This is a genomic window from uncultured Rikenella sp. (genome assembly GCF_948810725.1).
Lineage (GTDB): Bacteria > Bacteroidota > Bacteroidia > Bacteroidales > Rikenellaceae > Rikenella.
The window spans coordinates 1-88,838 of sequence record NZ_CAQIVA010000007.1; the positions used below are offsets into that span (position 1 = coordinate 1).

Annotated in this window: 62 protein-coding genes; 30 read left to right on the top strand and 32 right to left on the bottom strand. The window is 60.2% G+C overall.

Annotated elements, in window-relative coordinates:
* Window positions 1–753 precede the first annotated feature (753 nt).
* The 3 genes from rpsA to guaA all read left to right on the top strand — a co-directional run bounded on the left by rpsA (window position 754) and on the right by guaA (window position 5,439).
* The gene (gene rpsA / locus Q9S52_RS04245) at window positions 754–2,553 is read left to right on the top strand and encodes a 30S ribosomal protein S1 (protein WP_304708273.1); all 1,800 of its coding nucleotides are present in this window, start codon (window positions 754–756) and stop codon (window positions 2,551–2,553) included.
* Window positions 2,554–2,893: 340 nt separating this feature from the next.
* A complete protein-coding gene (locus Q9S52_RS04250) occupies window positions 2,894–3,841 on the top strand; it encodes a ribonuclease Z (protein ID WP_297626246.1) in 948 nt (315 codons plus the stop codon).
* 68 nt (window positions 3,842–3,909) lie between these two features.
* Window positions 3,910–5,439, top strand: coding sequence for a glutamine-hydrolyzing GMP synthase (gene guaA / locus Q9S52_RS04255; protein WP_304708274.1), 1,530 nt, complete (start codon window positions 3,910–3,912; stop codon window positions 5,437–5,439).
* 940 nt (window positions 5,440–6,379) lie between these two features.
* Here the strand turns inward: guaA and gcvP are convergent.
* Window positions 6,380–9,247 carry an aminomethyl-transferring glycine dehydrogenase gene (gcvP, locus tag Q9S52_RS04260; protein WP_304708275.1) on the bottom strand — a complete coding sequence of 956 codons (2,868 nt, stop codon included), beginning with the start codon at window positions 9,245–9,247 and terminating at the stop codon, window positions 6,380–6,382.
* Between the two features lie 124 nt (window positions 9,248–9,371).
* Between gcvP and Q9S52_RS04265 the strand changes: the two genes are divergently transcribed.
* Both Q9S52_RS04265 and Q9S52_RS04270 read left to right on the top strand, forming a co-directional pair.
* Complete coding sequence (locus Q9S52_RS04265) at window positions 9,372–9,518, top strand: hypothetical protein (RefSeq protein WP_304708276.1); 147 nt, start codon at window positions 9,372–9,374, stop codon at window positions 9,516–9,518.
* Window positions 9,519–10,155: 637 nt separating this feature from the next.
* Window positions 10,156–10,401, top strand: coding sequence for a hypothetical protein (locus Q9S52_RS04270; protein WP_304708277.1), 246 nt, complete (start codon window positions 10,156–10,158; stop codon window positions 10,399–10,401).
* Window positions 10,402–11,481: 1,080 nt separating this feature from the next.
* Here the strand turns inward: Q9S52_RS04270 and Q9S52_RS04275 are convergent.
* The 4 genes from Q9S52_RS04275 to Q9S52_RS04290 all read right to left on the bottom strand — a co-directional run bounded on the left by Q9S52_RS04275 (window position 11,482) and on the right by Q9S52_RS04290 (window position 17,721).
* Window positions 11,482–12,072 (bottom strand): RNA polymerase sigma factor, encoded by a 591-nt coding sequence (locus tag Q9S52_RS04275; RefSeq protein WP_294594337.1) that lies wholly within the window; start codon window positions 12,070–12,072, stop codon window positions 11,482–11,484.
* 232 nt (window positions 12,073–12,304) lie between these two features.
* Window positions 12,305–13,069 carry a zinc ribbon domain-containing protein gene (locus Q9S52_RS04280; protein ID WP_294594896.1) on the bottom strand — a complete coding sequence of 255 codons (765 nt, stop codon included), beginning with the start codon at window positions 13,067–13,069 and terminating at the stop codon, window positions 12,305–12,307.
* A 56-nt stretch (window positions 13,070–13,125) separates the two neighbouring features.
* On the bottom strand, window positions 13,126–14,226 hold the full coding sequence (locus tag Q9S52_RS04285; RefSeq protein ID WP_304708278.1) for a Nif3-like dinuclear metal center hexameric protein: 1,101 nt from the start codon (window positions 14,224–14,226) through the stop codon (window positions 13,126–13,128).
* Window positions 14,227–16,095: 1,869 nt separating this feature from the next.
* Window positions 16,096–17,721 carry a sulfatase gene (locus Q9S52_RS04290; RefSeq protein WP_304708279.1) on the bottom strand — a complete coding sequence of 542 codons (1,626 nt, stop codon included), beginning with the start codon at window positions 17,719–17,721 and terminating at the stop codon, window positions 16,096–16,098.
* A gap of 77 nt (window positions 17,722–17,798) precedes the next feature.
* On the opposite strand from Q9S52_RS04290, the gene Q9S52_RS04295 reads away from it, so the two are divergent.
* From Q9S52_RS04295 to Q9S52_RS04305, 3 genes are all read left to right on the top strand, one after another.
* On the top strand, window positions 17,799–19,964 hold the full coding sequence (locus Q9S52_RS04295; protein WP_370648992.1) for a bifunctional (p)ppGpp synthetase/guanosine-3',5'-bis(diphosphate) 3'-pyrophosphohydrolase: 2,166 nt from the start codon (window positions 17,799–17,801) through the stop codon (window positions 19,962–19,964).
* A gap of 430 nt (window positions 19,965–20,394) precedes the next feature.
* Entirely contained in the window at window positions 20,395–20,559 is a 165-nt protein-coding gene (locus Q9S52_RS04300; protein ID WP_294594374.1) for a hypothetical protein, read from the top strand.
* A gap of 131 nt (window positions 20,560–20,690) precedes the next feature.
* Entirely contained in the window at window positions 20,691–20,843 is a 153-nt protein-coding gene (locus Q9S52_RS04305) for a hypothetical protein (RefSeq protein ID WP_294594375.1), read from the top strand.
* 1,973 nt (window positions 20,844–22,816) lie between these two features.
* Here Q9S52_RS04305 and secA read toward each other — a convergent pair.
* Window positions 22,817–26,143 (bottom strand): preprotein translocase subunit SecA, encoded by a 3,327-nt coding sequence (gene secA / locus Q9S52_RS04310; protein ID WP_304708281.1) that lies wholly within the window; start codon window positions 26,141–26,143, stop codon window positions 22,817–22,819.
* Window positions 26,144–26,724: 581 nt separating this feature from the next.
* Here secA and Q9S52_RS04315 point away from each other — a divergent pair.
* The 4 genes from Q9S52_RS04315 to Q9S52_RS04330 all read left to right on the top strand — a co-directional run bounded on the left by Q9S52_RS04315 (window position 26,725) and on the right by Q9S52_RS04330 (window position 31,293).
* The gene (locus tag Q9S52_RS04315) at window positions 26,725–26,871 is read left to right on the top strand and encodes a hypothetical protein (protein ID WP_304708282.1); all 147 of its coding nucleotides are present in this window, start codon (window positions 26,725–26,727) and stop codon (window positions 26,869–26,871) included.
* Between the two features lie 1,926 nt (window positions 26,872–28,797).
* Window positions 28,798–29,499: a Sir2 family NAD-dependent protein deacetylase gene (locus Q9S52_RS04320; RefSeq protein WP_304708283.1), complete on the top strand. Its 702-nt coding sequence runs from the start codon at window positions 28,798–28,800 to the stop codon at window positions 29,497–29,499.
* A 99-nt stretch (window positions 29,500–29,598) separates the two neighbouring features.
* The gene (ffh, locus tag Q9S52_RS04325) at window positions 29,599–30,951 is read left to right on the top strand and encodes a signal recognition particle protein (protein ID WP_304708284.1); all 1,353 of its coding nucleotides are present in this window, start codon (window positions 29,599–29,601) and stop codon (window positions 30,949–30,951) included.
* 150 nt (window positions 30,952–31,101) lie between these two features.
* Entirely contained in the window at window positions 31,102–31,293 is a 192-nt protein-coding gene (locus Q9S52_RS04330; protein WP_304708285.1) for a hypothetical protein, read from the top strand.
* A gap of 2,102 nt (window positions 31,294–33,395) precedes the next feature.
* On the opposite strand, the gene Q9S52_RS04335 is transcribed toward Q9S52_RS04330, so the two are convergent.
* The 4 genes from Q9S52_RS04335 to Q9S52_RS04350 are packed head-to-tail and all read right to left on the bottom strand — an operon-like array spanning window position 33,396 to window position 37,313.
* Entirely contained in the window at window positions 33,396–34,262 is an 867-nt protein-coding gene (locus Q9S52_RS04335; RefSeq protein WP_304708286.1) for a bifunctional 5,10-methylenetetrahydrofolate dehydrogenase/5,10-methenyltetrahydrofolate cyclohydrolase, read from the bottom strand.
* 51 nt (window positions 34,263–34,313) lie between these two features.
* Window positions 34,314–36,116, bottom strand: coding sequence for an arginine--tRNA ligase (argS, locus tag Q9S52_RS04340; protein WP_304708287.1), 1,803 nt, complete (start codon window positions 36,114–36,116; stop codon window positions 34,314–34,316).
* Window positions 36,117–36,171: 55 nt separating this feature from the next.
* The gene (locus Q9S52_RS04345) at window positions 36,172–36,564 is read right to left on the bottom strand and encodes a biopolymer transporter ExbD (RefSeq protein WP_294594343.1); all 393 of its coding nucleotides are present in this window, start codon (window positions 36,562–36,564) and stop codon (window positions 36,172–36,174) included.
* Window positions 36,565–36,623: 59 nt separating this feature from the next.
* On the bottom strand, window positions 36,624–37,313 hold the full coding sequence (locus Q9S52_RS04350) for a MotA/TolQ/ExbB proton channel family protein (RefSeq protein WP_297623571.1): 690 nt from the start codon (window positions 37,311–37,313) through the stop codon (window positions 36,624–36,626).
* Window positions 37,314–37,517: 204 nt separating this feature from the next.
* Here Q9S52_RS04350 and Q9S52_RS04355 point away from each other — a divergent pair, with 204 nt between their 5' ends.
* From Q9S52_RS04355 to Q9S52_RS04365, 3 genes are all read left to right on the top strand, one after another.
* Window positions 37,518–37,652, top strand: a complete 135-nt coding sequence (locus Q9S52_RS04355; protein WP_304708288.1) for a hypothetical protein — start codon at window positions 37,518–37,520, stop codon at window positions 37,650–37,652.
* Window positions 37,653–37,716: 64 nt separating this feature from the next.
* Entirely contained in the window at window positions 37,717–37,863 is a 147-nt protein-coding gene (locus tag Q9S52_RS04360; protein WP_304708289.1) for a hypothetical protein, read from the top strand.
* Window positions 37,848–38,075 carry a hypothetical protein gene (locus Q9S52_RS04365; RefSeq protein WP_304708290.1) on the top strand — a complete coding sequence of 76 codons (228 nt, stop codon included), beginning with the start codon at window positions 37,848–37,850 and terminating at the stop codon, window positions 38,073–38,075. The genes Q9S52_RS04360 and Q9S52_RS04365 overlap by 16 nt, the downstream gene beginning before the upstream one ends.
* A 1,668-nt stretch (window positions 38,076–39,743) precedes the next feature.
* Here Q9S52_RS04365 and Q9S52_RS04370 read toward each other — a convergent pair.
* The 8 genes from Q9S52_RS04370 to Q9S52_RS04405 all read right to left on the bottom strand — a co-directional run bounded on the left by Q9S52_RS04370 (window position 39,744) and on the right by Q9S52_RS04405 (window position 49,998).
* The gene (locus tag Q9S52_RS04370; protein WP_294594968.1) at window positions 39,744–40,190 is read right to left on the bottom strand and encodes a V-type ATP synthase subunit K; all 447 of its coding nucleotides are present in this window, start codon (window positions 40,188–40,190) and stop codon (window positions 39,744–39,746) included.
* A gap of 359 nt (window positions 40,191–40,549) precedes the next feature.
* Window positions 40,550–42,388 carry a V-type ATP synthase subunit I gene (locus Q9S52_RS04375; RefSeq protein ID WP_304708291.1) on the bottom strand — a complete coding sequence of 613 codons (1,839 nt, stop codon included), beginning with the start codon at window positions 42,386–42,388 and terminating at the stop codon, window positions 40,550–40,552.
* Window positions 42,385–42,981, bottom strand: coding sequence for a V-type ATP synthase subunit D (locus Q9S52_RS04380; RefSeq protein WP_294594912.1), 597 nt, complete (start codon window positions 42,979–42,981; stop codon window positions 42,385–42,387). The genes Q9S52_RS04375 and Q9S52_RS04380 overlap by 4 nt, the downstream gene beginning before the upstream one ends.
* A 1,610-nt stretch (window positions 42,982–44,591) precedes the next feature.
* Window positions 44,592–45,920, bottom strand: coding sequence for a V-type ATP synthase subunit B (locus tag Q9S52_RS04385; RefSeq protein WP_297628568.1), 1,329 nt, complete (start codon window positions 45,918–45,920; stop codon window positions 44,592–44,594).
* Window positions 45,921–45,955: 35 nt separating this feature from the next.
* On the bottom strand, window positions 45,956–46,555 hold the full coding sequence (locus Q9S52_RS04390; RefSeq protein WP_294594287.1) for a suppressor of fused domain protein: 600 nt from the start codon (window positions 46,553–46,555) through the stop codon (window positions 45,956–45,958).
* Between the two features lie 13 nt (window positions 46,556–46,568).
* Entirely contained in the window at window positions 46,569–48,329 is a 1,761-nt protein-coding gene (locus tag Q9S52_RS04395) for a V-type ATP synthase subunit A (RefSeq protein WP_304708292.1), read from the bottom strand.
* A 47-nt stretch (window positions 48,330–48,376) separates the two neighbouring features.
* Entirely contained in the window at window positions 48,377–49,345 is a 969-nt protein-coding gene (locus Q9S52_RS04400; RefSeq protein ID WP_304708293.1) for a DUF2764 family protein, read from the bottom strand.
* Between the two features lie 26 nt (window positions 49,346–49,371).
* Entirely contained in the window at window positions 49,372–49,998 is a 627-nt protein-coding gene (locus Q9S52_RS04405) for a hypothetical protein (protein WP_300728954.1), read from the bottom strand.
* On the opposite strand from Q9S52_RS04405, the gene Q9S52_RS04410 reads away from it, so the two are divergent.
* Window positions 49,981–50,244, top strand: a complete 264-nt coding sequence (locus tag Q9S52_RS04410) for a hypothetical protein (RefSeq protein ID WP_297628559.1) — start codon at window positions 49,981–49,983, stop codon at window positions 50,242–50,244. The genes Q9S52_RS04405 and Q9S52_RS04410 overlap by 18 nt on opposite strands.
* 1,356 nt (window positions 50,245–51,600) lie before the next feature.
* On the opposite strand, the gene Q9S52_RS04415 is transcribed toward Q9S52_RS04410, so the two are convergent.
* Complete coding sequence (locus tag Q9S52_RS04415) at window positions 51,601–53,133, bottom strand: DUF4301 family protein (protein ID WP_370648990.1); 1,533 nt, start codon at window positions 53,131–53,133, stop codon at window positions 51,601–51,603.
* A 43-nt stretch (window positions 53,134–53,176) separates the two neighbouring features.
* On the opposite strand from Q9S52_RS04415, the gene murB reads away from it, so the two are divergent.
* From murB to Q9S52_RS04445, 6 genes are all read left to right on the top strand, one after another.
* Entirely contained in the window at window positions 53,177–54,190 is a 1,014-nt protein-coding gene (gene murB, locus Q9S52_RS04420; protein ID WP_304708294.1) for a UDP-N-acetylmuramate dehydrogenase, read from the top strand.
* Between the two features lie 1,501 nt (window positions 54,191–55,691).
* Complete coding sequence (locus tag Q9S52_RS04425) at window positions 55,692–55,841, top strand: hypothetical protein (RefSeq protein ID WP_297832112.1); 150 nt, start codon at window positions 55,692–55,694, stop codon at window positions 55,839–55,841.
* Window positions 55,842–56,157: 316 nt separating this feature from the next.
* Window positions 56,158–57,114, top strand: coding sequence for a hypothetical protein (locus Q9S52_RS04430; RefSeq protein WP_304708295.1), 957 nt, complete (start codon window positions 56,158–56,160; stop codon window positions 57,112–57,114).
* A complete protein-coding gene (gene coaE / locus Q9S52_RS04435) occupies window positions 57,111–57,752 on the top strand; it encodes a dephospho-CoA kinase (protein WP_304708296.1) in 642 nt (213 codons plus the stop codon). Before Q9S52_RS04430 ends, coaE begins: the two co-directional genes overlap by 4 nt.
* A gap of 85 nt (window positions 57,753–57,837) precedes the next feature.
* Window positions 57,838–58,404 carry a DUF5606 domain-containing protein gene (locus Q9S52_RS04440; RefSeq protein WP_370648991.1) on the top strand — a complete coding sequence of 189 codons (567 nt, stop codon included), beginning with the start codon at window positions 57,838–57,840 and terminating at the stop codon, window positions 58,402–58,404.
* A gap of 218 nt (window positions 58,405–58,622) precedes the next feature.
* Window positions 58,623–58,769, top strand: a complete 147-nt coding sequence (locus Q9S52_RS04445; RefSeq protein ID WP_297625045.1) for a hypothetical protein — start codon at window positions 58,623–58,625, stop codon at window positions 58,767–58,769.
* 1,322 nt (window positions 58,770–60,091) lie between these two features.
* Here the strand turns inward: Q9S52_RS04445 and Q9S52_RS04450 are convergent.
* The 4 genes from Q9S52_RS04450 to gdhA form a co-directional block, all read right to left on the bottom strand.
* On the bottom strand, window positions 60,092–60,709 hold the full coding sequence (locus Q9S52_RS04450; RefSeq protein WP_304708297.1) for a carbohydrate-binding family 9-like protein: 618 nt from the start codon (window positions 60,707–60,709) through the stop codon (window positions 60,092–60,094).
* A complete protein-coding gene (locus Q9S52_RS04455; protein ID WP_304708298.1) occupies window positions 60,702–61,805 on the bottom strand; it encodes a phosphotransferase enzyme family protein in 1,104 nt (367 codons plus the stop codon). The genes Q9S52_RS04450 and Q9S52_RS04455 overlap by 8 nt, the downstream gene beginning before the upstream one ends.
* Window positions 61,806–62,795: 990 nt before the next feature.
* A complete protein-coding gene (locus Q9S52_RS04460; RefSeq protein ID WP_304708299.1) occupies window positions 62,796–63,713 on the bottom strand; it encodes a hypothetical protein in 918 nt (305 codons plus the stop codon).
* Window positions 63,714–64,067: 354 nt separating this feature from the next.
* Window positions 64,068–65,423, bottom strand: a complete 1,356-nt coding sequence (gene gdhA / locus Q9S52_RS04465; protein WP_304708300.1) for an NADP-specific glutamate dehydrogenase — start codon at window positions 65,421–65,423, stop codon at window positions 64,068–64,070.
* 167 nt (window positions 65,424–65,590) lie between these two features.
* Here gdhA and Q9S52_RS04470 point away from each other — a divergent pair, with 167 nt between their 5' ends.
* Entirely contained in the window at window positions 65,591–65,800 is a 210-nt protein-coding gene (locus tag Q9S52_RS04470; RefSeq protein WP_300400894.1) for a hypothetical protein, read from the top strand.
* A gap of 866 nt (window positions 65,801–66,666) precedes the next feature.
* Here Q9S52_RS04470 and Q9S52_RS04475 read toward each other — a convergent pair.
* Window positions 66,667–67,803 (bottom strand): MraY family glycosyltransferase, encoded by a 1,137-nt coding sequence (locus Q9S52_RS04475; protein WP_297832653.1) that lies wholly within the window; start codon window positions 67,801–67,803, stop codon window positions 66,667–66,669.
* A gap of 225 nt (window positions 67,804–68,028) precedes the next feature.
* Here Q9S52_RS04475 and lysS point away from each other — a divergent pair, with 225 nt between their 5' ends.
* The 4 genes from lysS to Q9S52_RS04495 all read left to right on the top strand — a co-directional run bounded on the left by lysS (window position 68,029) and on the right by Q9S52_RS04495 (window position 74,097).
* On the top strand, window positions 68,029–69,795 hold the full coding sequence (gene lysS / locus Q9S52_RS04480; RefSeq protein ID WP_304708301.1) for a lysine--tRNA ligase: 1,767 nt from the start codon (window positions 68,029–68,031) through the stop codon (window positions 69,793–69,795).
* Window positions 69,796–71,366: 1,571 nt separating this feature from the next.
* Window positions 71,367–73,106, top strand: a complete 1,740-nt coding sequence (locus Q9S52_RS04485) for a clostripain-related cysteine peptidase (protein WP_304708302.1) — start codon at window positions 71,367–71,369, stop codon at window positions 73,104–73,106.
* A gap of 339 nt (window positions 73,107–73,445) precedes the next feature.
* Window positions 73,446–73,769, top strand: coding sequence for a hypothetical protein (locus Q9S52_RS04490; protein ID WP_304708303.1), 324 nt, complete (start codon window positions 73,446–73,448; stop codon window positions 73,767–73,769).
* Window positions 73,770–73,890: 121 nt separating this feature from the next.
* On the top strand, window positions 73,891–74,097 hold the full coding sequence (locus Q9S52_RS04495; RefSeq protein ID WP_304708304.1) for a hypothetical protein: 207 nt from the start codon (window positions 73,891–73,893) through the stop codon (window positions 74,095–74,097).
* A gap of 1,947 nt (window positions 74,098–76,044) precedes the next feature.
* Here the strand turns inward: Q9S52_RS04495 and Q9S52_RS04500 are convergent.
* The gene (locus tag Q9S52_RS04500) at window positions 76,045–76,662 is read right to left on the bottom strand and encodes a DUF4924 family protein (protein WP_300829625.1); all 618 of its coding nucleotides are present in this window, start codon (window positions 76,660–76,662) and stop codon (window positions 76,045–76,047) included.
* 18 nt (window positions 76,663–76,680) lie between these two features.
* Here Q9S52_RS04500 and Q9S52_RS04505 point away from each other — a divergent pair, with 18 nt between their 5' ends.
* Window positions 76,681–76,899, top strand: a complete 219-nt coding sequence (locus tag Q9S52_RS04505; protein WP_300829626.1) for a hypothetical protein — start codon at window positions 76,681–76,683, stop codon at window positions 76,897–76,899.
* Between the two features lie 1,355 nt (window positions 76,900–78,254).
* Here the strand turns inward: Q9S52_RS04505 and Q9S52_RS04510 are convergent.
* Genes Q9S52_RS04510 through Q9S52_RS04520 form a run of 3 tightly spaced genes read right to left on the bottom strand, consistent with a single transcriptional unit; the run spans window position 78,255 to window position 79,773 of the window.
* Window positions 78,255–78,659 (bottom strand): RNA-binding S4 domain-containing protein, encoded by a 405-nt coding sequence (locus Q9S52_RS04510; RefSeq protein ID WP_294592415.1) that lies wholly within the window; start codon window positions 78,657–78,659, stop codon window positions 78,255–78,257.
* 27 nt (window positions 78,660–78,686) lie between these two features.
* On the bottom strand, window positions 78,687–79,403 hold the full coding sequence (locus Q9S52_RS04515) for an LrgB family protein (protein WP_294592418.1): 717 nt from the start codon (window positions 79,401–79,403) through the stop codon (window positions 78,687–78,689).
* The gene (locus Q9S52_RS04520) at window positions 79,390–79,773 is read right to left on the bottom strand and encodes a CidA/LrgA family protein (RefSeq protein WP_363323633.1); all 384 of its coding nucleotides are present in this window, start codon (window positions 79,771–79,773) and stop codon (window positions 79,390–79,392) included. The genes Q9S52_RS04515 and Q9S52_RS04520 overlap by 14 nt, the downstream gene beginning before the upstream one ends.
* Window positions 79,774–79,888: 115 nt before the next feature.
* On the opposite strand from Q9S52_RS04520, the gene Q9S52_RS04525 reads away from it, so the two are divergent.
* Window positions 79,889–80,086: a hypothetical protein gene (locus Q9S52_RS04525; RefSeq protein ID WP_297625478.1), complete on the top strand. Its 198-nt coding sequence runs from the start codon at window positions 79,889–79,891 to the stop codon at window positions 80,084–80,086.
* A 431-nt stretch (window positions 80,087–80,517) separates the two neighbouring features.
* Here Q9S52_RS04525 and Q9S52_RS04530 read toward each other — a convergent pair whose 3' ends face one another.
* Window positions 80,518–81,516: a hypothetical protein gene (locus Q9S52_RS04530; protein WP_304708305.1), complete on the bottom strand. Its 999-nt coding sequence runs from the start codon at window positions 81,514–81,516 to the stop codon at window positions 80,518–80,520.
* A 46-nt stretch (window positions 81,517–81,562) separates the two neighbouring features.
* Here Q9S52_RS04530 and Q9S52_RS04535 point away from each other — a divergent pair, with 46 nt between their 5' ends.
* On the top strand, window positions 81,563–81,769 hold the full coding sequence (locus Q9S52_RS04535) for a hypothetical protein (RefSeq protein ID WP_304708306.1): 207 nt from the start codon (window positions 81,563–81,565) through the stop codon (window positions 81,767–81,769).
* An 872-nt stretch (window positions 81,770–82,641) separates the two neighbouring features.
* Here the strand turns inward: Q9S52_RS04535 and Q9S52_RS04540 are convergent.
* The 3 genes from Q9S52_RS04540 to Q9S52_RS04550 all read right to left on the bottom strand — a co-directional run bounded on the left by Q9S52_RS04540 (window position 82,642) and on the right by Q9S52_RS04550 (window position 87,799).
* On the bottom strand, window positions 82,642–83,838 hold the full coding sequence (locus Q9S52_RS04540; protein ID WP_304708307.1) for a phage portal protein: 1,197 nt from the start codon (window positions 83,836–83,838) through the stop codon (window positions 82,642–82,644).
* 1,858 nt (window positions 83,839–85,696) lie between these two features.
* Window positions 85,697–86,680: a hypothetical protein gene (locus Q9S52_RS04545; protein ID WP_294594822.1), complete on the bottom strand. Its 984-nt coding sequence runs from the start codon at window positions 86,678–86,680 to the stop codon at window positions 85,697–85,699.
* 264 nt (window positions 86,681–86,944) lie between these two features.
* The gene (locus Q9S52_RS04550) at window positions 86,945–87,799 is read right to left on the bottom strand and encodes an ATP-dependent Clp protease proteolytic subunit (RefSeq protein WP_304708308.1); all 855 of its coding nucleotides are present in this window, start codon (window positions 87,797–87,799) and stop codon (window positions 86,945–86,947) included.
* Window positions 87,800–88,838: the final 1,039 nt, after the last annotated feature.

The following is an 88,838-nucleotide window of genomic DNA, read 5'->3' on the forward strand; positions in this document are numbered from 1 at the left end:
TGAAATCCCAGCGGGCGACGGCAAACGCGGCGGAGCGACAGCGGAGCCGCAGTGAGGCGCACACGGGGCGGAGAATTGGGTCGAACTTTGGGCTGTGTTTTTGCGGCTCGTAGAGCCGCGCGGGCCGAAGCCTCCGACCGCGGAGGCCCGCAACTGACGTTACTGTGGGCCCCGCAGGCTTCGACCGCTTGAACTGAGGACGAATGCCACAGAATGGGGCGGTGCTTTGGGCCGAGCTTCTGCGGCTCTTTGAGCCGCGCAGTCCGCCGCCACCCCATGCGGCGGGCTGCAACTCGACGGAGCTCGTTGCACTCACCGCTGGCGGCGAACCGCTAAGTCCAGCCCGCATAAAGTAGCCCAGCCTGTATTCGAGTGCCGCGCGGTGCCCCGTTTATTCCGAGAGGCAACGCAACTGAAAACCGTAGGTACGGCTGTTTACAAAACTGGGCTCAAGATCAGCGGTACTGAATGTCAGATATGCTCCATCAATGTCATTCGTTGTGGACGACCAGCTGAATCCGTGACAACCGATATATACCAGTGTCCCGGAGTTTGTATGACGGTAGCCCGGGGCGGTGCCCAGCGGCGCTCGAACCAGACAATCTCTCCTCCGAATCGCCCCCCGACACCATTAGGAATAACTAAAAATATTCGTATCTTTGCGACGCCTTTCGGCCCACTCCCCCAAAGAGGAAGCCGAAAGGCGTCAATACATAAAGTCTAACCCGTTTAGTTTCAAACACAAACAAAACAATGACAAACGCAGAAGAAACCAAATCCGCGACGCTTTCGAACGCCTCCGTACCCGTGGAAACGTTCAACTGGGACGCCTTCGAGACCGAAGCCGGTCTTTACGGCGGCGCCAGCAAAGAACAAATCGCCAAAGAGTACGACCAGACCCTTTCGAACATCCAGACCGGCGAAGTGATGGAAGGTACCGTCACCGCTATCGACAAACGCGAAGTTCTCGTCAACATCGGCTTCAAATCCGAAGGCGTGATCTCCAGCAGCGAATTCCGCTACAACCCCGACCTCAAAGTCGGCGACAAAGTGGAAGTCTACGTCGAATCCGCCGAAGACAAGAAAGGCCAGCTCGCCCTGTCTCACAAGAAAGCACGGCAGCTCCGTTCGTGGGATCGCGTCAACGAAGCCCTCGAAAAAGACGAAATCATCAAGGGCTATATCAAATGCCGGACTAAAGGCGGTATGATCGTCGACGTCTTCGGCATCGAAGCCTTCCTTCCCGGCTCCCAGATCGACGTGAAACCCATTCGCGACTACGACATCTACGTCGACAAGACCATGGAATTCAAAGTCGTTAAGATCAACCAGGAATTCCGCAACGTCGTCGTATCGCATAAAGCCCTGATCGAAGCCGAACTCGAACAACAGAAAAAAGACATCATCGGCAAACTCGAAAAAGGCCAGATCCTCGAAGGGACCGTTAAGAACATCACCTCCTACGGCGTATTTATCGACCTCGGCGGCGTCGACGGTCTGATCCACATCACCGACCTCTCCTGGGGCCGCGTCAACCACCCCGAAGAGATCGTACAACTCGACCAGAAACTCAACGTCGTTATCCTCGACTTCGACGACGCCAAGAAACGCATCGCCCTCGGCCTGAAACAACTCACCCCGCATCCGTGGGACGCCTTGGCCGCAGAGATGAAAGTCGGCGACAAAGTTAAAGGTAAAGTCGTCGTGATGGCCGACTACGGCGCATTCATCGAGATTGCACCGGGCGTCGAAGGCTTGATCCACGTCTCCGAAATGAGCTGGTCGCAACACCTGCGCTCCGCACAAGACTTCATGAAAGTCGGCGACGAAGTCGAAGCAGTCATCCTGACCCTCGACCGCGACGATCACAAGATGTCATTGGGTATCAAACAACTGACCCCGGATCCGTGGGAAAACATCGAAACCAAATATCCCGTAGGCTCGAAACACCAGGCCCGCGTACGCAACTTCACCAACTTCGGCGTCTTCGTCGAAATCCAGGAAGGCGTCGACGGTCTGATCCACATCAGCGACCTCAGCTGGACCAAGAAAATCAAACACCCCTCGGAATTCACCCAGATCGACTCCATGATCGATGTACAGGTACTGGAAATCGACAAAGAAAACCGTCGTTTGAGCCTCGGTCACAAACAGTTGGAAGAAAACCCGTGGGACGTTTACGAAACCATCTATAAACCGGATACCATCCACACCGGAACGATCGCCGAAATCAACGACAAAGGCGCCGTCGTGACCTTGAACGAAGGCGGTGAAGGCTTCGCACCGGGACGTGGTCTGGTCAAAGCCGACGGGACGACCGCTAAAGTGGGCGAAACCCTGGAATTCCGCGTCCTCGAATTCGGCAAAAACAACCGGAAACTCATCCTTTCGCACACCCGCACCTTCGAAGAAGCCAAAGGCAAAGAAGATGCCGTGAAAGAAGCTTCCACCCAGGATGCCGTGAAGAAACTCTCCTCGTCGATGGAAAAAACCACGCTGGGAGATATCTCGGGCCTCGCTGAACTCAAAGCGCAGCTCGAAGGCAAAAACTAATAAGCACCTGTTTATTATAACCGTTCTTTGTGCTGGATAGAACCGTACCTTTTCTGAAGAAAAGGTACCCAAAAGACTTTCATGATAGCTACGCTACTCCTCAGGCTCCGCAGTCCTCAGTCTTCGTGACTGCTTTTGGGTCGGGGTTCTCCGGGCGCGTATAATGTGGGAATTACCCCAACGCGCCCGGAAGAATCCCCGGCCCAAAGAAGAGTCCGAGAGTTGGGCCGCCGGCAGCTGGAGGATGCGAAGCATCCGTCGAAAGTTTTTTTGGTTCTTTTTGTTCACAAAAAGAACAGTTCACTCTCGTAGCCAAAGAATAGTTATAAACAATCGTGTTATGACCTTTCGAGTGACCATACTGGGATGCAGTTCGGCCCGACCGACCGCTACCAGGCATCATACTGCTCATGTACTGAACGTACATGAGCAGTTTTTTTTGATCGACAGCGGCGAAGGGACACAATACCAGCTTCTTCGATACGGGATTAATCCGTTGAAAATCAACGCGATTTTCATCACCCATCTACACGGCGACCACGTTTACGGGATTTTCGGCCTGCTCTCCACCATGAGCATGATGGGGCGGACACGGCGGTTGGAAATCATCGCCCCGCATCCATTCGGTGAGATGCTGCGGAGCCACTTCGGATTTTTCGGAGTCGAGCTACCTTATCCACTGGATATCAACGAAGTGGACACCAGAGCATCCGGGATCGACGTATGGTCGAACCGCGTGTTCAGCGTCTCCAGCCTTCCCCTTCGGCATCGCGTTCCCTGCTGCGGCTACCTCTTTCGTGAGCACGAACCCAGCCTGAACGTACACAAACACCTCGTCGAAGGATATGGACTGACCCCCGTCCAGATCGCCGTCCTGAAACAAGGCCGAGATACCACCTTAGCCAACGGCGCCCCCCTGACTGCCCGCGAGGCCACCTACCGGCCTTACACACCGAGAAGCTACGCCTTTTGCAGCGACACCACCCCCTCCGGGAAAGTCGCCGCCCTCGTCGAAGGCGTGGATCTGCTCTACCACGAATCCACCTACCTCCACGAAGACAAAGCGCTCGCCGCGAAGACCGGCCACTCCACCGCCCTTCAGGCCGCCCGGATCGCCCGCCAGGCGAACGTCAGGCATCTGCTGCTCGGCCACTACTCCGCCCGATATAAGAGCCTTGCCCCCCTGCTGGACGAAGCCCGGAGCGAGTTTCCCGAGACCCTTTTGGGCCACGACGGCCTCGCCCTGACCATCGAAAAAGACCATTCGCTCCGAGTCTCCCGGCTTTAGTCCGGCCCCATAGTGGGAAATTCCGCCGAAAACTGTAAATTTGTATCCATCTAACATCACGTTCGTCTATGCAGGAAAAAATTCTGATCCTCGACTTCGGATCGCAGTACACCCAGCTGATAGCCAGACGGGTACGCGAACTGAACGTCTATTGCGAGATACACCCCTACAACCACTACCCCGCCATTGATCCCACCGTAAGGGGCGTGATTCTGTCCGGCAGCCCCTTCTCCGTGCGCGACGCAGAGGCGCCCCGGATCGACCTCGGCGGGATTAAAGGACATCTGCCCCTGCTCGGCGTTTGCTACGGCGCACAATATCTGGCCCATCATTTCGGCGGCGAAGTCGCACCGTCCAACAGCAGAGAGTACGGCCGCGCCATGCTCTCGAAAGTGCAGAGCCAGAACCCGCTGATCGCCGGTCTGAGCGAACAGACCCAGGTTTGGATGTCCCACGGCGACACCATCGTCAAAGAGCCGACCGGCTGCGAAATCATCGCCAGCACCGAAGATGTACGGGTCGCCGCCTTCCACATCGCGGGTGAAGATACCTGGGGGATTCAGTTCCACCCCGAAGTCTACCACTCCACCGAAGGGCTTCAACTGCTGAAACACTTCGTCGTCGACATCTGCGGATGCAAACAGGACTGGACACCCGCATCGTACATCGAAACCACCGTCCGCGAACTGCGGGCGAAACTCGGGAACGACAAAGTCGTCCTCGGGCTTTCGGGCGGCGTGGACTCCTCCGTGGCCGCCGTATTGCTGCACAAGGCCATCGGCGCCAACCTGACCTGTATCTTCGTCGATATGGGCCTCTTGCGGAAAGACGAATTCTCCAGCGTGCTCGACTCCTATAAGAACATGGGGCTCAACGTGATCGGCGTCGACGCCGGCGACAAATTCCTCGGAGATCTGACAGGCGTGACCGATCCGGAACAGAAGCGGAAGATCATCGGCCGCGACTTCATCGAAGTCTTCGACACCGAGGCACAGAAGCTCAAGGAGGTGCGTTGGCTGGCCCAGGGGACGATCTATCCGGACGTCATCGAATCCGTATCAGTCAACGGGCCGAGCGTGACCATCAAATCGCACCACAACGTAGGCGGCCTGCCCGAGAAGATGAACCTCAAGATCGTGGAACCGCTGCGGTTGCTTTTCAAAGACGAAGTGCGGCGGATCGGTCGGGAGCTGGGCCTCTCCGACCTTTTGCTGGGACGTCACCCCTTCCCGGGGCCGGGCTTGGGGATTCGGATACTGGGGGAGGTTACGAAAGAGAAAGTGCGCATTTTGCAGGAAGCCGACGCCATCTTCATCAACGCTTTACGCGAATGGGGATGGTATGACCGGGTTTGGCAGGCAGGCGTCATGCTGCTGCCGGTGCAGAGCGTCGGCGTGATGGGCGACGAACGGACGTATGAGTCTTGCGTAGCCCTGCGCGCCGTGACCTCGACCGACGGGATGACCGCCGACTGGGTCCACCTGCCGTATGAACTTTTGGCGAAAGTTTCGAACGATATTATCAATAAAGTGCGGGGAATTAATCGCGTAGTGTATGATATTTCGTCGAAACCGCCGGCAACCATCGAATGGGAGTAGGAATAGGAGGGAGCTGTGAGTCCTTGTCAAACATTCTCACTCTAAACACACACGGGGGGGATGAGTATCAACTCATTCCCCTTTTCTTTTAGATTCTTTCCCCTCAGTGTTGTGTTTCTCCCGCCCCGGGCAGCCGCTATTCAGGCTCAGGCGGACTGCTCAGCGTCGGCTATCACGGATTCAGCTGGTCTTCCGCCACGAACGACATCTATGGTCTGGATTTGAATTTCTATGTGACAGGCCTCAATACCGGCTACCCAGACTATCGCACCTACGGTTTTCAGTTGCGCTGCCTCTCGGAATAAACGCCGCGGGCACGCGGTGGGCAAAGGGCTGGAACTACCCTAAGTAACCGACAGCCTCTACCCCATTTGCTCTTCTGCGGTTCGAAGAACCGCGCGGGCCGAAGTCTCCCCAACGGAGGCCCGCAACTGACGTTGCTGTGAGCCCCACAGGCTTCAACCCTCGAAAGCAATCCCTAATTCACTACCTCTTTAACAAAGCGGATCGGGCGACGGATTTTTGCTCGAAGTCGAGGCTTTTCGCGCGCCTGCGCGATTCACCTATATTCGGCTACCGCCGAAATAGTTGAATCGCTCCTTTAGGCGTAGCGCGCGTCTGTCCTACGGGAAGGTACTGCGCTCGGGCCGCGCGGGCCCCACGTCCCGTGGACGGGCAAAACTTCGTTTTGCTGCGGCAGCCTCTACCCCATTCTCTGTTCGCGCGCCTTGGGAAACCTTGTCAAAACGTGCCAGCACATTTTGACGATTTCCCCACTGAGGCGTGGCGCGCGATTAAGCTAAGAAGGAATAGTAACGGCCTAAATAACTGCCCGCCTCAACGCTCCGAAAAGAGATAAAAAAGACACGGCGGACACAATCGTGCCCGCCGTGTCCGACGACATCTGCTGCAAGGCACACACCCCACAGCCACAACAGTTTTACAGATAAGTCTCCAACGGATCGCACGTGCAGACCAGATTTCGGTCGCCATATCCCGCATCGATCTTCGAGACATACGGCCAGAACTTGTTCTCCCGCACCCACGGCAACGGGAACGCCGCCTCACGCCGCGAATACGGGTGCGTCCACCCCGATTCGTCCGAAGCTCCACAACATTCGTATGCCGTATGCGGCGCATTCCTGACGATATGATCCTCCGCCCCCGCAAACGCCTCGCACTCCTTGCGAATCGCAATCAGCGTCTCGATAAAGCGATCCAGTTCAGCCTTCGGTTCGCTCTCCGTCGGCTCCACCATCAGCGTATCGTGCACCGGGAACGACAGCGTCGGCGCATGGAACCCATAGTCCATCAGCCGACGTGCAATATCCCCGCACTCGACCCCATATTCCGCCCTGAAGTTCCGGCAATCCACGATCATCTCATGCCCCACACGCCCCGTTTCGCCCGTGTAGACAATCCCGTAATGCCCCTTGAGCGCGCACGCCATGTAATTGGCCGCCACGATCGCCATCTCCGACGCCCGTTTCAACCCCTCCGCCCCCATCATTTTGATGTATCCGTACGAGATCGCCTCGACCATCGCACTCCCCCACGGCGCCGCCGAGACCGCCGTAATTCCATCCGTGCCCCCGGTTTTTACAATAGAGTGCGACGGCAGGAACGGCACCAGATGCGCCGCCACCCCGATCGGCCCCACGCCCGGTCCCCCGCCCCCGTGCGGAATCGCGAACGTCTTGTGCAGGTTCAGGTGGCAGACATCCGCCCCGATGAACCCCGGCGACGAGAGCCCCACCAGCGCATTCATATTCGCCCCGTCGAAATAGACCTGCCCCCCGTTCTCATGAATAATATTGATAATCTCCTTGATCTTCCCCTCGAAAATCCCGTGCGTCGACGGATACGTAATCATCAGACAAGCCAGCTCCGCCGCATGCTCCTCCGCCTTTTTGCGCAGGTCGTCCACATCCACATTCCCCCGGTCGTCGCACGCCACCACCACGATCCTCATCCCCGCCATCGCCGCCGACGCCGGATTCGTCCCGTGCGCCGACGCCGGAATCAGCGCCACCCGCCGCTGATGATCGCCCCGGCTCATGTGGTAAGCCCGAATGACCATCAGCCCCGTATATTCGCCCGCCGCCCCCGAATTGGGCTGCAACGAGACCGCCTCGAACCCCGTAATCACCGCCAGGTCATGCTCCAGCCCTCGGATCATCTCCATGTATCCCTCCGCCTGATCCAGCGGCACGAACGGATGGACATCGGCCCAATTCGCCAGCGAGAGCGGCATCATCGAGACCGCCGAATTGAGCTTCATCGTACACGACCCCAGCGAGATCATCGAATCCGCCAGCGAGATATCCCGCCGCTCCAACCGCTTGATATAGCGCATCAAATCCGTTTCATTGCGATATTTCCGGAAGACCGCTTCCGTCAGTATCTCGTCCCCCCGCAGCAAAGCCGCCGGCAGGAAAATCCCCTCGTCCACAGTATTGAGTACAAGGGCAGCCTTAGCCTCTCCCGCAGAAAGCGCCTCCGCAAAGATCGCCGCAACCGTATTCACCTCCGCCACCGTGGAGAGCTCGTCAAAACTGATATGCACCGTATCGTTCGTCGGATAGAACAAATTCAGCCCCTTCGCAACCGCAATCGCCTCCACCTTTTCCGCATCGGCCGCCACCTCGATCGTATCGAAATAGCAGTCCGAAACCAGCTCATACCCCAACCCCTTGAGCAGCTCCGCCGCCGCATGTGCGTGCGCATGGGCATGAGTCGCAATCCGCCGAAGCCCCTCCGCCCCGTGATAGACCGCGAACATGCCCGCCATCGTCGCCAGCAACGCCTGCGCCGTACAAATATTGGAAGTCGCCCGCTCCCGTTTGATATGCTGTTCGCGCATCTGGAGCGCCATCCTGAGCGCCCGGTTTCCCAACCGATCCACCGAGACCCCGATAATCCGCCCCGGCATCTGCCGTTTGTAGGCATCCCGCGTCGCCATATACCCCGCATGCGGCCCCCCGAATCCCATCGGAATCCCGAACCGCTGCGTCGAACCCACCGCAATATCCGCCCCCCACTCACCCGGCGCACGCAGCAGCGCCAACGACAGGATATCCGCCGCCGCCGCCACCAGCATCCCCCGCTCATGACACCCCGCCGCAAAAGCCGAATAATCCGCCACATACCCATTAGCGCCCGGATACTGGACAATCGCCCCGAACTCCCGCCCGTTGAACTCATACTCCTCGAACGAATCCACCGCCAGCTCGATTCCCAGCGGTTCCGACCGCGTGAGTAGCACATCGAGCGTCTGCGGGAAGATATTCTCGTCCACGAACAAGACGTTCCGTCCCTCCTTGACCGCCTCCCGCGACCGCAGGTTGAACATCATGATCATCGCCTCGGCCGCCGCCGTCGCCTCGTCCAGCAGCGAGCAGTTGGCCACCTCCAGCCCCGTCAGCGAGCTGACCATGGTCTGAAAGTTGAGCAACGCCTCCAGCCGTCCCTGCGAAATCTCGGCCTGATACGGCGTATAGGAAGTATACCAGGCCGGATTTTCGAAAATATTGCGCATCACCGGCGCCAGGGTCGCCGTTCCGTAATACCCCATCCCGATCAGCGTCCGCAGCGGCCGGTTTTTCGCTCCCAGCTCCCGGATATGGGCCGCAAATTCGTATTCACTCATCGGTCGATCGAGTTCGAGGGGTTTCGGCAGCTGAATCTGCGGTGGCACCACCTGGTCGATGAGTTCGCCGACCGATCCGACGCCGATCACTCCGAGCATCTGTTCGACCTCTTCGGCTGCATTTCCGATATGTCTGTTTACGAATTGATCCTGAGCCATTTTCGAAATTGAGTTTTAAGGTTGATAAGGTGTTGCAAGATACGAAATAAAAACGAGAGAAACTCCTCTCCCTTTCGCCCCGGGCTTCCGCGACGGGGGGATCAATGGGCGACGGGGGGATCTGATGAGTGTCGGTAAGGACGGTTACAGTTGGTCTTCCTCTCCGGACGAGCTCTACAGTCTGGACTTGAATTTCAACGTGACGTGGCTCGACTCCGGCACCTCGCACTACCGCTCCCACGGTCTTCCGTTGCGTTGCCTCTCGGAATAAACGGACGCACGGCGTCTGTTAATGGCTGTGTCTACACTAAACGGAGGCTGAGGAAGGTCAATTGCCTGGGGTAGAATCACTTTGGGGTAGAGGCTGCCAGTAAAACGCCCTGCGGGCGCGCCCCGGGCTTCCGCAGCAACTCTTCGGGCACACTGTACGTCGTAGGGCAAAATGGATTCAGCTACTCGTCGTCAACGAGCAATATCGGCGGTCTGGATTTGGGTTTCAGTTCCAACTACCTGGGCCCCGGTTTCTCAGACAACCGCGGCTACGGTTTTCAGTTGCGCTGCCTCTCGGAATAAACAGACGCTAAGCGGCTTTTAATGGTAGCCTCGACCTAAATAACCGGTAGCCTCTACCCTAATTTAGCTTTCGCATGCCGATCGGCCCCCGCCCCGGGCAGCCGCGGATACAATTCAGGGAATGCTTGGGGAAACGGCAATTTCGGATTCTACTGGCACAACTGGGCCAACGCAACTTACGGCGTATTCATGAATTTCAATACAACGACACTCTATCCCAGCACCACAACGGGTCGCGGCTCCGGTCTTCCGTTGCGTTGCCTCTCGGAATAAACAGGACGCACTGCGTCTTTTACTGGCTGTGTCTGCCCTAAATGGGAAACGAGGCAGGTCGATTGTTTGGAGTAGAGGCAGCCATGGGGCTGGTTCGGGTGCCGAGCAGCACCACCCCGGGCTTCCGCGACTATGGCCGCACAAACGTTGAAGGCGTAGCAAGGTTCTCCGGCGACTACGGCTACAATTGGTCGTCTTCGGTCGATGCAACCAACGGAATGTGCCTGTACTTTTATTCGACGTGGATCGATCCCTGTCGTGCATTCAACCGCGCTTTCGGTCATCAGTTGCTTTGCCTCTCGGAATAAACGGACACACAGCGTCTTTTGCTGCCAGCCTCTACCCTAAAACTACCCCAATACCTGCCAGTCTCTACCCTACTTTAGTTTGATCTTGGCGGCCGAAGCCTGCGGGGCCTAAAATGAGCTTCGCGAATTGCGGGCCTCCGCAGGCTTCGGCCCGCGCGACCTTAAAGGGTCGCAAAAGCAGCGCCTCTTTCACCGCCTCATTCTCGGAAGTGCGTCCTCGACCAACAACAGCAGTTCGCCGCCAGCGGGGGCGCAACGAGCTCCGACGAGTTGCAGCCCGCCGCCTGCCGGGGCGGAGGACTACGCGACTCAATGAGCCGCAGAAACTCGGCAACGGTTCAGCCCAACCTACAACCCTAATCTCTTGGGCGACAGGGCCGGCGACCCTATGGGTCACAAGAGCAACAACACATTCACCGCCCCAATTCTGCGAGGTTCGTCCTCAGCGCGCGTCGCTCTCGCCGAGTAGCGCGATTCCTGAGGAATCGCGCTATTCGCTCTCAGTTCAAGCGGACGAAGCCTGCGGGGCCTAAAAGCAACGTCAGTTGCGGGCCTCCGCTAGGGGAGGCTTCGGCCCGCGCGACTCTGCGAGTCGCAAAAGCTCAGCCCAAAGTCTGGCCAACAGTTCAGCCCAACCCACGGCCCAAAGCCAAGCCCCATACTCCGCGCGGCGCGAAAACCGTAGCCGGTTTTCGCGCCCGAAAAACAGTCAGAGCCCAAAGCACAACCCAATTCTCCGCCCCGTGTCAGCCTCACTGCGGCTCCGCTGTCGCTCCGCCGCGTTTTCGCGCGCCTTGCGCGATTCATCTATATTCGGCTACCGCCGAAATAGTTGAATCGCTTCTTCAGGCGGCGGCGCGCGGCTTTACCAACAGGAGGAGACTGCCCTCGGGCCGGGCAGGCCCCACGTCCCGTGGACGGGCGAAACTTACGTTTCGCTACGGCAGCCTCAGCCCCAATCCCAAGGCCGCCTCCACCCACGCCTCGCAACAGCCCCAATAGGCAAGACCCCCAAAAAAAACAAGAGTCTCCTCCTCTCCGCATAAAGCAGAGAGGAGGAGACTCCAAAAATATGATTTCTTATGCAAACGCCAACCGCCTCTCATCCACCAGTTTGCGCAAGTTGATCAACGCATACCGCATCCTCCCCAGCGCCGTATTGATACTCACCCCCGTCTGCTGCGCGATCTCCTTGAAACTGAGGTCGAAATAGTGCCTTAAGACCACCACCTCCCGTTGCTCCTCCGGCAGCCGGTCGATCAGACTCCGCACATCCTCCTCCAGCTGATCCCGGATCATACGATCCTCGACCGTCGGATCCGCCAACTCCTTGTTATTCAAGACATCGTACCCCGCATCCTCGCTCGTGACATGCGCCGGTCTGCGCCCTCCCCGGAAAAAATCGATCACCTGATTGTGCGCAATTCGCAACACCCATGAGATGAACTTTCCGTTTTCGGCATACTTGCCCCCTCTGAGGCTCCCGATCACCTTGATAAAGGTCTCCTGACAGAGGTCGTCCGCCGTCTGTCGATCCTTGACCAGCATCAGGATGTAGTTATATACCTTTTTTCGATAACCTTCGATCAGGGTAGCAATCGCCGATTCGTCGCCATTGATGAACGACCGGAGCAACCGCTGCTCCTTGTCGTTTCTGATTTCGGTTTTCATGGTTTCTACTCGTTTTAACGTGTGGTTTTGAGTAGATATCGATCGATAGGCAACTTGTATTTATCGTAAATCGGTAAAAAATCCCCCCTTGGGTCGGAGACAAGATACGAACAATTTCGCAATCCGCCAAATTTCCTTCCCGCTCGCCCCCCTCAGAACAGACAAACCGCATACCAAAAACGCGCGAACCGACATTTTGTCAGTTCGCGCGCCATATCGTCCGATTTTCCTGCTATTCCGCCTCTCCGTCCAGCAAATCCGAGACCAGAATCCGGCCGCAATATTCGCAGACGATGATCTTTTTGCTCATCCGGATATCCAATTGCCTCTGCGGCGGAATCCGGTTGAAACACCCCCCGCACGCATCCCGCTTGACCGTCACCACCGCCAAACCGTTCCTGACATTCTTCCGAATCCGGTCGTAAGCCGACAACAACCGCTCGTCGATCTTCCCCCTCGCCTCGGCAGCCTGTTTTCCGAGCTCCTCCAGCTCCTTGGCCGTCTCCTCCTCGATCCCCGCCAGCTCGGCCTGCTTCGCGTCGAGGTCGATCTTCCGATCCTCCAGCAACGCCTTCGTATCCTCGATCAGTTTTTTCTTGTTTTTGATCTCGGCATTGAACTCCTTGATGCGTTTTTCGGCCAATTCGATTTCGAGTTTCTGGTACTCGATCTCCTTGGAGAGTGAGTCGAACTCCCGGTTATTCCGCACATCGTCCTGCTGGGCCTCGTATTTTTTAATGAGTGCCTTCGCCTGTTCGATCTCCTCTTTTTTCGCCTTGACCTCCCGGCTCAACTCATCGGCCTGTTCTCCGTAAGTTCCGATGCGCGTTTCGAGCCCCCCGATCACATCCTCCAGATCCTGCACCTCGAAAGGCAACTCCCCCTTGATGTGGTTGATGCTGTCGGTTTTGGAATCGATCTGCTGAAGCGCATAGAGGACACCGATTTTCTCCTCGGTAGACAACTCTTCGGCAACGTTTTTGGTTTTGGTAGCCATGTGGGTGCGTGTATGGTAACTATCTGATTATATTTCGCATCTCTCGTGATCGCGACCTATCTTCCGTCGAAGAAATATCCGACCGCCCCGGTCTCCCCCGCTCGCCGAACTGCAAAATTAGGGAATTTTTTCGATATGAGTTCACAAAAAAGATCGACCGCCTGCCGTTCCGTTTCGAAATGCCCCCCGTCCACCAGCGTGATCCTCCCCTCTGCGCGCTGAAAATCATGGTATTTCAGATCCGCCGTGAGGTAGACCTGTGCCCCCCTCGCCATCGCCTCCGGAATGAACTCCGCCCCGCTCCCTCCGCACACCGCCACCCGGCGCACCATCTTGGACGCTATCGGACTGTGTTTCAAGCAACTCGCACCGATCGCCCGCGCCACTCGGCCCAGAAACTCCGCCACCGGCACCTCCTCCGGCAATTCGCCCACACACCCCAGCCCGACCCTCGGATCCGGCAACGCGAGCGGAATCAGGTCATAGGCCGGCTCCTCGTACGGATGCACCTCCCGCAAAGCTCTGATGGCCGCCGATATCCGCTCTTTCGGCACGACGACCTCCGTTCTGATCTCCCGTTCGGCATGGAGCTCGCCGACGCTCCCCACGAACGGCCGACATTCCGGTGCCGCCGCCCGAAACGTCCCCGTCCCCTCGCAGTTGAAACTGCACGCCTCGTACCGCCCGATGCAGCCTGCTCCCGCCTCCCAGACCGCCGTTCTCACCGGTTCGGCATAGGCCGACGGGGTATAAAAGACGAGTTTCATGAGCCGGTTTTCGCGCGGTGCGAGCACCCTGACCTCCCTCAGCCCCAACTTCTCGGCGAGCCGAGCGCTCACGCCTCCGGGCGCGACGTCCAGATTGGTGTGGGCCGCATAGATCGCCACCCCGTGCCGGATCGCCTCTGCCGCAATCCGCTGCTGAAGCGTCGCCCCGACGAGCCGTTTCACTCCTCTGAAAAAGAGCGGATGGTGACAAACGACCAGATTGCACCCCGCCTCGACAGCCTCTTGCAGCGCCTCTTCCGTCATATCGAGCGCCACCAGCACCCCCAAACAGGGCGTTGTCCCGGGATCAGTCGGCGCCACCTGCCACCCGGCATTGTCCCACTCCTCCTGCCACGCCACCGGGGCAAACGCCTCTATCGGTTGAATCATATCGGAAATTGTTGTCATTTATTTGAGTTTAAAGTCATTGATTCATATTTTTCTGCGCGCGCTTGAACGAAAGACTTGGGCCGTCGGCAGCTTGAGGATGCGTCAGCATCCGTCGAAAGTTTTTCTGGTTCTCTTTGTTCACAAAGAGAACAGTACCCTCAAACCAATCGCGCGCCTCGCCTTAAGAGGGAAATCGCCAAAATGTGCTGGCACGTTTTGACAAGATTTCCCCCCAGGCGCGCGGACAAAGATTTGGGCCGAGGCAGCCTTGGGATAGAGGCTGCCCCTTCCGAGTGCCGGACCCGAGTAGTGAAGCGAGAGCACGTCGGCTTGTCGACGATGCCTCGCAAGCGCGAGGGAGACCGCAGGTCAACGCACCGCCCGCCCGGCGTAAGGGCAGTACCCTCCTGTAGCCAAAGACGCGCGCCCCGCCTAAAGAAGCGATTCAATCATTTCGGCGGTGAGCCGAAATAGAATGAATCGCGCAGGCGCGCGAAAAAAGAACAACGCAAAAAATCCGTCGCCCGCCCGCCTAAAGAGGGATTTCGCTCATTTTGCGGTGAGCAAAATCGAGATGAAATCCCAGCGGGCGACGGCACCGGCGGAGCGAAAGCGGAGCCGCAGTGAGGCACACACGGGGCGGAGAACTGGGGCGAGCTTTGGGCTTTGCCTGTTCTTGGGGCGGGAAAACCGGTTGCGGTTTTCGTGCCGCGCTGGGCCGAGCTTTGGGCTGGAATTTGGGCCGAGAGCGAATAGCGCGATTCCGTTCGGAATCGCCGTCCTCGGGCGCAGCGACGCAATAGCGGCGCGTGGGGGGCGCGCCGAGGACGAACCCAACGGATTGGGTAATAAAGAAAATGTTGCTTTTGCGGTTCGTAGAACCGCCGGCCTTGTCGCCCAGCGGCGAAGCCGCTCAGGGGGTGGGCGACAGGCCGAACCCGAGAGCTTTAGGCGGTGAATGGGTGCGGTACTCGTGCGACCTTTAGGTCGCCGGGCCTGCGTGCTGGGCCTTTGGCCCACCCCCAGAGCGCGCAGCCCGAACCCGACAGAATTGGGGCGGTGAGTTAGGCTGAGCTCTTGCGGCTCTTTGAGCCGCGCAGTTCGCCGCCACCCCGAGCGGCGGACTGCACAAACCCCGCCCCGGACTACCGATTCTATTATACGGGCACGTTAAGCTCTGTCGGCAATAGCGGATTTAGCTGGTCGTCTACAACAAGCGAAGTCTACAAGCTGGACTTGAATTTCACTTCGCAGTACCTCAACACCAGCTACTCGGACTATCGTGGACAAAGCAATCAGCCGCGTTGCCTCTCGGAATAAACGGAGACACACGGCACTCGAACCGGGCAGCCTTGCCTCAAATTGGGGTAAAGGCGGCCAGTAAAACACCCGGTGGGTGCACCCCGGGCTTCCTCGACTACCCCTCAGGCGAATCAGGCCTCGTCGGCAGCGCCGGATTCAGCTGGGCTTCCACAGTCAACGACAGTAGTAGCATGGACTTGAATTTCACGTCGCAATACCTCGGTACCAGCACCTCGAACGGCCGGGCCTTCGGTCATCAGTTGCGTTGCCTCTCGGAATAAACGCCGCGGGCCCGCGGTGGGCAAAGGGCCGGGTCTACCCTAAAAATAAGGGCAGCCTCTATCCGAAACATGAACAAAAACGGCAACCCCGGGCTACCGCGACTATATCTCGGGAGCACCGGGCAGCGTCTGCAACGAAGGTGCCAGCTACTCATCGTCGGCAAACGGGAACAATGGAATGTACTTGGGTTTCCACGCCACATGGATCAATCCAAACGGCACAAACAGCCGTGCCTTCGGTCTTCCGTTGCGCTGCCTCTCGGAATAAACAGGGCCCTACACACAGCTACCGGAGCCGAGACCCTCCCCCCGACTCTCCCACCACCTTCCGCGCCCGTCGGTCGAGCCGGATCCGGTACGGCGAACCGTCCGGCCACGCACACCACTCGTTTCGCGCCACATTCCACGGCACCTGCGCCCCCATCCGCCTCAGCTCCGCCGTGAGCCGCTTCGCCATCCGTTCCCGGCGTTTCTGCTGACGCGGATTCTCCGCATGGTCTATTTTTTCGAAAATATCCTCCCGGAGATTGAACAACGCCGTCCGCTCCGTATCGTAAAAATAGATCAGCTTCCAGTCCCCGATCCGAATCGAACTGTGCGGCGCAATCCCGTCCCCCTCCGCATCCCACATATTCGGGAAATGCCACACCAGCGGATGCTTCCGCCCCATCGCCGCATCCCCCCTCAGAAGCGGCACCAGACTCTGCCCGTCGATCCGCTGCACCGTTTTCGACCGATCTCCCCCCGCCATCTCGACCACCGTCGGCATCAGGTCGCAGATCGCCACCGGCACCTGACAATTCGTCCCCCCCTCCGTCACCCCCGGCCACTCGACCATCATCGGCACCCGCGTCCCCCCCTCCATCGCCGATCCCTTGCCGCTTCGGAGCGGGAAATTCTGCGTTCCCGGCCTTCCCCCGCGTCCCCACGCCGCCAAACCCCCGTTGTCCGACAGGAAAATAACCACCGTATTCCGGTCGACCCCCTTTTCCTTCAAGTAGTCGCGCAAATCGCCCAGACTTTTGTCCATCCCTTCGATCAACGCCGCATAAGCCGCCTCCCTCGGATCGAGCCCCGCCTTCTCATACTTCGCATAGAACCGCGTGTCCCGATCCAGCGGCACATGCACCGCATAGTGGCTCATGTAGAGAAAAAACGGCTGATCCAGCCACAACGCCGTATCGATCTGTTTTTTCGCCTCGCGCGTCAACGCCTCCGTCACGAAGATATCCTCCCCCCAGTACTTCTCCAACCCCGGCACCGCAAACGGACTCTGTTGCTCCTCCCCCGGCCTGTTTCCGAAATTGTTTTCGCCCAGATACGAAGCCAATCCCCCCGCCGCATGCCCCGCGACATTGATATCGAACCCCAGCGTCAACGGATCCGCCCCCGGCGTCTCCATCGCCCCGAAATGAGCCTTTCCCACCAGAATCGTGCGATATCCGGCCTCCCGCAAGAGCTCCGGCAGCATCGTCGCATACGTCGTCCGCGGCACCCCCGGCGTAGCCGCGATTCCGTTCACATTCCACTCCGGCCACCTCAGCAGCGGGCTCTCCGGATCCGGCCCCCGATCCTTGTACAACGTCCAGTTCGTGACCCGATGCGCCGCCGGATTCATCCCCGTCATGAGGCTGACCCTCGACGGCGAACTGACCGCCGAAGCATAGGCATTGGTGAACTTCAGCGCATTCCGCGCCATCCGTTCCATCTGCGGCGTGCAATACCTCCGATTCAGCTCCGTGGTATCGTGCCAGAACGGCACCGACGTATCCTGCCACCCCATGTCATCCACCAGAAAGAGCAGAATGTTGGGTTTATCGCCCTGCCTCGCCTCCTGCGCCAACGCCCTCCCGTCGTTCCCCGCGGCAACCGCCGAGAGCCCGAGGAGCGAGAAAAAAAGACCAGATTTCATCCGTCACACCGAATTAAGTCGTAAATTTGAGTGCAAGTTACGAAATTCCCGAAATATACACCCCCCTCTCTCCCGCCATGAACCTCTACCGCGACTTCCTGACCTATATCCGCACCACCTTCAGCACCTCCTCCTGCGACGAGATCCGGCGCGCCCTGCACACCGCCGTCCGCAGCCTGAGCGACCTGAAACGCTACGACGGCACCCCCTTCGTTTTCCACAGCATCCAGACCGCCCGGATCGTCGCCGAAGAGATCGGCCTCGGCCGTAACTCCGTGATCTCGACCCTGCTGCACGACGTCGCCCGGCTCGGCAGAATGCCCCTTCCGGAGATCGCGGCCGCCTACGGCCCCGAGTGCGCCGGCATCCTCCGCGGCCTCAACCACATCTCCGCCGTCGACCCCAAGACCTCGACCCTCCAGGCCGACAACTTCCGCGAACTGATCGTCTCCTACTCCACCGACCCCCGCGTCATCCTCATCAAGATGGCCGACCGGCTCGAAGTGATGCGCGCCCTGGAGAACTTTCCCGAGCTCAAACGCAACAAAAAAGCCTGGGAGACCCTGAACCTCTACTCCCAGCTCGCCCACAAACTCGGCCTCTACGGCATCAAATCCGAGATGGAAGACCTCTCGCTGAAATACCTCGAACCCCGCGAGTACGACCACATCGTACGCAAGCTCAGCGAAAGCGACGCCGCCCGACAAGCCTTCATCGCCACCTTCGTCCGCCCCATCGAAGATCGCCTCCGCGCCCTCGGCATCCGCTACAAGCTCAAGAGCCGCACCAAATCCATCTACTCCATCTGGCGGAAGATGCGGAAACAACGCGTCCCCTTCGAAGAGGTCTACGACCTGTTCGCCATCCGGATCATCATCGACTGCCCCCCCGATCAGGAGAAGATGCAGTGCTGGTCGGTATATTCCGTCGTGACCGACTTCTACACCCCCAACCCCGACCGGATGCGCGACTGGATCTCGATTCCGAAATCCAACGGCTACGAATCGCTCCACACCACCGTCGTGACCCCCCAGGGCCGGTGGGTCGAAGTCCAGATCCGCACCCGGCGGATGGACGAAGTCGCCGAACGCGGCGTCGCCGCCCACTGGCGCTACAAAGGCGTCGGCGGCGGAGGCCTCGGGAGCGAACAATGGCTCGCCCGCCTGCGCGAGATCGTCGAGACCACCGCAGCCGCCGAGACCATCGAAGAACGCTTCGACCTCGCCCTGAGCAGCAACGAAGTCTTCGTCTTCACCCCCACCGGCGACCTCCGCAAACTTCGCGAAGGCTCCACCGTGCTGGACTTCGCCTTCGACATCCACTCCAACCTCGGTATGACCTGCACCGGCGGTCGGATCAACGGCCGCAACGTCTCCCTTCGCGAACGTCTGCGCAACGGCGACGTCGTCGAGATCGTCACCTCCAAGACCCAGCGTCCCCGCGCCGGCTGGCTCGACATCGTCGTGACCTCGAAAGCCAAAGCGAAAATCAAACAGATCCTGCGCGACGACCAGGCCCGGAGCGCCCAGCTCGGAAAAGAGGAGCTGGAGCGGAAAGTGAAGAACTGGAAACTCCCCCTAACCATCGAAGAGGCCGTGACCGCCCTGTCGAAATACTATAAAGTCAAGACCGGCTTCGAAGTCTACGCCCTGATATCGGAGCAACGACTCCCAATGGGCGAAGTGAAAGAGCTCCTGACCGACGCCGCCTCGGGTCGCCTTCCCGCGCCTGAGATTCAGCCCCGTCGCGCCCAGTCCGCCCCCTCGGCGTCCGGCGACGACCGCAGCGGCGACTGCCTGGTGATCGACGAAACCCTGCGCGACGTGGAGTACAAGTTAGGCGGCTGCTGCCACCCGATCCTGGGCGACCCGATTTTCGGCTTCGTGACCGTCCACAGCGGCATCACCATCCACCGCACCGACTGTCCGAACGCCAAGCGGCTTCGGGAAGAGTACCCCTACCGTGTGCTGAGCGCGCGTTGGCGCGAGACGACCTCGAACGGGGCCTTTCTGGCGACGATTCGTGTTACCGGCGACGACCTCCCGGGTTTGGCCGGTCGCATCACCGATCTGGTCTCCCAGGAGCTGAAACTCAACATCCGTTCCCTGTCATTCGGCGTCCAGCGGGGGATGATGCAGGGCCAGCTTTCGATCGAAGTGAAAGGCGCCCAAGCCGTCGACATGGTGATCCATAAGATCAAGCGGCTGAAAGGGATCGTACGCGTCTTCCGGGTGAACAGTTAGACCTGCTCCCGCCCCGGGCTACCGCGATTACGCATCAGGTAGACTGGTTGGCATCGCTACCAACGGTTACAGTTATTCATCGACTCAGAGGCCGAGTTCCGGGTGTTTCTGGCTTGACTTCAAACCAACGTATCTCAATCCGAGTCACTCGGATCATCGTGCCTACAGTTTTCAGTTGCGCTGCCTCTCGGAATAAACGGAGAAACGCAAACGCGCAGGACGTTGCATGCGATTGCATTTCTTGAAAGTCAATCTTTTCTTTGCTCCGCTCGGGCCGCGGGGGCCCCTACTTTCTATTATGTGATAGAAAGTAGGCAAAGAGCACATTCAAGGGGGATTTACACCCCCCTTGAAAATCCCCCGGCGATTCCTTTTTAAGAGAGGCAGCCCTTTACCCGCTCCGGGCTACCGCGACGCGGGTAATAACAAATTGTTCGGCGGATTAGGCAATACCGGTCGTGAAGGAACAATTTGGTCAGCTTCCGTAACGGACAAATCATACGGTATCTGTTCATACTTCACCGGAGCCGATCTTACTCCTAACAGTCCGGGTTACAATGGCCACGGTTTTCCGTTGCGCTGCCTCTCGGAATAAACGGGACAGAAGAGCTTTCGCCGGAACCGATTGGGAACTTAGAACCCGGACTTATATTCGTTTCCTTATTCTGATTTTGGAGACACTGAACCGCACGGCCCGCCCCGGGCTACCGCAACTACAATACAGGTTTGCTGAACCGCGTGGACAGTCATGGGTTCAGCTGGTCTGCCGCCACAAACGGCATCCGCGGCATGGACCTGAGTTTCGATCCCCAAGGACTCTACGCCAACGGCTCAGACGGTCGTGGTCACGGTTTTCAGTTGCGTTGCCTCTCGGAATAAACGGGGACGCATGCCCGCGGTGGACAATGGGGTGGAACTACCCTAACTGGCTTGACTTTAGCGGCCGGAGCCAGCGTGGGCGCAACGAGCATCGCGAGATTGCGGCCCTACGCCGGGGGTGGCTCCGGCCCGCGCGACCCAAAGGGTCGCAGGAGCACGGCCTATTCGTTCTGAGTGCGACAACAGTTTGCCGCCAGCGGGGACGCGACCGAGCTTGCGAGGGTTGCAGTCCGCCGCGTAGGGTGGTGGCGAACTGCGCGACCCGTTGGGTCGCAGAAGCACCGCACAATTTTCTGAACTTCGGCCTGTCGCCCACTCTCCCGAGGTGCTCCGCGCCTGGGCGACAAGGCCGGCGACCCTAAAGGGTCGCATAAGCCCGGCGGCTCAAAGAGCCGCAAGAGCACGACCCATTTCCGGGCTTGACAACAACCCATTCCCCGTCCCCATTCTTGAAAGTTCGTCCTCGGCGCGCCCCCCTCGCGCCGGTGCCTTCGGGCACTCCGATTGGGCAGCCTCTACCCCAATCACTGAACTGGCTCTACCCTATTTTAAGTTGAATCCGGCGGCTCAAAGAACCGCAAGAGCACAGCACCCATTCACCGCCCCCAATTCTACAAGATTCGTCCTCGGCGCGCCTCCCTCGCGCCGGTGCCTTCGGGCACTCCGATTGGACAGCCTCTATCCTAATAAGAGGACGGCGATTCCGCTCGGAATCGCGCTACTCGCTCTCAGCCTATAGCAGTCCGCCGCGTGGGGTGGCGGCGAACTGCATGACCCTAAAGGGTCGCAAGAGCACGACCAACACATCAACCCAAAGATCCAGCCCAATTCGCAGCTCAAAACTCGCCCCAAATCTGTCGGGTTCGGGCTGCGCGCTCCCCGGGTGGACCGAAGGCCCAGCGCGCAAGCCCGGCGGTTCGAAGAACCGCAAAAGCACGTCCAACAGCTCGGCCCAAATCCAAGCCCCGTGCTCGGCCCGGCGCGGCGCGAAAACCGACTGCGGTTTTCGCGCCCAAAGAACAACACAGCCCAAAGCATAACCAAGAGCACGGCCCAACTCACCGCCCAAATTCCAGCCCAAAACTCAGCCCAGCGCGGCGCGAAAACCGTTTTCGGTTTTCGCGCCCGAAGAACAAGCAAAGCCCAAAGCACAGCCCAGTTCTCCGCCCCGTGTCCGCCCCACTGCGGCTCCGCTTTCGCTCCGCCGGTGCCGCTCGGCACTCGAAAGATGGCCCGGTCTACTTCTAAACGTCGCCCGCTGGGATTTCATCTCGATTTTGCTGTTGCAAAACGAGTGAAATCCCTTTTTAGGCGGGCGGGCGACGGATTTAGAGGCGAGATTGGTTTTTTCGCGCGCAGTTCTTTGTCCGCGCGCCTTGGGGAAATCTTGTCAAAACACGCCAGCGCATTTTGACGATTTCCCTCTTAAGGCGGTGGCGCGCGCGGTTGAGCTTTGTCCCGCCTGAAACTGCCCTGCGCGGGCGGCGTCCGGGTGACCCCGGCGGGACGGAGCGATACTATGTATCGCTATGGCAGCCTCTACCCCAGTTCTCTGTTCGCGCGCCTTGGGAAATCTTGTCAAAACACGCAAGCGAGTTTTGACGATTTCCCTCTTTAGGCGTGGCGCGCGCGGTTAGGCTAAGAAAGAATAGTAACGGCCGCGCGTCACGACGCGAATGCGTCGGCCAAGCAGGCCCCGCGTGCCCGCGGTGGGCAATCGGCAGCCTCTACCCAATTCTTTAGCCGCGCGGGCGCCACTTAGTAAACTAACAAAACACACAAAAGGCGTTGGGCTGGCTGTGTCTACCCCAAGCAGTCCGGCAGCCTCCCCCCAAAGCAGCCGCGGCCCAACCCATTTTTAGTCGAGCTTCGACCCGCCAGAAACGCCCCTGCACGAGCCCGTAAAAGAAAAGCCCTCCGGCCGCACAGCGACCGGAGGGCCTCCCTTATATATACGGGAACAAACGCAAAAGCTACGCCGCCCCGTGGCAGTTCTTGTACTTCTTCCCACTTCCGCACGGACACGGATCATTCCGCCCCACCCGTTTGTCCGCCTTGGCCGGAGCAACCGCCCCCGGCGGCACCGGCCCCTCATTGCGCGACGTCTGCATCCGGCTCATATCCGGGCGATTACGCTGCGGCACCGCCTGTTGTTGCGGCTGCGCCTGAGGCACGGCACGCCCCTCCCCGTCCTGAGCAGAAGCCGGCCCCACCGGCAGGTAGACCTTCAGCAACATCGAAATCACCTCCCGGTTGATCTTCTCGATCATCCGGCGGAACAACTCGAACGACTCGAACTTGTAGATCAACAGCGGATCCTTCTGTTCATACGCCGCATTCTGCACCGACTGCTTCAGATCGTCCATATCCCGCAAGTGCTCCTTCCAGTCGTCGTCGATCGTGATGAGCATCATCACCCGGCTGAACGCCTTGTGAATCTCCATCCCCCGCGACTCGATCGCCCGTTTGAAGTTCACCGGCACATTCAGCCCGCGTTTCCCGTCCGTCAACGGCACCGAAATATTCTCGAACTTGTCCCCCTGCTCCTTGTAGATCGCCTCCAGCACCGGGAACGCCTGCTGCGCAATCTGCGTCGCCCGCCGTTTGAGCGCACTCCGCATATCGCCCAGAATCATCTCCGCCACCTGCTGATCCTTGAGGTCGTTGTACTCCTCCTCCGTCAGCGACGGTTCGATCGAGATTTGGCGGATCAGCTCCACCTTGAACTCATCGAACGGCAGCCCCCGGTAATTTTCCACGAACGTCTCCGCGAAGTCCGTCATCATGTTGTTGATATCCACCTCGATCCGTTCGCCGAAGACCGCATTGTGCCGCCGCGTATAGATCACCTCGCGCTGCGAATTCATCACGTCGTCGTACTCCAACAGCCGCTTCCGGATACCGAAGTTGTTCTCCTCGACCTTTTTCTGGGCCCGTTCGATCGCGCGGCTCATCATCCCCGCCTGAATCACCTCCCCTTCTTTCAGCCCCATCGTATCCATCAGCCTCGCAATGCGTTCCGAGCCGAACAGCCGCATCAGGTCGTCCTCCAGCGAGACGAAGAACTGCGAACTCCCCGGGTCCCCCTGCCGTCCCGCACGCCCCCTCAACTGCCTGTCCACCCGCCTCGACTCGTGCCGTTCCGTCCCGATAATCGCCAGCCCCCCCGCATCCTTCACCTCAGCCGTGAGTTTGATGTCCGTCCCACGCCCCGCCATATTCGTAGCGATCGTCACCTGTCCCGCACGTCCCGCCTCCGCCACGATCTGCGCCTCCAGCTGATGCTGCTTGGCATTCAGCACATTGTGCTTGATCCCGCGCAATTTGAGCATCTTGGACAACAGCTCCGAAATCTCAACCGAAGTCGTCCCCACCAACACCGGACGCCCCTTCCCAACCAAACGGACAATCTCCTCGATCACCGCCGCATACTTTTCGCGCTTCGTCTTGTAAATCAAATCCTGATAATCCTTCCTCACCACCGGCCTGTTGGTCGGAATCACAATCACATCCAGCTTGTAGATATTCCACAATTCCGAAGCCTCCGTCTCCGCCGTCCCCGTCATCCCACTGAGCTTGTGGTACATCCTGAAATAGTTCTGGAGCGTAATGGTCGCAAACGTCTGCGTCGCCGCCTCCACCTTGACCCGCTCCTTCGCCTCGATCGCCTGGTGCAAACCGTCCGAATACCTCCGTCCGTCCAGAATACGTCCCGTCTGCTCATCGACAATCTTCACCTTGTTGTCCATCACCACATACTCCGTATCCTTTTCGAAGAGCGCATAGGCCTTCAACAACTGATGCACCGTGTGCACCCGTTCCGACTTGAGCGCATATTCCGACAACAGCTTGTCCTTGGCCTCCATCCGCTCCTCGACCGTCATATCCCCGCGCTCCAGCGTCGCGATCTCGCTCCCGATGTCCGGCAGGATGAAGAAACGCTTGTCGTTGATATTCCCCGACAACGCGTCATGCCCCTTGTCCGTCAGCTCGACACTGTGGAGCTTTTCGTCGATAATAAAGTAGAGGTCGTCCGTCACCTCGTGCATCCGCTTGCTGTTGTCCTGCATGTAGAAGTTTTCCGTCTTCTGCATCAGGGCCTTCATCCCCGGCTCCGAGAGGAACTTGATAAGCGGCTTGTACTTGGGCAGCCCTTTATGTACGCACAACAATAACTTCCCCGCCTTCTGCTCGTCCCCCTCAGCCGCCGCCTTCTTGGCCTCCGCCAGGAGCGTCGTACAGAGATTCCGCTGCAACCCGTAGAGGGCCTCGACCTGCCCCCTGTACTCCTCGAACAGCTGATCCTCTCCCCTCGGCACCGGCCCCGAGATGATGAGCGGCGTCCGCGCATCGTCGATGAGCACCGAGTCCACCTCGTCGACAATCGCATAGTGGTGTTCCCGCTGCACCAAATCCCCCGGTTCGATCGCCATGTTGTCCCTCAGGTAGTCGAACCCGAACTCGTTATTGGTACCGAACGTGATATCGCAGTTATACGCCGCCCGCCGCGCATCCGAGTTCGGCTGGTGCTTGTCGATACAGTCGACCGTCAGCCCGTGGAACTGATACAACGGCCCCATCCACTCCGAGTCGCGCCGCGCCAGATAGTCGTTGACCGTCACCACATGCACCCCTTTTCCCGCCATGGCATTGAGGAATACCGGCAAAGTCGCCACCAACGTTTTCCCCTCGCCTGTCGCCATCTCGGCCACATTCCCCTTGTGGAGCGCCACCCCGCCGAACAGCTGGACATCGTAGTGCACCATATCCCACGTCACCTCCGCCCCTCCCGCGAGCCAATGGTTGCGATAGATCGCCTTATCTCCCTCGATCGTCACAAAGTCACACCCCTTGGCAGCGAGTTCCCTGTCGGCCTCGGTCGCCGCGACCGTAATCGTCCCCTCTTTCCCGTCCAGTCCCGCCTGCGCAAACCGCCGCGCGGTATCTTTGACGATGGCGAAAACCTCCGGCAATATCTCGTCGAGAACGACCTCGATGGTCTGGTTCACATGTTTTTTGAGCCGGTCGATCTCGGTTCCGATCTCCTCTTTCTCGCTGATCTCGACGTCTGCCTCCTCCATCCGGGCTTTCAGTTCGGCAATCCGCTCCTCGTCCGTCCGGATGCGCTCCCGGATCATCGCCTTGAGCTCCGCGACCCGTTCCCTGAGCTCATCGTCCGAGAGCTGCTGAATCTGCGGATAGACCGCCAGAATCCTGTCCACATACGGCTGAATCGCCTTTCTGTCTTTGTCTGCTTTGCTGCCGAAGAAAAGTTTCAGCAAGCTGGCTGTAACACCCATAGATTTAAGTGATGCTTAACATTTAACCGTCTGATTCCGAGCACTCTTTCCCCACGCCACACGCCCCCCGCACCCGAATCGAACTACCAAAGATACGAATAATTCCCCGAACCCGCCGCGTCCGGGTCGAAAACCTGTTTTTTCATTTTTTGTTGTGGGTGGAAGATTTCGAGTCGGAGGCCTGGGAAAACACGGAGCGATGGAAGAGGTTGTAATGTCCGATTCGCCTTTCCGACCCCGGGCTACCGCAGCAATATCGGATACGGCGAGACATCTGGCGTAGGCAATTATGGCATCTATTTATCCGGAACGTCTTGCAAGAATGGCGACCACTATCGTGGCACGACCCTGAATGCCTATACCCAATATCTCAATGGCCGTTTTGCAGACAGTCGCGCCAGCGGTTTTCAGTTGCATTGCCTCTCGGAATAAACGCCGCGGGCCCGCGGGGGGCAATGGGCTAGAACTACCCCAAGCGGCAACCTCGACCCCAACTTGAAGCCGAGACGGCCAATAAAACGCCCTGCGGGCGCGCCCCGGGCTTCCGCGACGCAGGACTCAGTGGACGATTGGGGGCTCCAATGAGCATCGGCGAGGGCGGATACAGTTGGGCATCTACAGTTCGCGGCACCTTTGGCATGAATTTGGATTTCCACATGACCGGCCTCAGTCCCAGCCACGCTTACTGCCGTGCCTACGGTCGTCAGTTGCGGTGCCTCTCGGAATAAACGAGGGTCGAGGCATTTGGGGTCGAGGCGACCAGTAAAACGCCCTGTCGGCGGCCCGCCCCGGGCAACCGCTATAGCCATATGGGAACCTTGCATTACAACGGAAATTACGGTTATAGTTATTCGTGCTCAGCCAACGAAACTAACGGTATGTTCTTGGACTTCAATACGCAGGGTCTCAACTCCAGCGGCGGATACGACCGGGCCCACGGTCTTCAGTTGCGTTGCCTCTCGGAATAAACGCCGCGTGCCCGCGGTGGGCAAGGGGTTAGAACTACTCTAAAATAAAAACAGCGTCTCCCCTTGTTCTAAATCCCTGCGGCTCGCAGAGCCGCGCGGGCCGGACGCCTCCCCCTCGGGAGGCCCGCAACGTTCGCAGGCTCACTGCGGTCACTCCCGGGCGTCCGACCCACCAAAGCTATCCCTCTATCATCGTCTGACGCTGGCTATCGGGTTCGTCCTCGGCGCAACAACGGTTCGCCGCCAGCGGTGACTGCAATGAGCCCCGTCGAATTGCAGTCCGCCGCAGGGGGTGGTAGCGAACGGCACAGCGCGCAGGCACGGCGGTTCGAAGAACCGCAAAAGCATAGTCTATTCGTCCTCGGCGCGCCCCCCTCGCGCCGCTAAAGCGTCGCTCTCGCCGAGGACAGCGATTCTGCGAATCGCGCTAATCGCTCTTGACCTACAGCTGTTTGCCGCCAGCGGTAGCGCAACGAGACACAACCAAGCCTGAGAAAATGCAATTGCCTTAGCGGGTCGAAGCCTGCGGGGCCTAAAGCAACGCCAGTTGCGAGCCTCCGCTGCGGAAGGCTTCGGCCCGCGCGACCCGTTGGGTCGCAGGAGCTAGCCCCATTCGTGCTAGGCGCAACAACAGTTCGGCCTGTCGCCCATCCCCCCGAGGCGCTCCGCGCCTGGGCGACAAGGCCGGCGACCCTAAAGGGTCGCAAGAGCACAGCCCAAAAGTTTAGCCCAACTCTCCGCCCATTCGTCCTCGGTTAAAGCGGATCGCCACCAGCAGGAACGCAACCGAGCTTGCGAAAATGCAATTGCCTTAGCGGGTTGAAGCCTGCGGGGCCTAAAACGAGCATGGCGAGTTGCGGGCCTCCGCTGGGGGAGGCTTTCGGCCCGCGCGACCCTAAAGGGTCGCAAAAGCTCGGCCCAGTTCTCCGCCCCAATTCCGTCGGGTTCGGGCTGCGCGCTCCCCGGGTGGGCCGAAGGCCCAGCGCGCAAGCCCGGCGGTTCTACGAACCGCAAAAGCACCACCCAATTCATCACCAATCTGCCGAGTTCGTTTTCGGCCGCAGCCAGCGGAGAACGAAGACGAAGCGTGAGCGGAGTATTTCGGCCCGCATCCGAGGGCTGCGGGCCGACCGTTGACATGGAGACTTAGATATTCGCTCTCAGCCCAAAGCATGTCAAAAAGCACCGCCCAATCCACAGTCCCCTACTCGGCCCTGCGCGGCGCGAAAACCGGCTACGGTTTTCGCGCCTGAAGAACAAGCACAGCCCAAAGCCCAGCCCTGTTTCCGCCCCGTGTGTGCCTCACTGCGGCTCCGCTTTCGCTCCGCCACCTTTCCGTCGCCCGCTGGGATTTCATCTCGATTTTGCTGATGCAAAATGAGCGAAATCCCTCTTTAGGCGGGCGGGCGACGAAGTTTTCGGCAGAGTCGATTTGTTCGCGCGCCTTGGAAAATCTGATTCAAAAGCGAACATCGCTTTTGAATGATTTTCCTGTTAAGGCGTTGGCGCGCGGTCGAGCTTTGTCCCGCCTGAAACTGCCCTACGCGGACGGCGTCCGGGTGACCCCGGCGGGACGGAGCGATACTACGTATCGCTTAATCTGCTCAACCCATTCCCGCGCGCGCACAATCCTGCACTCCCAAAACCGAAAAGTCGTATCTTTCGAAGCAAAAACACCCCCCTACCATGAAATCCCAGAAGAAAATAGTCATTTTCACCGGCGCCGGCATGAGCGCCGACAGCGGCGTCTCCACCTTCCGCGACACCGACGGCCTGTGGGAAAACCACCGCATCGAAGACGTCTGCACCGCCGAAGCCTGGCAGCGCAACCCCCGCCTCGTGCTCGACTTCTACAACGCCCGCCGCGCCCAACTCGACCACGTAACCCCCAACCCCGGTCACCTCGCCCTCGCCGAACTCGAAACCGCCTTCGACCACGTCACCGTCATCACCCAGAACGTCGACGACCTCCACGAACGCGCCGGCAGCACCCGCATCATCCACCTCCACGGCGAACTGCGCAAAGCCCGCAGCGAACGCAACCCCGACCTGATCCTTCCCGCTCCCGGCCCCACCCGCCTCGGCGACCTCGCCCCCGACGGCGCACAACTGCGCCCCCACATCGTCTTCTTCGGCGAACCCGTCCCCGAATACGAACGCGCCCTGAGCGAAGTCCGCGACGCCGATCTGCTCCTCGTGATCGGCACCTCCCTCGCCGTCTACCCCGCCGCCGGCCTCATCTACCAGCTTCCACCCGCCAGCCCCGTCTGGCTCGTCGACCCCCGTCCCGCCCCCGTCGCCATCCACAACCCCCTGACCGTCATACCCGAAAGAGCCGCCGCCGGCCTTCCACCCCTCGTTGCCGACCTCATCCGCCGCCACCCGTAAAGACCCCCCTTAGTCCGCCGTTCCGAGAGAAATTTGTACCTTTGTCCCAGTGCCCGCCCCGCGCGGGCCGTAATCCACGAAAAGCACAGACAGACAGCCATGTTCGAGAACCTTAGCGACCGTTTAGAGCGCTCCTTCAAGATCCTGAAAGGCCAGGGCCGCATCACCGAGATCAATATCGCCGAATCCCTCAAAGAGATTCGGCGCGCCCTGATCGAAGCCGACGTCAATTACAAAGTCGCCAAGACCTTCACCGACCAAGTCAAGCAGAAAGCCATCGGCCAGGAAGTCATCAAATCCGTGAACCCCAGCCAGATGATCGTCAAGATCGTCCACGACGAACTCGCCGCCCTGATGGGCGGCACCGCCGTCGGGATCAACCTGCGCGACACCCCCTCCGTCATCCTCGTGAGCGGGCTCCAAGGCTCCGGTAAGACCACCTTCAGCGGCAAACTCGCCCTCCACCTGAAGAAGAAAGGGCGCGGCGTTCTGCTGATCGGCGGCGACATCTACCGCCCCGCCGCCATCGACCAGCTGAAAGTCCTCGGCCAGCAGATCGGCGTCGAAGTCTACTCCGAACCCGACAACAAGACCGACGCCGTCGCCCTCGTCCAGAACGGCATCCGCTACGCCAAGAGCCAGGGCGGCACCTTCAACACCATTATTATAGACACCGCCGGGCGCTTCGCCATCGACGAACAGATGATGCGCGAGATCACCGCCATCAAAGCCGCCGTGAAGCCCTCCGAGACCCTGTTCGTCGTCGACTCCATGACCGGCCAGGACGCAGTCAATACGGCGAAAGAGTTTAACGACCGTCTGGACTTCGACGGTGTCGTGCTCACCAAGCTCGACGGCGACACCCGCGGCGGGGCAGCCATCTCGATCCGTTCCGTCGTCGACAAGCCCCTGAAATTCGTCAGCACCGGCGAAAAGATGGACGCCCTCGACATCTTCCACCCCGAACGGATGGCCGACCGGATCCTCGGAATGGGCGACATCGTCTCGCTCGTCGAACGCGCCCAGGAACAGTTCGATGAAGAAGAGGCCCGGAAGCTCCAGAAAAAGCTCGCCCGCGACCAGTTTACCATGCAGGACTTCCTGAACCAGATCCAGCAGATCAAGAAGATGGGCAACATCAAAGATCTGGCCTCGATGATTCCCGGCGTGGGGAAGGCCTTGAAAGACATAGACATGGACAACAGCGTCTTCAAACAGACCGAAGCCATCATCCAGTCGATGACCCCGGCCGAACGCGAGAACCCCTCCTTGTTGAACGGCGTCCGAAAATCTCGGATCGCCCGCGGGAGCGGGACAGATGTCGCCGCCATCAACCGCCTGTTGAAGCAGTTCGACCAAACCCGTAAGATGATGAAGATGGTCGCCGGCGGAGGAGGTGCGATGGCTCGGATGGCCGGTGCCGCCGCCATGATGCGCCGCGGCAGGCGGTAAAGTTTCGCAGCAAGGTTTTGCGATACCCCACCGCCCGACACCACTCATTTTGCACATATTTTCAGTCGGTACACACCGACGTCGAAAAATCCCCCTCTCGATTCCGTCAGGTCTCGGAGGGGGATATTTTTTGCCCGAAAACGCAACGCCGTGCGCTCTGCCCCGGGCTACCGCGACCGCGGCGAGGGAGCGTTGTGGAGCGTCGGCGACGAGGGTTCCGTCTGGTCGGCTGCGACTAACGGGACGGGCGGCGTCTATTTGCGTTTCGTCGTGAATGCGGCTCAGCCCAGCGCCTCGAGCAGCCGTGTCCACGGCTTTCCGTTGCGTTGCCTCTCGGAATAAACGGGGAAAGACCACCGCCCCGGGCTACCGCGACGCAGGAAACGAAGGGCGATCGGGTAGCCTGAACTACACCGGTAACGGCGGTTACAATTGGACTTCTGCAATCAGCGACACCAATGGAATGTACTTGTATTTCTATACGGCATGGCTCACTCCCTGCCTCGCAAACAATCGCGCCTACGGTTTTCAGCTGCGTTGCCTCTCGGAATAAACGGACGCAAGGCGTCTTTGATGGCCGTGTCTACCCCAAACAACGGGCAGCCTCACCCCTCAAATCCAGCCCATTGCCCACCGCGGGCACGCGCGACCCGAACGCAGTACCCTCAGCCAAATCGCGCGACCCGTTTTAAGAGGGAAATCGTCAACATGTGCTTGCGCGTTTTGACAAGATTTCCCAAGGCGCGCGGACAATGAGCAGGACCGAGACGGCCAATAAAACGCCCTGCGGGCGCGCCCCGGGCTACCGCGAAAGAGTAGATGGCCAGTTATGGTGCGCCGGCAGCCACGGATAGAGCTGGTCAGCCACGTCCGGCTACTCGGAGGAGCGTTACTGTGGCATGTACTTGTATTTCCTCACTACGAACCTCAATCCCGGCAACACGGGTAATCGGGCCGCCGGTCTTCAGTTGCGCTGCCTCTCGGAATAAACGGACGCTAAGCGTCTTTTGATGGCCGGGTCTACCCTAAAGATACCCCAAACCGGCAGCCGCTACCCTAAACAACCGGCAGGAACTAGCCCAAATAACGGCCAGCCTCTACCCTATTTGAGTTAAATCCCTGCGGTTCGCAGAACCGCCCGGGCCGAAGCCTCCCCACGGGAGGCGTCCGGCCCGCGCGGCTCTGCGAGCCGCAAGAGCAACGCCTCTTTGCTATGAGATTCGTCTTCGGCGCGCCTCCCCGCACCGGTGCCTTCGGGCACTCCGATCGGGCAGCCTCTACCCCAATAAGAGGCCAGCGATTCTGCAAATCGCGCTATTCGCTCTTAGCCTACAACAGTCCGCCGCGTGGGGTGGCGGCGGACTGCGCGACCCTAAAGGGTCGCAAGAGCACGACCAACGGTTCAGCCCAAAGCCAGGCCAATAGTTCACCCCATTCTGTTGGTTTCGGGCTGCGCGCTCCCCGGGTGGGCCGAAGGCCCAGCGCGCAAGCCCGGCGGTTCGAAGAACCGCAAAAGCACCACCCAATTCATCACCAATCTGCCGAGTTCATTTTCGGCCGCAGCCAGCGGAGAACGAATATTAAGGCTGAGGCGGCCAGTAAAAGACGCTGTGCGTCCCCTCCGCATCCGGGGGCTGCGGGCCGACCGTTGACATGGAGACTTAGATATTCGCTCTCAACCCAAAGTAAAGACCAAAGCACGATCACAAGCACAGCCCAATTCACCGCCCCAGCCAAGCCCCAAACTCGGCCTGGCACGGCGGGAAAACCGGTTACGGTTTTCCCGCCCGAAGAACGAGCACAGCCCAAAGCTCGCCCCAGTTCTTTGCCCTGTGTCCGCCTCATTGCGGCTCCGCTGTCGCTCCGCCGCATTTGCCGTCGCCTGCTGGGGATTTCATCTCTATTTTGCTCACCGCAAAATGAGTGAAATCCCTTTTTACGCGGGCGGGCGACGGATTTCGCGCGCTCCTTTAGGCGGGGCGCGGTCGAGCTTTGTCCCGGATGAAACTGCCCTGCGCGGGCGGCGGCCGGTTGTAAGGCAGAGACAACCCTAACAAAACGCCCGATGGGCGCACCGGCGGGACGGAGCGATACTGCGTATCGCTTAATCAGCTCAGCCCAATTCTTTATTCGCGCGCCTGCGCGATTCATCTACATTCGGCTACCGCCGAAAGAGTTGAATCGCTTTTTTGGCATGGCGCGCGGTTACTTTGAAGTAATAAAGGCCGCCCGCCATGACGCGAACGCGTCCGCCGGGCAGGCCCCGCGTGGCCGCGGCGCGCAATGAGCCGCCGCGGCCAAATAACGCACGACACCCTCAGCCCCAACCTCAAGAGAATCCCCACCCCCCAAACCGTGCAAACTCCGGCAGAAGCAACCCCTGCAACAACAAAAGTGCCGGTCGATTTCCATCGACCGGCACTTCACATTCATGACTTTACAATTTACTTCCCATAAATAACCCCTTCCGCCGCCAAAAGCGTGTTTTTCATCAAGCTCACGATCGTCATCGGCCCCACCCCGCCCGGCACCGGCGTAATGTAACTGCACTTCGGCGCCACCTCGTCGAACTTCACATCCCCCAACAACTTCCACCCGTTTTTCGTTTTGTCGCTCGGCACCCGCGTAATCCCCACATCGATCACCACCGCCCCCGGCTTCACCATGTCCGCCGTCACGAACTCCGCCTTCCCCAACGCCGCCACCAGAATATCCGCCCCCGCACAAATCTCCCTCAGGTTCTCCGTCCGGCTGTGACACAACGTCACCGTACAATTGAACTCCTTATCCGACAACAAATTAGCCATCGGCCGCCCCACGATATTGCTCCGTCCCACCACCACGCAATGCCGTCCCGCCGTCGGTATTTTATAATACCTCAACAGCTCGCAAATCCCCTCCGGCGTCGCCGAGACATAAGCCGGCAACCCCAGAATCATCCGCCCGACATTCACCGGATGAAACCCGTCCACATCCTTCCGCGGATCGATCGCCTCGATCACCTTTTGCTCCGAAATATGCTTCGGCAGCGGCATCTGGACAATGAACCCATCCACCTCCGGATCCGCATTGAGCCGCCCGATCTCGCCCAACAACGCCTCCTCCGTGATATCCTCCTCGAAGCGCAACACCGTCGACCGGAAACCGATCTCGCGACACGCCCGCTCCTTATGCCCCACATACGTTTCGCTCGCCCCGTCGTGCCCGACCAGTATCGCCACCAGATACGGTTTCCGCTCCATCGCCGCCACCCGTTCCGCCATCCGCTGCTTCAGCGCCGCAGCCACCGCTTTTCCATCAATTAGCTCCATTTTATCTCTATTTTTCAAATAATTCTTCCGAAACCCTCCCACAAAGAGAGCCTACATCCGCTCCGGCATCTCGATCCCCAGCAAACCCATCGCCCGCGCCAAGATCCGCGCCACCTCGCCCGCTAACACCAACCGGAACGCCCGATCCTCCGACGCCACATCCGACCGCAGGATCGGATAATCGTGATAATACTGGTTGAACTCCTTCGCCAGGTCATAAGCATAAGCCGCCACGATCGCCGGCGAGAACGCCTCTCCCGCCTCGCGCACCACCCCTCCGAACTCCGTGAGCAGTTTGATCAGCTCGATCTCCTTCGCCTCCGGCACCCGCCCGTCGAAGAAATCCGCCGCAGAAGCAACCCTCCCCTCCCCTTTCTGCTCCTCCGCCCTCCGCTGCAACGACCGGATCCGGGCATACGTATACTGAATGAACGGCCCCGTATTCCCGTTGAAATCAATCGACTCCTTCGGGTCGAACAACATCGTCTTCTTCGGATCGACCTTGAGGATGAAGTATTTGAGCGCCCCCAAGCCCACCATCCGCGAGATTTCGGCAATCTCCTCGTCCGCCAAGCCGTCCAGTTTTCCCGCCTCGACCGCCACCGCCCTCGCCGTCGCCACCATCTCCGCAATCAGGTCGTCCGCATCCACCACCGTCCCCTCGCGAGACTTCATCTTGCCCTCCGGCAGCTCCACCATCCCGTACGAAAGGTGGAAAATCCCGTCCGCCCACTCGTACCCCAACTTCCTGAGGATCAACTTCAAGACCTGAAAATGGTAATTCTGTTCATTCCCCACCACATAGACCATCTCGTCCAGCCCGTACTCCCCGTGCCGCTGCACCGCCGTCCCCAAGTCCTGCGTCATGTAGACACTCGTCCCATCCCCCCGCAAGAGGAGCTTCTGATCCAGCCCGTCCCCCGTCAAGTCCGCCCACACCGACCCGTCCTCCTTCCGGAAGAAGACCCCGTTCTCCAACCCCCTCTGCACCAGCTCCTTCCCCAAGAGATACGTATTCGATTCGTAATAGACCTTGTCGAACGACACCCCCAACGCCCGGTAAGTCTCGTCGAACCCCTTGTAGACCCATCCGTTCATCCGCTCCCAGAGCCCGTAGACCTCCGGATCCTTCGCCTCCCACCGTCTGAGCATCTCCTGCGCCTCGCGCATAATGGGCGCCTCCCTCTTCGCCGTCTCCTCGTCCAGCCCACGCTCCGCCATCAGCTGCCGCACCTCCGCCTTATAGGCCTGATCGAACGCCACGTAGTACTTTCCGACCAAATGATCCCCCTTCATCCCGCTCGACTCCGGCGTCTCCCCCTCCCCGAACTTGAGCCACGCCAGCATTGACTTGCAGATATGAATTCCTCGGTCATTCACCAGATTGGCTTTCAAGACATTGCATCCGTTCGCCTCCAGGATTTTCGAGACCGAATACCCCAACAGATTGTTCCGGATATGCCCCAAGTGGAGCGGCTTGTTGGTGTTCGGCGAGCTATACTCGACCATCACCGTCCGCCCGTTGTCGCACACGAAGCCATAATTAGACTCCCCCCTCATCTCCGCCATCGCGCCGATCCAATACGCCGGCGTGAGCGACAGATTGAGAAATCCCTTGATGACATTGAACTCCCCGATCGTCTCCGGACAATTCTCCCGCAGCCAGAGTCCGATCTCGTTCGCCGTAGCCTCCGGCGCCTTTCGGCTGATTTTCAGGAGCGGAAAGGTGACCAGCGTATAATCCCCCTCGAACTCCTTCCTGGTTTTCGAAATCTGCACCTCGGCCACCGCCCCGCCATACAGCGCGGCCACCGCCCGTTCACAACACGTTTTAACCGTATTCTCAGCATTCATAGTCGTATATATTTCTTCGTATCCTTAACCCTGCGTCCCCCTCTCTCAGTACGCCCTACTCCGGCGCCGTCGCCAGCACCAGTTTGTATTTGTTGTCCCGCGCGATATTCATCACCTTGACCACCTCGTCCACCGGCACCGTTCGGTCGCAGTGCAACGATATCGTCGGCTCCTCGACCCCCTCCAGGCGAGTGCGAAGCCGCCCCGCCAACTGATCGAACGACACCTGCTCCATCTCGACAAAATACTGAAGATCAGCCGTAATCGAGACCGTCGTATACGGTTTCTCCTTGTTCGCATTGCTGCTCTTCGGCAGCAACAGCTTGAGCGCATTCGGGTTGATGAGCGTCGTGGAGATCATCAGGAAGAGCAGCAGCAGAAAGATCAAGTCCGTCTGCGACGCGCTTCCCCCTCCCATATCTATTTTAGAACTCCGTTTAATGGCCATCGTAAATGAGCACTATCTTGTGTAACGTAAAACAACCAGCCGCATCCGCTCCCGCCCCCTTAGAGCATCCTCCCGCCGCCCGTCGGATTCTCCTTAGCCGTGACGATATCCATGAAAGCGATCGTATTGGCCTCCATCTGGAATACCACCTTTTCGATCCTGGCCACGAGGAAGTTATACCCGAAGTAGGCCGGAATCCCGACCACCAGCCCCCCGACCGTCGTAATCATGGCCGTGTACATCCCGCTGGCCAAGATCGAGAGATCGACCGACCCTCCCGCCGCCGCCATGTCCATAAACGCCTGCACCATCCCGAGCACCGTCCCGAGGAAGCCGATCATCGGCGCCCCTCCGGCCGTCGTCGCGAGGAACGGCAAACCGCTCTCCAGCCTCGAGACCTCCAGATTGGCCACATTTTCGATCGCCGCCTGAATATCCGCCTTCGGCCTGCCGAGATTCATAATCCCTTTTTCGATCATCCTCGCGACCGGACTCCTCCTCGTGCGGCAATACTGAATCGCCTGCTCGATCTTCCGTTCGTAGATCAAGTCCCTGATTTTGGTCATAAACCCGGCATCCATCTTGTCGGACGCCTGCCTCACCATCCAGAATCGTTCGAAGAAGATAAAGATGGATATCGCCGACAACAGCGCCAACGGAATCATCAACCATCCGCCGGCGAGGATCAGCGATCCCAGTCCGATCGTTTCGGGTTTCGCCGCCGCCTGGGCAGCCTGCAAGAACATCATAGTCGTCAGAATATAAACATTTTACAGTTATTCGCGTTCGCCGCCCCACCTTCCCTTCTCTCTGCGAGCGCCCTTCTCCCCACCCCGATTTTGGAGTAAGTTGTTGCAAATATATGAATTTTTAGACGGAATTTCACGCCTCCGTCCGGCTCTCCCGCTCCGGGCTGGCGCGGACATACGACGGGAACCTTATGGGGCATCTGCATGCTCGGCTACAGTTATTCAGCCTCCACCGACAAGCGCAACGGAATAGCCTTGGATTTCGACGTATCGCACCTACATCCGGGAAACGCGAATGCCCGCGCCTGCGGTCTTCAGTTGCGTTGCCTCTCGGAATAAACGGGACAAGCGGCACCGCCCGGGCTTCCGCGACTCAGGCAACCTTACTCAATGGGGCGGCCTGATGTACGTCAGCACTAACGGTTACAGCTGGGCTTCCACGGTCAACGATACCGATGGCATGAACTTAGGTTTGAGCGTGACGTGGCTTGTTTCCAGTTGCCCGAGCGGACGTGCCTACGGTTTTCAGTTACGTTGCCTCTCGGAATAAATGGAAACACGAACCCCGCCCCGGGCTTCCGCGACGCGGGCAATCATGGGCGATTGGGCGCACCGGTGGGCAGCGGCAACTACGGGTACAATTGGTCTTCCTCCTTTAGCGGGACTCGCGGCGTGTTCTTGAACTTCGGCACGCAGCACCTCGGGCCCAGCTATGTGGACTACCGTGGCCACGGTCATCAGTTGCGTTGCCTCTCGGAATAAACGGGGAAGGAGTGGGGGCGGTGAATAAGGGGCTGGGCTACCCTACTCTCTTGGACGGGCTGAAGCCTGCGGGACCCAAAAGCAACGTCAGTTGCGGGCCTCCGCGGCGGGAGGCTTCGGCCCGCGCGGCTCTGCGAGCCGCAGAAGCTCGGCCCAAATTGCGGCCAACAGCACAGCCCAAATCGGCCAAGTTCGGCCTGTCGCCCACCCCCCCGAGCGGCTTCGCCGCTGGGCGACAGGGCCGGCAGTTCGAAGAACCGCAAAAGCACGCCCCATTGAACTGCCCCATTCTACGATGTTCGTCCTCGGGCACACCTTAATTAAAACTGTTCGCCGCCAGCGGAGGCGCAACGAAGCGCAACCAAGCCTGAGAAAATGCAAGTACTTTAGCGGGTCGAAGCCTGCGGGGCATAAAACGAGCATGGCGAGTTGCGGGCCTCCGCGGTCGGAGGCTTCGGCCCGCGCGGCTCTGCGAGCCGCAGAAGCTCAGCCCATTTGTTTTCGACCGCAGCCAGCGGAGAACAAATATTAAGGCTGAGGCGGCCAGTAAAAGACGCTGTGCGTCCCCTCCGCATCCGGGGGCTGCGGGCCGACCGTTACCACGGGGACTTAGCTACTCGCTCTCGGCCCAAAGTAAAGACTAAAGCACGATCACAAGCACAGCCCAACCCATCGCCCAAAGCCAAGCCCTTTGCTCGGCCCTGCGCGGCTCGAAAACCGTTTTCGGTTTTCGAGCCTGAAGAACAGACACAGCCCAAAGCTCGTCCCTGTTCTCCGCCCCGTGTCTACCTCACTGCGGCTCCGCTTTCGCTCCGCCGGAGCCGCTCGGCACCCGAAAGATAGCCGGGCCTATCCCTATTCCCGTCGCCCGCGGCAATTCTTGCCGGATTGGCCGAGTGCCAACCGGCAGAATATGCCCTCTTTAGGCGGGCGGGCGACGGAGCTTTACGTGAAGTCGAGTTTTTCGCGCGCCTTGCGCGATTCATCTATATTCGGCTAACCGCCGAAATAGTTGAATCGCTTCTTTTGGCGGGGCGCGCGATCTGAACACTGCCACGGCTGGAAGAGAACCAGAAAAACTTTAGACGGATGCTTGCACATCCTAAAGCTGCCGACGGCCCAACCTTTTTTCCGCGCGCTGGCGGAAATCTTATTCAAACGCATCATTTGCGTTTGAATGATTTCCTACTTCAGCGGTCGCGCGCGGTCGAGCTTTGCCCCGCCTGAAACTGCCCTACGCGGGCGGCGTCCGGGTGACCCCGGCGGGACAGAGCGATACTGCGTATCGCTTAATCAGCTCAGCCCAATTCTTTATTCTCGCGCCTGCGCGATTCATCTATATTCGGCTACCGCCGAAATAGTTGAATCGTTTCTTTTGGCGTCGGCGCGCGGTCGAGCTTTGTCCCGCCTAAAACTGCCCTCGGGCCGGGCAGGCCCCGCGTGCCCGCGGTGGGCAAATAGCCGCCTCTACCCCAGTTCTTTGTCCGCGCGCGGATCGAGCTTTGTGCGCCTAAAACTGCGCGGGCCCCCAAATAGAAACTCACAAACCTACCCCTTAACCACCCCTCCTGCGAAACACAAACGCCGGCGTTCCTACAAAAGAGGAACGCCGGCGCAAAACCTGCAACAGGAGGGAGAAAAACACCGATCCTCCTGTTAATCAAACAGCTAAATCGCCTGACTGATAAAGAAGACAGCCGCTACCCCCAGAATCGCGTACAATTCCGGGAACGCCAAGAGAATCAGCGAATTACCGAACACATCATGTCCGTTTCCGATCGCCGTGATGGCATTCGCCGCCACCTGACCCTGCCGCAGCGAGCTCCAAAGGCTCACCAACCCGAGCGCCAAACCACCCCCCACAATCGCCGCCGCCTGCGCCATCGTGATCTCCGGAGTCAGAAAGCCCTTCAACAGGAAGTACCCCAGAAAGCCGTACAGCCCCTGCGTCGAAGGCATCGCACAGAGAATCATGTAACTCCCGAACGCCCCCTTATTCTTCTTCATCGCTCCGACAGCCGCATTACCGCTGATCGTCGTCCCGTAGCAGCTCCCCACACCCGAAAAGACAAGCATGACTGCCACTCCCAAATAAGCCCAAAAAATCGGTTCCATAATCGTTTGTTTTTGTTTTTTATTGTGTTTTCCTTTTTATTCTCATCTATTTAATCGTTCCGTGTCTACCCGGCTGGAACCGTACCTTTCTTGAAAGAAAGGTACCCAAAGAACTTTTGCAGAGGTCGTCCCGTTGGGCCGACCACGTGTTCTCTCCGCCTTGTTTCGTTGGGCTGGGATTTTCAGGCGAGGCGCATTGGGGTAATACTCGCATTATAGCGCCCCGCCGAAAATCCAGCCCAACCCAAGAGCAGACACGGCCAGAGCATCCCGCAGGGATGCGCTCTGAAGTTTTTCTGGTTCTCTTTGTTCACAAAGAGAACAGTTCCGTACAGGGCAAAGAACAATAATCGAACAATTTATTTATCGATCCGTTTAAACGGCACGAACTTTCGCCCCCCCCCATCGAACCCCGCATTTTTGTAGAACTCGACGAACGTCAGCCGCACCGGATGCACAAACGCCCCCAGCGCACTGATAAAGATATTCAACCCGTGACCGATCAGCAGAATGATCGCCATCACGATCCAGCTCACGACCGGGATATTCCCGCTGAGCCCCACCGACAACGCATTGAACACCTGCGCGATGATCGCCCCCGCCAGCCCGATCGCGAAGAGCCGCACATACGAGACCAAGTCCCCCACCACCCCCGTCGCCATCTCGTAAGAGTTGTAGAGCCCCACCCCGACATTGACCAGCGGGTTTTTCTTCGGCGAGTTGAAGAAAAAGATCAGCAGCCCCGCAATTCCCAGCAGGACATAGAACACCACCCCCGGCGCATCCAATATCCCCCCCAGCGCCAATCCCCCCGTCACGAAGAGAATCACCCACCCCAGCGTCGACAAGCCGTAGAGAAAGCTCCCGTTCTGTTTCCAGCGGTTGAAGATGCGCAGAATCATCCCGAACAAGATCTGCGCCGCCCCCAGCCCCACCGCGACATTGAACATATTCTCGTTCGAGACGAAGTACTCCTTGAACCTCACCAGCTCCGGCACCTTCGCCAGCTCGATACCGAAGACATTCCCCGTCAAGAGCCCGAAAAAGACCGTCGCTATATTGAGGAAGAGCGCCAGCCAGGCAAAATCCCGAAAACGCACCGGAATCTTGCGCCAGAAGAGCACGATCGCCAAGATGAACAGCACCCCGTACCCCGCATCCCCGAAACACATCCCGAAGAAGAGCATGAAGAACGGCGCAAAGAACGGCGTGATATCGATTTCGTTGTACCTCGGCAGCATATAGAGCGATCCGATCGGTTCGAACAACCGCGCAAAGAAATGATTCTTGAGTTTGATCGGCGGATTCTGTTCGACCCTCGCCTCCTCCTCCGCCCAGACCACCGGCTGACCGTCGAGGAACTCCTCCAGCTTCGTTTTCAGCGGCGTCGGCACCCACGCCTCGACCACCTTCACCGTCCCCTCCGCATACTCCGTCCCCGCGTGCAGCGCCTCGTCGAACGCAATTCCGTTCTTCAGCTCCACATAATCGGCCCATATCCGATCCCGCGACAAAGCCGCCCGCGCAATCACCTCCTGTTTTTGCGCCTCCTCCCTCAGATAGGTTTCGATCTGCAACTCCTTCTGCGTGAAAGTCATCTCCGGCGCGCGCAACTCGACCGCCGCCGTCCCCAGCCCGATCGCTTCCGTCGCCGCCCCCGCCTCGCCCACCGGCTGCGCCACCACGAAATAGGTCATCCCGCCCAAATTCTGCACCACCACCTGAATCGGGTATTCCCACTCCCACTCCGTCCGGTACTGTTTGGTCGGCACCTCGAAGAAGCGGAGAGCAATCCCCTCAGCCTCCCTGAGCCGCCTGATTTCCGCCGGGTCGAACTCGCCCCACATCGCCAGCCCGTCCAGCTCCGCCGTCGCCTTCATGCGAAGCGTTTCGAGCTGCGCGATGCGCTCCGTCGCCCCCTCCAACGCCTCGACCGCCTCTTCGACCGTATCGAAAGGCGCCACATCGCGTTTCTCCTCCTCGGCATCCTTTTCGGCCCTCCCCCGCTTGACCGCCCCGAGGCGCATGTAAGCATTTTTATACCGTTCGGCCCTGGCCATCCTCTCCCTCTGCTCCGGCGACGGCTCCCAGTCCGAGAGCGTCACATCCGCCACCCCCAGCTCCCGCAGGCGTTCCATAAACGATTCCACGTCGCCGTGGTACAAGACGACATTGAATCGGGTCATGCGTTCGATCATAAAGCAGCCTCCGTTTCCAGTCTGGATTTAACAATTTTCTGGGACGATTTCGAGAGGTTTTCCTCGTCTTCGAGGAAGCGTTTGATCTTCCTGATCGCCTCCTGATATCCCGGGATCTGCACCTTTTCGTACAGATTGACCTTCTGCGTGGTCTTCTTCCGCGCCCTTTCGAGCAGCTCCATCTTCCGTCGATAGAACTCGCTTTCGACGCCCAGCCGAGCCAGCTCCTTGAGAATCCTCATCCCGTCGGCGAGCCACAGCGGCGCACTGAAGAGGTTGTACGGTTTCTCCTCATACTGAATATCTTCGAGCACCGGAATCTCCACCCCGGCGATTTTCTGCTCTCCGAACTTCACCTCCCTGACGGTAATCAACGACCGGTCGAACTCCCCCCAGAGCTGCACCATATAGTCGTACTCCCTCATCGTTCGGTCGAGCTGCTCCTGCAACTCCGCGACCCGGTCTTTGGCCTTCTTGACCTCAGAGCGCAGTGCCGACTCCTTGCTTTTGATCGTAGGCAAGGCTTTGGTTCTCATGGCGAGCTGTTTTCCGAGCTCGCCGAGCGCAGTTTTATTGAACTGAAACTTGATCATTCTAAAATAATTTTGCCTCGTAAAAGACAAGGCCGCCGGCAGCTTGAGGATGCGTCAGCATCCGTCGAAAGTTTGGCTTCGCGTTGCCTTCGGCTTCCTCGTGCTACCTCGGCATAGCCCGTAAACGGTCTCTGCTCTCGGAACGCTACTCGGTTCCTCCTTGCACCTCGGCCATTCAAACAAGTTTGATGGCACTCGGTTGCTGCGTCGGTTTTTCGGTTCCTTTTGTTCACAACCGACGCTGCCAGCGAGAGCAATGCAAACGCAGTTTGCAAATTGCCGAGCGGCGAGGAGGAAGGCGTAGCCAACGAGAACAGTTCGAGGCGGCTCGAACTCGACAGTCGCCCGCCCGCGTAAAAGGGCATATTCTGCCGATTGGCGGCGAGCCAATCCGGCAAGAATGGCCGCGGGCGACTGAAATTGGGGTAGACACGACCAGCTTTCGCGTGCCGAGCAGTACCGCGCGCCACGCCTTAGGAGGAAAATCATTCAAAAACGCAATCGTTTTTGAATAAGATTTTCCAAGGCGCGCGGACAAAGAGCGGTGCGAGGAGTTGGGCTGAGCTTCTGCGGCTCACAGAGCCGCGCGGGCCGAAGCCTCCCGCAGCGGAGGCCCGCAACTGACGTTGCTGTTGGGCCCCGCAGGCTTCGGCCTGCCCTCAAGCTCAACCCAAAGCACTGCACTGTGTCCGCCTCACTGCGGCTCCGCTTTCGCTCCGCCGTTTCCGTCGCCCGCTGGAATTTCATCTCGATTTTGCTACTGCAAAATGAGCGAAATCCCTCTTTAAGCGGGCGGGCGACGTTTTTTTGCGCGGGCCAAGTTTTTCGCGCGTCGTTCTTTGCCCGCGCGCTGGCGGAAATCTTATTCAAAGCGCATGACGCTATGAATGATTTCCTACTTCAGCGGTCGCGCGCGGGTCGAGCTTCGACCCGGATAAAACTGCCCTGCGCGGGCGGCGTCCGGGTGACCCCGGCGGGACGGAGCGATACTGCGTATCGCTTAATCAGCTCAGCCCAGTTCTTTGCCCGCGCGCTGGCGGAAATCTTATTCAAACGCAAATCACGCGTTTGAATGATTTCCTACTTCAGCGATCGCGCGCGGATCGAGCTTCGACCCGCCTGAAACTGCCCTGCGCGGGCGGCGTCCGGGTGACCCCGGCGGGACGGAGCGATACTGCGTATCGCTTAATCAGCTCAGCCCAGTTCTTTGCCCGCGCGCTGGCGGAAATCTTATTCAAACGCAAATCACGCGTTTGAATGATTTCCTACTTCAGCGATCGCGCGCGGATCGAGCTTCGACCCGCCTGAAACTGCCCTGCGCGGGCGGCGTCCGGGTGACCCCGGCGGGACGGAGCGATACTGCGTATCGCTTAATCAGCTCAGCCCAGTTCTTTGCCCGCGCGCTGGCGAAAATCTTGTCCAAAGCGCAAGTCGCTTTGAACGATTGCCTTTTCCAGCAGTCGCGCGCGGGTCGAGCTCTGTGCCGCCTCGAACTGTTCTTTTTCTGAAGAAAAAGAACCAAAAAGACTTCAGAGCGCATCCCCGCGGGATGCTCTGGCCGGGTCTACCCGCACCAACCTCTCTTTGAACAAAAGAACGATAAACCGAAACTACGCCGTCTGCGTCGTCGGCCAATACTTCTTCAGTATGGCCTCCTTGATCGCCACCTCGCTCGGCGAGAAATACTTCGCGAACAAGCGCCACGCCGTATCCAGCATCTGCGTGATGTCGATATTGATATCGATGGCAAGTAATTCTTCCGAGTACTCCCGCGCAAAGTCCAGCGTCCGTTTGTCGTAATCCGACAAGTCGAACCCATTCTCCAGCTTGGTCCGCGCATTCGCCGCATCCGAGTACAAACGCACCGCCGCATTCATCACCTGCGGGTGATCCTCGCGCGTCTTCTTGCCGATCACCAGCTGCTTCAAACGCGACAACGACCGGAACGGGTCGACGATCACCTTGCCGATCTCCGCATCATTGCGCAGGAACAGCTGCCCCTCCGTGATATACCCCGTGTTGTCCGGAATCGCATGCGTGATATCCCCATCGTTGAGCGTCGTCACCGCCAGAATCGTAATCGATCCCCCGTTCGGCAACTGCACCGCTTTCTCGTAAATCTTCGCCAAGTCCGAATACAACGACCCCGGCATAGAGTCCTTCGACGGAATCTGGTCCATACGATTGGACACAATCGCCAGCGCATCCGCATAGAGCGTCATATCGGTCAGTAAGACCAAGACCTTCTCCCCCTTGTCCACCGCGAAATACTCCGCCGCCGTGAGCGCCATATCCGGCACCAACAAGCGTTCCACCGGCGGATTGTCCGTCGTGTTCACGAACGAGACGATCCGATCCAACACCCCCGCATTGTCGAACACCGTCTTATAATACAAGTAGTCGTCATTCGTCAACCCCATCCCCCCCAGAATGATCTTGTCCACCTGCGCCCTGAGGGCCACCATCGCCATCACCTGGTTGTACGGCTGGTTCGGATCCGCAAAGAACGGAATCTTCTGCCCCGACACCAGCGTGTTATTGAGGTCGATCCCCGCAATCCCCGTGGCAATCAGCTCGCTCGGCTGCATCCGTCGATACGGATTGACCGTCGGCCCCCCGATTTCGCGCTCCTCGCCCTCGATCGGCGCCCCGTCCAGCGGCTCGCCGTAAGCGTTGAAGAACCTCCCCGCCAGCTGGTCGCTCACCTTGAGCATCGGCGGATGGTGCAGGAACACCACCTCCGCATCGGTCGGAATCCCCTCCGTCCCCGCAAACACCTGCAACGTCACCGCATCCCCCGCCACCTTCACCACCTGCGCCAAACGCCCCCCCACCATCGCCAGTTCATCGTTCGCCGCCCCCTCCGCGCGCAGCGTCACCGTCGCTTTCGTAATCGCCGTCAGCTGCGTGTATATCTTCTGAAATCCCTGTGTCTCCATATGATCTGTGTTTTTAATTCTCAATCCCGAATGTATCAAAGGAACGATGTCCGTTCCGGATCCGTCAGGTCCGGATCCTCCCGTTCCATCGCCTCGCAGAAGTCGTCGACGCCCCGTTCCACGATGTATTCCAACTCCCGATCCGTAATCGGCACGGCCTGCAGCCACAGTATCCGTTCCGTCCCGCCCTCGAGGGTGTATCCTCTGGAAAAGACCGCCCCGTCGTCCCACATGAACGGTTCCGCAAGGAAACAATGTTTGAGCTCCGATCCCGGCAGTTCGACCGTATTTTTAAATACGATCCCCGGCCTGACCGTCCCCCCGTCCAACGCACAGGCATAAGCCAGATGCGCCAGCGTATCGATCCGTTCGTCGCGGATCGCCAGCACGAGTTCCACCGGCACCTCCCGGACCGATCCGTCTTTCATCTCCACCCGATTGGGCCGGAGCGCCACCCCTGCCGTAGCCATCAGCCGGATGGCCGGAAAGCCTTTCATCCGACCGCTGACGATGTGAATCGGCGGAAACTCCCGCTGATTCGCCAAGTGCACCCGCGTCTCCTCGGTCCCGTCCCCTCCCTCGCACTCGTCGAACAGCCGAATGGTCATCGTCTCGATCTGTGTTTCGTCCACCATAATCAATCCCGCGCTATTGCTGTTGCTCCTTGAGGATATCCTGCACCGCTTCGTAATGCCTGCGGAAATCTTCCCCCTCGAACGCCGAGAAGTTCATCTGCCGCAGCTCGTTGATGAGCCGCTTGTAGTACGCCACACACTCCTCGAAATCCTTGAATTTGAACGTCCGGCCGCAAATGTCCATCACCAGATTGAACATATAGACCTGCCGCTCCATCGGACAGTTCGCGTCCGTCGCATCGAACGAGTCCTGTTGCAGAATGATGAAGTCCAGCAGCTCCGACTTCCAATACCTGTCGTGATACTCCACCGGCACCCCGTCGTCCCCCAGAATGTTGATCTGTTCGAACGCCTCCTTTCCCCGCTGCACCATCGACTTGGACGCCAGCACCTTCGTCACCCAATCCCCCCCGTAGTGCTCGTCCAGATAGCCGATGATTTCCGGATACTCCAGGTACTTCGAATAGCTTTCCAGCGGGTCGATCGCCGGATAGCGCTTCGAGTCCGCCCTGGCCTGCGACAGCGCATAGAAACACCTCGCCGCCTTCTTCGTAGACTCCGTCACCGGCTCCTTGAGGTTCCCCCCCGCCGGCGACACCGTCCCGATGAAAGTCACCGACCCCGTCTCCCCGTTATTCAGGTAGACGAAGCCCGCCCGCGCGTAGAAGTTCGAAATGATCGCCGACAAGTCCACCGGGAAGGCATCCTGCCCCGGCAACTCCTCCAACCGGTTCGACATCTCCCTCAGCGCCTGCGCCCACCGCGACGTCGAGTCCGCCAAGAGCAACACTTTCAAACCCATCGCCCGGTAGTATTCCCCCAGCGTCATCGCCGTATACACCGACGCCTCCCTCGCCGACACCGGCATGTTCGAAGTATTCGCGATAATCGTCGTCCGCTCCATCAGCTTCCTGCCCGTCCTCGGGTCGTCCAGCTCCGGGAACTCGACGAACGTCTCCACCACCTCATTGGCCCGCTCCCCGCACGCCGCAATAATGATGACATCCGCATTGGCCTGCTTCGAAATCCCGTGCTGCAACACCGTCTTCCCCGCCCCGAACGGCCCGGGAATGAACCCCGTCCCCCCTTCTGCAATCGGGTTGAACGTATCGATCGCCCGGAAGCCCGTCTCCATCGTCCTGAACGGCCTCGGTTTGTCCCTGAACGCCGTGATCGGCACCTTCACCGGCCACCGCTGCATCATCGACAACCCGTGCTCCACCCCGTCCGCATCCACCACCGTGGCGATCACGTCCGTAATCTTGTAATTCCCCGCCGTCGCAATCCACTTCAGCCGATACACCCCCTCCATTTTGAACGGCACCATGATCTTGTGCTGCAACCACCCCTCCGGCACCCACCCCAGCCAGTCGCCCGCCCTGACCTCCTGATTTTCAGCAGCGATCAGCGGCGTAAAGTCCCATCTCGACTCGAAATCCAGCGGCGCATTGTACTCCCCCCGCTTGAGGAACACCCCCTCCATCGCCTTCAGGTCGTTCTGCAAACCGTCGTAGATGCGGGTCAGAATCCCCGGCCCGAGCGTCGCCTCGAGCATATGCCCCTCGAACTCGACGCGCGTCCCTCCCCTTAAACCCCTGGTGCTCTCGAACACCTGCACATAAGCCCGGTCTCCGATCACCTTGATGACCTCGGCCATGAGTCTGACCCCTCCGTCCATCAAGATGTAGCAGATTTCGTTCTGTGACACCGGCCCCGACGTTTTCACCGTGACCAGATTGGCAATAATGCCGATCACTTCACCCGTAGTTTTCATAGTATGGTTCTATTCATTTTTACATTTTCAATCCGCTCCCCCGCCCCTCACCGCCTCGCCGTGGCCCTTCCGATCGCCTCCGCCTCCGTGAGCCCCGCCACCAGTTCTCGAAACTCCTCCCGTCCCCGTCCCGCCTCCAACGCCGTCCAGCGATAGAGAATATTCAACCGGATCAGGTAATCCATCACCCTCCCCACCCCGAAATAGTCCTGCTCCGCCAAGTCGTCCGCCATCCTCACCCGCAGCGCATCCATCCTCCGCTCTCGTTCCACGAAATCCTCCGTCTCCAAGACCTGCAACACCTCCTCCGTGTACGGAAAACGATCCCTCATCCCGAAATCCTGCGCCAGCCCGCTGACATACGCCTCTCTGAGCTCCTGCCGCTCCTCCACGATCATCCTCGCCCTGACCTCCGCCGGCCACCCCAGCTGCCTCGCCTTGTAGGCCGCCACGATATTGCGCACCGTCCGGTCATACTCCGCCCACCGCCGCAAGAACTCCGGCAACCTCGCCACGAGCCCGAACCATCCGCTCCCCTCCGCCGTCCCCTCGCAGACCCGGTAGAAATTCAGGAACAGCTCCCGTTCCAAGTCCTCGACACTCAGCGGCGCCAACTCTCCCGCCCCCTCCTCGGCCTGCCCTCCCCGGAATCGTTCCACCACCGCCCTGATCGCCGCCGGAACATCCAGCTCCTCCTCCCTCGCCGCCAACTCCTCCGGCAGCAGCGTGCCTTCACCCTCCCCCTCGACCGTGCGATCCACCAGCAGCGCCACCTCCTTGTGCGAGAGATTCCCCAGCACATTGAACGGCAGCCCCGTCCGCTTGACATACCCCACGATATTCAGAATATCGTAGTACGTGTACAAGAGCTCCACGGCCCTCCGATCCGCCGGCGCCAACTCCCCGAGGATCGTCCGTTTGATCTCCGGCACATCGATTTTGAGCCCCCCCGCCGCAGCCGCCTCTATATCGAACGGATACTCCGTCAGGCCCGCCACCAGATAGTAATACTGCATAATTCGCTGATCCTAAAAGACAAAAACTACTTCTTCTCCGCCGCCTCATCCCCGAACAACAGCCCCGCCACCTTCGGCCGCAGGTACGAACGGAACAACGCGTCGAAATCGGCATCCGAGAACCCGATATAATATCCCCCCTCCCTGACAGCAATCCGGAACGGCACTTTCACCCGTGCATCCGTCCAGACCTCTATCCCGTTTTCCGCCCCGAAACGTTCGGCCAGCGCACTCCTGACCGCCTCGACGAGCTCTCCCCCCTGTGCCTCCGGCAGCACGACCCCGAGTCCCTGTGCGGGATCCATCCGCGCCACCGCCTGCACCGCGAGCTCCTTGATAAAAGAGCCATCCCTCCACGCCTCCGCCACCTTCGGCGTCACGACCTCCATCTGCACCATTCCCTCGATCTGCTGCCTGAGTGCGCTTTTGAGCTGTCCGGCCGCCATCCTCACCTCGTTTTCGGCATTGGCCACCAACTGTTCGGCCGCCTTCTCCGCCGCCGCGACAATCTCCTTCGCCTTTTCCTGCGCCTCGGCCACCACGCGTTGGGCCTCCCGTTTGGCCTGTTCGCGCACCGCTTCCGCCTCGGCCCGCCCTTTCGAAAGTCCCTCGTTATAGAGTTTTTCGGTGAGTTCTTGCAATTTGTTTTCCATGATCCGTCTGAATATGATGCGTATTTATTTCCACTTTATGTCCGTATTCGGTTTCATCTCTCCGCCCCGGGCTACCGCAGCGATGCCAATGGTACCCTGCACTTTGTCTGTAGCTACGGATATGTTTGGTCTTCCAAGACGAACAATATTCGCAGCCATAACCTGCATTTCAGTGCACCGTGGCTTAACCCCAGCTATGCGTATTACCGTGCCAACGGTTATCAGTTGCGTTGCCTCTCGGAATAAACGGAGCCCCGCCCCGGGCTACCGCGGCCCGAATACAAGCGGAGCATTAAACCTCGTCGGCGGTAACGGCTTCAGTTGGTCCTCGGCCACAACCGATAAATTTAGCAGTCCGTTTTTACGTTTTACTACGACTACCCTTAATCCTTGCTACGCAGATCACCGTTCCTTCGGTGTTCAGTTGCGTTGCCTCTCGGAATAAACGGTGCCGCGTGCCCGCGGTGGGCAAAGGGCTGGAACTACCCTAAGTAACTGGCCGCCTCTACCCAAAAGCTATCTGGAACTACCCCAAGCGGCCGCCTCTATCCTATTTTATTGCGACTTTGGCGGCCGGAGCCAGCGTGGGCGCAACGAGCTCTGCGAGATTGCGGCCCTACACCGGGGGTGGCGCCGGCCCGCGCGACTCTGCGAGTCGCAACTACAATGCCCCATTCACCGCCCCCGTTTTGCGAGGTTCGTCCTCGGAGCGCCCCCCGCGCCGGTGCCTTCGGGCACTCCGATTGGGCAGCCTCTACCCCAATAAGAGGACGGCGATTCCTCAAGGAATCGCGCTATTCGCTCTCAGTTCAAGCGGACGAAGCCTGCGGGGCCAAAAGCAACGTCAGTTGCGTCCCTCCGCTGCGGGAGGCTGCGGCCCGCGCGACCCGTTGGGTCGCAAAAGCAACACCTCGTTCACCGCCCAAAGCTGTCGTGTTCGGCCTGTCGCCCATCCCCCCAAGCGGCAAAGCCGCTGGGCGACGAGGCCGGCGGTTCGAAGAACCGCGCTACTCGCTCTCGGCCCAAATTCCAGCCCAAAGCTTGGCCCAGCACGGCGGGAAAACCGTAACCGGTTTTCCCGCCCGAAGAACAGCACAGCCCAAAGCACGACCCAGTTCTCTGCCCCGTGTCTACCCCACTGCGGCTCCGCTTGCGCTCCGCCACGCTTGCCGTCGCCCGCGGCATATCTTGCCGGATTGGCCGAGTGCCAACCGGCAGAATATGCCCTTTTAGGCGAGCGGGCGACGAATTTCACACACCGTTTGACCGCGCGCCTTGGGAAATCTTGTCAAAACACGCAAGCGAGTTTTGACGATTTCCCTCTTTAGGCGTGGCGCGCGGTCGAGCTTTGATCCACTTCTTCTATCAAACGCGCGCCTTGCGCGATTCATCTATATTCGGCTCACCGCCGAAATAGCAGAATCGCTCCTTTAGGCAGGGCGCACGTTTGCATTGAAATAATAAAGGCTGCCCGCCGTGGCGCGAACGCGTCCGCCGGGCGGGCGGTGCCTCCCGGCACTCGGAGTGGGCAGCCACGGCCCAACCCTCTGTCCGCGCGCTGGCGGAAATCCTCCCCCCACCAAACAAGTCCCCCGCCAACCGCTACTGATGCTGCGGTCGGAGCAAGTCCGCCACCGTCTTGACCGGCGCGAACGTCGAGATCGGTACCTCCACGAAGACCGTCGTCCAGTCCGCCATCGCCCCGTTCCAGAGCCCCGGCAACTCCTGCGCCCTGAGTGCCCGTCCGTCCTTGCTTTTTTCCGAGATGAATCCCGTCCTCTTATCCACAAACCGCGCGAGGTCGAACTTCCTCCCCCTGAAATCCCGCACCGCACAGACCAGATCCACCGGATTGAAATGCGTCCCACCCCCCATCAAAGCCGTCCGGTGTTCCGGATCGATCTGCGACGACTCCGCAATCTGGAGCGACAGCGCCCCCCGCACCCCCATCGACGTCTCCGCCCAGAACGGCCCCCCGCCCGGTTCCCCCTCGTTCCGCACCATGCCGCACACCCGGATCGGCCGATCCAACACCCGCCTCAAATCCTCCAGCGTCGGTTCGAACCCCTCCGGAAAGCGGTAACACAACGCCCGTTCGACAAACCGCCACACCTCCTTCCGGAAATCCCCCTCCGCCGCGAAGCCCGCCGAATCGATCTTCTTCAGGTAGAGGAACACCTGCTGCTGCAACTCCAGCGCCACCTCCCCCAACGCCTTCTTATACAGCACCGTATCCTCCTTCAAGTGATCCGGCACCACATTGTCCACCGTTTTGATAAAGATCAAATCCGCATCGATCCGGTTCAGATTCTCAATCAACGCCCCGTGTCCCCCCGGCCGGAAAAGAATCTCCCCCTCTCCGCCCGCATCCCCCACCCGGAACGGCGTATTATCCGGATTCACCGCCACCGTATCCGTCCCCGGCTCCTGCACCGAGAACGAGACCTCATACTCCACCCCGTACTTCGCCGCAAACCCCGCGCTTTTTTCCTCCACCAGACGTTTGAAATCCTCCATATGCTCCGGCGACACCGTAAAATGGATCCTCGCCGGATTTCCGCCATAGAGCGCCACCTCCACCAAATGCTCCTCCATCGCCGTGCGCCCCCCGTCCCCATACCGGTGGAACTTGATGAGCCCCTTCGGCCTGCTCCCCAGCCCCAAACCCGTCCCCGCCGCCGCATCCCCCTCCACCATAGCCGCCACCACCGCCCTCGGATCCTTCATATCTCCCCCCAGCGCCACCAGCTCCTCATAGAACGCAAACCGTTCGATCCCCGACAACACCCTCTCCACCGTCGCGCTCCCCTTCCCCTCCGCCACATACTCGTACAACTCCTTGAACATCCTCGACGCCGCCCCCGACGCCGGCACGAACTTCTCCACCTCCAACCCCGCCACCGCCCGTCCGTACAGCCCCGCCAACACCTGCGCCCGTTCCGGATCGAGCTTCATAATCCCGTCCCCCGCCACCGCCGCCCGGTCGATTTTCAGGAACGGAAACCCGCTTCTGAAATTCTCCAACTGCTCCTCCACCCGCTCCCAATCCGTCCCCCGAGCCGCCATCCGCTCCAAGTCGTTCTGAGTAAATACAGCCATATCTAAAAAGGAATAATCGTCCTCGAAGTTAGTCATTATTTTTAAATTTGCACACACAAACCCCAATCGACCCGAAAAGATGAACAAAATATCCGAGAATTATGCCCTTCTCGCCCACAACACCTTCGGTCTGGAAGCCCGCGCCGCCCACTGGGCCGAATTCCGCGATACCGAAGAGCTTCGCAGCCTCATCGAGACCTGCCGGACGAACCGCTGGCCCTGGTACGTGGTGAGCGGCGGCAGCAACCTGATCCTGACCGGCCATTTCCCCGGCCTGATCCTCCACCCGACCGGCTCCCGGATCACCCTCGTCGAGCCCACCCTGGTTCGAGCCGACGCCGGCGTCGTTTGGGACGACCTCGTCGCCTGGAGCGTGGAACGCGGCCTGGGCGGTCTGGAGAACCTCTCCGCCATTCCCGGATACGTGGGCGCCGCCCCGGTTCAGAACATCGGCGCCTACGGTTCCGAAGCCAAAGACACCATCGAGACCGTGGAATACTTCGACACAGAGCGTCTCGAAACCGTCCGTCTTTCCTCCTCCTCCTGCGCTTTCGGCTACCGGGAATCCATCTTCAAAGGCCCTCTTCGGGGTCGCGCCATCGTGACCGCCGTCGAATTCCGCCTCACTCCGGAACAGGAGGGGTACACCTATAATATAAGGTACGGCGACCTGCACGACCGGGTGACGCTCCTCGGCGGCCCGAGCCTCTCTCACGTGCGCTCCGCCGTGACAGCGATCCGGAACGAGAAGCTCCCCGATCCGGCCGTATCGGGCAACGCCGGGAGTTTTTTCAAGAACCCCGTGATACCGGTCGCTCAGGCCGAGGCGTTGAAGTCACGACATCCCGACCTGCCCCTCTACCCGACAGGCGAGGAGGGCAGCGTGAAAGTAGCCGCCGGGTGGCTGATCGACCGGGCGGGTTGGAAAGGTTTCCGGAGCGGCACCGTCGGCGTCCATCCTCGCCAGGCCTTGGTCTTGATCAACTTAGGCGGCGCGACCGCCCAGGAGATTTTGCAACTTTCCGACCAGATCATCGCCGACGTAGAATCGAAATTCGGGATCCTCCTTTCGAAAGAAGTGAACGTCTTGTAAAAGCGACGCCTCCTACAGCCTCAGGCGCGCGGACAAAGAACGAGGCGAAAATTTGGGCCAACACAGCCCACTGCCCACCGCGGGCACGCGGGGCCTGTCCGGCCCGAGGGCAGTTTCAGGCAGGACAAAGCTCGACCGCGCGCGACTGCTGGAGTAGGAAATCATTCAAACGCGTGTTTCGCGTTTGAATAAGATTTCCGCCAGCGCGCGGCCAGAGAACAGGGATAGAGGCGGCCAGTGGAAATGCGTAAGCATTTCCTGTCCACGGGACGTGGGGCCCGCGCGGCCCGAGGGCAGTACCCTCCTGTCGGACAGACGCGCGCCACGCCTTAGGAGGGAAATCGTCAAAATGTGCTGGCACGTTTTGACAAGATTTCCCAAGGAGCGCGGAAAAAAGGTTGGGCCGTCGGCAGCTTTAGGATGCGTTAGCATCCGTCTAAAGTTTTTCTGGTTCTCTTTGTTCACAAAGAGAACAGTTTCAGCCGGGGCAGTGTCCAGATCGCGCGCCACGCCTAAATGGGGATTTCGCTCGTTTTGCGTTAGCAAAATCGAGATGAAATCCCAGCGGGCGACGCAAATGCGGCGGAGCGAAAGCGGAGCTGCAGTGAGGTGTACGCGGGGCGGAGAACTGGGCTGTGCTTTGGGCTGCGCCTGTTCTTCGGGCGCGAAAACCGTAGTTGGTTTTCCCGCCGCGCTGGGCCGAGAGTGGGGCTTGGATTTGGGCCTTGCTTTGGGCCGAGCTTCTGCGGCTCGCAGAGCCGCGCAGTTCGCCGCCACCCCATGCGGCGGACTGCAACTCGACAAAGCTCGTTGCATTCGCCGCTGGCGGCGAACCTCGCAAAATTGAGGCGGTGGATTGGGCTGAACTCTTGCGACCCTTTGGGTCGCCGGCCTGTTCGCCCAGCGGCGAAGCCGCTCGGGGGGTGGGCGACAGGCCGAACTCGATAGAAAGTTGTTGCGACCTTTAGTGGTGTGGGGGGAGACGCGCTGGGCCTTCAGTCTACCCGGAGAATGCGCAGCCCGAAACTGGAAGAATTGGGTTGAACCTTTGGCCGTGGTTTGGACTGATTTTTGGAGCCGAGCTCCTGCGGCTCGTAGAGCCGCGCGGGCCGAAGCCTCCGACCGCGGAGGGACGCACAGTGTCTTTTGCTGCCAGCCTCTACCCCAAACCCCGTAGGCTTCGACCGCTTGAACTGAGAGCGAGTAGTGCGGTTCGTAGAACCGCCGGGCTTGCGGCGGGGCATCTCTGATGCCCGGGCCGGACGCCGCAGCCCGAAACCAAAATAGGGCGGTGCTGGTGGCGGAGTTCTTGCGACCCAACGGGTCGCGCGGGCCGGACGCCTCCCGCCGCGGAGGCCCGCAACACGCCGCTCGCGCGTCGAGAATTGCGACACCTCCCGGGCGTCCGACCCGCTAAGGTCAAACCAAAGTAGGATAAAGACAGCCAACAAAACGCCCTGCGGGCACCGCCCCGGGCTTCCGCGGCAGCGGCGAAGGCGCGATGGACAGCGCCGGCGAACACGGCGCCAGTTGGTCTTCATCCACCGACGACACATCCGCCCAATACATCGCATACCGCACCCACTATTTCAACTCCAGCCACTCCGACCGCCGCTCCTACGGTTTTCAGTTGCGCTGCCTCTCGGAATAAACGGGGACGAGAGGCACGCGGTGGGCAAGAGGCTGGAACTACCCCAAGAAACAGCCTCTACCCCAAGCAACTAGCCGGGTCTCTAGCCTAAATACAAGGCAGCCTCTACCCGAACCAACGGCCAGGTCTACCCTAAATAAAGGCCGCCTCAACCAAACCGACCCGCCGCCTCTACCCCAAAGCGGGCCGAAGAACCGCAAAAGCAACACCCCCGCCCCTTGTCAGAGCGCCCCCTCAAAACTCCCTCGGAAATCCCTCAAAAAGCCCCACGAACCCCGCGCCACCCTACCCCCATTTTCCCTATCTTTGCCCCGCCATGAAACTCAACCGCATCACCCACTATATCAAGCCCAGTTTTTGGATCTTTCTGGTCATCTCCGCCCTACTGTGGTACATCACCCAACTCGGCTACCGCTACACCACCGAGATCCCCCTCTCCGTCGAAGTGACCAACGACTTCTCCTCCCGGCTGTGGATCGACCAGCCCCGCACCACCATCCACTGCCGCGCCGAAGGCGTCGGGAGCAAACTCCTCGCCCACAAACTGCACCTGGCCGACCGCCTCGTGATCCCCATGTCCCAACTCACCCTGGTTCCCGTTCCCGAGAGCGACGAACTCTTCCGGATCGATAAGACCTCCCTGACCGGCGCCCTCGCCGCCTCCGGGAAAGAGCTCCGAATCCTCGAAATCCTCGACACCGCCCTCACCATCCGCGTATCGCCCGTCGAAACGCGGCGGATGGCCATCCTCAGCCGCATCGACATCCTCCCCGCCCGGCAACACATGCCCATCGGCCAGCCCCGATTCCGTCCCGACTCCGTCGACGTTCGCGGCCCTCGGAGCCTTTTAGACAGCCTCTCCGGCATCTACACCCGCCCCCGTCGGATCAGCGACGCCCAAGGCACCCTCAGCGGCCACATCGAACTCACCCCCCCCGCCGGCACCCTGCTCTCCGAACGCCAGACCGACTACCGCATCGACATCGTACCCTACACCCAGCACACCCTCGACCTCCCCGTCCGGATCCAACACCTCGAGAAACAGACCCAAGCCATCGTCATTCCCGGGCGCGTGCGCGTGACCCTGAACGTCCCCCTCCGCGACTACGAACGGATTCGCGAAGAGCAACTCCACGCCTACGTCGACTACCGCGACGCCCTCCACCAGCCCAGCGGCCGCAGCGAAGTGCGGATCGACTCCCTACCCCTCGGCACCGAAATCCTGCGCATCGAACCCCAAGACGTCGAAACCTTCTTCACCCGCCGGCCATGACCCCTCCTCCTCCCCTGCGCATCGGCCTGACCGGCGGCATCGGCAGCGGCAAAAGCACCGTCGGCCGGCTCCTGCAACTCCTCGGCATCCCCGTCTACAACGCCGACCTCGCCGCCCGTCGGCTCATGGAGCACGACCCCTCCTTGCAGGAAGCCATCGTCCGCCACTTCGGCCAAGAAACATATATCACTGAGAATCAGACCACGAAACTCAACCGACCCTATCTCGCCAGCCAGGTATTCGGCCACCCCGACCGCCTCGCCGCCCTGAACCGCCTGGTACACCCCGCCGTCGAACGCGACTTCGAACACTGGGCCGCCCAGTGGGCTCGACATCCCTCGCCCCCCCCCTACATCGTCGAAGAAGCCGCCATCCTCATCGAATCCGGCGCCCACCGGCTGATGGATCGCATCGTCACCGTCACCGCCCCCGAACCCATTCGCCTCCAACGGATTATCCAACGCGACCGGACCACCCCCACCGCCGCCCGCGCCCGGATCTCCGCCCAGCTGAGCGATCCCCAACGCGCCTCCTACGCCGACTTCACCCTCACCGCCGACGACCGACAACTGCTGATCCCTCAAGTGCTCGCCCTCCACACCACCCTGTGCCGCGAAACCGCCGCCATCCGGAATTAGGAAATTTTGCTACCTTTGTTCCCCGCAAGGCAGCCCATCGAGCCGCCTCGACGAACCAGAAAAACTACAAGACAACCAATACGTTATGGAACTGAAAGAGATTTTAGCCGTATCCGGCACCCCGGGTCTCTACCGCTACGTGGCACAAGGCAAAGGGGGGATTATCGTAGAATCGCTGGCTGACGGCCGCCGTACCATGGTCGGCGGCACGACCAAAGTGAGCGCCCTGGGCGACATCGCCATCTTCACCACCTCGTCCGAAGTGCCGCTGGGCGATCTGTTTCAGACCATCTACGACCGGCAGAGCGGCCAATCCGTCGCCGTGACCTCCAAATCCAGCCCCGACGAACTGCGCACCTTCATCTCCTCCGTGCTTCCGGACTACGACACCGAACGCGTCCACCAGTCCGACATCAAGAAGATCGCCCAGTGGTACAATCTCCTGATCGCCGCCGGGATGACCCGCTTCACAGCCGCCGACGAAGCTCCTGCCGAAGGAGGCGAACCGACCACCGAAGCGCCGAAGTCGGCCAAAACGACAAAGACCGGCACGAAAGCAGCCCCCAAGAGCAGCGCCACCCAGCGGACACCGAAAGTGAGCGGCGCCAAGACCGCCTCGGTCAAGAACACCACCGCCCGGAAAGCGCAGTAGCCTGCCGTATCGAGCAGACGCCGAGTCGACCCAAAGTGGGCGCGACTCGGCGTCTTCCTTTTCGCTCCACACCGCGCGCAGCCCTCATGCCCGTCTCAGCCCCCGGTTTTTAAGCAAGAGCCCACCCGTTTAGGGAACCCATTTGCGGCGCCCCGTCTCGTTTTCGCCAGCCCCTCGTCCCCGCCCCGGGCAACCGCCTTTCGAACTCGGGCGATCTGATGGGCGTCGGCTACACCGGGTTCAGCTGGTCTTCCGTTACGGGCGGTGTCTACGGTCTGGACTTGAATTTCTTTTCGCAGCACCTCCTCACCAGCAACTCGGACAGCCGCGCCCATGGGTTTCCGTTGCGGTGCCTCTCGGAATAAACGCGCCCAAAGGGCGTTTTAATGGCAGCCTCTACCCCAATATTAGACAGCCTCTACCCTACTTTTGAATTGAATCCTGCGGTTCGCAGAACCGCCCGGGCCGGAGCCACCTCCGGCGTAGGCCTGCAACGTCGCAGAGCTCGTTTCCGGCTACGCTGGCTCCGGCCCGTATCATTCACGCTCTTGGATGAAGTGAGTTGGACGCCCGGGAGGAGCAGCAACTCTCGACGCGCGAGCGGCGTGTTGCGGGCCTCCCGGTGGGAGGCGTCCGGCCCGCGCGACTCTGCGAGTCGCAAGAGCACAGCTATTCGTCCTCGGCGCGCCCCCCTCGCGCCGCTAAAGCGTCGCCCTCGCCGAGGACGGCGATTCCTCTCGGAACCGCGCTACTCGCTCTCAACCTATAGCAGTTCGCCACCAGCGGAGAGCAGCAACGAGCTCCGACAAGTTACAGCCCACCGCGTGGGGTGGCGGCGAACTGCGCGGCTCAAAGAGCCGCAGAAGCTCGGCCCATTTGGTTTCGGACTTTCGTCCAATTCTGTCGGGTGCGGGCTGCGGCGTCCGGCCCGGGCATCAAAGATGCCCCGCCGCAAGCCCGGCGGCTCTGCGAGCCGCAAAAGCTCAGCCAACAGCTCGGCCCAGCGCGGCGCGAAAACCGATTGCGGTTTTCGCGCCTGAAGAACAGACACAGCCCCAAGCTCGACCCAGTTCTCCGCCCCGTGTCCGCCTCACTGCGGCTCCGCTGTCGCTCCGCCGCGTTTTCGCGCGCCTTGCGCGATTCATCTATATTCGGCTATCGCCGAAATAGTTGAATCGCTTCTTTAGGCGGGGCACGCGTCTGTCCTACAGGAGGGTACTGCGCTCGGGCCGCGCGGGCCCCACGTCCCGTGGACGGGAAATGCTGGCGCATTTCAACTGGCAGCCTCTACCCCTATTCTCTGTCCGCGCGCTGGCGGAAATCTTATTCAAACGCGAACAACGCGTTTGAATGATTTCCTTCTCCAGCGGTCGCGCGCGGTCGAGCTTTGACCCGCCTGAAACTGCCCTGCGCGGGCGGCGTCCGGGTGACCCCGGCGGGACGGAGCGATACTGCGTATCGCTTAATCTGCTCGGCCCAGCTCTTTATTCGCGCGCCTTGGGAAATCTTGTCAAAACACGCAAGCGAGTTTTGACGATTTCCCTCTTAAAGGCGAGGCGCGCGGCTGTCCTACAAGAGGGTACTGCGCTCGGGCCGCGCGGGCCCCACGTCCCGTGGACGGGCGAAACTGCGTTTCGCTGCGGCAGCCTCTGCCCTACTCTGTCTCCCGTTCTCTGTCGCACGCCGCTCACGCCTCGAACTCCACCTCGCCGAAGTATTCCGGCACATGGAAATTCGGTTTTTCCGTGCCGATCGGCCTCCACGACAGGAAATGCGGCTGCGAGAGATCATCCCCGCACTTGTAGACATTCGCCCGCGCCCGCAGCCCGTCCAGCGAGCCGAAATCGTGCGCGAAGAACGCCCCCGCCGGAATCTCCGCCTCCAGCGTCCATCGATTATCCCCCCTCCGCTCCTCAAACGGCTCCCCGCCCAGCGACGCCCGCCGCACGATCAGCCCCATAACCTCCTCATCCGCATGCCGCACCTCCGGTTTCGTCTTCCGGAACCCCAGCAGCGCCCGCCCGATGCAGTTGAACTCAAAGTTATAGTACCCCCTCTCGTCGAACGAGATGAAGAACTCCACCGCCGAATCCGTCCACACCGGCCCGTTGTCCTCCGCGACCCTCGCCATCGTGCAGCCCTCCTCCACCTCGAATCGCAAGAGCAGCCTCTCCCCGTCATGCCCCGCCGCAAACCTCACCCGCGGCGCATACGGATATTCCGCCGCCCAGTTGTTGCACGCCACCTCCTGCATCGGGAGCCCCTCCAGCGAGCTCCCCGCCTCGATTTTCCGAATCTTAAGCATACCGTTCCAATATTTCTTTTACAATCCGCTGCATATCCGCATACTGCGCCTCCATACTCTGCAACAGCCGGTACTGCGCCCGCGTCCGCACCAGGTTGTGCTCCGGCGACTTCACCTTGTAGTATCGGTCACCGTCAATGTAGTCCATCAGAAACCGCAGCACCTGTTCGTAGGTGATATACCGGGCCGAAAAAGCGAGGTACTCCGCCTCCTCCGGCGTCAGGAAAGCATGAGCCTCAGAGAGATACCCCTCCGTATAGGCCTTGAAAATCGCGATATCCATCGACACCCGGTCGAGATCCGCATCATCCTCCGCCCCCGTATTGGTGTACGACCGCATCGCATCGCCGTAGTCGTTGAGACACGTCGCCGAGAGCACCGTATCGAGGTCGATCACACACAACACCTCCCCCGTCTTGCCGTCGAACAGGATGTTATTGATTTTCGTATCGTTATGCGTCACCCGCGTCGGAATCACGCCCGTTTCGACCAACGACCAGAACCGGAGCATCTCCTCCCTCCGCTCCTCGATCCAGCCGATCTCCCGGGCCACCTCTTTGACACGCCCCACGCGGTCTTCGGCCAGCGTCTCGTCCCACTGCCGGAAACGATATCGGATATTGTGGAATCCGGGCAGAATATCGGTCAGCGGCTCCCGGAAATCGGCCAGCATCGCCTGAAACAGCCCGATCCCCTTTCCGCCCTGAAAAGCGAGTTCCGGCGTATCGGCCTGCTGATACGCCGCCGTATCGGCGATAAATTCGCAAGCGGCCCAATATTCTCCCTCAGCGTCGAGGAAATAGAGTTCTCCGTCCTTTGTCGGCGTGACAGTGAGCGCCTCGCGCCGTGGATCGCCGCCCCGAGCCTTGATCTTGGTTTTCAGGTGGTCGGTCACCCGGCGGATATTCTCCATCATGGCCGGGATGTCGGTGAAAATATGGCGGTTTTTCCGTTGCAGGATGTAGTTCGGGGTATTGTCAGCCTCGGTTTCGATCAGGAAGGTGTCGTTGATAAATCCTTCGCCCAGCGGACGCACCGTCCGGACGTCGCCGTCGATGCGAAACTGTTCGGCGATAGCGCGCAAATCGGTATTCATCAAGAGGTTAAATGGTTTTTAATAGGGTTAGTATTCCAAAGGATTCCGCCCGACGGGGAGAGTCGGTCTCCCGGTCGGACGGTTAAAGATAGTGACTTTTTCGGAAAGACCCTCCCTCGGCCGCCGGCTTTTGAGTGCCTCTGGAGTACGCTCCATCTGCCGCCCCGGGCTACCGCAGCTATACTCTGGGCGTGCTGTCCAGTGTCGGTAACGGCGGGTTCTGCTATTCGTCGTCAGTGAAAGGCGGAAACGGGATGTATTTGAATTTCGATGTGACACGCCTCGATTCCGGCAGCTCGAACAGCCGTGCCTACGGTCTTCAGTTGCGTTGCCTCTCGGAATAAACGGAGAAGAGAGGCACTCGAACCGGGCAGCCTCGGCCTAAATAATCGGCAGCCTCTACCCCAAAGTTACCTCAAGAACCGGCCATCTCTACCCTCAGTGACCCGCAGCCTCACCCTATTTTTGCTCCTGCGGTTCGCAGAACCGCCCGGGCCGGAGCCACCCCAAGCGTAGGCCTGCAACGTCGCGGAGCTCGTTTCCGGCCACGCTGGCTCCGGCCCGCAAAAACATTCTCCCCATTCACTCGCGCCGGAAGCCCGAGAAATGCTGCCATGGGGTAAAGGCTGCCCGATTCGAGTACCGAGCGGCACCGCCCCGGGCTACCGCAGCTATACTCTGGGCGTGCAGTCCAGTGTCGGTAACGGCGGGTTCTGCTATTCGTCGTCAGTGAAAGGCGGAAACGGGATGTATTTGAATTTCGATGTGACACGCCTCGATTCCGGCAGCTCGAACAGCCGTGCCTACGGTCTTCAGTTGCGTTGCCTCTCGGAATAAACGGGCCGCGTGTCCGCGGAAGGCAAAGAGCTGGATTTGAGGATAGAGACTACCGATAAAGACCCCGCCGCGAAAAACAAAGCGAGGCATGGAAAAAGATTTCCATGCCTCGCGCCTCCCCGCTCCTCCGAACCCTACCGGATCGGAGAGCGACTATCCATCGTACTCCTCTTCACCCCCCTCCAAATCATCCATATCCTTTTGATTCTCAACCATCTCCTTCGCCTTCCCGTAGAGATCGTCCGCCTGCTGCCGCAACGCCGCATCGTCCGGCCGCTCCGCCGCCATGCGGCCCGCACAGTAAGCCGCCAACGCATAAAGCCCTTTGGCCGTCAGCTCCTCGACATGTTCAGCCGTCAACGCCGGCTCGTAATCCTCCCGGAGCGCAGTCGGGTAGTTCACGAAGTACTTCAACACCTTAGCCTGCCCGACAGGCGCGACCTCCGGCAGTTCGAGCCCGGCCGCCGTCGCCGGAGCCGCCTGAGAGAGCTCTCTGAGCAGGGCCCATTCCAGCAGCATGTCGTTGTCGAACGGCACCTGTTTGTAGACCTGATACCAGAGCGGGCATGCCTGCCGGAAACGCTCCTCGTCGAAATCGGGGAAGCGGTCGAAAAAGCGATCCAGGATCGTTTCGTTGAACGTCGAGCAGTCGAATCCCTCCGGCTGGTTCCACGTCTTCCCGTCCACCGACCAGGCGAAGAGAGTCGCGCAGGTTCCGGCCACCTCGTCGATCCGGTCGTAAATCTCGGCCGGGATCTCCTCCCGGGGCAGCGGTCTGCCCCCCTCGCAGCAACAGCTGCACACGAAACAGTAGTTCGGAGCGGCTACGAAGTGCAGAAACTCGTTGTCTCCCCCCGGAATCTCGTCGTAGCGATACTCGCCCGTCTCCGGGTCGTAGCCCAGCGTAAAGTAGTCGGTCAGGATATCGCCTTCCAGCCATTCGCAGACATCGTCGAATCCGCACTCCTGCGCCGCCTCTTCATCGTCCGCCGTCCCCCAGCCGACAAGGTATTTCACTCCAAGCATCATCATGATGCGTTTCAGGGCGTCTGGCGACGGTAATTGTTTCATTTCCATAGCGTTGTGTTTAATTAAGTGAATAAAAAAGGGTTCTCGTCCGGAAATAAAAAGCGTGGGCCTTTGAAGCTCATTTGTTTTCCAGGTATCGCCAAACACCTTACACCCAAATAAGTAAAGCCCACGTGTCGCCACGTGAGCGTTACCACTTTACTTTCGGGTGTGTTTCAAAATTGGCGATTTTGGGAAACAAAAGTAAAGCTAACGCTTTTCTATGTATGTCGTAAAGAGGTTTTTAATTCATGGGCAATGCTTGAGTTTCGGGACAAAGGTAGCAAAAAAACGGGCCGGCCGGTATGCGGGTGTCCGAAAACCGCCACGCCCCCCTCGGCGGTCTCCCGCCGCGCCCTATACGATCCCCTGCGCCAGCATGGCGTTCGCCACTTTCCGGAACCCCGCGATATTGGCCCCCTTGACGTAATTGACGTAGCCGTCCGGCTCCGTCCCGTAGCGCAGACAGGCCGCATGGATGTTCCGCATAATGGCGTGCAGTTTTTCGTCCACCTCTTCGGCGGCCCACTGGAGGCGTTCGGAGTTCTGGGTCATCTCCAGCCCCGACGTCGCCACCCCGCCTGCGTTGGAAGCCTTGCCCGGCGAGTAGAGGAGTTTGTGCTGCTGGAAAGCGTGCACCGCCTCCGGCGTGGAGGGCATGTTCGCCCCCTCGGCGACGCAGATACAGCCGTTGGCGATCAGTTTGGCCGCATCTTCGCCGTTGAGTTCGTTCTGCGTGGCGCACGGCATGGCAATGTCGCACTTCACCCCCCACGGCCGTTCGCCGGCGTAGTAGGTCGCGCTGGGATAGCGGTCGGCATACTCGCTGATCCGTCCGCGGTAGATGTTCTTGAGTTCGAAGATGTACTCCAGTTTATCGGCGTCGATCCCGTCGGGGTCGTAGATGTATCCCGATGAATCCGAAGCGGTTACGACCTTGGCCCCGAGCTGGGTCATCTTCTGGATGGCGTACTGGGCGACGTTCCCCGATCCGGAGACGGCCACGACTTTCCCCGCCGGAGAGTCGCCGCGCGTAGCGAGCATCTCCTGAGCGAAGTAGCTCACGCCGTATCCCGTGGCTTCCGGCCGCAGCGGGCTTCCGCCCCAATCCAAGCCCTTGCCGGTGAAGGTGCCGGTAAATTCGTTCCGGAGCCGTTTGTATTGTCCGAAGAGGAAACCGATCTCTCTGGCTCCCACGCCGATATCGCCTGCCGGGACATCGGTGTCGGCGCCGATATGGCGTTGGAGTTCGGTGGCGAACGACTGGCAGAAGCGCATCACCTCGCCGTCGGATTTCCCTTTGGGGTTGAAGTCGGATCCGCCTTTGCCGCCGCCCATGGGCAGCGTGGTGAGTGCGTTTTTGAAGGTCTGTTCGAAGGCGAGGAATTTCAGGATGCTGAGGTTGACGGAGGCGTGGAACCTCAGCCCCCCTTTGTAGGGCCCGATGGCGCTGTTCATCTGGACGCGGTATCCGCGGTTGATTTCGACCTCTCCGCGGTCGTTGACCCACGGTACGCGGAAGATAATAATGCGTTCGGGTTCGGCGATGCGTTCGAGGATTTTCATCTTCTGAAGCACCGGATTCTCGAGGATATAGGGGGCAAGACTCTCGACCACTTCTCGCACGGCTTGGTGAAATTCGGGTTCTCCGGGGTTGCGCGCTTCGATGCGGGCCATGAAGTCGCTGATGTACTGTTGGATTTGGTTTTCCATGAATTTATGGGGTTATGTTGGTTTTCAAGGTGTAGGAGGCACGGAGGGCTCCGCCCTGGGCCTTTTCGCAACCAGGCGACCGGTCGATCAGGAGGCCTCTTGCTATTATAAGGTACCGCTATAAGGCGCCGCGCCTATATAATTAGGTGGAGATACCTCCCCCTTGAGTGCCGAGCGGCCCCGCCCCGGGCTTCCGCGATGCGGGAAACAACAAGTGGTTCGGCGGGCTGGGAAATGTCGGCGGAGACGGTACGGTATGGTCTTCTGCAGTGAGCGGCACGAACGGTTGGCGACTTTTATTCTACACGGGCGCCATGTCTCCTTCTGCCACGTACAATCGCGCCGGCGGTTTTCAGTTGCGTTGCCTCTCGGAATAAACGGGGCCGCTCGGCACTCGAAAGATGGCAGGGTCTACCCTAAAATAAAGACCGCCTCTACCCTACTTTTGAGTTGAATCCTGCGGTTCGTAGAACCGCGCGGGCCGGACGCCTCCCCCTCGGGAGGCCCGCAATGTTCGCAAGCTCACTGCGGCCACTCCCGGGCGCCCGCCCCGTTTTGCAATGCCCTATTCTTTCAGGTTCGGGCTGCGCGCTCCCCGGCGGCTCGTAGAGCCGCAAAAGCACTGCCTATTTGTTTTCGGCCGCAGCCAGCGGAGAACGAAGACGGAGCGCGAGCGGAGTATTTCGGCCCTCCGCATCCGGGGGCTGCGGGCCGACCGTTGTCACGGGGACTTAGCTATTCGCTCGCGGCCTAAAACATAGCCAAGAGCACAGTCCACAGTTCATCCCCAAGCCAAGCCCCCTGCTCGCCCAAAGAACAGGCACAGCCCAAAGCAAAGCCCAGTTCTCCGCCCCGTGTCCGCCTCACTGCGGCTCCGCTGTCGCTCCGCCGCTCTTTCGCGCGCCTGCGCGATATCTATATTCGGCTCACCGCCGAAATAGTTGAATCGCTCCTTTAGGCGTGGCGCGCGGTTGCTTTTAAGTAATAAAGGCCGCCCGCCGTGGCGCGAACGCGTCGGCCGGGCAGGCCCCGCGTGCCCGCGGTGGGCAAATGGCAGCCTCAGCCCAATCCCTCGCCCTATGCTTTGTCCCGTCTGAAACTGCCCTACGCGGGCGGCGGTCGGTTAATAAGGCAAAGACAACCCTAACAAAACGCCCGATGGGCGCACCGAAGGGACGGAGCGATACTACGCGCTATGGCAACCTCTACCCCCAGCTGTACCCGAGCACCGTGCAATCCCGCCTCACGGCTTGCGGATCACCTCGTTCTCGCCCAGCGCCCGCCCGTAGTGATCGATCAGACGATTGAGGATCAGGTTAATCCCAACCCCCAAAACAATGTCCGCCAGCAAAACCCACCCGAAATCCAAACCGCAAACCTCCGTCAAAAAGAAATTGAACAGGATGAAGAAAACCTCCAGCAGCAACAGAATCCCCGTGCTCTGCAAATGCGTCCGGTTGAGCTGCAACAGTTTGTGATGGATGTGGTTCTGATCCGGATAGAACGGCGACTTCCCCCTCGAAATCCGGCTCACGAAGACCCGGCACGTGTCGAACACCGGCACGAAAAGCAATCCCAGCAGAATCGCCAACGGAGCATGCAGCCCCACCGGCTGGAACGTCGTATGGCCCAAATTGGCGAACTTAAGTCCCAGGAAAATAATCATATACCCCAGCGTCAACGACCCCGTATCCCCCATGAACACCTTGAGCCGCGTCCCCAGCACATTGTACTGGAAAAACGCGATCAGCACCCCCGCCATCCCGAACGCGAACATCGCATAGACGAAAAGCTCGTAATAGATAAAGAAAATGCCCAGCGTCGAGAGGATGATCGTCCCCAAGCCCGAACACAAGCCGTCCACCCCGTCGATCAGGTTGAACGCATTGACCGTCAGCACCACCACCACGATCGTCAGCAGCGCGTCCGGCAGGAAAGGCAGCCGGTGGAGCCCGAACAGCCCCTGAAAATCGTAGACCGTCACCCCCGCGAAAACCAGACAGATCGCCGCGAAAATCTGAGCCGCGAACTTGTTCCGATACCCCACCCCGATCAGGTCGTCGGCCAGCCCCACGAAGTAGAGGATCAGCATCCCCGCCACCACGAAGAGAAACTCGGTCAGGAGCTCGATCTGCAAGTTGATCGAGACGTCGTATCCGTAATAGTACCTGAGCCCCAGCACGAACGCGAACGAAAAGAGCACCGCCGGAAAAAACGACAACCCGCCGAGCCGCGGAATGGCCCCCTTGTGCACCTTCCGTTTGTTCGGTTCGTCGAACAGCCGTTTCATCTTGGCAAAAATGACGATCCGCGGAATCGCCAGCCACCCGAAAGCGGCCGAAATCCCGAACGTCAGAATCACGAATAACACGTATATCATAGTCTCCCCCGAAGCGTTTTTGCGATTGGACAAATATAACGAACTATTCGGTACCCTGCAACGTCTTTATCGAGCTGTCGCCGATTTTTCGTACCTTTGCAGGCGGTGAGGTGTGCGCTTCGGAGCGTGTCGGGACGACCGCCCTCCGTCTGCGCCGCGCACCGGCGGGCTACGCGGCCCGCCGGTCACCACCCCACGGACGACAAAAAACATCAACACCGCAATATGGAACCTATGGAACTCAGCGAGCAGGAGCTCCTGCGCCGCGAATCGATGAACAAACTGCGCGAACTCGGCATCGAGCCCTATCCGGCCGCCGCCTATCCCGTGACCGCCACGGCCGCCGGGATTCGCGAGAAATATACCCCGGAGAGCACTGAATTTCAGGACATCCGGATCGCCGGACGCATCATGAGCCGGCGGATCATGGGGAGCGCCGCCTTCTTCGAGCTCCAGGACCACACCGGACGGATCCAGGTCTACATCCGGCGCGACGACATCTGCCCCGAGGGCGATCCGACGCTCTACAACACCGTCTTCAAGAAGCTGCTCGACATCGGCGACATCGTCGGCATCCGCGGCTTCGCCTTCGTCACCAACATGGGCGAACTGTCGGTGCACTGCCGCGAGTTCACGGTGCTGAGCAAGTCGCTGCGCCCGCTGCCGATCGTCAAGGAGAAGGACGGACAGGTCTTCGACGCCTTCAGCGACCCGGAACAGCGCTACCGGATGCGTTACCTCGACCTGATCGTCAACCCGCACATCAAGGAGACCTTCCTGAAACGGGCCAAAATCATCGCCACCATGCGCCGCTTCTTCGACGAGCACGGCTACGTGGAGGTCGAGACGCCGATCCTGCAGCCGATTCCGGGCGGGGCGGCGGCACGGCCTTTCATCACGCACCACAACTCGCTGGACACGGATCTCTACCTGCGGATCGCGACGGAGCTCTACCTCAAACGGCTCATCGTCGGCGGGTTCGAGGGGGTCTACGAGTTCGGCAAGAACTTCCGCAACGAGGGGATGGACCGGACGCACAACCCGGAGTTCACCTGCATGGAGCTCTACGTGGCGTATAAGGACTACCGGTGGATGATGGAGTTCACGGAACAGCTGCTGGAGACGGTGGCCCGGGAGCTGCACGACGGCGAGACGCGCGTGCGGGTGGGGGATCGCGAGATCGACTTCCGGGCGCCGTTCCGGCGGGTGACGATGCGGGATGCCATTCTCGAAAAAACGGGCTTCGACATCGCCGGGAAGACGGAGGAGGAGCTGCGGGCGGCGTGCCGCGAGCTGGGGGTCGAGACCGACGAGACGATGGGCAAGGGCAAGCTGATCGACGCCATCTTCGGCGAGCGGTGCGAGGCGGATTTGGTGCAGCCGACCTTCGTGACGGACTACCCGATCGAGATGTCGCCGCTGAGCAAGCGCCACCGCGACGACCCGGCGCTGACGGAGCGTTTCGAGCTGTTCGTGAACGGGAAGGAGCTCTGCAACGCCTACTCGGAGCTGAACGACCCGATCGACCAGCTGGAGCGGTTCCAGGAGCAGCTTCGGCTGTCGGAAAAGGGCGACGACGAGGCGATGTTCATCGACATGGACTTCGTGCGGGCGTTGGAATACGGCATGCCGACCTGTTCGGGGCTGGGGATCGGGATCGACCGGCTGACGATGTACATGACGGATCAGTCGTCGATCCAGGACGTGTTGTTCTTCCCGCAGATGCGGCCGGAGAAGAAGGCGGTGCGAGACGAGCCTGCTCTCTACACGGCTGCGGGGATTCCGGAGGAGTGGGTGCCGGTGCTCCAGAAGATGGGCTACGTGACGGTGGCTTCGCTGGGGGGGCTGGCGCCGAACAAGTTGTGGGGGGATCTGTGCGGGTTCAACAAGAAGAACAAGCTGGGGCTGAAGAATCCGACGGCGGAGGAGGTCTCGGGGTGGGTTTCGGCGGCTGCTTCGGGTTCAGCTTCGACCTCGGCTTCGGCGGAGTAGCGGCAATCGGTTTCGGCCCGGCTTCCGGCGACGGAGGGGCGGTATTCGGTTTCGGCCCGGCTTCCGGCGCGGTGGATGGTGGCGGAGGGGCGGTCGGATGCAATAAAAAGGAGGCTTTTCCCGTCAATTGAGAATAGGGGCAGTCGTGTCCGTCTCGAGCTGGCGGAACAACGAGCCGGGCCGAGGCGGCCTTGGGGTAGAGGCTGCCATTTGCCCACCGCGGGCACGCGGGGCCTGCCCGGCCGACGCGTTCGCGCCACGGCGGGCGGCCTTTATTACTTAAAAGTAACCACGCCCCGCCTAAAGGAGCGATTCAACTATTTCGGCGGTAGCCGAATATAGATGAATCGCGCAAGGTGCGCACCAAGAACTGGGTCGAGCTGCTTAAGCGATACGTAGTATCGCTCCGTCCCGCCGGGGTCACCCGGACGCCGCCCGCGCAGGGCAGTTTTAGACGGGACAAAACTCGACCGCGCTCCGCCTAAAGGAGCGAATCAACTATTTCGGCGATAGCCGAATATAGATGAATCGCGCAGGCGCGCGAAAATGCGGCGGAGCGAAAGCGGAGCCGCAGTGAGGCTGACACGGGGCGGAGAACTGGGACGAGCTTTGGGCCGTGCCTGTTCTTCGGGCGGGAAAACCGTTTTCGGTTTTCCCGCCGCGCTGGGCCGAGCATGAGGCGGTGCTTTGGGCTGTGGGTTGGGCTATGCTTTTGCGACTCGCAGAGTCGCGCGGGCCGAAGCCGACAGAATTGGGGCGAGGTTGGTGCCCGGGCTTAGGGCTTTACTCTCGGACGAGAGCGAATAGCGCGATTCCGCGAGGAATCGCCGGCCTTGTCGCCCAGGCGCGGAGCGCCTCGGGGGGATGGGCGACAGGCCGAACTTGGCTGATTTGGGCGGTGCTGGTGGCGGAGTTTTTGCGATCCTTTGGGTCGCGCAGTCCGCCGCCATCCCCGGCGGCGGACTGCAACCCGTCGGGGCTCGTTGCACTCACCGCTGGCAGCAACTGCAAACAGGTCGCGGACGAATGGGCCGTGCTTTTGCGGTTCGTAGAACCGCCGGGCTTGCGGCGGGGCGTCTTTGATGCCCGGGCCGGACGCCGCAGCCCGAACTCAACAGAATGGGGCTGAACTTTTGGTCGTGGTTTGGGCTGATTTGTTGGTTGAGCTTTTGCGACCTTTTAGGGTCGCGCGGGCCGGACGCCTCCCCCTCGGGAGGCCCGCAACCCGCCGCTCACGCGTCGAGAGTTGCCGTTCCTCCCAGGCGTCCGCCCCACTTGTTCATATGAAAATGCCGCCCCCCGTTTATTCCGAGAGGCAACGCAACTGAAAACCGTAGCCGCGGCGGTCGAGGTGGCTCGGATTGAGATAATAGGGGCGCAATGCGATGTATAGAGCAGATGTTTCACGAGTAGATGAACTCCAACTCGCCCCATGGTCACCGAGACCATTGAGTACCCCTATGTTTGTGCGGTAGCCCGGGGCGGGGAGGGACGACACCGAACTTCCACCGAAAACAACTACAGAATACCCGCTGACGAATCCCTCATAAAAAACAAAGAAACCGAAACAGATGAAAATCAACCGAATATACCTTCTTCTCGTCAGCCTCGTCGGCCTCGGCAGCTGCAAAGAAACCACCCTGCCCGAGCCGCCCCCCCTGCCCGCAGCCCAGCGCACCGTCATCGAATACGTCATCGCCACCGACCAGAGCTACCCAGCCGCCCAACGCTACATCAACGAACTCGAAGCCGCGTTCGACCCGGCCGGGAACGAACGGCATATCGTCTACCTCTACCCGCCGGCCAAAGGGAGCACCTACGCCCCCGCCGACCCGCAGTACGACGAACGGCCGAGACTCCTGCTCATCGCCCGCGACCAAGACCCCGAACAGTTCGGAAGCACCCTCCTGAAAGCCTACAACCGCGGACAGGCACCCGGCGACCCCAACGTTTTGCAGACCGTACAGGAAGACGCCCTGCGGCTCGCCCCGGGCGACTACTACACCATCGCCACCTGGCACAACCCCGACGTGCCCCCCGCCGGACGCACCGTCATCGAATACATGGTCGCCGACAACAACCTCTACCCCTACGCCGTGCAGAACATCAACGACATGGAAGCCGCCTGGGCCGCACTCCCCGACAACGAAAAAGAGGGCCGGATGGTCGTTTATCTGCATCCGGTAGCCGCCGCAAGCAGGTGGGCACCGACCACAGCCGACTACGACGACACCCCGCGGCTGCTGCTCATCTCCGGCGACCGCAACGACCCGAACCGACCCTTCGCCAGCCGCGTGCTGAAGACCTACAGCCGGGAACAAAACCCGACCGATCCCGAAGTGATGGCCCGCGTGGTGACCGACGCCATGGCGCTCGCACCGGGGGCGAGCTACGGACTCGCCTTTTGGTCGCACGGCGCCGGGTGGCTGCCCGCAGAGAGCTATCAACCGCTTCGGTCGGTCATTCCCGCCTGGGACGACGCCGGGTGGAGCGGGTCGAAACTCGCCGGGATCGGCGAAAGCGCACGCACCTCGTCGGGAAACGGAACAAAGGCTGGGAATGAGGGGATTACAAGCTACTCGTTCGGCATCAGCAGCAGCTTCGGGAACAGCGAGATGGAGATCGACGCGATGAGCCGCGCCTTGGCCGGATTCGGCAAGTTCGACTTCATCCTCTTCGACGCCTGCCACATGGCCTGCATCGAGCTGGCGTGGGAGTTCCGCGACCGGGCCGACTACCTGATCGCCTCGGTGGCCGAGGTTTTGGGAGCAGGATTCCCCTATCGGGAGGTGCTGAAACCGATGCTTTCGCCCGGCGCGGCGGATGTCGAGGGGATAGCGCGCACCTACTTCGACTACTACAACGAACAATCGGGAGCCTATCGGACGGCTACCGTTTCGGTGGTCAAAACCAGCGGGTTACCCACTTTGGCGGAGGCGGTGAAGCGGCTGAGCGACACCGGGTTGCCGGAGGGAGCAGCGGGTCTCTCGCCGGCGGCGCAGCAGTTCGGACGCACCTACACCTCGTTCAACGGAACGTTCTACGACCTGGGCGACCTGGTTCACCGGACGTGGAGCGGGGGCGCCTACACGGAAGCGGTGGGGGCGTTCGACCGGGCGCTGGCGGCGGCGGTGCCGTATGCAGCGACGACGCCGTGGATTCTCGAAGGGCAGTCCGGGGCGATTCGGGTGCTGACCCATTGCGGCCTGTCGTCCTATCTGCCGCGAGCCTCGACGCCGGTCTCTCTGGAGGCCTATCGCACGCGGTTCGGCTGGAGCGAAGCATCGGGAATGGGCGCGCTGGCGCGGTAGGCGGGGACGATTTAGGGACGAAGCGGCCAGCTTTCGAGTACCGAGCGGCACCGCCCCGGGCTACCGCGGATACCCTTCAGGCACGTTATGGGGTGGCTATTATGCCGGATATAACTGGTCATCAGCCACAAACGAAATCGACGGCCTATTTTTATCTTTTGACATGCACGGCCTCACCCCGGACAATGCAACGAGTCGCGGCTTCGGTTTTCCGTTGCGTTGCCTCTCGGAATAAACGGGGTACGTGCCCGCGGTGGGCAATGGGCTGGAGCTATCCTACTACTAAACTAACCGTCAGCCTCTACCCTTTCTTGGTCTGACTTTACGCGGGACGCCGATGTGCCGTTAAAAGGGACTTTCCCGTACTACTCGGATGGGGTTGTCGGAGAATCTTACGGTGCAGGGAACTTCAAAGCCACCAACGGTCGCCTCTACAAGGTAAGCACCTCGGGCGCGGGAACCCCGCTCGCCTGGTACCCCGCCCCGGGCTACCGCAACACCAATGCGGGCGCACCGGTGGGCGTCGGCAACGAGGGTTCCGTCTGGTCGGCTGCGACCAACGGGACGTACGGCGTCTATTTGCGTTTCGTCGTGGATGCGGCTCAGCCCAGCAACTCGAAATACCGTGCCTACGGCTTTCCGTTGCGTTGCCTCTCGGAATAAACGCGCCCGCAGGGCGTTTTACTGCCAGCCTCTACCCTAACTTGAAGTCGAGGCAGGCCGATTATTGGGGTAGAGGCACTTAGGATAGAGACGGCCATTGGGTAGAGAAAAGCCGGTTCGAGTGCCAAGCGGCCCCGCCCCGGGCTACCGCCACTACATCTCGGGCGAACCGGGTGGCGTCGGTTACTACGGTTACAGCTGGGCTTCCACGACCAGCGGGGTCAACGGTGCCAATGGCATGGGCTTGGGTTTCTGCGTGACGTGGCTCAGTCCCAGCGGCGCGTACGGCCGCTCCCACGGTTTTCAGTTGCGTTGCCTCTCGGAATAAACGGGGGTGCCGCTCGCGGGGGGCAAGGGGCTGGAGTTACTCTAACTGGGTCGACTTTGGCGGACGGAGCCAGCGGGGGCCGAACGAGGATCACGAGTTGCGGCCCTACGCCGGGGGTGGCTCCGGCCCGCGCGGCTCTGTGAGCCGCAACTACACGGCCTCATTCGTCGCCCCATTCTGTTGGTTTCGGCCTGTCGCCCACTCCCCCGAGCGGCTTCGCCGCTGGGCGACAGGGCCGGCGACCCCAAAGGGTCGCAAGAGCACAGCCCAAAAGTTTAGCCCAACTCTCCGCCCATTCTTCCTCGGGCGCGCCCCCGGCGCCCGCCTTCGGCGTTCGCTGCGCGCCGAGGACGGCGATTCCTCATGGAATCGCGCTATTCGCTCTTAGCCTATAGCAATTCGCCGCCAGCGGGGAGTGCAACGAGCTCCGACGAATTGCAGTCCGCCGCGCGGGGTGGCGGCGAACTGCGCGGCTCTAAGAGCCGCAGAAGCGCGGCCCATTTGGTTTCGGACTTTCGTCCAATTCTGTCGGGTGCGGGCTGCGGCGTCCGGCCCGGGCATCGAAGATGCCCCGCCGCAAGCCCGGCGGCTCTGCGAGCCGCAAAAGCTTGGCCCGGTTCTCTGCCCCAATTCTGCCGGTTTCGGGCTGCGCGCTCCGAGGGTGGGCCGAAGGCCCAGCGCAGGCCCGGCGGTTCTACGAACCGCAAAAGCATAATCTATTCGCTCTCGGCCCAAATACCAGCCAAGAGCACAGCCCAAAGTTCGCCCCAATTCTCCGCCCCGTGTCCGCCTCACTGCGGCTCCGCTGTCGCTCCGCCGGTGCCGCTCGGCACTCGTAAAGATAAGCATATCTACTCCTAAACGTCGCCCGCTGGGATTTCATCTCGATTTTGCTCACCGCAAAACGAGTGAAATCCCCATTTACGCGGGCGGGCGACGGATTTCACACACCGTTTGACCGCGCGCCGGGGAAATCCTGTCAAAACGTGCCAGCACATTTTGACGATTTCCCTCCTCAAGGCGTGGCGCGCGGTTACTTTGAAGTAATAAAGGCCGCCCGCCGTGGCGCGAACGCGTCCGCCGGGCGGGCGCACCCTTCGGGTGATTTACTGGCCGCCTCTACCCTATTCTCTGTTTCGCGCGCCTACGCGATTCAGCTATATTCGGCTATCGCCGAAATAGTTGAATCGCTTCTTTAGGCGGCGGCGCGCGGTCGAGCTCTGTCCCGCCTCAAACTGTTCTCATTGGCTTCGCTTTCCTCCTCGCCGCTCGGCAATTTGCAAACCATGTTTGCATTGCCCTCGCTGGCAGCGTCGGTTGTAAACAAAAGGAACCGAAAAAACTTTAGACGGATGCTGACGCATCCTAAAGTTCCCGACAGCCCAACCCTTTGTACATGCCAAAAGTCTACAAAATAAAAAATCGAGAAAATTCTTCTCGATCAAACTAAAAATCATATAAAAACGGACGGCGAAGGGGATAAATACTGAGAGGCAACGCAACTGAAGACCGTGGCCACGGTTGTTCACGTTGCTGGGATTGAGGTTCTGCGTGTTGAAGTTCAAGAACACGCCGCTAGTCCCGCTAAAGGAGGAAGACCAACTGTACCCGTTGTTGCCGACGTTCGTCAGAGCGCCCAATCGCCCGTTATTGCCTGCGTCGCGGAAGCCCGGGGCGGGACTCCGCGACGCGGACGAAAAAGCGATCGCAGCCGCTGGATTGCTTCTCCCGCACCCGATCCGCCTGCGGAACGGACACGGAACAAAAACAAAAATAACTAAAAATCAGTGGGCTGCTGAATTTATCCTACACGCGCTGTCCGCAGCTTCGCCCTCTGGGAGCAAAACCGACAGACACTCCGGCTCCTTCGCCGACCGTCTGTAAAAACACGAAAAATCGAACGATTCATCGTACTTCGACGGTCTGCTTTTCCGAAATCCGCCGATATCAATCCATATCTTTATACAAATCCAACTCACCCCGTTCCGCTGCGCCGTGGATCGCGGCCAGCCGAGCCACGACGGGCGAAATCACCTCCAACACATCCCGAACGTATCGTTCTTCGGAGGTCTCTTGCCACGAGGTGTCGTCCGCTGAGGACGCCGGTCGCCGAAGCCGATAGAGCATCGCAAGGTACAGCGCCCGGAAACAGGCTTCCATGTCGCTGATGGCGGTCGGATCGCCCTCTTCCCCTGCGATGGCGGCCTTGAGCCGGGGCAGTTCGGCGGCCAGAGGGGCGAAAACGCGGTCGTAGCCCTGTTCCCGCCCCACGGGCGAGGCGAGCAGGTGGCGATGCAGGTCGTCCAGATCGGCCACCAGATGGAGGGTGTGTTCCAGGTGGCCGCTACGCTCTTTGCCCTCGGTTCGCAGGAGGTTCACCAGGTCGGTGTACCACAGCCACAAGGCCTCTTTCTGCTGGTCGTCGAGTTGGGTTTGCGGCTCGACGAGCGTCTCGCGGATCCGATCGGGCGAGAGCTCCAGCGCACGCAGCATATCCTCTAACTGCCAAAGATACAGAATGTATTCGGCGATGTTTTCTCTGCGTTTCTTTTTGGCTATCAGCATAATATCTATGTTACAGATGTGTCGTTTTCAAAAGTCTCGGCCGCCCCGGGCTGCTGCGGTGCCGGCGAAGGCGTATTGTGGTACGTCGGTGATTACGGGTATGGCTGGTCGTCTACTTTCCACGATTCGGGCGACCATTATCGGGGCATATATTTGCGTTTCCACACGACGATATGCAGTTCCAGCGCTGCGGCGGGGCGGGCCAGCGGTCTTCCGTTGCGTTGCCTATCGGAATAAACGGACGCACAGCGTCTTTTAATGCCAGCCTCTACCCCAAAACGGGCCACCCTACCTTTTTTAATTTGACTTTGGCAGCCGGACGCCCGGGAGGTATCGCAATTTTCGACGCGGAGCGGCGTGTTGCGGGCCTCCCGTGGGGAGGCGTCCGGCCCGCGCGACCCGTTGGGTCGCAGGAGCACGGCCCATTCGTTCTGAGCAAGACAACAGTTCGCCGCCAGCGGAGAGCAGCAACGAGCGCCGACGAGTTGCAGCCCGCCGCCAGCCGGGGCGGCGAACTGCGCGGCTCTGTGAGCCGCAAGAGCACAGCCAACAAGTTCAGCCTTATCGCCTGAGCGGGTCGAAGCCTGCGGGGTTTGGGGTAGAGGCTGGCATTAAAAGACGCTGTGCGTCCCTCCGCGGCGGGAGGCTTCGGCCCGCGCGACCCAAAGGGTCGCAAAAGCAAAGCCTATTCACCGTTCCCATTCTGTGGAATTCGTCCTCGGCCGCAGCCAGCGGAGAACGAAGACGAAGCGAGAGCGGAGTATTTCGGCCCTCCGCATCCGGGGGCTGCGGGCCGACCGTTGACACGGGAACTTAGCTACTCGCTCTCGGCCCAAATACCAGCCAAGAGCACAGCCCAATCCACAGCCCCCTGCTCGATCCAGCGCGGCGGGAAAACCGTAATCGGTTTTTCCCGCCCGAAGAACAGGCACAGCCCAAAGCTCGCCCCAATTCTCGGCCCCGTGTCCGACTCACTGCGGCTCCGCTTTCGCTCCGCCGCATTTGCCGTCGGCCCGCTGGGATTTCATCTCGATTTTGCTCACCGCAAAACGAGCGAAATCCCTCTTTACGCGGGCGGGCGACGGAGTTCGTGCACAATTCTTTGTTCGCGCGCCTGCGCGATTCATTCTATTTCGGCTCACCGCCGAAATAGCTGAATCGCTTCTTTAGGCGGGGCGCGCGTCTGTCCTACGGGAGGGTACTGCCCTTACGCCGGGCGGGCGGTGCGTTGACCTGCGGTCTCCCTCGCGCTTGCGAGGCATCGTCGACAAGCCGACGTGCTCTCGCTTCGCTACTCGGGTCCAGCACTCGGAAGGGGCAGCCTCTACCCAACAACTAATAGCAGCCTCTTCCCCCGTTCTTTGGCCGCGCGCTGGCGGAAATGTTATTCAAACGCGTGTTTCGCGTTTGAATGATTTCCTACTCCAGCGATCGCGCGCGGTCGAGCTTTGTCCCGCCTCGAACTGTTCTTTTTCTGAAGAAAAAGAACCAAAAAGACTTTCGACGGATGCTACGCATCCTCAAGCTGCCGACGGCCCAAATCCCACCAGCCTCAGCCCCGTCGAACCGCAGCGGAGCAACCCAAGAGCACGCTACTCCTCGTCATCGAAAACTTCGCCGAAGTCCGCAAGGAGCTCCTCGATGTCGCGCCGCTCCTTCTTCGTCGGACGTCCCATCCCGCGGTCGCGAACCGCAAAGGCACCGGCACGGGCCATCTCCAATTTGTCCAGCTCCGACTGCGGCGTCACGTCCTCGATGTAGCGAGGCACGTTGCGCGCAGGCTGGCGGTTCGCCACCAGCTCCAGAATCCGGAAACTGTACACCACCGGCATCTTCCGCACCGCGACCACCTCGCCCGCACGCACCTCCCGCGACGGCTTCACCGTCGCGCCGTTCACCGTCACCCGGTTCGACCGACACGCCTCCGCCGCATCGCCGCGCGTCTTGAAAAGCCGAACCGCCCACAACCACTTGTCTATCCGAACCCCTTCCGACATAATCCTATGCTTTTATTTACCAATCACTTACAAAAACCGCTCGATCACCGGCACCAACAGCGCCGTCACGAGCCCCATCAACCCGATGGCGAGCCCGCTCACCGCCCCCTCGATCGCCCCCATCTCCATGGCCCGCGCCGTGCCGACCCCGTGTGCCGCCGACCCCAGGGCCAGCCCCTTTGCGATCCGGCTGCTGATGCGCAGTTTCCGGAGCACGAACGGCCCGACGATGCTGCCGAAAATCCCCGTCAGAATCACCACTACGGCCGTCAGCGAACCGATTCCGCCGGCGCGTTCCGAGATCGACATGGCGATGGGCGTGGTGACCGACTTGGGCACCAGCGACGCTTCGATGGCAGCCCCGGCACCGAACAGCCGGATGATCAGAATGACGCTCACGATCCCCACGACGCTGCCCACGACGACCGACGTGAGGATCGAAACGGCATGGGCCCGGAGGTGTTCCATCTGTCGGTAGAGGGCATACCCGAGCGCCACGACCGAAGGCCCCAACAGGAAGTCGATCAGCGCGGTAGCCCGGTGGTACTGTTCGTAGGAGATGCCGGTGGCGAGCAGAAAGACGATGATCACGGCCGCCGAGGTGATGAGCGGGTGGAGGAGTCCAATCCGGGTGCGTCGGAAGAGCCACAGGGCGGCGACGTAGATCCCGATGGTAAAGGTGAGGAGGAAGATTTCGGAGCCGGCCAACAGACCGAGCGCCGTCCAGGTGTTATCGAATGTCATGACCACTGCGCCGGATTTTTCGTTTTCGTTTCCGCACTTCGAGCCGCTGCTGGGTGATTCCGACGGCGGCGACGATGAGGACGGTGCTCACGGCTGCGGCGACGAGAATGGCGGTCAGGTTATTGAGAATCAGCCCGACGGAGGCGATAAGTCCGACGGCGGCGGGCAGAAAGAAGAGCACCATGTTATCGAGGAGGAGTTCGGAGAGGCGGTCGACGCGTCCGGGCTCGACCCACCCGAGGGCCAGGGCGATGAACAGGAGGAGCATGCCGAGCACGCTCCCGGGGATGACTCCTCCGACGAGGATGCTGACGCCGAGTCCGAGGAGGTAGAAAAAGAGCAGCCAAAAGGACTGTACGAGAATTTTCATACCGCAAAGATAGGTCAAAGGGTCGGTATTGCGTTCACGCGGCGGGGGCAATTTCAGGAAGAGGGTCGATTTCAGGGCGGGTAGCTGATTGGGGCAGAGGCGGCCCGGTTTTCAAATGTCGATCGGCACCGCCCCGGGCTACCGCCACAACCTGACGGGTAGGCAGGACAATGTGGGTCGAAACAGTTGCTGTTGGTCATCGGGGGTGAGCGGTTCCACGGGTCGTTTCTTATGGTTCGACATGCAGGGGCTGGGAACGAGCGGTACGGCGAATCGTGCTTTCGGTCTTCAGCTGCGTTGCCTCTCGGAATAAACGGACGCTAAGCGTCTTTTAATGGCCGTGTACCCCCCAAGCAACCGGCCGCTTTTCCCCAGTTTTACTGACACAGCCGCAGAAATGCGAAGCATTTCCCGTCCACGGGACGTGGGGCCCGGCCGGCCCGAGGCCAGTCCCCTCAAACCAAACCGCGGTGGGCAAATGGCAGCCTCTATCCCAAGTTTACACAGACACATCCCGTTTATTCCGAGAGGCAACGCAACGGAAAACCGATCGCACGACCGCTTATGTGGCCGGGCTGGAGGTATGAAATGTAAAAATTCAAGAACACGCCGTCAGTCCCGCTAAAGGAGGAAGACCAATTACACCCGGTGTAGCCGACGTTGAGCAGCGCGCCAAATTGACTGTTAAAACCCGCGTCGCGGAAGCCCGGGGCCGGAGAACACAGCATACGAACCCCCGCCCCGTCAGAGAATGACGCCTCCGATGCAGCGACGAACCCCCACCGAACCCAGTCCCGACTTCGGCGCATAGTTCGGAAACTCGGCCGGATGCTCCTCCACGTACTCCACCGCATAGCGCAAAAACGTGCGCGCGTCCCGCAGCGCCTGGCGCGACAACAACTGCCACTCCTCGGCCGTCGCCGCCCGGAAGCCCGACCGGGTCGTCGTTCCCGACCCCTCGTTTTCGCTGCGAGAAGTCGTCGCCACCGACCCGTTCCGAGTCTCCATATCCGTCTGCTCGGCCGAGGTCGAAACCGAACCGGAACCCGTTCGAGTCGTATCCTGCGTATCGTTCGCAATCGCCGTCCGCTGCGTTTGGGTCGACTCCTCGCGACCCGCCGTCGTGGCGTCCGTCCCCGTCCGCGTCGTGGTGAGTTTCTTCGACCCGGTCTCCTCGGTCACCGTCATCTCCTCCGTCGCCGAAGTCTCGCCCTGTTTCGTCACGCTGTTCTGGGTCGTCGTCTGCTCGGTGTCCGACACGTCGGACGTCTTCCGTTCCGTGTCTTCGCGGGCCAAAACGGTATCCGTCGTCGTCGTGTCGTTCTTTTTATCCTGTACTTTTCGCGTCTCGGAGTCGGTCGTTTCCCGCATCTCTTCCGAGGCCCGCACGTGTTCCGAGGTCGAATCCTCTTTCCGGCTTCCGGTATCGTTTCGGGTGGCCGACGAGGTTCGGGTGGTCTCCTCGGCCGAAGGACGCACCACTCCCCGGTCGGCCGACCGAACCGCCAGTTCGACGATCAGTTCGTAGCGGACGAAGTGGGCCAGAGCGGGTTTGACGAAGGTGTAGACGAATTCCGGATAGCGTTCCTGGCGCATACTTTCGTACATGGCGTCTCCGAATGCGGGTCGGATGTAGCGCAATTGTGCGGCTTCGATCCTCATTTCGCGGACGTTGGCCGGGTCGATGGGGTCGTCGGCGGCGAATGCCAGCCCGACGACCTCTTCTGGTTGTATAAGTTGCATAAATACAGTCGGTTTAATTGATTAATCAATCTCTCGGAGCGGGGTTTTGATCGGGGTGTTTGACCTCCCCGCCCCGGGCTACCGTGGCTGCGACACGGGCAGTCTGGTAACTGTCGGCCACAGCGGGTTCAGCTGGTCATCTACGGTCAGCGGCATCAACGGCATGTACCTGGACTTCTATACGCAGAACCTCTATTCCAGTGCCACGTACCGCCGCAGCCGCGGTCTTCCGTTGCGTTGCCTCTCGGAATAAACGGGCCGCGTGCCCGCGGGGGGCAAAGGGCTGGAGTTACCCTAACTGGCTCGACTTTGGCGGACGGAGCCAGCGGGGGCGCAACGAGCATCGCGAAATTGCGGCCCTACGCCGGGGGTAGCTCCGGCCCGCGCGACCCAAAGGGTCGCAAAAGCAACAACCTATTCCCGCCCCAATTCTGTCGGGTTCGGGCTGCGGCGTCCGGCCCGGGCATCAAAGATGCCCCGCCGCAAGCCCGGCGACCCTGCGAGCCGCAAGAGCTCAGCCCATTCACCATTCAAATCTTGTGAGTTCGTCCTCGGCGCGCCCCCCACGCGCCGTTAATACGTCGCTCTCGCCGAGGACGGCGATTCCTCACGGAATCGCGCTATTCGCTCTTGACCTACAGCAGTTCGCCGCCAGCGGAGAGCAGCAACGAGCTCCGACGAGTTGCAGCCCTCCGCCTGCCGGGGCGGCGGACGGCTAATAAGGCAAAGACAACCCTAACAAAATGCCCGATGGGCGCCCCGGCGGGACGAAGCGATACTGCGTATCGCTTAATCTGCTCAGCCCAATCCTTTGTCCACGCGCTGGCGGAAATCTTGTCAAAACGCCCAAGCGCATTTTGACGATTTCCCTCCTAAGGCGGGGCGCGCGGTTACTTTAAAGTAATAAAGGCCGCCCGCCGTGGCGCGAACGCGTCCGCCGGGCGGGCGGTGCGTTGACCTGCGGTCTCCCTCGCGCTTGCGAGGCATCGTCGACAAGCCGACGTGCTCTCGCTTCGCTACTCGGGTCCGGCACTCGGAATGGCCAGCCTCTACCCCAAGTAACCCGAAACCTCTACCCCAACACCTCGCGGCAGCCACGACCCACAAAAAACCTCCCCGCCCCCCCTACAGCTGAGCGAGGAACTGCTGCTGCGTCGGGTCGTCCGGATCGTAGTCGAAGCCGTCCGCCTTGCGCGCCTCCCAAACCCGCATGTAGGCCGGCTTCATCTCGAACGGCGGACGGTTGACGAACGTCAGAGACCGCACCTCCTCGCGGAACACCTCCGCACAGACCCGCCGGATCGGTTCGATGATCTCCTGCTGCTCGACCCGGATCAGCGTGTTGAGCGCAATGTTGTACTCGTGCCGCACCCGATCCGCCGAAAACCCCGTCGCATACTCCATCCCGCTCAGCGTCCGGAACCATGAGTGCGCCACGATGATATCCGACAACGCCTGGTCGTGGAGCGACTTCCAGTCCCCGTCGCTCGCCGTGGTGATCGGCACGAAACGCGTCGTGTCGCTGTCGATCCCGTTTTTCACGAGGAACATCACCTGCCCCGGTTTTCCGGCGAACCGCTCCTCGGCCAGACGGGCGATTTCGGCCGCCTCCTGTTCCGAATCCGTATCCCCGTCCAGCACCATCACCCCCGAAGGCTGGAACGAATTGTCCAACCGCGAGATATTCCATCGATCCGTCTTCCAGACGATCGCCGAAGCCCCCATCCCCGCGATGTACTTCGGCACGCCGTAGTGTTCGAACATCGGTTCGTAATCCTTGTAGTGGATCACCGCCCGGAGCGTACCGTCGGGCCGGGGCTCGAAAGCCGGATAGAGCGGCAGCAGGATCGCCTCCGAAGTCCTGTACTGCTTCCAGTCGTGGTGCAGGACGACGTGGCGGTCGTCGCGCGAGAGTCGACACCGCGTGGCATCCTGATGGTACAGCGCGAGGAAGCTCCGCTTCGGGTCGGTGACCACCTCCAGAAAGGCGTTTCCCAACAGACACCGGTCGAGCGCCAGCCGCTGAACGACATTCCGCAGCGTCTGTCCCTGTCCGTTGGCCTCGGCCACCAGCTCGGCCGTTCTGGGGGCTCCCGCATCGACGCTGAGGCCGCTGCCGCTGATGTAGTCGGCCTTGTCGTTGATGATCCGTCGGTGCACCGTCGAGCTTCTGGAAAGTGCCGCCAGCGCTTCGGGGAGCCGGTTGTCGCTCCCCCACCTCCAGACCTCTTTCCGCGCAGCCTCGGCCACGGCCCTCACGGCAGGCGGCTGGGCCTGTCCGACGACGAAGATTTTACTTTTCGCTTTTCCCGTCATTTCCATATTTTTTGACACTAAAATTTCGATTTACAATACCTAATTAGATTCGCCTTGGAGGGCAGCGGGCCTTTTCCGAGTGTTCCGGATCGGGGCAGAGGCGGTCTGATTGTTTAGGGTAGAGGCGGCCAGTAGAACGCCCTGCGGACGCGCCCCGGGCTACCGCTTGGACACCTCGGGCGCGCTGAAATTCGTCGGAAACAACGGACATTGCTGGACACAGGTACCGATGGTAGACGACATCCGAGTGCATTGTTTAAATTTCGACACGCAGTTCCTATCATCCCAGAACGGACATGCCCACGGCCTCGGTTTTCCGTTGCGCTGCCTCTCGGAATAAACAGAGACGTATTGCTTGGGGTAGAGGCGGCCATGGTACAGGGCCAGTTCGCTTGCGGGCGGACGCGCCCCGGGCTCCCGCGACTATATCTCTGGTAATCCGGCGCGCATTGGCTACAACGGGTACAGTTACTCGTCCACGGTCAACGGAATCAAGTGCCTATTCTTATGGCTCGATTCACAGGACCTCAACCCGAGCGGTCTGCATAGTCGTGCCCTCGGTCTTCAGTTGCGCTGCCTCTCGGAATAAACGGGGACGCATGCCCGCGGTGGACAATGGGGTGGAACTACCCTAACTGGCTTGACTTTAGCGGCCGGAGCCAGCGTGGGCGCAACGAGCATCGCGAGATTGCGGCCCTACGCCGGGGGTGGCTCCGGCCCGCGCGACCCAAAGGGTCGCAGGAGCACTGCCCATTCGTTTCTTTTAGGCAGTTCGCCGCCAGCGGAGGCGCAACGAGCTCCGACGAGTTGCAGCCCGCCGCGTAGGGTGGCAGCGAACTGCGCAACCCTAAAGGTTGCAAAAGCACGGCCTATTCTCTGGGCGCGACAACAGTTCGCTGCCAGCGGTGAATGCAACGAGCTCCGACGAGTGCAGTCCGCCGCGTGGGGTGGCGGCGAACTGCGCGGCTCAAAGAGCCGCAAGCGTTCAGCTTAATTCACCGCCCTAATTCTGTCGGGTTCGGCCTGTCGCCCATCCCCCCGAGGCGCTCCGCGCCTGGGCGACAAGGCCGGCGGCTCTGCGAGCCGCACTATCTTACCACCCAACTCACCGCTCCATTCTGCAAGATTCGTCCTCGGCGGCCCCCCCCACGCGCCGCTAATGCGTCGATCTTGCCGAGGATGGCGATTCCTCACGGAATCGCGCTACTCGATCTCAGTTCAAGCGGACGAAGCCTGGATTGCTTAGGGTAGAGACTGCCAGCAAAAGACGCTGTGCGTCCCTCCGCGGCGGTAGGCTTCGGCCCGCGCGGCTCTGCGAGTCGCAAAAGCACAGCCCAACCCACAGCCCAGTTCTCCGCTCCGTGTCAGCCTCACTGCGGCTCCGCTTTCGCTCCGCCACTCTTTCGCGCGCCTGCGCGGTTCACTCTATTTCGGCGGTAAGCCGAAATAGTTGAATCGCTCCTTTAGGCGTGGCGCGCGTCTTTGGCTACAGGAGGGTACTGCCCTTACGCCGGGCGGGCGGTGCCTCCCGGCACTCGGAGTGGGCAGCCACGGCCCAACTCCCTGCTCCGCGCGCTGGCGGAAATCTTATTCAAACACAAATCATGCGTTTGAATGATTTCCTACTCCAGCAGTCGCGCGCGGATGGGCTTTGAACCGTCTGAAACTGCCCTGCGCGGGCGGCGTCCGGCTAATAAGGCCAAAACAGCCCTAACAAAACGCCCGGTGGGCGCCCCAGCGGGACGGAGCGATACTGCGTATCGCTTAATCTGCTCAGCTCAGCTCTTTGTTCGCACGCCTGCGCGATTCATTCTTCTGCGTTCCGACCCACCCACCCTCCGCCGCAGCGGCAAAACACGCACCGTTAGACCTCCGAGTAGGCCGTCACGATCAGCTCCGGCAGCAGATAGTCGCACCCCGCCATGAACGTTGCCCGCTGTCTGTTCTCCATCTGATCCGGATTGTACCACATCGCGACCTCCGACCCCGGGAAATCCGCCGTATTGACCGCCACCGCCAGGTTGCGGCTGTCCGTCAGGATCGCCCACGAAGTCGGCAAATCGCCCACCGTTTCGAGATACCCCTCTGCCTGGATGTCCACCACCGGAATCCCCCGGAACGACAACCGATCGATCCCATTGATCCGCGCCGCCCGGACACTGTCCAGCGACCCGCTGAGCAGGCTCTCCTCATAATTTTCCGCCACATCGCGCGTCACCAGCAGCACCAGTCTCCCGTCCCCCTTCATCGCCCGGAGCTGCGCCGGCGCCTCCGCATAGATCGCCCGGAAGAGCTTTTCGGCATTCCCCGCCGTCCCCATCGGCAACATCGCGACCCGCTTCACATCCTCCGCCCCCGTTCCCGTGTCCGCCACCAGCCGTTTGAGGAATCCGTCGAACGTATTGAACCCGCTGGCCCGTTCCGTATCGCCGACCCACATCGTCGCCCGAATCGCCTCGGCGATCGCCTCGCGGAAGAGCGTCGTTTCGGCCTCTTCGAGCTCCGTGCCCGACAAATCGCCCAGATTGACCTCCGGCCGTCCGACGATCCGTTCGTAGACCATCGCGAAATAGTCCTCCGCCGCATAACCCATTTCGGCCTTCACCTTGTGTAACTGAATCACCTTCTGGTATTTATCCGCCGCCTCGCTACCCTTCCACCCCGCCGCATAGCGTTGCAGTAGATCCGTCCCGCGCTTCCAGAAATTGAGCGTCGTCGGCACCGGCATGTTGTACATAACCCGAATCCCGAGCTCCATCGCATCGGGCCCACTGACGAGGGGTCTGAAGAAGACCGATTCGAGTTCGTTTCCGGTATAATTTTTCGGATTTTCAATAATTTTTCCCATTCTGTTTAGTAAGTTTGATTGTTAATAAATTGTGAATGATTCGGTTAATCATCACATTGAGACTAATCGTCTGTCAATTTGAGTAGTGGAATAATCAGTTTGCGCGTTCGAATGCAGCCTCGGCGCAATTCCCTGTTCCGCGCGCCGTGGCGCGAACGCGTCCGCCGGGCGGGCGGTACCTCCCGGCACTCGGAATCGGCAGCCTCAGTCCCACACAGCCCGCCCAACTCACCAGCCGCGCCACCTCACATTGTTAATAATTTGTTAAAAACTTTTCCGTAGACGTGAAGCATCCAAGTGATAAGCCCGGCCGTTGTGCGAAAACTCTGTAAAATCCTCCTCTATTAACCCCGCCACAGCAACCCCCGGATCCTCCGACGGCGCCGTTTCGGAACGCCCGATCCGACCACGCAAATCCCCCTCCTCGCCGCCTCGCACCGCCAACGCCGCCACAACCGCACATCCATCTGAAATCGTCATTTTTTCTTCCTTTTGTGCGTTTTTCTCAGAAATAAACCAATTACGAATCCGCTCCGCAGCTCGTTCCCGGAGCTCCCCCCACGCCTTAACGCCTCCGACCCGGTCAGCCAGCCCCGCCCCGACCGCCTCTTCGGGCGAAAGCCACTCCCCTCGCCCTCCGTCCCGCGCCATCCGCTCCCGAAACTCCTCCACCGACCGCCCCGAACGACGCGCATAAATCTGCGCCATCCGCTCATCCGTTTTGTCCAACAACCTGGCCGTCCGTTCCGCGTCGAACGCATTTCCGTCGAGCGTAGTCGTCGCATTATGAATCAGATAGAGCGCCGTCGAAGCGACATACCGCCTTCCCGAAGTCGCCGCCTGCGCCACGATCGTGGCCGCCGAAGCCGTATAACCGCAACACACCGTAGTAATTTCAGCCCCCTCCTCCGCCAGCGCACAGAGCGCATCATAGATAAGAAACGCATCCTGCACATTTCCTCCGATCGATCGGATTTTTACCTCGATTTTTCGCGCTCCCGACCTTCCGATCCGTTCGACCTGCTGTCGGAAACGTTCGTAAGTCGCCGCACGCTCCTCCTCCCCCTCGAAACTCCACCACTCCGGCACCCCGATCAGACCATCGATTTCGATTTTCATTTTTCGTCCACCGCTCACGCGGATTTCACCAGGCTTTTGCATAAATAATCGGATTTATAGATTTATTTTGTTGATATTCATAAAGATCCATTAACGCCCCGGGCTACCGCCCTCGGGATACGGGCGCACTGGGCAATGTCGGCGGGGGCGGATACTGTCGGACATCCACGGTCAGCGGAATCAATGGCATGAACTTAAACTTCTACGCAACATGGCTCAGACCCAACGGAGCGGACTACCGCGCCTATGGTTTTCAGTTGCGGTACCTCTCGGAATAAACGAGGTCGAGCAGCGTGCGGTAGGCAATAGGCTGGAACTACCCCAAGCGGTCGCCTCTACCTCTACAGACTTAACCAAGTTATCTGCATTCTCTTCCCGAAGCCCACCGGAGCTATCCTAAATTAGGCCGTCACCCTTTTTTTTTATTTATTGCGGTTCGCAGAACCGCGCGGGCCGGACGCCTGCCCACGGGCGGCCCGCAACACGCCGCTTGCGCGTCGAGAGTTGCTGTTCCTCCCGGGCGTCCGACCCACAGAAACAATGCTCCATTACCGCTCCTTTTTGTAAGGTTCGTCCTCGGCGCACTACTCGCTCTCAGTTCAAGCGGACGAAGCCTGCGGGGCCCACGGCAACGTGAGTTGCGGGCCTCCGCTGCGGGAGGCTTCGGCCCGCGCGACTCTACGAGTCGCAGGAGCACTACCCATTCGTCTCTTGTAGGCAGTTCGCCGCAGCGGTGAGTGCAACGAGCTCCGACGAGTTGCACTCCGCCGCGTGGGGTGGCGGCGAACTGCGCGACTCTCCGAGTCGCAAAAGCTCGGCCCAGTTCGCCGCCCCAATTCTGTCGGGTTCGGGCTGCGCGCTCCGGGGGTGGACCAAAGGCCCAGCGCGCAGGCCCGGCGCCCGTTGGGTCGCAACAGTTTCGCCCAAACCATCGCCCGTTTATCACCACATTCTGTCGGGTTCGTTTTCGGCCGCAGCCAGCGGAGAACGAAATATTAAGGCCGAGGCGGCCAGTAAAAGACGCTGTGCGTCCCCTCCG

Bases quoted from the DNA above. Each gene is read 5' to 3' on its own strand.
- rpsA (WP_304708273.1), top strand. From the start codon at position 754: ATGACAAACGCAGAAGAAACCAAATCCGCGACGCTTTCGAACGCCTCC.
- Q9S52_RS04250 (WP_297626246.1), top strand. From the start codon at position 2,894: ATGACCTTTCGAGTGACCATACTGGGATGCAGTTCGGCCCGACCGACC.
- guaA (WP_304708274.1), top strand. From the start codon at position 3,910: ATGCAGGAAAAAATTCTGATCCTCGACTTCGGATCGCAGTACACCCAG.
- gcvP (WP_304708275.1), bottom strand. From the start codon at position 9,247: ATGGCTCAGGATCAATTCGTAAACAGACATATCGGAAATGCAGCCGAA.
- Q9S52_RS04265 (WP_304708276.1), top strand. From the start codon at position 9,372: ATGAGTGTCGGTAAGGACGGTTACAGTTGGTCTTCCTCTCCGGACGAG.
- Q9S52_RS04275 (WP_294594337.1), bottom strand. From the start codon at position 12,072: ATGAAAACCGAAATCAGAAACGACAAGGAGCAGCGGTTGCTCCGGTCG.
- Q9S52_RS04280 (WP_294594896.1), bottom strand. From the start codon at position 13,069: ATGGCTACCAAAACCAAAAACGTTGCCGAAGAGTTGTCTACCGAGGAG.
- Q9S52_RS04285 (WP_304708278.1), bottom strand. From the start codon at position 14,226: ATGATTCAACCGATAGAGGCGTTTGCCCCGGTGGCGTGGCAGGAGGAG.
- Q9S52_RS04290 (WP_304708279.1), bottom strand. From the start codon at position 17,721: ATGAAATCTGGTCTTTTTTTCTCGCTCCTCGGGCTCTCGGCGGTTGCC.
- Q9S52_RS04295 (WP_370648992.1), top strand. From the start codon at position 17,799: ATGAACCTCTACCGCGACTTCCTGACCTATATCCGCACCACCTTCAGC.
- secA (WP_304708281.1), bottom strand. From the start codon at position 26,143: ATGGGTGTTACAGCCAGCTTGCTGAAACTTTTCTTCGGCAGCAAAGCA.
- Q9S52_RS04315 (WP_304708282.1), top strand. From the start codon at position 26,725: ATGAGCATCGGCGAGGGCGGATACAGTTGGGCATCTACAGTTCGCGGC.
- Q9S52_RS04320 (WP_304708283.1), top strand. From the start codon at position 28,798: ATGAAATCCCAGAAGAAAATAGTCATTTTCACCGGCGCCGGCATGAGC.
- ffh (WP_304708284.1), top strand. From the start codon at position 29,599: ATGTTCGAGAACCTTAGCGACCGTTTAGAGCGCTCCTTCAAGATCCTG.
- Q9S52_RS04335 (WP_304708286.1), bottom strand. From the start codon at position 34,262: ATGGAGCTAATTGATGGAAAAGCGGTGGCTGCGGCGCTGAAGCAGCGG.
- argS (WP_304708287.1), bottom strand. From the start codon at position 36,116: ATGAATGCTGAGAATACGGTTAAAACGTGTTGTGAACGGGCGGTGGCC.
- Q9S52_RS04345 (WP_294594343.1), bottom strand. From the start codon at position 36,564: ATGGCCATTAAACGGAGTTCTAAAATAGATATGGGAGGGGGAAGCGCG.
- Q9S52_RS04350 (WP_297623571.1), bottom strand. From the start codon at position 37,313: ATGATGTTCTTGCAGGCTGCCCAGGCGGCGGCGAAACCCGAAACGATC.
- Q9S52_RS04355 (WP_304708288.1), top strand. From the start codon at position 37,518: ATGCTCGGCTACAGTTATTCAGCCTCCACCGACAAGCGCAACGGAATA.
- Q9S52_RS04360 (WP_304708289.1), top strand. From the start codon at position 37,717: ATGTACGTCAGCACTAACGGTTACAGCTGGGCTTCCACGGTCAACGAT.
- Q9S52_RS04370 (WP_294594968.1), bottom strand. From the start codon at position 40,190: ATGGAACCGATTTTTTGGGCTTATTTGGGAGTGGCAGTCATGCTTGTC.
- Q9S52_RS04375 (WP_304708291.1), bottom strand. From the start codon at position 42,388: ATGATCGAACGCATGACCCGATTCAATGTCGTCTTGTACCACGGCGAC.
- Q9S52_RS04380 (WP_294594912.1), bottom strand. From the start codon at position 42,981: ATGATCAAGTTTCAGTTCAATAAAACTGCGCTCGGCGAGCTCGGAAAA.
- Q9S52_RS04385 (WP_297628568.1), bottom strand. From the start codon at position 45,920: ATGGAGACACAGGGATTTCAGAAGATATACACGCAGCTGACGGCGATT.
- Q9S52_RS04390 (WP_294594287.1), bottom strand. From the start codon at position 46,555: ATGGTGGACGAAACACAGATCGAGACGATGACCATTCGGCTGTTCGAC.
- Q9S52_RS04395 (WP_304708292.1), bottom strand. From the start codon at position 48,329: ATGAAAACTACGGGTGAAGTGATCGGCATTATTGCCAATCTGGTCACG.
- Q9S52_RS04400 (WP_304708293.1), bottom strand. From the start codon at position 49,345: ATGCAGTATTACTATCTGGTGGCGGGCCTGACGGAGTATCCGTTCGAT.
- Q9S52_RS04405 (WP_300728954.1), bottom strand. From the start codon at position 49,998: ATGGAAAACAAATTGCAAGAACTCACCGAAAAACTCTATAACGAGGGA.
- Q9S52_RS04415 (WP_370648990.1), bottom strand. From the start codon at position 53,133: ATGACTAACTTCGAGGACGATTATTCCTTTTTAGATATGGCTGTATTT.
- murB (WP_304708294.1), top strand. From the start codon at position 53,177: ATGAACAAAATATCCGAGAATTATGCCCTTCTCGCCCACAACACCTTC.
- Q9S52_RS04425 (WP_297832112.1), top strand. From the start codon at position 55,692: ATGGACAGCGCCGGCGAACACGGCGCCAGTTGGTCTTCATCCACCGAC.
- Q9S52_RS04430 (WP_304708295.1), top strand. From the start codon at position 56,158: ATGAAACTCAACCGCATCACCCACTATATCAAGCCCAGTTTTTGGATC.
- coaE (WP_304708296.1), top strand. From the start codon at position 57,111: ATGACCCCTCCTCCTCCCCTGCGCATCGGCCTGACCGGCGGCATCGGC.
- Q9S52_RS04440 (WP_370648991.1), top strand. From the start codon at position 57,838: ATGGAACTGAAAGAGATTTTAGCCGTATCCGGCACCCCGGGTCTCTAC.
- Q9S52_RS04445 (WP_297625045.1), top strand. From the start codon at position 58,623: ATGGGCGTCGGCTACACCGGGTTCAGCTGGTCTTCCGTTACGGGCGGT.
- Q9S52_RS04450 (WP_304708297.1), bottom strand. From the start codon at position 60,709: ATGCTTAAGATTCGGAAAATCGAGGCGGGGAGCTCGCTGGAGGGGCTC.
- Q9S52_RS04455 (WP_304708298.1), bottom strand. From the start codon at position 61,805: ATGAATACCGATTTGCGCGCTATCGCCGAACAGTTTCGCATCGACGGC.
- Q9S52_RS04460 (WP_304708299.1), bottom strand. From the start codon at position 63,713: ATGAAACAATTACCGTCGCCAGACGCCCTGAAACGCATCATGATGATG.
- gdhA (WP_304708300.1), bottom strand. From the start codon at position 65,423: ATGGAAAACCAAATCCAACAGTACATCAGCGACTTCATGGCCCGCATC.
- Q9S52_RS04475 (WP_297832653.1), bottom strand. From the start codon at position 67,803: ATGATATACGTGTTATTCGTGATTCTGACGTTCGGGATTTCGGCCGCT.
- lysS (WP_304708301.1), top strand. From the start codon at position 68,029: ATGGAACCTATGGAACTCAGCGAGCAGGAGCTCCTGCGCCGCGAATCG.
- Q9S52_RS04485 (WP_304708302.1), top strand. From the start codon at position 71,367: ATGAAAATCAACCGAATATACCTTCTTCTCGTCAGCCTCGTCGGCCTC.
- Q9S52_RS04500 (WP_300829625.1), bottom strand. From the start codon at position 76,662: ATGCTGATAGCCAAAAAGAAACGCAGAGAAAACATCGCCGAATACATT.
- Q9S52_RS04510 (WP_294592415.1), bottom strand. From the start codon at position 78,659: ATGTCGGAAGGGGTTCGGATAGACAAGTGGTTGTGGGCGGTTCGGCTT.
- Q9S52_RS04515 (WP_294592418.1), bottom strand. From the start codon at position 79,403: ATGACATTCGATAACACCTGGACGGCGCTCGGTCTGTTGGCCGGCTCC.
- Q9S52_RS04520 (WP_363323633.1), bottom strand. From the start codon at position 79,773: ATGAAAATTCTCGTACAGTCCTTTTGGCTGCTCTTTTTCTACCTCCTC.
- Q9S52_RS04525 (WP_297625478.1), top strand. From the start codon at position 79,889: ATGTCGATCGGCACCGCCCCGGGCTACCGCCACAACCTGACGGGTAGG.
- Q9S52_RS04530 (WP_304708305.1), bottom strand. From the start codon at position 81,516: ATGCAACTTATACAACCAGAAGAGGTCGTCGGGCTGGCATTCGCCGCC.
- Q9S52_RS04540 (WP_304708307.1), bottom strand. From the start codon at position 83,838: ATGGAAATGACGGGAAAAGCGAAAAGTAAAATCTTCGTCGTCGGACAG.
- Q9S52_RS04545 (WP_294594822.1), bottom strand. From the start codon at position 86,680: ATGGGAAAAATTATTGAAAATCCGAAAAATTATACCGGAAACGAACTC.
- Q9S52_RS04550 (WP_304708308.1), bottom strand. From the start codon at position 87,799: ATGAAAATCGAAATCGATGGTCTGATCGGGGTGCCGGAGTGGTGGAGT.